Raw genomic sequence first — 113,894 nt, 5'->3', positions numbered from 1 at the left:
ATCGGTGGACTCATCGGCCCCGACGTACGCCTCGTCCCAACCCCACACCTCGACAGGATGGCCGAAGTCGCGCAGCAGGCCCATCACCTCTTCGGACGCCTCGTCATAGGCGTCGGTGTCCAGCGGCAGGAACGTCGCGTCGGGGCACTTGCGCGCCGCAGTGCGAAGCGGCATCCCGGCGTGCACGCCGAACGCCCGCGCCGGATACGACGCGCAGGTGACGACCTTCCTGGGCTCGTTCGGATCACCGTTGCCGCCGACGATGACCGGCAGTCCGGCGAGCTCAGGGTTCCGTCGGACCTCGACCGCGGCCTGAAACTGATCGAGGTCGACGTGCAGAACCCAGCGGGGACTCATCGGGGTCAGGTGCCGCAGACCTTGCGCGCCAAGGTCTCCCACGCGTCACCAAGACGCCTCAGTGTCTGACCACCCTCGGTGAGCTGGTGGTGCACGTAGTCGGCGTCCAGCAGCGCGAGCAGGGCAGTGGACTGAGCGTCGAGGTCCCCGGTGGTGTCCGCCTCTTCAAGCAGCACCGTGATGTGCCGTTGATGGAGCGTGGCCGGGGCGCTGAAGCGCATCTGCGGGTCCCTGTTGGCGTCCGACAGCAGCGCCTGATGGGCTTTGACGAACTTCAGCCTCGCGCGCCCGAACGCGATCAGCCGTTCCAGCGGCGGCGCACCGGGGCCAAGTGGAGGCGGCCCGAACAGAAAGGCCTGCTGCTGGACCTTCTCGTCCTCGTCGAGCAGGACGATCATCAGACCCGCGCGGCTGCCAAAGCGGCGGAACAGTGTGCCCTTGCCCACACCTGCGGCGGTGGCGATGTCGTCGGTGGTGACCGCGTCGGCACCGCGTTCGGAGATGAGCCGGCGCGCGGCGTCCAGCAATAACGTGCGATTACGAGCGGCGTCGCCCCGCTCCTGCGGCGCCTCGTCGGAGATCGGCAACGCGTGCGGGGGCATGTCACCACTTTAATTCAGAGGGATGAATTCGGACCAAGGTCCGGTTTCAAGATGCGAGGATCCATACCGCGATCGAAAGGGTTTGAACATGTCGGACATCAAGGTGCTCGTACTGGTCGGCAGCCTGCGTGCGGCGTCTGTCAATCGGCAGCTCGCCGAACTCGCCATCGAATCGGCTCCAGACGGTGTGCGGCTGGAGACTTTCGACCGGCTGGGGGAGTTGCCCTTCTATAACGAGGACATCGACAACGCCGATGTCGCCGAACCGGTAGTCGCGTTACGGCAGGCCGCCGCCGACGCTGACGCCGCCCTGGTCGTCACACCCGAGTACAACGGCAGCATTCCGGGCGTGCTGAAGAACGCGATCGACTGGCTGTCGCGGCCGTTCGGTGACAGCGCGCTCAAAGGCAAGCCGCTGGCGGTCGTGGGTGCCGCCCTCGGCCAGTACGGCGGGGTGTGGGCCCACGACGAAACGCGCAAGTCGTTCGGCATTGCGGGACCGCGCGTCATCGAGGACCTGACTCTGTCAGTGCGATCCACGGCATTCGACGGCAAGCATCCCCGTGAGAACACCGAGGTTGCCGAACAATTGCGCGACATCGTGGGCAAGCTGGCCGCCGAAGTCGGCTGACATCACAGCGGTGGGCTCGCGTCGCGGTAGGCCGCGCGTCTGCCTTGTTCCGCGTAGCGCGGGCTCAACGCTGCAAGATGGAGATTGCCGCCGTAGTGCTGGACGACGCGCCAGTCCATGATGCGCCGCCATAACGGCGGGATCATCGCGATCAGCATCATCGTGGCGTAGCCCGACGGGAGCTGCGGCGCCTCCTCGGCGTGGCGCAACGTCTGATAGCGGCGCACCGGATGGGCGTGATGGTCGGAGTGCCGCTGCAGGTGGAACAGGCACACGTTGGCGACGATCGTGTTGCTGTTCCAGCTGTGCCACGCCCGTACGCGTTCGTAGCGCCCGTCGGCGAGCTTTTGTCGCCTCAGCCCATAGTGCTCGAGATAGTTGACGGTCTCGAGCATGCAGAAGCCGACGATGGCCTGGCCGATAAGCCATGGCAGCACAACGACTCCGAACCAGACGACCAGAATCACGAACAACGCCAGAGTGAGCAGCCAGGCGTTGAGCACGTCGTTGCGCAAGCTCCAGTGAGTCGTCCCGATTCGCGCGAATCGTGCTCGCTCGAGTCGCCATGCGGATCGCACGCCGCCGGTCAGCGACCGGCCGATGAACGCGTACAGCGATTCGCCGAGTCGTGAGCTTGCGGGATCCTCGGGCGTGGCGACCCTCGCGTGGTGACCGCGGTTGTGCTCGACGAAGAAATGCCCGTAGCCGGACTGGGCGAGTGCGAGCTTGCTCAGCCTGCGCTCCAGTCCCGCCCGCCGGTGGCCGAGTTCGTGTGCGGTACTGATCGCGATCCCGCCGACAATGCCCACGGTGAACATCAGTCCGAGCTTGTCCACCGGTGACATATGGACCCAGCCGCCGCCGGCCCATATCCAGCATGCGAACAGTAGCGAAAGATATTGCCCGGGAAGGAAGAGCATAGTGACCCATCGATAGAAGCGGTCGTTCTCCAGCCAGGCCAACGCGCTGTCGGGCGGGTTCTCGGCATCGGCGCCGACCAGATGGTCGAGCGCCGGCACGACGAAAAACGTGAGGATCGGGCCGAACCACCAGAACAGATCCACCCCCGTCACCTGCACCAGAAACCATGATTCGGCGACAAGCGACGGCACGATCGGCGCTAGTAGCCAGAGGTAACGCTTGCGGTCCCGCCAACCCTTATTCGTGGCGACTTCGTGTCCGGGCTCAGTACGCCCGCGATCCTTAGCTCTCGATGTCGAGTCCATGACTCCTTTTCATTGCTAGATCTGCTTTCGCAAACTATAAAATAAAGCTAATATATTCAACTCGTAACGGAAATCCGTGCGGACGCGGCATCAAGAGTCAACGGACTCAGGGATGAAGGAGAGCGCTCGTGATAACGGCGCAATGCCCCGAATGTGGCTATCGCTACCACGAAAGCACAGCTAATCCGCGTGAAGGCTTTCCGCCGGGCACTCCATGGGATGCAGTTCCGGACGACTGGAACTGCCCGGACTGCTGTGTTCGCGACAAAGTCGACTTCGTGATCCTTACCGACAGCGCGGGCAACGCAGCCGAAATTGACGTCTGCAGAAAATTATGAAAAATTCGCTAGAACTGCAGACGACTGACAAGTTGCCGGTCCAGCGCGCGTCCGGTGCGCAGCATCGGCGCGCTGAGCCGACGGTCTCACGCAGGCGCTTTCTCGGAGCCTCGGCCGGGATCGTCGCGGGTGCCGCCCTCGGTGCCGGCTTCCTCGAATTTCGGAGCCCGCCGGCAGCGAAGAGCTCGCGAAGTCATTACCCCGCGATCGTGGTCGGCAGTGGTTACGGCGGCGGGGTGTCCGCGCTGCGGCTTGGGCAGGCCGGGATCCAAACCTTGATTTTGGAGAAGGGCAGACACTGGGACACGCCGGACGAAGACGGCAGACGCTTCACCCGCATGCTGCCCGCCGACACGCGCGCGGCCTGGTTCTCCGACGTTCCGCCGAGCCTGGTGCCGTCGTACATGGGTGTCTCAGTCGAGGACGTGGCCAAGAACAACCCGTCGGCGCAGCCCGTCCAAGCCGGCATCTGTGACAAGTCAGTGCACGGCGCGCACAGCGTGTTTCGCGGCGTCGCGGTCGGTGGAGGATCGATGATCAACGCGGCGATCGCCGCCGTCCCCACCGCGGATCAGGTCCGTGCCGCCTTCCCCGACATCACCGCCGACGAGTTCCTCGGCACCTATGTCGGGCGCGCCGCGGAGATGCTTCGCATCAACCGCCGCGACATGGATTGGTTCGAACAGACGCCCTACTTTCAATACGCCCGGGTGGGCCGTCAGTACGCGCAGGCCGCGGGTTACGACGTCGACTACAACGCCAGCGCGTATTCATTCGAGTACATGAAACAGGAAGAGGCGGGGCAGGTTCCGCGCTCCGCACTCGACTTCGAACAGCAGTACGGCAACAACTTCGGGCGGTTCGGCAGCGTCGACCAAACATACATCGCCGCGGCCCTGGCGACCGGCTACGTGAAACTACGCGCCCTGACCGAAGTCACCGGCATCCGCCGCGAACCCTCCGGTGAGTACGTGGTATCTCTCCGCGAGATCGACCGGTGGGGGACCGAGGTCGCCCGCGACGAACTAGGTTGCGATCGACTGTTTTTGAGCGCCGGTGTGCTCGGTACGTCGCACATTCTGCTGCGGGCGCGGGACACCGGAGCGCTTCCGGATCTCAGCGACGAGATCGGCCGTGGCTACGGCAACAATGGGGACGTCATGGTGTCGCACATGACCAGCGATCCGACGGGCACCGAGCAGTCGCTGATGGGAATGATCAACATCGACGGCCGCAACGACCCGGACAACCCGGTGTATGCCAGCGTGTTCTCGATCCCGCTTCCGGTCGAGACTCACGCGCTCGGCTACTACGCGATGGTCAAGACCGACGACCGTGCGGACATCATGTACGACAACGCCACCGATTCGATCACCATCGACTGGCTGGAAGGGCACACCGAGCATCAGGTGGCCAGGGCCCGGACCGCGTTCGACCGGATCGTCGCTGCCAACGGCGTCGAGTACCGCGATGACATCTTCGACGGGAAGGTCTTCGCACCCCACACGGTGCATCCGCTCGGCGGGGTGGTGCGGGGTCGGGCCACCGACGCCTTCGGGCGCGTCAGGGGCTACGACAACCTCTATGTGAACGATGCGTCGCTGATCCCGGGCTACATCGGTTGCAATCCGTTCATGTCGATCACCGCGCTCGCCGAGCGCAACATCGAGGGAATCCTTCGCGGCCGTCGTTACGCCGACGATGCCGGACGCCTTCCGTGACCGTTCAGGCGCATTTGCTGTTACGTCACTGTGACAGTTGACGGCGGCTGACCTGTCGGTGGTCGGTGGTAGATCTAGGGCGCAGGCGCGACACACCCAAGATGTGATGTGCGACACGCCGGAGAAGATCGCCGCCGAGTGCTTACGACCAGGGAATTTCAAAAATGTTATTCAGAACATCTGGTATCTCTTCGGATTGTCGGACACTAGGTGTAGTGTTTCGAACACCGACAGACCCCCACAGTTTCCAAATCTCCACGGGTCGGCCGGAGGCCAGAAATCCGCCGGTGTCGGCTCTCAGACCCCACGGACCGCGGCCTCTGACCGCAGGAATTTTGAGGGCCTCCGGGCCGCTGGAATTCAGTGGGATGTAGTACCCGAAGTAGTAGCCAGTCCCAGCACAGTGTCTGTTGTAGAGGAGCCGTACCGAATGTCGCACTCATCGATCACCGTGTACACCAAGCCCGCATGCGTGCAGTGCAACGCCACGTACAAGGCGCTGGACAAGCAAGGCATCGCCTACGAGACGGTCGACATCAGCCTCGACAGCGAGGCGCGTGACTACGTCATGGCGCTCGGCTACCTGCAGGCCCCGGTCGTGGTTGCCGGCAACGATCACTGGTCGGGCTTCCGTCCCGATCGCATCAAGGCGCTCGGCAATGGAGCAATATTGTCATCTGATGCAACATTGGTGAGCTAGCAATGTTGTCTGTTGTAGCAGCTCAGGGGTCGGGGGGTGAGACCTCGACACGAATCGCCGATGGTCAACACGCCCTGGAATCCGCATGCATCAATGATGCATCTGCTACAACAGGCGTCGTGACTAGTGATTCCCAGGGTGCGGTCCGACGGGTATTGGCGCCCAACGTTGTTCATCTCGATCCAGAGCAAGCTCTTGTTGAGGCAATGCTGAAGGGCTGGGAAAGCCAGCAGCGAGCACGGTTCTTGCGGGACGCCACGATCGCGCCGCGGCTGCGGTTGGTGCGGCGATTCGTGGAGTTCTCTGGGCTTTACCCATGGCAGTGGACCCCGGCCGAGGGCGAGGCCTGGATCAGTGCGTTGCGGTCGGGTCCGTCTCCGTTGCGACTGTCGACAGCACGGAACTACGAGATCGACATCAGGATGTTTTGCGAGTATCTGCTCGACCATCGGTACGGCTGGGTCGCCGAGTGCACGCAGCAGTTCGGTCAGGGACCGCAGCAGGTATTCCACGAGGACAACTCGATCATTCATGTCGGGGAGTACGAAGGCGACCCCACCCGACGTCCGTTGACCTATGACGAGGTGCAGGCGCTCTTTGACGCCGCCGATGCCCGTGTCGGATTGATTCGTTCACGCGGCCGCAAAGGTGCCAGTACCGCGCTGCGGGACGCGGCGATGCTGAAGTTCTGCTACGCCTACGGGCTACGCCGCCGTGAGGTCGTGCACTCCGATGTAGTTGATCTGCGCCGCAATTCGAAGATGGACGAGTTCGGCCGATTCGGTGCGTTGTCAGTCCGTTACGGCAAGGCATCGCGGGGTGGAGCACCCAAGCGGCGCACCGTGCTCACCGTTCCGGAGATGAGCTGGATCGTCGACGTCCTCGACCACTACCTCGCCGATGTGCGCCCACTGTTTCCATCGGACAACAGCCAGGCACTTTGGCTGACCGAGCGCGGCACCCGAATCGGCGCGCGCATGCTCAATGTGGCGTTCGCGAGCGTACGTGACGACGCTGGCATTGATCCGACACTGGATCTTCACTCGCTGCGGCATTCCTACGTCACACATCTGGTGGAGTTCGACTACCCGGAACGATTCATCCAAGAACAGGTTGGGCATTCGTTCTCCTCCACGACAGCGATCTATGTCGGGGTGTCCAACGAGTACCGCAATCGGCTGATCAGCCAATCGATGCAGTCGCGTTATGGCCAGCACTTCGATCGGCGGCCGCGATGAAGCAGATGGACTACGCGTGGCATCTGCGCACGAAAATGGCTGAGAAAGGCATGTTTTCGACTACCGACCTGCAGCCGCACCTGGCCGACCGCGGCGTCACTCTCTCCCGCGAGCAGACGTACCGCTTGGTCGCTGGGCAGCCGCAACGGCTGAGCATGCACACCCTTATCGCGTTGTGCGACATCCTGGAGTGCACGCCAAACGATCTCATCGAACCGCAGATCACCGAGGCAGCGACGAGAAAAGTAGCAGGACAGTCGAATAACACAGTCACGGCGATGTCTTCGGCGCGTCGCACCAAGATTCGTCGGCCCGGGGAGCAGCAATGACTGCCGCCGTCGCCACATCCTTGACCGCGATCGCGGACAGTCTCGCCGCTGCCGGCATCGTGATAGCCCATAGCGAGCTCGAGACAATGCTTGCGCGTGCTGACGCCGCCAAGCCACGCGCGCGGCAATCGCTGGCGGCCTATCTCAATGAACAGTCCACGCCGTGGACAACGCCGAATCCACACTGCCCCTACGCGTTCGCGCGCTTGGCGTATCTGCTGTGGAAGTCGGGTTACCCGGTGCAGCCGGTCCCGTGTGCTCAGTGCGGGCGAATCACCCCCAAGCTCGATCGGGTCATTGACGGCCGTCGCTGCTGCGGATGGTGCGCATCTCGGCGCACCCAGCATGTCTGCGCGCGGTGCGGTCGACTCGGCTATCGAGTCACCACCGAAGCGGGTGGAATGTGCCGCGCCTGCTACCACAAGGACCCTGCTCGACAGGAAACGTGCAGTGGATGCGGCCGAAGCCAGGTTCCCTCGAAACGCACCGCCGATGGGTTGCCGCTTTGCGCTAACTGCGCTCGCCCCAAGTACTCGTGCGTCGACTGCGGCCGCGTCGATCATGCCAAGAAACTCACCAGCGCCGGACCGCTCTGCCAGCGCTGCTATGACGCCCCGGCACGCGCCTGCGGCAAGTGCGGCACCATCGGCCCTGTCGCGGTTCGGGCGCAACGCGGTGTGGTGGATCTGTGTTTCCGTTGCGCGCAAACGCCCCACGAGCGATGCGCTATCTGCACTCATCAGCGGCCGGTGCACACCCGCTGGCCAGTGGGAGCAGTATGCCTGCCCTGCTACCGACGCACCATCGCCCACCCGCAGACCTGCGCTAGCTGTGGTGACACCAAGGTGCTCATCGCCCTGAACGCGACAGGAGTCCGCATCTGCGGACCGTGCTCGGGTGCCGCGATCGACTACGCGTGCCGCAGTTGCGGTCACAGCGGCGCTCAGCATTTCGCCGGCATGTGCTTACGTTGCTCGGTCGCCCAAGCCGCCCGACTGTTGATCACCGTCGACGGAACGGTGCGGCCCGAACTTGAACAGCTGCCCGACGTGCTGGCCGATCGGGGCCAACCGGCCTCAACGCTGCGCTGGCTGAGCAAGCCAGCCGCAGAAGACGTGCTGCACACGCTGGCCTCGGATCCAGAGCCGTTGACACACGCCAGCCTGGATCAATGCCCGCCGACCAACACCCGCCACTGGGTGCGCGCCATGCTCGTCGAGGCGAACTTTTTGCCGCGACGTGATGAGCCCATCGAGCGCTTCGAGACGTGGATCAATGAGCTCACCGCCGAGTTGCCTGCCCACCAGGCCAGTCTGATCGGGCCGTATGCGCGGTGGGCGGTGCTTCGAGCGGCACGTCGGCGAGCTCGCCGCCGCGGCTACACCGCTGGGGCCGCCGAATCCGGTCGCGAACGGATCCGCACTGCAGTGCGACTACTAAATCACCTCGATCAGCAAGGCATTCAGATCGGCGATCTGACGCAGCCCATGATCGACGCATGGACCGCCGGCAACGCCGAGCGAAGCTCCAACGTCACCGGATTCATTCACTGGCTTGCCCAACGAGGCATCACGGCAAGCGATCTGAGCGTCGTGCGTCAGCGGCGAGCCATGCCGAGCGAGATTGCCTGCGAAGACGCTCACCACGCGCGGATCGATAGGCTTCTCCACGGCGACGGCGCAGAGGACCTGTCAACTCGCGTCGCTGGGCTTCTTGTGCTGCTCTACGGCGCACGCCTGACTCAAGTCCAACGGCTCACGACCGGCGACATCACCACCAGCGCTGGTAATACGCAGATCAAGCTGGCTTCCCATCCGCTGCAGCTACCAGACGCCGTGGGCGCACTCGTCAACGAGCTCGCCGCTGCCGCTCGCAATAACTGGCGGGCTCGCACACACACCGGGGAGCACTACCTGTTCCCCGGCGGTCAACCCGGCATGCCGATCCACGCCGCGACACTGAGCAGAAAACTCACCGCCGCCGACATTCCGGACCGCATCAGCCGCAACCGTGCACTTCTGGCCCTGGCCAACGACGTTCCCGCTGCGGTCATCGCGGCCCAACTTGGCCTCCACGCCACAACCACATCCGGCTGGGCCAAATTCGCCCAACGCGACTGGAGCGCTTACACCGCGGTCCGCCTCGACGGCCTCTCAGAACCGACAGAGGAAACCGCATGAAATCAGCCGTCCCTTAAGGACCAACCCCATGACCGCCAACACCAACCGAGAGGAATCAAGAGATGAATATCGCCACATCGAATATCGACACTCCGCCAGTCGCGGTCGCCGTCACGGCCTAGGAGTAACCAGACAGCAGAGAGGAGAAAACGAATGAGCAACCTCGTTTACTTCTCGAGCGTCTCGGAGAACACCCACCGCTTCGTCCAGAAGCTGGGTTTGCCCGCTACCCGGATCCCGTTGCACGGCCGTATCGAGGTCGACGAGCCTTACGTGCTCGTTCTGCCCACTTACGGTGGCGGCAAGGCAACACCCGATATCAACAGTGGGGGCTACGTCCCCAAGCAGGTCATCGCCTTTTTGAACAACGAGCACAACCGGTTGTTGATCCGCGGGGTCATCGCCGCGGGCAACAACAACTTCGGTGAAGAATTCGCCTACGCCGGCAACGTGGTGTCCGCCAAGTGCCGCGTGCCTTACCTCTACCGCTTCGAATTGATGGGAACCCCCGACGACGTTGAAGCCGTCCGCGTGGGTCTTGCTGACTTCTGGAAGGAACAGACGTGCCACCAACCGTCACAGCTGCAGAGCCTGTAACCGTCACCCCGGCCGCCCTTGGCGGCGCCGGCGAGACGGATTACCACGCGCTCAACGCGATGCTGAATCTGTACGACGCAGACGGCAAGATCCAGTTCGAGAAGGACCGCGAGGCAGCGCACCAGTATTTCCTGGAGCACGTCAACCAGAACACCGTGTTCTTCCACGATCAGGACGAGAAGCTCGACTACCTGATCAAGGAGAACTACTACGAGCGTGAGGTGCTCGACCAGTACTCGCGCAACTTCGTCAAGTCACTGATCAGTCGCGCCTATGCGAAGAAGTTCCGGTTCCCGACGTTCCTCGGCGCATTCAAGTACTACACCAGCTACACGCTGAAAACCTTTGACGGCAAGCGCTATCTGGAGCGCTTCGAGGACCGTGTCGTCATGGTGGCGCTGACGCTCGCCTCGGGTGACACCATCCTTGCCGAGAAACTCGTCGACGAGATCATCGACGGCCGATTCCAGCCGGCCACGCCGACATTCCTGAACTCCGGCAAGAAGCAACGCGGCGAGCCGGTGAGCTGCTTCCTGCTGCGCATCGAGGACAACATGGAGTCCATCGGGCGGTCCATCAACTCTGCGTTGCAGCTGTCGAAGCGCGGTGGCGGTGTCGCGTTGCTGCTGACCAACATTCGTGAGCACGGCGCACCCATCAAGAACATCGAGAACCAGAGCTCGGGTGTCATCCCCATCATGAAGCTGCTGGAGGACTCGTTCTCCTACGCCAACCAGCTGGGTGCGCGTCAGGGCGCGGGCGCGGTGTACCTGCATGCGCACCATCCCGACATCTACCGTTTCCTCGACACCAAGCGTGAGAATGCCGACGAGAAGATCCGCATCAAGACGCTTTCGTTGGGTGTGGTGATCCCGGACATCACGTTCGAGCTCGCGAAGAAGAACGAGGACATGTACCTGTTCTCGCCGTACGACGTCGAGCGCGTGTACGGGCTGCCGTTCGCCGACATCTCGGTCACCGAGAAGTACTACGAGATGGTCGACGACGCACGGATCCGCAAGACGAAGATCAAGGCGCGTGAGTTCTTCCAGACGCTGGCCGAGCTGCAGTTCGAGTCGGGCTACCCGTACATCATGTACGAGGACACGGTGAACCGAGCCAACCCGATCGACGGCAAGATCACCCACAGCAACCTGTGCTCGGAGATCCTGCAGGTGTCGACGCCGTCGGTGTTCAACGACGATCTGTCCTACGCCCAAGTGGGCAAGGACATTTCGTGCAACCTCGGCTCGATGAACATCGCCAAGACCATGGACTCGCCGGACTTCGCGCAGAGCATCGAGGTGGCCATCCGGGCGTTGACCGCGGTCTCCGACCAGACACACATCTGGTCGGTGCCGTCGATCGAGCAGGGCAACAACGACTCTCACGCGATCGGCCTGGGGCAGATGAACCTCCACGGGTACCTGGCGCGGGAGCGGATTCACTACGGCTCCGAAGAGGGTGTGGACTTCACCAACATCTACTTCTACACGGTGCTGTACCACGCGCTGCGGGCGTCAAACCGCATCGCGATCGAACGCGGCTCGCACTTCAAGGGTTTCGAGAAGTCGAAGTACGCGTCGGGTGAGTTCTTCGACAAGTACACCGAGCAGGTGTGGGAGCCGAAGACCGATCGGGTGAAGCAGCTGTTCGAGAAGGCCGGCATTCGAATCCCGACGCAGGAGGACTGGACGCGGCTCAAGGAGTCGGTGCAGAAGGACGGCATCTACAACCAGAACCTGCAGGCCGTTCCCCCGACAGGTTCGATCAGCTACATCAACAACTCGACCAGCTCGATCCACCCGGTGGCGAGCAAGATCGAGATTCGCAAGGAAGGCAAGATCGGCCGCGTCTACTACCCGGCGCCGTACCTGACGAACGACAACCTCGAGTACTACCAGGACGCGTACGAGATCGGCTACGAGAAGATCATCGACACGTATGCCGCGGCGACGCAGCATGTCGACCAGGGGCTGAGCCTGACGCTGTTCTTCAAGGACACCGCGACCACCCGCGACGTCAACAAGGCGCAGATCTACGCCTGGCGCAAGGGAATCAAGACGCTGTACTACATCCGGCTGCGTCAGATGGCGCTGGAGGGCACCGAGGTCGAGGGCTGCGTCAGCTGCATGCTGTAGCTCGGGTTGATGCAATTGCTCAAGCCATCGACTGGGGCCTAGCACAGGCATAGGCTCGATTTATGGCTGATCAAAAGCAGAGCTATGACCCCAAGAAGGGCGGCAAGTTCGAGCCGACCACCAAGGCTCAGCCTGCCCCCGGCCCAAAAGTGGGCGACCACGACAAAAACAAGAAGAAGTAGCTCACTTCCTTCTGCTCGCCGAGTGTCCAGTCATGGGACGCCCGGAGCCCGAAGTCGTCGTACAGGTGGCCACTCGACGGCCGAGCCATCGAGGCAGGCCGGGGCAGCTCACTTCTCGCGGAGCTGCGCTGCTCGTTGCTCTTTCAGGCGTCGCTGCTCGGTCAACACCGCTTGGTAGTTTTCGCGCTCGGCGATCAGCCACGGCGGATTCTCTTCGATCAGCGCATTGATCTGTTCAGTGGTCAGCGCATCCACAACGCCGCCCCGTGCAAGACCGGCGATCGACACGCTGAGCTTGGCCGCGACGAGGTTCTTCGGGTGCGGCCCGTTCTTGCGAAGATCCTGAAGCCACTGCGGCGGATCCGCCTGCAGGGCGGCGAGCTCGGCGCGGGTGATCGGGTTGTCCTGGAACGTCGCGGGCGTTGCGGGCAGGTACACGTCCAGCTTCTTCGCCGCCGTCGCGGGCTTCATGGACTGCGCGTTCGGCCTGCTCATGGCCTGAGTTTATCGATGAGGCCCAACGGTAGCCTGATGCCGTGGCTTCGCCCTCGCTGCCCTCGCTCACCCTCGGATACGTTCCCGGTGGGACGCCCGCGAAGTGGGCTCGGATCTGGGCGCAGCGGCACCCCGACGTACCGCTGCGGCTGCGAACGGTCGCCGCGGCGAACGCCGCCGCCGAAGTGCGGGACGGCACCATCGACGTCGTAGTGCTGCGGCTGCCGGCAGACACCGCGGGTCTAGCGGTCATCCCGCTGTACGAAGAGACCACGGTCGCCGTGGTGCCAGCCGATCACATCCTCAGTGCCGCCGACGAGCTCGCCGCCGCGGACCTCGAGGGCGAGCCGGTACTGATGCCACTCGACCACGTCGTCGAATGGGTGGACATTCCTGGTGTCCCGGTCGAGCATCGGCCTGAAACGACCGAGGGTGCAATAGAACTCGTTGCCGCGGGGACGGGCGTGCTCATCGTGCCGCAGTCGCTGGCGCGGCTGTATCACCGAAAGGACCTCACGTATCGGCCGATCGCCGACGCGCCCACGTGCCCGGTGGCGCTGGCCGTCCCGGAAGGGCCGCAATCCGCGCTGATCGAGGACTTCATCGGGATCGTGCGAGGGCGCAAACCTGGGTCGTCGCGCGCGCAGGCAGAGTCGGCACCGAAACGCACGGCGCGGGAGAAGACGCTGGCGAAGCAGGCGGCCCGCGCCGCTGCGGGCAAGGTCGCGCGTCGGCCGGGCCAGGCAAAGCGCGGTCGACGCTAGGCGCCGAGTGCACGCTTCGTGTACGCGAACGTCGAGAACCGCCACAACAAGCGTGCGCTCGGCGACTACTTCTTGATGGTGTGCTGTGGCCCTTGGGCCTTCTTGTACAGCGCCTTGAGCATGCGGTCGCGGAATGCGGCGTTGTCGATGAGCTTCACCCCGGCATTGGCAAGCCGCGGTTGGCCCAGCAGCTTGTGGAAGTAACGCCCACGCCGGTACTCGCGACCCCACGCGGCTTCCATGCGCTGCGCGTAGTTGGTGAAATCGTCGGGGCCGCCGTTCTGCAATGCCGCGATCGCGCATTCGCCTGCGGCGAGACCGGATTCGAGCGCCTTGGAGATTCCCGCGCCGGACGCCGGTTTGCCCGCACCCAGCGAGTCGCCGGTGAACAGCACACCCGGGCGCCACGGCGGCCACGCGGTGAAGCCCATCGGCAGTCGCCACGCCCGCACACTCTTGTTCTTCTTCAGCTCCTCGATCGGCGGCAGGTCCCAATCGGCGGGCAGCGTGCGCAGGAACTCACCGAGGAACTGGGTGGCGTTGATCGACTGCCAGTTCTTGTAGCTGTTGACGTAACCGAGGCCGATGTTGAACACGCCGTTGCCCATCGGGAACACCCAGCCGTAGCCGGGTAGCTGGTCGCCCTGGAACGCCAGCTTCAAATAGATGTCGAGGCTGTCGGAGTCGGGCCGATTGGCGTGCATCTCCGACCGGATCGCGATGGCCTGGTAGCCGTTGTACTCCGAGTCGATCTTGAGGGCGCGCTTGATGGGGGAGTAGGCGCCATCGGCCGCAATGACTGCGTCGCCGTACACCTTCTCGCCGCTCTTGAGGATCACACCCACCACGCGGCCGCTGGGATCGAGTTCAGGGCCGGCCACCTCGGCGCCCTGGCGGACCTCGGCGCCGGCGGACTCGGCGTGCTTGAGCAGGGTGGTGTCGAGGTGTTCACGGCTGACGGTGTGCCCGTGGTCGGGCATGCCGGGACGCTTGGGGAATGACAGCTCCCACTCGCTCGGGCTGAACACCGTCACGCGGTTGACCCGGTGGTAGGTGGCAACCTCGTCGGCCAGACCCATCTTTTGCAGGTAGCTCACGGCGCGGGCGGTGAGCCCGTCACCGCAGGGCTTGGCGCGCGGGAATTCGGCCTTGTCCAGGACCACCACCTTGGCGCCGGTCTGCGCGGCCTGCCATGCGGCTGCTGAGCCGGAAGGCCCACCACCTGCGATGACCAGGTCGTATCGCTGCGTCATGAATCTCGTCTCGTCGATCGGCTATCGCAGAGATAGTACCCAAGCTGACGCCATGCATCTCATTGACAGATATGACCTAATACATCGGTAATTATCGTGGCGGCGGGATGGTCTGAGCAGGTCAGCGCTGTCCGGGCGGTACAGTGACTGGGTGCGACGAGGCTCCAGATCACATTCCAGCGCTGAGCCGGGTGTCAAAGTGGACGCCCGTAGCGAGCGTTGGCGCGAGCACCGGAAGAAGGTGCGGGCGGAAATAGTCGACGCCGCGTTCCGCGCGATCGACCGCCTCGGACCGAACGTCAGCGTGCGCGAAATCGCCGAAGAGGCGGGCACCGCAAAGCCCAAGATCTACCGCCACTTCGCGGACAAAGCCGACATGTTCTCCGAGATCGGTCAGCGGATGCGCGACATGTTGTGGGCGGCGATCATCCCGTCGGTCAACGTGCAGACCGACTCAGCCCGCCAGATCGTTGGTCGTGGCGTCGAGCACTATGTAGAACTGGTCGATCAGCATCCGAACGTGGTGCGGTTCCTGCTGCAGGGACGGTTCGCCGACCAGTCGGCTACGGCGATGACGACCGTCAACAAGGGCAGCGAAATCACCCTCGCCATCGCCGGCATGATCAGCACCCAGCTCGAGGACCTTGCGCCCGAACCGGAGGCGTTCGAGCTGGCGGCGTTCGCGATCTTCGGTACCGCAGCGTCGGCGACCGACTGGTGGCTTGGCGTAGACGACGACAAGCCGCGGCGGATGCCGACCGACAAGTTCATCGCGCACATGACCACGATCATGGTTGGCGCCATCAACGGCACTGCCGAGCTACTCGGCATCGAGATCGACGCCGACCAGCCGATTCGCACCGCCGTCCGTCGACAGCAACCCGTCGCCTGATTTGAGGCAGACGCCTCATGTCGTGAGGCCATGTCGCCGAACATCATTGGCGCATGACGAAACAACTGACACCCCGAGATGCCGTGGCGGCCGTGCTGGCCGACCCGGTCTTGCCCCCTGGAGACGACGAGCGCTTCGTCGGATTCGGGATCATGGGCCTGCCCTTCGCCAATGGGCACTATCTGGCCATGCGACAGATCCCGGCGACGACGTTCGCACCGCCGTATGTGTCGGTATGGCACCGTGATCCGTCCTGCAAATGGACGTTCTACGCCACCACACCCGGACAGCAAAGCTGCGCGCGGTATTTCAGCTCGGCAACGCCAAATGACGCCGTGCAGTGCGATATCGACGTCACCTGGACGGGCCCGCAATCGGTGCAGGTCGACGTTCCCGACGTCCTGCGCTGGACTCTCGCCCTGCACTCCACCCGGGCCACTCGATTGATGGGCAAGATCAGCGGCCGGGTGTCGCATGCGGCGTGGACCAACCCGGTGTTGCTCCACCGGCTCGGCCGGGTGGCGAGGCGAACCCTTGACGTCGGCGATGTGCGGCTGACCGGCCGCGCGCCCAACGGCCAGTGTTACTCGATGGCACCGAAACAGGTCTGGCTCGTCGCCGACTCGCACGCAGTGTTGATGGGCCGCGACCTGGGGCCCAGCGGCCCCCTGCTCCGCCAGGCCCGCCTCGGCGACTTCCGGATGCCGCAGCGCGGCATCGGCATGGTCGGATCGGGACACTTCGAGACTTTTGATCCGCACCGGCACCGCAGCGCCGAACGGGAGGCGGCCTACGCCTGACGCTGTGCAACTTCCCGCCTTCGTCGTGCGTTGACACCCTGGGCCGCAATGCGGACACTAGCTAAAGTATCCGGTACCGGCGTTCCCAGGAATGGGCCCACGACGATGGGCCCACGCGTCAGCCGGGGATCAGGGGAAGTTTCAACATGACGATGGCCCAGGACACATCCGAGGCGACGGTAGCCAAACCGGTGCACACCCGCGCTCTCATCATCGGCTCGGGGTTCTCCGGCCTGGGGATGGCTATTGCGCTGCAGCAGCAGAACGTGGACTTCGTGATCCTGGAGAAGGCCGACGACATCGGCGGCACGTGGCGTGACAACACCTATCCCGGCTGCGCATGTGACATCCCGTCGCACATGTACTCGTTCTCGTTCGAGCCCAAGCCCGACTGGTCGCACATGTGGTCGTTTCAGCCGGAAATCCAGGACTACCTGCAGGGTGTGACGAACAAGTACGGGTTGCGGCGCTACATCCAGTTCAACTCGCACGTCAATCGAGCGCACTGGGACGACGAGGAAATGCGTTGGCACGCCTTCACGAAGGACGGCCGCGAGTTCGTCGCGCAGTTCCTCATCTCCGGCGCCGGGGGACTGCACATCCCGCTGATCCCGGAGTTCGAGGGACTCGACGAGTTCGAGGGTGTGGTCTTCCATTCGGCGGAGTGGGATCACAGCGTCGACCTGACCAACAAGCGCGTCGCGGTGATCGGCACCGGGGCGAGCGCCATTCAGATCGTGCCGGAGATCGTGAAAGACGTTGCGGAACTTCAGCTTTATCAACGTACCCCGGCGTGGGTGATGCCGCGGCCCAATAATCCGATCCCCCCGTGGGTGCGAACCATGTTCACGTACGTCCCGGGCACGCGTGCGGCGATGCGCGCGGGCATCTACTGGATCCATGAGGGCGTCGGCTTCGCGATGACCAAGCAGCCGCGGCTGCTCAAGCTCGGTGAGCTGATGGGCAAGGCCAACATTCGTCGCTCGATCAAGGACCCCGCGCTGCGCAAGAAGCTGACCCCGAACTACCGGGCCGGCTGCAAGCGCATCCTGAACTCCGACACCTACTACCAAGGCATTGCGAACCCGAAGACGGAAGTCATCACCGATGGCATCGCACGGTTCACGAAGACCGGCATCGTCGCCGGCGACGGGACCGAACGTGAGGTCGATATCGTGGTGAGCGCCACCGGTTTTCACGTCACCGACTCCTACACCTATGTCGACATCAAGGGCCCCCGCGGCGAGGACCTCGTCGACCGGTGGAATCGCGAGGGCATCGCCGCGCTGCGCGGCATCACGATCGCCGACATGCCGAACCTGTTCTTCCTGCTCGGACCGAACACGGCGCTCGGGCACAACTCGGTGGTGTTCATGATCGAGTCGCAGATCCGCTACGCCGCGCACGCGATTGCCGCCCTCGACAAGAAGGGCGCCCAGGCGCTGGCACCGACCCGGGCCGCTCAAGACGCCTACAACGACGAGTTGCAGCACGATCTGGCGGGCACGGTCTGGAACACCGGCGGGTGCCGCAGCTGGTACATGGACGAGCACGGCGTGAACCGCACGCTGTGGAGTGGGATGACGTGGCAGTACTGGCTGGCCACCCGTCGTTTCGACGCGTCGGAGTACGAATTCCTGGACGCGAACAGCCGCGTGGCTGTGTAGCTGCGCGACACGCCAAAACAAGATGTTGTGTTGCGGTCGAAAGTCGGACCCCAGTTGTAGTGTTGAGGGTGCTATAGCAGCTCTATAGCCAAGTCCTAGAAGACCAGGTGAAACGGGGTTCTTGTGAGCGATGGCGTGAAACTGATTGACCGTGTCTCGGCCATCAACTGGAACCGCGTGCAAGACGAGAAAGACGCCGAGGTCTGGGACCGGCTGACCGGAAACTTCTGGTTGCCGGAGAAGGTGCCGGTGTCCAACGATATCCCCTCTTGGGGGACGCTGAACGACCACGAAAAGCAGCTCACGATGCGCGTATTCACCGGGCTGACGTTGCTGGACACCATCCAGGGCACGGTCGGCGCCGTAAGCCTGATCCCCGATGCGCTGACCCCGCACGAGGAAGCGGTCTACACCAATATCGCGTTCATGGAGTCGGTCCACGCGCGCAGCTACTCCAACATCTTCTCGACGTTGTGCTCGACCTCCGAGATCGACGACGCGTTCCGCTGGTCGGAGGAGAACCCCAACCTGCAGCGCAAGGCCGAGATCGTCATGCAGTACTACAAGGGCGACGAGCCGCTGAAGCGCAAGGTGGCCTCCACACTGCTGGAGAGCTTCCTGTTCTATTCGGGCTTCTACCTGCCCATGTACTGGTCCAGCCGGGCCAAGCTGACCAACACCGCCGACATGATCCGGCTGATCATTCGCGACGAGGCCGTGCACGGCTACTACATCGGCTACAAGTACCAGCGCGGTCTTGCCAATACCGACGCGGCCACCCAGGCCGAACTCAAGGACTACACGTACGAGCTGCTCTTCGAGCTCTACGACAACGAGGTCGAGTACACCCAAGATCTCTACGACGAGGTCGGGCTGACCGAAGACGTCAAGAAGTTCCTGCGGTACAACGCGAATAAGGCGCTGATGAACCTCGGCTACGAAGCGCTGTTCCCGCGCGATGAAACCGACGTCAACCCGGCGATTCTGTCCGCGCTGTCACCGAACGCCGACGAGAACCACGACTTCTTCTCCGGGTCGGGCTCCAGCTACGTCATCGGCAAGGCCGTCAACACCGAAGACGAGGACTGGGACTTCTAAAGCCGCTGGCACAGCAACGCTCTACACGTGGCCGTGCCCACCCCGTGCCCACATTTTGCCCACACTTTCGCGTGATTGGCGGCATCCAACGCGGTAGCCACGGCCTCCAGATCGTCGCCGAATAGGTCGGCGTACACGTCCAAGGTCATTGCCGCGGAGGCGTGCCCGAGCATCTTCTGGACCGCCTTGACGTTGGCACCTGCTGACACCGCGAGGCTCGCAGCAGTATGTCTTAGGTCGTGCGGTGTGGCTCGTGGGACCTCCGACGCAGTGACCGCCTTGGCGAACCATCCGGACGTCGGATGCGGGCGGTGCATACGGCTCTCGCCGGTATCGGCGGCCACCGACACAGCTCTCAGTAGGTCAATTGCCAAGCCCCGCAGCCGGAAGTCATGAACACGATGCGGTGGTCGTCGTCAATGAGACCCGTGAATGTCGAGACATCGCCATCTGCCTGGATGTTCACCTGAGGCAACGTCCCGCTGTCGAGGATGATCCCCGGTCGGTACGGAGCTACGGAGCGGATAGACCACTGGCAGTCGGGGCCGCCTTCAGCGACGTACGGCCCCCAGTCTTTGCCGTCCATGCCGCCCATCTCGTATGTGCCGTTGTGTGGCATTTCGTCATGGCCTTCTTCCGCCGGTGCAGCCGCTGTTGACGGCGCTGTCGGCCCGCTCGAGGCTGACTTGTCGTCGGGACTGACTGCGATCGCTATGCACGCGCCGAAGAGAAGGAACCCACCCAAGATCACCACACCGCAGCCGACGCCGCGTTGTATTACCCCCATGCAGGCGGGGTGCCACGCAACGCAGGTCCGCTAAACATTGTTCGTCCATGCCCCCGCGGCACGTGCGGCCAACGCGCGCACTATTGCCTCTCGATGCACCAGCGTGCGGAAGAGCCAGCGGCTTGCTGCTCACGGGCCATGGTGACGGTATCGGCGGGCACCGACAATCCGGGAGTGCCGCCACGCTTTCCAGCAGGTCGGCCGTACCGTATTAGCCGTGAGCAAGACACATTCTGGAAATGCTCTCGGGTTAGGCCTCGTCGTCGTGGGTGCCGCCGCGCTAGCGATCTCCGTATTTCTGCCGCTAACCGAACGTACGGGCGTGTTCTCGATGGTGCAGAACAACTCCCTAATCCAGCACGGCGGTTGGATCCTTCTCCTCTTCGCTATCGGGATAGCGGCAAGCGGAGTCGGTGCGAGTCAAGGACGCTCGTATCAGTGGATATGGTGCTTAGCCGGTTGCATCATCGCCGGGGCAATCCTGATGTACACCGGCAGCGACGAAAACACACGAACCCTGTATCCAATCGGTCCAGACGGTGCCGCCGACATCACCCAACCCGGCATCGTCGCGCCCCTAGGAATCGCTATATATGTCGCCGGTGCGGGAGTGGTGGCAGCCGCTGCCGGTGCGCTCACACTCGCAGGGTTTGGGTCGGACCTAGGCGGCGACGATGAAGAGTTGGTGCGTCGTTGGGCCGAAGAGGACTCGCCCGCGAAAAAGAAATGTCCCGACTGCGCGGAGAGGGTGCTCTATGACGCCCGCGTCTGCAAACATTGCGGATACCGCTTCGGCGACGCCACCCCCAAACTAGAACCCAAGCCGCCACCGCCGGATCCACAAGCCGCCGAACGCGCAGTCCGCTGCCACAACTGCAGCCATGAGCAGCAAGAAGCCTTCAACGTCACTCTCACCTCCTGCGATAACTGTGGGGCGACGATGAAACTACCTCGTGGCAAACGAGAAGCGGCGCCAGCGACGACTGTGCAAAAGCGATTTGTGCGGTGCTCCATATGCGACGCGGAGCAAGAGATTCGCGCGACGGCGCAGCGTTTTACGTGTGGGAAATGCGGAGAAACAATGACTGCGCCACCGGCATGACTAGCGGAGGGCAGTACAAAGGTTCGTGAGCATCCAAGTTGCCTGAGGGGTCCTGACAATGGCTTTCTTCAAAGAGAAGACGGAAGAGGAGCGCGCGGCCGACGCGGCTCGCAAGGCAGCAGCGGCCGCCAAAAGGGCCGAGCAAGCTTTCTGGGCGTCGCCACAAGGCCTAGCCACCACCGCATTCAAGCGCGGTGACGAGTTTTTCCAGGTTGAAATTCCGCACTCCTCAGTCACTGGCTTCACGAACGCCGCATTCAACTCCGCTACTGCCGGAAAAATCCGGCGGCAACTTACGCGCACGGATCTGCTCGGACAGATCGAGGAGGCCGGGTGGCGACTGGAACATGCTGACTGGGTCTACATCCAGACTGGACAGAACAGTCGAGACAAGTTCCTCGCATCTGGCCAACATGTCGTTGTGACGGGTGAAGTCGTAGGCATTTACCTCTTCCGACGCAATGAATCAGGGTCCCAAGCGTCGAAACCGCCGCCGAAGAAGGCTCTAACGACGCCGAGCCCTGCGAAAGCCTTGTCGGCTCCGAAAGCGGCGTCGCAGCCAGCGGTGCCCGCTGATGCGAAAGGAGCGAGCACATTTGTCGTCGGCGAGAAACTGAGAGTGAGGGCAGCAGGCGACGAGTACGACGGAAAGGTGGGCACCTTCCATGAGTATGTCGACGACCAAGGCGACGGACTTACCATCGGCGTGTTTTTCGCCGGTGAAACCCATATATGTGCGTTCTCGCCGAACGAAGTCCTACGGGAACCGTAGTCAGCTGGGAGTGCCCACGGCGTGCCCATATTTTGCCCACAGTTACAGATAACTGCCGTGAACTACTGTGATGTGTCTTGTCAGGTCGCGGCCCTCCAAACCTCCTGACGAGGTAGCTGTTTAGAATCACGACTTCTTCTCCGGGTCGGGTTCGTCGTACGTCATCGGCAAGGCCGTCAACACCGAAGACGAGGACTGGGACTTCTAAAGCCTGCCCGCGACGTAGGCCGCGGCTTGATCCACCAGCCCGGAACCGATGTATGACGGCTGTAGGTGTGAATCCCAGTTGAAACCGCGCCCGCAGATGGGGTCGCCGTCCGCGCACTGGTCGATCGTGCGGTCGGCATAGGCCGGGGCCGGACCGAGCCGCTTGCCGCCATTGCCGAACATCACGACCGCTGCGACGTGCTGCCTTTCACTCGACGACAGTCGGTTCGCCCTCGTCATGAGGTCGGCCGCCGTCGCACCGAGCGAGTAGCCGCCGAGCACCATGCGGGTATTGGGACAGGTTTTCGCCATCGATTGAACGCGCATGCGGATATCGGTGGCGCCGGCCGCGGCGTCTGTGTCGGCGACGTAGTTGACCCCGTACACCCCGACCGACAACGGCGTCTTGGAGCGCAGCGCATTCACGAAAACGTCGCCGACCGCGCCGACGCCGGGTGGTTCCTGGCGGCCGCGAGCGAAGACCACCTCGACATCGGGGCACTGCGCGGATGCCACCGGGATCAGCGGCGACGTCGCTGAGGTAAATGCTGCTGGGGTAATGACAAGGAGCGCGGCGAGCAATGAGGCGGCCGCCAGGTGAAAAACGCATGGACTAATCGCAAGAGGCCTGGACTTCATGAATGTTTTTCGGGCCGCAGGCGCCGTACGTTACGTCGTCCTCGGAACGAAACTGCGGCCAGGATCGCAAGGGCGACAAATCGCGATCTGTCTGGGGCCCTGCGAAGCCGGGACAGTTTCGGCAGGTATCTAGCCTCTCAGCGACTCCGTATCGATCACGAACCGGTAGCGCACATCGCTGGCCAGCACCCGCTGGTACGCCTCGTTGATGTAATCCGGTGTGATGACCTCGATTTCGGGCCGCACGTCATGCTCGGCGCAGAAGTTCAGCATCTCCTGCGTCTCGGCGATACCGCCGATCAGCGATCCGGCCAGGCTGCGCCGACCGAAGACCAACGACGGAGCGGTCACACTCATGGGACGTTCGGGCATTCCGAGCTCGACCAACGTGCCGTCGAGCCTCAGCAACTTCAGATACGCGTCCAGATCGAGGTTCGCCGAGACAGTGTTCAAGATGAGGTCGAACGAGCCGCCAAGCGTCTCGAACGTCGCAGGATCGGAGGTGGCGTAGTACTCGTCGGCCCCGAGACGCAGACCGTCCTCCATTTTCTTCAGCGACTGGCTCAGCACCGTCACCTTCGCGCCCATCGCATGCGCGAGCTTGACACCCACATGGCCCAGGCCGCCCAGGCCGATCACGGCCACGCTCTTGCCGGGGCCCGCATTCCAGTGGCGCAGCGGCGAATACAGCGTGATACCCGCGCACAGCAGGGGCGCGGCAGCGTCCAGCGGCAAGCTGTCGGGGATGTGGAGCACGTAGTTCTCGTCGACGACGATCGCGCCGCTGTATCCACCCTGCGTCGGCTCACCGTCACGGCCGATCGCGTTGTAGGTGCCGATCATGCCGGGGTTGGTGCAGTACTGCTCCTGGCCGGCCTGGCACTGGGCGCACTCCCGGCAGCTGTCGACGAAGCAGCCGACGCCGACCCGATCGCCCACCTTGAACTTGGTCACTTCCGGACCGACCTCGGTCACGACCCCGGCGATCTCATGGCCGGGTACCACCGGATAGTTCGGCTCGCCCCACTCGGCCTTCACGGTGTGGATGTCGGAGTGACAGATGCCGGCGAAATGGATGTCGAATGCCACGTCGTGCGGCCCGACATCGCGGCGCGTGATGGTGGTCTCGGTCAGCGGCTCGGTGGCCGACGTGGCGGCGTATGCGGAAACAATGGTCATGAAAACGGCCTTCCACCTTGGGGTAATCACAAGAGAAATTCGCCGCGACAGTGCGGCCTACCCTCAGGCAAACGACCGAATCGACCTCGATCTTCCCGCCGAAACTGTGAGTTAGTTCCTAAAGTCCTGGCGCGCGGAAGGCCCCGTTGAACGCCAGTTGCTCATACCGAGCCACCTCGGCGGCCGTGTAGGGATCGTGGTCGATGATGGATTGCGCCTCCTCGGCGCTGAGGTCGCCCGTGATCAGGATTGCCCCGGACTCGTCCTCCAGGCGCCCCGCCAGCACTATGCGGCCTGCGGCGACCTCGCCCTTCAGCCACTCCAGATGGGCTGGCCTGGTCTCGTTGACGACGTCGGGCGGTTGCAGATAGGTGGACTTCAAGATGTGGAACATCTGCGCCACGCTAATTGATCGGGGCGTTGATCCACGGAAGGTCCGCGAGGATTCCGCGGGCGGCGACAATGCCCTCGCCGGTCTGCCACACCTCGTTGTTGACCGCGAAGATCCGGTTGTCGCGATTGGCCGACAGCTTGCGCCACGCATCGCTCTCCATCACGCGGGGTGCACGGTCTTTGGCGGCGGGGGAGTCGAACGAGAGGTAGACGATGTCGCCGTCGGCCGCCGAGAAGTCGGGCGAGTTGTCCAGATCGGTGTCGGTGATGCCGATCTCGATGAACGGTTTGTCTTTGAACCGTTGTGCCGCAGGACGATCGACGCCGACGGCTCCCAGCACACTGCCCGGGAAGTTGTCCGTGCCATACACCCGCGCCGTCGTCTCGGTGAACTGGACGACCGACGCCTGGAAATGTGTGGCGTCGTTCTCGGCGCCGGTCTTGTCGGCAGCTCGCTCGAAGCCGTCGATCATCCCGTTCACCGCGTCGAGGCGACCGGTCGCTTCGCCGACCGTCCGCATGTTGTCCTGCCACGCGCCGCCGGGCGGACCGCTGAACACCGTGGGGGCGATCGCCGACAGCTCACCGAAATCGTCGGGCGTCAGGGCCTGCGAGCCGAGGATCAGGTCGGGGTTTGCGGCCTTGATCGCATCGATATCGGGCGCGCTGCGGGTGCCCGCCCCGGGCACGTCGTGGATGACTTGGCCCAGATACGACGGTTGGCTGCTGGAGCCGTCGGGAAACGCGGCGGCCACGATGCGCGTCTGCAGACCCAGCGCGCACAACGTGTCGAGCTGGTCGCCGGAGAGCACCACGATGCGCTGCGGATCCGCCCGCACCTCGGTTTCCCCCGCCGCATGGCGGACCCGGCGGTCCGGTGGTCCGGGGTCGACGGGGGTGGGCTCGGGTGCGCAAGATTCGTCTGGCCTGCGCTGATTGCCAAGTACACCCGCGCTGGCGATCTTCGTGGTGCTCGTGACGACGGACTGCTGGCCGGGGGTGGGGGCGGCGTCTCCGCCCAGCGATCCGCAACCGCTGGCAATGGTGATCGTGAACGCGGCCGCGATCGCCGCCGACCCCAACGATCGAGCAGCCACGAGGCCGGCGCGGGGTCCGCTGATCAGCACGCCGCCGACGGTAACATCCGAGCAGCTCGTGGCAGGTCAGCCCGTGTCGTGAGTCATTTACGACAGTTTGTAGGACCACCACGACTTCCGGGTACACCGGGAGCTAGGATTCATCAGTGAAGACCGCCGGGATTTCCCGACTGGATGTTTGGAGGATCTGTTGGTAGCCGAAGCGCCCCCAATAGGAGAACTCGAGGCTCGTCGTCCGTTCCCGGCTCGGATGGGCCCCAAGGGCAACCTGGTCTACAAGCTGATCACCACCACCGATCACAAGCTGATCGGCATCATGTACTGCGTCGCCTGCTTCATCTTCTTCTTCATCGGCGGGCTGATGGCGCTGTTCATGCGCACCGAGCTGGCGATGCCCGGGCTGCAGTTCCTGTCCAACGAGCAGTACAACCAGTTGTTCACCATGCACGGCACGGTGATGCTGCTGTTCTACGCCACCCCGATCGTGTTCGGGTTCGCGAACCTGGTGCTGCCGCTGCAGATCGGCGCACCCGACGTGGCGTTCCCGCGCCTGAACGCTTTCTCGTTCTGGCTGTTCCTGTTCGGCGCGCTGATCGCGATCGCCGGCTTCATCACCCCCGGCGGCGCCGCCGATTTCGGCTGGACCGCCTACTCGCCGCTGACCGACGCGATCCACTCGCCAGGCGCGGGCGGGGACCTGTGGATCATGGGCCTGGCCGTCGGCGGTCTCGGAACCATCCTCGGTGGCGTCAACATGATCACCACCGTGGTGTGCATGCGCGCGCCGGGCATGACCATGTTCCGGATGCCGATCTTCACCTGGAACATCCTGGTGACGTCGATCCTCGTGCTGATCGCGTTCCCGATCCTGACCGCCGCGCTGTTCGGTCTCGCCGCCGACCGCCATCTCGGCGCCCACGTCTACGACCCGGCCAATGGCGGAGTGTTGTTGTGGCAGCACCTGTTCTGGTTCTTCGGGCATCCCGAGGTGTACATCATCGCGCTACCGTTCTTCGGCATCGTGACCGAGATCTTCCCGGTCTTCAGCCGCAAACCGGTGTTCGGTTACACCACCCTGATCTACGCGACGTTGTCGATCGCGGCGCTGTCCGTCGCGGTGTGGGCGCACCACATGTACGCCACAGGTGCCGTACTTCTTCCATTCTTTAGCTTCATGACGTTCCTCATCGCGGTGCCGACCGGTATCAAGTTCTTCAACTGGATAGGCACGATGTGGAAGGGCCAGTTGACATTTGAAACACCGATGCTGTTCTCGGTGGGCTTCCTCGTCACGTTCCTCCTGGGTGGTCTGTCGGGCGTGCTGCTGGCCAGCCCGCCGCTGGACTTCCACGTCACCGACTCCTACTTCGTCGTCGCGCACTTCCACTACGTGCTGTTCGGCACGATCGTGTTCGCGACCTACGCGGGCATCTACTTCTGGTTCCCGAAGATGACGGGCCGACTGCTCGACGAGCGGTTGGGCAAGCTGCACTTCTGGTTGACCTTCATCGGTTTCCACGTGACGTTCCTGGTCCAGCACTGGGTGGGTGACGAGGGCATGCCGCGCCGGTACGCCGACTACCTGCCCTCGGACGGCTTCACCACGCTGAACATCGTCTCCACGATCGGTTCGTTCATCCTCGGCATCTCGACGATTCCGTTCGTGTGGAACGTGTTCAAGAGCTGGCGCTACGGCGAGCCGGTCACGGTCGATGATCCGTGGGGTTACGGAAACTCGCTGGAGTGGGCCACGAGCTGCCCGCCGCCGCGCCACAACTTCACCGAGCTTCCCCGGATCCGTTCGGAGCGGCCCGCTTTCGAGCTGCACTATCCCCACATGGTGGATCGGATGCGCGCCGAGGCGCACGTGGGTCGCGCACACGGGCCGGACGACGGCGACGTGACGCGGCTGGACCACGAAAACGTTCGCACCTGACGGTATTGCAGGGCTATCGAGGGTGAGCATGCCGAAGGTCTCGGTGTTGATCACCATCACCGGACCCGATCAACCAGGCGTGACGTCGGCGCTTTTCGAGGTCCTGTCGCGGCACAAGGTCGAGCTTCTCAACGTCGAACAGGTCGTCATTCGCTCTCGACTGACGCTGGGCGTGCTGGTGGCGGGTCCTGACGAGGTCGCCGGTGGCGCCGCGCTGCACGACGAGGTGCGCTTAGCGGTCCAGGGCTTCGGGTTGGATGTCACGATCGAGCGCAGCGATGGCCTACCCGTGCTGCGTGAACCATCCACCCACACCATCGTCGTGCTCGGTCGTCCCATCAGTGCCGAGGCCTTCGGCGTCGTCGCCCGTGAAGTCGCGGCGTTGGGCGTCAACATCGACTTCATCCGCGGCGTCTCCGACTACCCGGTCACCGGTCTGGAGTTGCGGGTGTCGGTGCCAGCGGGCGGCGCGTACGAGCAGTTGCAGGCCGCGATGGCGCGGGTCGCGGTCAACGAAGGTGTCGACATCGCGCTCGAGGATTACAGCCTTTCGCGACGGGCCAAGCGGCTCATCGTCTTTGATGTCGACTCGACGTTGATCCAGGGTGAGGTCATCGAGATGCTGGCCCACCGGGTCGGCGCGCACGCGGCGGTCGCCGAAATCACCGAGGCGGCCATGCGAGGCGAGTTGGACTTCACCGAGTCGTTGAACCGTCGAGTCGCCACGTTGGCCGGCCTACCCGCCAACGTGCTGGAGGAGGTCGGCGAGCAGATCGAGCTGACGCCGGGTGCGCGGACGACGCTGCGGACGTTGCGGCGCTTGGGCTTTCACTGCGGAATCGTGTCCGGTGGTTTCCGTCAGGTCATCGAACCGCTGGCGCACGAGCTCGAGATGGATTTCGTCGCGGCCAACGAGCTCGAGATCGTCGACGGGAAGCTGACCGGTCGGGTCGTGGGGCAGATCATCGACCGGCCAGGAAAAGCCAAGGCGCTGCGCGACTTCGCCCACCAGGCCGGGGTGCCGATGGAGCAGACGGTGGCCGTCGGTGACGGGGCCAATGACATCGACATGCTCACCGCCGCCGGCCTGGGGGTGGCGTTCAACGCGAAACCGGCGCTGCGCGAAGTCGCCGACGCGTCGATCAGCCACCCATACCTGGACACCGTGCTGTTCATCCTGGGCATCACCCGCGGGGAGATCGAGGCCGCCGACGCACGCGACGGCCTCATCCGACGCGTCGACATCCCCGACTGACTCACGGGGCCCCACGCGCGGAGATCTAGACGACGACGGTCGTCGGCTCCGGTGTTGCCGACCCCGTGATGCTGTGCCACGCACGGGCCAGCAGTTCGATGGCTTCGGCGAGCTGCTCCTCGGGCAGCGCGTACGGGATGCGCACGAATCGTTCCAGCGTCCCGTCGACCCCGAAGCGCGGCCCCGCGGGCAGGTCGAGGCCCAGCCGCGAGGCGGCCGCCGAAAGCGCGGTGCTCATCGGCGCGGGCAGACGCACCCACAGCGACATACCGCCGACGCCTGTGCCGGGTTCCCAGTCGGGCAGGTGACGACTCAGCAGCGACTGCAACAGGGCGCGACGGGTCCGCAGGATCTCGCGGCGCTCAGGCAGGATCTCGTCGCGGGAGCCGAGAAGCCTTGCCGCGGCGAACTGTTCGAGCACCGGAGTACCCATGTCGATCGACGGCCGCAACGCAGCGATCGTCGCGATGGTGGCGCGCTCGGCGCGGATCCAGCCGACGCGCAATCCTCCCCAGAACGACTTCGACATCGAGCCGACGGTCATGACCAGGTCGCGTCGCGTCGTCATGAATGCCGCCATGGGAGTCGGCATCGGCTCGTCCAGCCACATGTCGAGGATCGTCTCGTCGATGACCGTGCGGGTGCGTGTCTCGGCGATGATGCGGGCCAAGCGTTTCCGGTCCTCCACGGGCATGGTGAGCCCAGTGGGGTTCTGGTTGTCCGGGATGAAGTACGCCAGATTCGGGGCGAGCTGGTGGACCGCCGCCTGCACGGCGTCGAGCTCCCAGCCGGACTCGGTCATCGCAACCGGGACCGGTCGCGCCCCTGCGGTCGTGATGGCGGACAGTGCGCCGTGATAGGTGGGCTGCTCGACCAGCACGCGGTCGCCCGGCTGCACGTACGTCGTCAGGATCAACGAGATCGCGTGCAGCGCCCCCGTCGTCACCAGCACCTCTTCGGGATCGGTGGGAAGGCCACGCTCGCAATATCTTTCAGCGATCGCCTGACGCAGCGCGCTCACTCCGACGAGTTCATGTCCCGGTTCGTGCAGGTACGGCGTGACGTCGCGGGTGGCGTCGACGAACGCCTCCATGACGGCGGCGGCGGGGGCGGACAGCGCGGCCGCGGCAAGACTCAGCGCGGTCGGCATGCCTTCGTTCCTGACCGAGGGCGCGACCGGCAGTGCCGTCGTGCTCCTGGCCCCTCGCCGAGCGTTGAGATAGCCGTCCTCGCGAAGTTGCGTGAAGGCGGCGGTGACCGTCGTGCGCGAGACCCGCAGCACATCGGCGAGCGTGCGCTCGCTGGGCAGTCGTGCGCCGACCGGTACCCGACCGTCGATGATCAGCAACCGGATAGCGTCGGCCAGTCCCTGGTAGGCAGGTCCACTTTGACTGGACGTACGCCAATTCCCCAATTCGCGGGCCAAGAGGTCCACATCGAGCGCTCTGGCGGCCATTTCTACGGTCATTTGCAAGCCAGTATGCGCTAACTGGCTATTGATGAGCAAGCCAGTCGACCGGATTATCGAAGTGTGAGAACGAATTGGATATCAAAACTGGGCCGCGAACTGGCGAGGATGTTCAGCTGGCAGGCGCCGGCCGGATGCGTTGACTTCCTGGACCGCGATGCCGAGCGCATGGCGCGCGAAGTGGAGCTCATCCGCATGCGCTTCCCGCATCACTCGTGACGGGCTTGCTGACGCGAGGGTCGCTTCGCGGTACGGCGCTGCTGGTCGGCCTCGCCGGTTACGGCTTCTCCATGGCGATGATGGTGCGCTCCGGGCTCGGACTCGACCCCTGGGATGTGTTCCACCAAGGGTTGGCCCTGCACACGGGCATGACGATCGGCATCGCGTCGGCGGTGGTCGGCGTTGTCGTGCTGCTGGCGTGGATACCGCTGCGGAACCGGCCCGGCATCGGCACCATCGCCAACGTCATCGTCATAGCGATCACGGTCGACCTCGGTCTGCTGCTGATGCAGGCGCCGACGTCGATGCCGGCGCGTATCGCGATGATGGTCGGCGCTGTCGTGCTCAACGCGTTCAGCACGGTGCTCTATGTCGGGGCCGGGCTCGGTCCGGGTCCCCGCGATGGCCTGATGACTGGACTGGTCGTGCGAACTGGTCTGTCCGTGCGATTGGTTCGCACGTCGATCGAGGCGTCCGTGCTCGCGATCGGATGGCTGCTCGGCGGCACGGTCGGTGTCGGCACCGTGCTCTACGCGTTCGGCATCGGTCCGCTTGTCCAATTCTTCGTGCGCATCACGCCGAAGCCGATTCTTGCCGTGAGCGGGTGGGCCAACGTCGCACAGGCGAGCGAATTGGGCGCGCATACAGTCCGCAGCGGTGCGTCAGCGCGCCGAATTCGCCACACTACGATGGGCAGGTGCCAGTCGTCGAAGGAGATACAGCCGACCCCGACCTGCTGATCGACTTCGCCAAGGTGTCTCTGCGCCGCGGCGGCCAGGTTCTGGTGGGGCCCATCACGTGGTCGGTCGAACTCGACGAACGCTGGGTGGTCATCGGCCCCAACGGCGCGGGCAAGACGTCACTCCTACGAATCGCCGCCGCGATGGAGCATCCGTCCTCGGGTACCGCGCTGGTCCTCGGTGAGCGCCTCGGCAGGACCGACATGGCGGAGTTGCGGTCCCGCGTCGGGTTGAGCAGTTCCGCGCTTTCGCAGCGGGTGCCCGACGATGAGGTGGTCCGAGACCTGGTCGTGTCGGCCGGTTACTCGGTGATGGGCCGGTGGCGGGAGCGCTACGACGACATCGACTACGAGCAGGCGATCGACATGCTGGAGAGCGTCGGCGCCGAGCATCTCGCCGAGCGCGCCTACGGCACGCTGTCCGAGGGGGAGCGCAAGCGCGTGCTGATCGCGCGGTCGATGATGACCGATCCCGAACTGCTTCTGCTCGACGAGCCCGCGGCGGGCCTCGATCTCGGCGGTCGCGAAGACCTGCTTGCGCGATTGGAGGACCTGGCTCTCGACCCGGACTCTCCGGCGCTGGTGCTCGTCACCCACCACGTCGAGGAGATCCCGCGCGGCTTCTCCCACGGTCTGATCCTGTCGGAGGGCAAGGTCGTCGACTCCGGCCTGCTTCCCGACGTCCTGACCGCCGAGAATCTGTCCACGGCGTTCGGCCAGTCGATCCTTCTCGAAAAGGCCGACGGACGCTACTTCGCGCGTCGGGCAAGAAGCCGCGCGGCGCACAGGAGGCGAGCATGACTTTTCGGAGGGTAGGAACGAAGTGACTGGGGATCAAACGCAAGATCCACTGGTCCCGAGACCTGCCGCGACGGTCATGCTGGTCCGCGACACCGCGGCCGGGATCAAGGTTTTTCTGATGCGGCGCCACTCGGCGATGGACTTCGTCGCCGGTGTGATGGTGTTCCCGGGCGGCGGCGTCGACGACCGCGACCGCAACGCCGACATCGCCTGGTACGGGCCCGAACCCGCCTGGTGGGCGGAACGATTCGCCGTCGCGCCCGATCTGGCTGAAGCGCTGGTGTGCGCCGCGGCGCGGGAGACCTTCGAAGAGTCCGGTGTGTTGTTCGCCGGGCCCGCCGACGATCCCGACGGCATCGTCAGTGACGCGTCGATCTACGGCGATGCCCGTACGGCGCTGGCGAATCACTCGCTGTCCTTCGCCGATTTCCTGCGTAGCGAGAAGCTGGTGCTGCGCGCGGATCTGCTTCGGCCGTGGGCGAATTGGGTGACGCCCAAGGAGGAGCGCACCCGCCGCTACGACACCTACTTCTTCGTGGGTGCGCTACCGGAAGGCCAGCGGGCCGACGGTGAGAACACCGAAACCGATAAGGCGTTCTGGAGCACGCCGCAGGCCGGTCTCGACGAGTTCGCCGAGGGCAAGTCGTTTCTGCTCCCGCCCACGTGGACCCAGCTCGATTCACTCAACGGGCGCACAGTCGCCGAAGTGCTTGCCGTGGAGCGCAAGATCGTGCCGGTCGAGCCGCATCTGGCGGCCGATACGGACACCGGCAACTGGGAGATCGAGTTCTTCAACAGCGACCGGTACAACGCCGCACGCAACCGTCGCGCGCCCGACGGCTACAGCCGGGACGCACCGTCGGCATGAGCGAGTTCGTATCCGTCCACACCAGCGAGCAGCACCCGGGTATCGCGACGCTGCTGCTGTCCCGTCCGCCGACCAACGCGCTCACCCGGCAGGTGTACCGCGAGCTCGAAGCGGCCGCGGCGGATATCGGCGGTCGCGAGGACGTCCGCGCCGTCATCATCTTCGGTGGCCACGAGATCTTCTCCGCCGGCGACGACGTACCCGAGCGGTCGCTGCTCAACGGCGCCGAATCCGCAGAGGCGGCCCGGGTGTGCCGGGGCGCGGTCGACGCGCTCGCCGCGATCCCCAGGCCGACGGTCGCTGCGATCACGGGGTACGCGCTGGGCGGCGGACTGAACCTGTCGCTGGCCGCGGACTGGCGGGTCGCCGGCGACAACGTCAGGTTCGGGGTGACCGAGATTCTCGCCGGACTGGCGCCCGCGGGTGGCACGTCGCGGCTGGTCAGCACGGTCGGCCTGTCCAAGGCCAAGGACATGGTGTTCAGCGGGCGGTTCATGGACGCCAAGGAGGCGCTGGCACTGGGCCTGATCGACGAGATGGTCGCGCCCGACGGCGTGTACGACGCGGCCCTGGCGTGGGCGCAGCGGTTCGTCGAACACCCAGCTCAGGTACTGGCTGCCGCCAAGGCCGCCTTCGACCTTTAGGCTGCCCTGTTATGACGAGTTCTGACGCCGCTCCGGTTCCCAACCCGCACGCCACCGCGGAGCAGGTCGAGGCGGCGCGCCACGACTCCAAGCTCGCCCAGGTGCTGTACCACGATTGGGAGGCCGAGTCGTACGACGACAAGTGGTCGATCTCCTACGACAAGCGCTGCGTTGATTATGCCCGCGATCTGTTCGACGCGACGGTGCCCGAGGACGAGCTGCGCAACTTGCCCTACGACCGTGCGCTCGAGCTCGGCTGCGGTAGCGGTTTTTTCCTCCTCAACCTGATCCAGGCGGGGGTGGCGCGCCGCGGCTCGGTCACCGACTTGTCGCCGGGCATGGTGAAGGTGGCCCTGCGCAACGGCGAGAACCTCGGCCTCGAAATCGACGGTCGGGTTGCCGACGCAGAAGGCATTCCGTACGACGATGACACCTTCGACCTTGTCGTCGGCCACGCGGTGTTGCATCACATCCCGGACGTCGAGTTGTCGCTGCGTGAGGTCGTGCGGGTGCTCAAGCCCGGCGGCCGGTTCATCTTCGCGGGCGAGCCGAGCAACGCCGGTGAGAACTACGCGCGGCCGTTGTCGACGTTGACGTGGCGCGCGGTGACGAACCTGACGAAACTGCCGGGGCTGTCGAGTTGGCGCCGCCCGCAGGAGGAGCTCGACGAGTCCTCACGAGCGGCCGCGTTGGAAGCGATCGTCGACTTGCACACTTTTTCTCCCGGCGACTTGGAGCGTATGGCACACAGCGCGGGGGCCGTCGAGGTATCGACTGCCACAACGGAATTCACCGCTGCGATGCTCGGCTGGCCGTTGCGCACGCTCGAGGCCGCAGTGCCGCCCGGCCGGCTGGGTTGGGGCTACGCGAAATTCGCCTTCAACAGCTGGATCGCGTTGAGTTGGGTTGACAACAACCTGTGGCGGCAGGTCGTCCCCAAGGGCTGGTTCTACAACGTGATGGTCACCGGGGTCAAGCCGTCGTAGATTTTCGGCTCGACGACGTCGAGTACCTGTGCAGCGCCGTCGGCAAGCAGGCGCTGCGCGAAGTCGCTGACCTGCGGCTCACCGATGCCACATTGGTCGCCGATATCGCCACGGCGCGTAAACGTTTCGGTGAGTGGTCCGCTGTTCTGGTGGAAACGACGCTGTTGCGGCGCAGGGCCGCGGCGAAGTTCGACGATCCCGGAGACTGGCTGTTCACCGACGAGGCGCTGCAGCAGGCGACGGCGCAGCGCGTCGCCGCTCACCGCGCCCGACGCTTGTCGGGCGCGGTGGTGCACGACGCGACGTGTTCCATCGGCACCGAACTTGCCGCGCTGCGAAACTGCGCAACCGCTCTCGTCGGCAGCGATCTCGACCCGGTCCGGTTGGCGATGGCACGGAACAACGTGGTCGGCGTGGATGTGTGCCGGGCCGACGCGCTGCGGCCGATCACCACGTCGGCCGTCGTCCTGCTCGACCCGGCACGCCGCAGCGGCGGACGGCGCCGGTTCGATCCGCGGGACTACACCCCGGGACTCGATGTGCTGCTCGACGTGTACCGCGGCCGGGATTTCGCCGTAAAGTGCGCGCCGGGAATCGATTTCGACGGGATCAAGCAGCTGGGTTTCTCCGGCGAAATCGAGGTGACGTCGGTCGGCGGCGGTGTGCGCGAAGCGTGCCTGTGGTCGACGGGACTGGCGGCGCCCGGCGTGACCCGCCGAGCCAGCATGCTCGACACGGGGGAGGAGATCACCGACGCCGACCCCGACGACTGCACAATCGCGCCGGCCGGTCGATGGATTGTCGATCCCGACGGCGCGGTGGTCCGCGCGGGCCTGGTGCGCCACTACGGCGCCAGACATGGGTTGTGGCAACTCGACGCTGATATCGCCTACCTGTCCGGTGATCGGTTGCCGACCGGGGTCCGTGGTTTCGAGGTGCTCGAGGAACTCGGCTACAGCGAACGCCGCCTGCGTCAGGCGCTTTCGGGCCGCGACGTGGGCGCAGTCGAAATCCTGGTCCGCGGTGTCGATGTCGATCCCGACGCGCTGCGACGGCGGCTCAGACTGCGCGGCGCGCAGGCGGTCTCGGTGGTGATCACCCGCCTCGGTGCTGGGGCCGCAAGTAGGGCAACGGCATTCATCTGCCGTCCTTCTCGCTGAATTTCTGTCGTTCGGCCGTCCGCGCAAAGTCCACGTACCCTGACAGTGATGCACCGGCGGTCGAGCCGGAGCCGGCTGCGAGGACGTCCAACGATGCGCATTCTCAAGGTGGCGGCCGCCGTCATGGCGGCGTGTGCCGTGACCGGCACCATCGGCACTCCGACAGCGATGGCTCAGTCGGCATGCGCCGAGTTGGGCGGTACCGTGGGCCCGGACCAAACCTGTGCGGTGCACGCCGAAAACGACACGTACCTCCTCGACTTCACCTTCCCGGCGCAGTACCCGGATCAGCAAGCGGTGGCCGACTACCTGACGCAGGCGCGCGTCGGCTTCGTCAACGTCTCGGAGATGCCCGGCTCACGCGGCCTGCCATATGTGCTCGACGCCAAGGGCACCGGCTACCGTTCGGGGTTGCCCCTGGTCGGCACCGAGAGTCTGGTGTTCGAGGTGTACCAGAACGTCGGCGGCGCGCGTCCGCAGACCTACTACGAGTCGTTCAACTGGAACCTCGCCACCAAGGCGCCCATCACGTTCGACTCGCTGTTCAAACCGGGCACCAAACCGCTCGACGTGATCTACCCCGCGGTGAACGACGACCTGTTCAGAACGCAGGGGGTGCTGAACGCGATACCGCAGAGCGTGGGACTCGATCCGGCCAATTACCAGACCTTCGCGCTGACCGATGACAAGGTGCTGTTCTTCTTCAGCCAGGGCCAGATGCTCGCGGAATCGGCGGGACCGGTCCAGGCATCGGTGCCGCGCGCGGCTCTCGCGCCGATGCTGGCGCTCTAAGCCGGCGCGAATCCGTATACGCGGCCTTCGCTTGTCGCGGTGACGACGCGGCGGTCATGTCCGATGGAGACACCGACGGGCCAGCCGCCCGCGTTGGGCAGTGGATAGCGGTTGAGGGTGCGGCCGTCGGCCGGGTCGAACACGAGCAACGCCTGACCGGTTTCCCCGTCGCGTGCGACTGCGTAAGCCGTGTGTGCGCCGGACTGACTCGATGTCGTCAGCGGTGCGACGTCGTCGCGGGTCCACTCCACCTCGCCCCGGTCACCGGAATCCTTGATGCCCATCAGCTTCGCGCCGGGTCCACCGCCGGCCACGATCAGCCCGTCAGGTGACACCGACGGGGGCGTCTGCGCCAGATAGTCCAGTGGGACCGACCATTTCGGCTCACCATTGTCGGTGTTGATCGCCCACAGGTGTTCGTCGCGTCCGTTGACGTACACGGTCGATCCGTCCGCGGACAGCACCGGGCTGGCGAGCGGACCGCCGCCGACGGCGTCGCTGGTCCACTCGCGCGTGATCATCGGGTTCTGTCCTGGGCGGTAGCGCAACCCGACAAGAACGGGAGCGTCGGTGTCCGGCTCCCACAGGCTGAGCACGACGCTTCCGGTCTGCTCCGCGAAGGCCGGTGCGGCCGCCACCGGGCAGCGCGAACTGGCAGTTCGGCAGTCGGCGAGTCCGCGCTCGGGATCCTTGGGGTCGACGCCGGCGACGAGATCCAGGGGAGATCCGTCGACCACGCCCTTCTGGGCGTCGAACACGAGCACCTGGCCCAGGTGCGTGACCACCAGCAGGTGGCCCGGAGCCAAGATCCGCGGCGTGGTCGGCATCCCGATGACGGGTTGACGCCATCGGATCCACTGCGTCGGCGGGAACGAGAGCATTGCACCGGGCTGACCGACGTAGAGGTTGTCGAAGCCATCAAACAGGGGACCGGACAGCGGGCCTTCGGTACCCGGCCCCTGCGCCAAGCGGGTGCACCAGCGCTGCCGGGCACGATTGTCGGTCTCCCACACCATCAGCGAGCAGCCCGCCGGCGTTTGCGCGTTCACGGCCAGGTAGCTGCCGGATCCCAGCGCGACCGAGACGGCGAGTTCGCCCTTGACCGAGCGCGTCCACTCCAGCCGCAACCCGTCGGCGCCCGCGGTCGATTCGTAGCTGCTGTTGCGGGCGTCGCCGTACTGGGCGGGCCAGCCCGACGCGGGATGGGACTCGACCCAACTGTCGGTGTTCCCGCACCCCGCCAATGCGGCCGTGATCAGCACTGTTGACGCCAGCACGATCGATCGCCGGAACACTGCACCCTTTCGGTTTCGTTCAAGAAGGCCTTGGAAGTCCCAGTGAGGGTAACCGTTCGGCGCCCAACGGCTCGCGTAGGCTTTCCGGCCATGACGACGATGTGGGGCGCGCCGCTACACAAGCGGTGGCGGGGTTCGCGGCTGCGCGACCCGCGCCAGGCCAAGTTCCTCACCATGGCCTCGCTGAAATGGGTCATCGCCAATCGGGCCTACACGCCGTGGTACCTCGTGCGTTACTGGCGGCTGCTGAAGTTCAAGCTCGCCAATCCGCACATCATCACCCGTGGCATGGTCTTCCTCGGCAAGGGCGTGGAGATCCAGGCGACGCCGGAGTTGTCGACGATGGAGATCGGTCGCTGGGTTCACATCGGCGACAAGAACACGATCCGCTGCCACGAAGGCTCGCTGCGTTTCGGCGACAAGGTCGTCCTGGGCAGAGACAACGTGATCAACACCTATCTCGACATCGAACTCGGTGACTCCGTGCTGATGGCGGACTGGGTGTATGTCTGCGACTTCGACCATCGGATGGACAGCATCGAGCTACCGATCAAGGACCAGGGCATCGTCAAAGGGCCGGTACGGATCGGACCCGACACCTGGGTCGCGACCAAGGTGACGATTCTGCGCAACACGATGATCGGACGTGGTTGCGTGCTGGGGTCACACGCCGTGGTCAAAGGCGAGATTCCGGACTTCTCGATCGCCGTCGGCGCGCCGGCGAAGATCGTCAAGAACCGCAAACTGTCTTGGGAGACGTCGGCAGCCCAGCGCGCCGAGCTCGCCGCCGCTCTGGCCGACATCGAACGCAAGAAAGCCGCGCGCTAACGAACTCGCAGTCGCCCTTGCGGCGCGTCGATCTGTCGACGGGCCCTGCCCTGATCGAAGACGACGGTGTGCTCGTACGAGCGCGTGGTGTGCCTTACGCCAGCGCGAGCCGGTACTTCTCGCCGGTGTCGGCCGCTCGCTGGGACGAGCCCCGCGAGCTGACCGCGCGCGGGCCCGTGTGTCCGCAACTGCCATCACGGCTGGTGTTCGTGACAGGACCGGTCACCGAGGGGCTGCAACACAGCGAGGACTGCCAGGTGCTCAGTGTCACCGCCCCCAGCGATGCCGACGGGCTGCCGGTGATGGTTTGGTTCCACGGCGGCGCCTATGTCTCCGGAAGCGGTGAGTCCCCGAACTACGACCCCGACGACCTCGTCGGCGAGGGCCGCGTCGTGGTAGTCACCGTCAGCTACCGGCTCGGTATCTTCGGCTACTGCACCCCTCTTGGCGTGGGCGAAGACAACCTCGGTCTGCGCGATCAGCTACTGGCGTTGCGGTGGGTGCACGACAACATCGCCGCATTCGGCGGTGACCCGGCGCGCGTCACGTTGTTCGGGCAGTCCGCAGGCGGCGACTCGGTGTACTCGCTGATGCTGTCGGAGGCCGCCGACGGCCTGTACTCGCGCGCGATCATCCAGAGCGCGCCGCTGGGTATGCGTGAGGGCCGAGACGAAATGACGGCGTCGATGCGGGCGGCCGCCGCGGAATCGCTGGGCGAGACCGACCCTTTCGCGGCCGGCGTGGACGAACTGCATCGCGCGCAGGTTGCGGCCGTGGTGGCGGCGCAGCGGTTCGGCCTCGTCAGCGGAATGGCTTTTGGGCCGTTGCTGGGTGTCGATCCGCTTCCGGCGCCAGGTGAAGTATCCGCCCGGATCGCGCGGGTCGCGCGAACAGTCGACCTGCTCGTCGGCTGCACCAGGCTCGACGCCGCCCCGTTCGTCGAAATCAATCCACGAGCGTCGCGGTTGCGCGCATTGGGACCGTTGGCGAAGCCCGCCGCACGCGTGGCCTCGGCAATGATGACCCGTCAAATCTTCGACGGGCCTGCACGCCGGCTCGCCGATCGGTGGCGAAGCGAGGGGGGTCGCGCATCGGTGTACCGGCTCGACTGGTCGCCTCGAGACGCGCCGTTGGGTGCCTGCCACTGCATGGATCTGCCGTTGCTGCTGGGTACGGTGTCCGCGTGGGCGGGCGCGCCGATGCTGGGCCCCCACCCAAGTCCGGTGGATCACGAACTGGCCGTGCGGATGCGCGGGCTGTGGAGTCGCTTCGCCTACCGCGGTGTCGACGGCCTGGGCGCCGAGCGGCTGCGGCTAGGCGCCTGACGGGTGGCGTACTAACAGCATTTGCGCCGCACCGCCAACCTCGCAGTGCCACCATATTGACGTGAAGGACGCACTCCGGTGACGACAGGGGTGTCCTGTCGCGCTTGCGGAGCCGAAGCCCGGGCAGCCGCGCGGTTCTGTGATTCCTGCGGGTCCCCACTGGTCGTCGACCAGCGAGCTGAGTACAAGCAGGTGACGGTGCTGTTCGCGGACCTCGTCCATTCGATGGACATTGCTGCCGCGGTGGGCGCGGAACGGCTACGTGAAATCATGACGGACCTGATCCGCGAAGCGTCCGCGGTCGTGCAGCGGTATGGCGGCACCGTGAGTCAGTTCACCGGCGATGGACTGATGGCGGTATTCGGTGCGCCGATCGCGCTGGAGGACCATGCATTTCGCGCCTGTCTTGCAGCACTTGACATCCAGCAGGGGGTACAGCATCTCGGCATGGTCGTAGAACCTCGCGATGGCATCGAGTTGAAGCTACGCATCGGGTTGAACTCAGGTGAGGTGATCGCCGGCGAAATGGGCTCCGGCCCAAACAGTTACACGACCATTGGCGAGCAGGTCGGTATGGCACAGCGGATGGAATCGGTGGCACCCGCGGGTGGAGTGATGCTCAGCGAGTCGACGGCAAGAATGGTCGGCGACGCTGTCACGCTCGGTGACCCGCAGAAGGTACGGATCAAGGGTGCCGACGCGCCGGTCGTGGCGCGCCGTCTGCTAGCGACGGGGCCGACCACGCAACGCCCCGCGCGTCAACTGTCGACGCTCGTCGGTCGCGGCTGGGAATTGACCAGTGTCAACGCGATGCTCGACCAGTCGATGAAGGGCAAGGGCCGCATCGTCGGTCTGGTGGGACCGCCGGGCATCGGTAAGAGTCGGATGGCGGGGGAGATCGCTTCGGTTGCGGTGGACCGCACCTGTCGCGTGTTTACGACTCGCTGCGAATCACACACAAGGGAGATCCCGTTTCACGCGGCCGCGGGCTTACTTCGCGATGTCTTCGCCATAAGCGGCCTCGACGCGGCCGCAGCGCGCGCCGTCGTGCGTGGCCGCATGCCAGCGGCGGACTCTGAAGATCTCGTCCTGCTCGACGACCTGCTCGGCATTCACCACGACGAAACCCCCTTGCCCGCTATCGAGCCCGATGCACGCGGTCGACGTCTCGCGGCTCTGCTGAATGCCGCGGCGGTCGATGGGAGCACGCCAGCTGTCTACGTCGTCGAGGACACCCACTGGATCGACTCCGTCAGTGAGGCGATGATCGCGCAGTTCGCCGCCGTCGTCCCACAGACGCGTGCGATGCTGCTCCTCACATATCGGCCCGAGTACGTCGGCGTGCTCAATCAGTTGCCGGGTGCGCATCGCATAGCGCTTGCGCCGCTGGACGATTCCGAGTCGGCGCAGCTGGCTGCCGAACTGTGCGGCCCAGATAGCACCGTAACGTCGCTGATCACGCAGATCGCTGCACGCGCCGCCGGCAACCCGTTTTTCGCGGAGGAAATGGTCCGCGATCTGGCTGAAAGAGGCGTGCTGGAAGGGGAACTCGGCGACTACGTCCTTCACGGCGACGCTGCCGAGGTTTCGGTTCCTGCGTCGCTGCAAGCCACCATCGCCGCGCGCATCGATCGTTTGCGACCCGCCGCGAAACGCACCTTGGCTGCTGCGTCGGTCATCGGTTCGCAGTTCGACACCGTCCTGTTGGAACACCTGGTGGACGACATCGACGTGGCCGAGCTGACCGCGGCAGAACTCATCGACCAGGTGACGTTTACGGCCAACAGTGAGTACATGTTCCGGCACCCGTTGATACGCACAGTCGCCTACGAATCACAGTTGAAGGCCGATCGAGCTCAATTGCACAGGCAGGTGGCAACGGTCATTGAAGCGCGCGATCCGGAGGCGCCCGACCCGAGCGCAGCACTCATCGCGCAACATCTCGAAGCGGCGGGTGACCTACGGGCGGCGTTCGACTGGCATATGCGGGCGGCCGCATGGGCGCAGTTTCGTGACTTCCGCGCGGCCCGCACCGGCTGGCAGCAGGCGCGCGAGGTTGCCGACCGGTTGCTTCCCGACGATCCCGAGAAACCCTTCCTGCAGATCGGCCCGCGAACGGCACTATGCGCCAGTACTTTCCGGTTCAGCGGCAGCGTCGAGGACACCGGGTTCGAGGAACTGCGTGCCCTCTGCGCGTCGGTCGGCGACAACCTGTCGTTGGCGCTCGGTATGGGGGGATTGCTGACGGCCCTGGTATTCCACAACCGATTGCGTGATGCCGCGCAGGTCGCGTCGGATTGCAGCGCCATGCTGGACTCGATCAGTGAGCCGGCGTTGACGCTCACACTGTGCGTCGCGGCGAGCAACGCGAAATGGCAGGCCGGTGAGGTGGTCGAAGCGCTGCGGTTGGCGCAGCGCGCCATCGACCTCGCCGAAGGCGATCTTACGAGGGACAGTGTGGTAATCGGCTCCCCGTTGACGATGGCGCTGGCGTTACGCGGAGGGAACCGGCTTGCCCTCGGAATCGACGGCTGGCGCGACGATCTTCATCGTGCAGCGCAGATGGCCATTTCGATCGACGTTACAACCCACGTCTCCGGCATTTTGCTCAAGTACGGCTACCCTGTGGTTAACGCGGCATCTCTGCCAGGCTCGACGGCGGCGGCGGAGACCGCCGAAGCGCTGACGCTCGCCGAGCGATGCGGTGATGACTCTGCGCTCGATATGGCGCGACTGGCTCGTGGCATCGCCTTGGTACACGGTGATGCGGCTCAGCGATCGGTTGGGCTGGAACTGCTGTCCAAGTATCGTGAGGCTTCCCTCAGGCATGGTTATGCGACGGACGCGGTTCGGTTCGCGAGCACCGAGTTCGCCAAGGAGAAGGCCCGTATCGGCGACATCGACGGCGCGGTGCAGATGGCGCGCAGCGCGGTCGACTTGTGCTTCGATTCGGGAGACATGACCTCGAGGGGGCCGGCGGTCGCAACTCTCGTCGAGTTGCTTCTGCGCCGCGGAGGACAAGTCGACCTCATGGAGGCGGGCAACGCGATGGAGCGTCTAGCCGCCGTCCCCGTCGACCCCGGTTTCGTCCTGCACGAATTGCCGTTGCTACGCATGCGCGCGTTGCTTGCGCGAGCGCACGGCGATGAAGGCGGCTACCGAGGGTTTGCCGACAGGTACCGGAATATGGCGAATGCCCTCGGTTTCGAAGGGCACACCGCTATTGCAGCGACGATGACCTAGCGATCGGACAGGGCGTGTTCGACGATGGGGCGGCGCCGATGAGGTTGGCGCTCACCACGTTTCGCGGCCACGTAGACCTGGGCAGTCTCGTCTGCAACGGTGTGCCAGGCGAAGGCCGCATTAAGGCGTTCCCGTGCGGCGACCGCCATGCGTTGCGCCCGATCGGGGTGATCGAGCACGGTGCGTACCGCCGCGGCCAGGCCGGCGATATCGCGCGGGGCGAACGACGTTCCGGTCTGACCGTCGATCACCGCCTCGCCCAGGCCGCCGACATCAGACGTCACCAATGGAATACCCGTCGCGGCCGCCTCGAGAGCAACGATGCCGAACGGTTCGTAGTGGCTGGGCAGCACGGCGGCGTCGGCGGTGTGCAACAGTCGCACGAGCTGCTCGTGATCGAGATGGCCGACGAACGTTGTGGCCTTGAGCACCTTGTGCTTTCGCGCCTGCTGGACGAGCCACGTCTGCTGCGTGCCGGTGCCCGCCACCGTCAACGTCGTACCGGGATGGGTGCGCCGGATGCGGGGCATCGCCGCGATCAGGTCGTGGATGCCCTTCTCGTATTCGAGGCGACCTACGAACACCAGGTGAGGCGGCCCGGTACGCGGACGCCGTTTTGCGAACGGCCAGCGCGCGGCATCGATTCCGTTGCGGATGACCCGGGTCTCGGCGAGACCCGGTCCGAACAGCTCGGTGATCTCGTCGCTCATCGATGCCGAACACGTGATCAGCGAGTCGGATTCGTGAACCAGCCACGACTCGACGGCGTGCACCTGTCGGCTGATCGCTCCCGAAACCCACCCCGAATGCCTACCCGCCTCGGTCGCGTGGATGGTGGATACCAGGGGGACGTCGAAGTATTCGGCCAGCGCGATCGCTGGATGCGCGACGAGCCAGTCGTGGGCGTGCACCACGTCGGGTCGCCATGGCTTGGCGCGGGGACCCTTGATCGCCAATCCGGTCCGGACCATCGCATGGCCCATTGCCAGCGTCCAGGCCATCATGTCGGTGCCGAAGTCGAACTCGTGCGGATCCTGGGCCGCGGCGACAACCCTTACGCCCTCGGCGATCTCGTCGGTCGACGGGTGCGTGCTGGGGTCCGTGCCGGACTGACGGCGGCTGAGTACCACGACCTCGTGGCCGGCCTCGGCGAGCGCCGTCGCGAGGTGATGCACGTGGCGTCCTAGTCCGCCGATGACCACGGGCGGGTATTCCCACGACACCATCAAAATCTTCACGGTCGTGGGAGTCTTCGTGCGTCGAGCGCACCGAACAGGCCGTCCGCCCGGTTCCATCCGTTGGCGAGTCGTTGTGCGTGCTCCTCGCGGCCCGACGCCATCGCGACGGCGATCTCGCGGGTGGCGTGGGCGTGCAGGTGCGCGCGATACCGCGCATAATCCGCGGCCGAGTCCTTGCTGACCATGAACGGCCAGTCGCTGGAGACTGTCAGCAGCGTTTCTCGCAGGATCTGGTCGGCGACGAAGTTGCGGGCCGGCGGGGTGTCGGTGTCACCGAGCGTCTTGTCCACTGTCGTCAGTGCGGTGTCGACGACTTCGCTGTTCAACTGGACGAGGTCAGCCACCTGCTCGCCGGCCCACACCTGCCAGTCCTTGCCGGAACCCCAAGAGCTTGGCGGCAATTCGACAGGGGAACCCACGAAACCGTCCGCGATGGCGTCGGACAGGGTGCCGACCCGAACCCCGGCCTCGGGCAGCGCCCGCAACACCCGCTCCAGCCAGACGGGCCCCTCGTACCACCAATGCCCGAACAACTCGGTGTCGAAAGCCGCGATCACGTGTGCGGGCCTGCCGATCCGCTCGCTCTCGTTGATGAGCCGCTGGCGCACATGCGAGACGAAGTCGGCTACATGACCGTCGACTGCGCTGTCCGCTCGGTCCGGGTCGTACGGCGCCTTCGCGTCGGAGTCGACGTTGCGGCCGGTGACGCGTGCCGGTTTCAGGCCCGTCGTGTGGTCGTAGGTGTGGAAGTCGCGGTACGCGGCGTGGCCGGGGTAGCCAGACTTCGGTGACCACACCCGATAGCTGACCTGCAGGTCACGTCCGAACGCCACCACATTCGACGAGGCGACCGGCCGGCCCAACGCGGTGTCCCCGTGCAGCGACGGCCCGTCGACCATGAAATGGCCGATACCCGCTGCGGCGTAGTCGATTTCCATCCCCGGCGCGTAGGCGCATTCCGGCGCCCAAATCCCGCCGGGCGTATGGGCGAACCGCTGATGGGCGTCGGCGAGTCCTTCCCTCAGGGCGAACTCGCGCAGTCGCGGGTTCAACAGCGGCTGGAACGGATGCGAGAGCGGTCCGCCGAGCAGTTCGATGGCCTCGGCATCGATGAGCTCGCGCAACAGCGGGCTGCCGCCATGCGCCCACAGTGTCGAGAAGTCGTCGAGTGCGCGCTCAGCCTCGGCCTGCTCGCGAACACCGAACTGCCGCAGCGGATCACCGAGCGTTGTTGCCTCGAGGGCGCGCAAGCCCCAGTTCGCCAGCCAGTGGTTCATCCCTGTCAGGCAGTAGGGGTCGTCGAGTTGTGCGGTGACGACCGGCGTCATGCCCAGGGTCACCAGGTGGCGACGGTCCTCGGCGGCGAGCCTGCGCAGGACACGCATCAGCGGGATGTAGGCCGCCGCCCACGATTGATAGAGCCACTCCTCGCCGACGGGCCAGCGTCCGTGATGGGCGAGCCAGGGCAGGTGGGTGTGGAGGACGAGCGTGAACTGCCCGGGCACCAGCTCCGAGCTGGTCATGGCCGCACCGCGATCGCAACCAGGTCGAGGCAGTCGTCGATATTGCGGTCGCCGTCCTCGGCGTCGACGAGGTCGAAGTCCGCCGTCGTCACCGAGGTGACGTCATCGAGCAGATCGGCGGGCCACGGCGCGTCCGCGAGCGCACGCGCGATCTGGGCGTCGATGATCGATCCACCATGGCGGCCGTCGAGCTCGAGCAGCCTCGGCCCGTGGAACACGCCCAGCATCGACTCCACCGAAAAGCCCTCACCGGAGACCAGTTCGGACAACTCGCTGGCATTGAGTTCCCGAGTGTGGAACGGGTTTATCGGGGTGTCGCGGCCGGGGGAGAAGGTGATCCGGTTCGGTGTCGACATCAACAGCACGCCGCCGGGGCGCAGCACACGCCGGCATTCCGCAACGAATTGCCCTTGATCCCAGAGATGTTCGATCACCTGAAAGTTGACCACCACATCCACCGCTGCGTCGGCAAGCGGGAGCTCAGCCAGGTTTCCCTGGCGGATGTCGACCCGCGGATAGCGGGCGCGGACGTGCGCGACAGCCGAGTCGTCGTAGTCCAGGCCGATGACAGTGTTCGCGACATCGGCGATCAGATCGGCGCCGTAGCCCTCGCCGCAGCCGGCTTCGAGAACGTCGCGATCCGCGCAAAGACTGGCCAGCCGTTCATAGACGACCTCATGGCGGCGGAACCAGTAGTTCTCCTCCGCGAGGCCCGGAACCGTGCGTTCGCCGGTCAAAGGCAGGTCCGGACCATCGGTGACGAATGCGCTCATTGGAAGGCAGGCTAACGTGAAACGGCTCACTGGCGAACTGTTCACCGCCTACGTGCTGCTAGAACACAAACTTCGACCAGCTATGGTGTTCCTGCGAACCACCAAAAGTTACCCGCGAGTAACATGATGGTGATTGCTTGAAACGTGGTATTGCGGGCCGGTCATCGGCCCCTTCGAGGAGGACGAACCAGACTCATGACGAACATCGTGGTCCTGATCAAGCAGGTCCCTGACACCTGGTCGGAGCGCAAGCTGTCCGACGGCGATTTCACCCTCGACCGTGAAGCGGCCGACGCCGTGCTCGACGAGATCAACGAGCGCGCCGTCGAGGAGGCGCTGCTGATCAAGGAGCGAGAAGGTGACGCGGGCGGAACTGTGACGGTGCTCACAGCCGGACCGGAGCGGGCGACCGAAGCGATTCGCAAGGCGCTGTCAATGGGCGCCGACAAGGCGGTGCACCTCGTCGACGAGGGCATGCACGGATCCGACATGGTCCAGACCGGGTGGGCCCTCGCCCGCGCGCTGGGCACGATCGAAGGCACGGAACTGGTCATCGCCGGTAATGAGGCCACCGACGGCGTCGGCGGCGCGGTGCCCGCGATCGTGGCCGAGTACCTGGGCCTGCCGCAGCTCACCCACCTGCGCAAGGTGGCCGTCGAGGGCGGCAAGGTCACCGGCGAGCGCGAAACCGACGACGGTGTCTTCACCGTCGAGGCGTCGCTGCCCGCTGTGGTCAGCGTGAACGAGAAGATCAACGAGCCGCGCTTCCCGTCCTTCAAGGGCATCATGGCCGCGAAGAAGAAGGAAGTCACGACGCTGACGCTGGCTGAGATCGGTGTCGAGGCCGATGAGGTGGGCGTCGCCAACGCCGGTACGAAGGTGAACTCGTCGACCCCGAAGCCGCCGAAGACCGCGGGCGAGAAGGTCACTGACGAAGGCGAAGGTGGCGCGAAGGTTGCCGAGTACCTCGTCGCTCAAAAGATCATCTGAGCAGAACATTCCGAATTTCCTCGCCGAATAGAACCCAGAAAGACATCGAAGACCAATGGCTGAAGTACTTGTGCTCGTCGAGCACGCTGAAGGTGCCCCGAAGAAGGTCACCGCCGAACTGATCACCGCCGCACGTAAATTGGGCGAGCCCGCCGCTGTTGTGGTCGGCAAGCCGGGCACGGCCGAAGGACTGACCGACGCTCTCAAGGCCGCCGGTGCGGCCAAGATCTATGTCGCCGAATCCGATGACGCCGACAACTACCTCATCACCCCGTACGTGGATGTGCTGGCCTCGCTCGTCGAGTCCGCCAGCCCGGCCGGTGTGGTGCTGGCCGCGTCCGCGGACGGCAAGGAGATCGGGGGCCGGCTGGCCGCGCGCATCGGCGCGGGTGTGCTGACCGACGTCGTGGAGGTCCAGGAGGGCGGCAAGGCCATCCACTCCATCTTCGGTGGCGCGTACACCGTCGAGGCCGAGTCCACCGGCGAACTGGCCGTCATCACCGTGCGCCCCGGTGCCATTGAGGCTGAACCCGCCGACGGCGCGGGCGAGGTCGTCAGCGTCGAGGTCCCGGCGCAGGCCGAGAACGCGACCAAGATCACCAAGCGCGAACCGGCCGTGGCCGGCGACCGCCCGGAGCTCACCGAGGCCACCGTCGTGGTGTCGGGCGGCCGTGGTGTCGGCAGCGCCGAGAACTTCAACGTGGTCGAGGAGTTGGCCGACTCGCTCGGCGCCGCGGTCGGCGCCTCGCGCGCCGCGGTCGACTCCGGCTACTACCCGGGCCAGTTCCAGGTGGGCCAGACCGGCAAGACCGTGTCCCCGCAGCTGTATATCGCATTGGGCATCTCGGGAGCGATCCAGCACCGCGCGGGTATGCAGACGTCCAAGACGATCATCGCGGTGAACAAGGACGAAGAGGCGCCGATCTTCGAGATCGCCGACCTCGGCATCGTCGGCGACCTGTTCAAGGTCGCGCCGCAGCTGACCGAGAAGGTCAAGGCTCGCAAGGGCTGATTCCGTAGCGCTCCGCGAAACCCCCGACGTGCTTTGCGCGTTCGGGGGTTTTTGCGTTCGCGTTCGACTACGGAATTTCAAGGGTTCGGCCGAAAGCGGGCGGTGCCAAGCTGGTCGTGTGACCGAATCCGCCAGCGAGTTGGCCAAAATCGTGCAGGAACGTCATTCGATCCGAATGTTCCTGCGCGACAGGCCGGTCCCGCGCGAGCTGCTCGACGAGGCGCTCGCGCTGGCGACACGGGCGCCCTCGAACTCCAACATTCAGCCCTGGCGGCTCTTCCTGGCGACGGGCCCGCGCCGAGACCGCCTCGTTGAAGCTCTGCTGGCGCAGGCGTCGACCGGATATCCCGCGACGGTGGGCCTGCCGGAGAGCTTCGCTCGCCTGCGCCGGGAGATCGGTGCCCTGGTGTACGGATCCATGGGCATCGAGCGAAACGACGGCGAGGGTCGCCGCATTGCGCAGCTGTGCAACTGGGAGTTCTTCCGCGCCCCGGTGGCGGGCGTGGTCTGCATGCACCGCGATCTGGGGCACGCCGACAGCCTCGCCGTCGGGATGTTCCTGCAGACACTGGTGCTCGCCCTCACCGAACGTGGCGTCGGAACGTGCCTGCAGGTGTCGGTCGCCCATTTTCCCGACGTACTGCGCGAGCAACTGGACATCCCGGACGATCTGCAGATCCTGTGCGGCCTCGCGGTGGGTTACGCCGACCCGGGGTTTCCCGCCAACCGGTTGCGGACGCCGCGCAACCCCGTCGGGGAGAGCGTCGTGTTTCTGGACAGCTGAGCTATTTCGGGTTGCCTCGTAAAAGTGTGTTCTTGCGCACAGATGCTCCCAACTCGTCACCTAGCGCTCACGGACGCGTCACGCGCCCGATGCCGTCCGGAGATGCAACCACGCGACCGTTCAGCCATGAGCAGAGCGTCTGTACTCATCGCCCCCGACGACACCGACACCCGCGCATCCGCCTCCGCAATGCCGCGCTACACCTTGTTGCTGTCCACCGACCCCGCGCTCATCGAATCCGCCCAGCGCCTCCGTCACGACGTGTTCACCTCCGAGCCCGGATTTGCGCTCATCGGAGACAGCCCGGAATTTCAGGCAGGCCTGGACACCGACGGCTTCGACGAGCACTGCGACCATCTGCTGGTTCGCGAGGACAACTCCGGCGAAATCGTCGGCTGTTACCGCATGCTCCCGCCGCCCGGCGCCATCGCCGCCGGAGGCCTTTACACCGCAACCGAATTCGACGTCCGGGGCCTCGATGCGCTGCGGCCCTCACTGGTCGAGATGGGCCGCGCCGTGGTTCGCGAGGATCACCGCAACGGCGGCGTCGTGCTGCTGATGTGGGCAGGCATCCTGGCCTACCTGGACCGCTGTGGCTACGACTACGTGGCCGGCTGCGTATCGGTACCGGTCGCGGGTGCTGAGTACACCGCGCCGGGCAGCCAGATCCGCGGCGTGCGCGATTTCGTCCGCCGCCGCCACGCCGCTCCCGCCGAATACACGGTGTATCCGTACCGGCCGGTGACGGTCGACGGTAAGGGCCTGGACGACATCGATGCGCCCGCGCGGGTGTCCATACCGGCGCTGATGCGCGGCTATCTGCGGCTCGGCGCGCAGGTTTGCGGCGATCCGGCCCACGACCCGGACTTCGGCGTCGGCGACTTCCCGGCCTTGCTGGACAAACGCCGGGCGGATATCCGGTATCTCAGACGCCTGAGATCGGTGGGTGCGGCGAGCGCGATGGCAGACGGGATGACGTCATGAGCGCCGACAGCCCCTGGCTGCCGCGCGCCACGTGCGACGCCAGCTGCGTAGCCGCGACAGAGGCGCCTGCAGGCCAGCGTGTGATCGTCGCGTGGCGCGTCGCGATACGTGCCACGTTCGCGTTCCTGCTTCTGACCGCCGTTCCGCTGCTCGCCATTCCGGTGCCGGGTCGCTCCCATGTGCAGCGAAGCTATTGCCGTCTGATGCTGCGCTGTTTGGGCGTGCGAATCACGGTGTCCGGCGGGCCGATTCGAAACCTGCAGGGCGTGCTGGTGGTCAGCGGCCATGTGTCGTGGGTCGACATCTTCGCGATCGGCTCCGTGCTGCCGGGTCGGTTCGTCGCCAAGTCCGAGATGATCAACTGGCCCGGGCTCGGGTTCCTGGCGCGGCTGATGAAGGTGATCCCGATCGACCGGGATAACCTGCGGCGCCTGCCCGACGTCGTTTCCATGATCGCCGTCCGGTTGCAGGCCGGACAGACGGTCGTCGCCTTTCCCGAGGGCACGACCTGGTGCGGCGTGGCGTACGGCCAGTTCCGGCCTGCGATGTTCCAGGCCGCCGTCGATGCGGGCAGGCCGGTTCAACCGCTGCGGCTGAGCTACCACGGTCGCGACGGCCAGCCGTCGACGATCGCCGCCTACGTCGGTGAAGACACGCTGCTCGCGTCCATCAAACGGCTCATCACCGCACAGCGCACCATCGTGCGGGTGCACGTCGAATCCCTGCAGTTGCCGGGCGCCGATCGCCGGGACCTGGCCAACCGCTGCGAATCGGCCGTGCGTGGGGACGTAACGCGTGTTGCACGCCGCGGACACGGTCACGCCTTGGTGGCCTGACCACGGGATCTGGTCGGCCGGTCAGAGGCCGCTACCATGGAACGGCTATGACCTCGCCAGATGATCCTCGCCCCAGCGGCGCGCTGCCGGTCTATCTGGATCACGCCGCCACCACCCCGATGCACCCCGGGGCCATCGAGGCGATGACGTCAGTCCTGGCGACCGTCGGTAACGCGTCGTCACTGCACGGCACCGGGCGGACCGCCCGCCGCCGCATGGAGGAGGCCCGCGAGACGCTCGCCAAGCTACTGGGCGCTCGGCCGTCCGAGGTGATCTTCACCGCCGGTGGAACCGAGAGTGACAACCTGGCGGTCAAGGGCATCTACTGGGCGCGGCGAGACAGCGACCCGCGCCGCCGGCGCATCATCACCACTCCGGTTGAGCACCACGCCGTGCTCGACGCCGTCGAGTGGCTCGTCGAACACGAAGGCGCCGACGTGACCTGGCTGCCCGTCGAGGCCGATGGATCGATATCACCGTCGGCGCTGCGGGATGCGTTGCGGGACCACGACGACGTGGCGCTGGTGACGGTCATGTGGGCAAACAACGAAGTCGGCACAATCATGCCGATCGCGAAACTGGCTGCGATCGCTGCCGAATTCGACATCCCGATGCACAGCGACGCCGTTCAGGCGGTGGGTCAGATACCGGTCGACTTTGCTGCTAGCGGACTGTCGGCGATGAGCATCGCCGGGCACAAATTCGGCGGGCCCACCGGTGTGGGGGCCTTGCTGTTGCGCCGCGACACGACCTGTGTGCCGTTGTTGCACGGCGGGGGACAAGAACGCGATGTGCGTTCGGGTACACCGGATGTCGCCGGAGCCGTCGCCATGGCCGCCGCAGCGCGGATCGCGGTAGAAGGCCTGGAAGCCAACAGCGTACGCGTCACCGAACTGCGCGACCGCCTGATCGACGGCGTGCTGTCGAGCATTGACGATGTGCACCTCAATGGTGCGACGGGCAGCGACCGCCTGCCCGGCAACACCCACTTCACATTCCGCGGCTGCGAAGGCGACTCGCTGCTGATGCTGTTGGATGCCAAAGGGGTTGAGTGCTCGACAGGTTCGGCGTGCACCGCCGGCGTCGCCCAACCCTCCCACGTGCTGATTGCGATGGGCGCCGACCCCGCCAGCGCTCGCGGCTCACTGCGACTGTCGTTGGGCCACACCAGCACTGAATCCGATGTCGAGGCCGCGCTGGCAGTCCTGCCCGCCGCGGTCGAGCGGGCGCGACAGGCGGCGCTGGCCAGTTTGGGAGCGGCCGACTAGTGCGGGTGCTCGTAGCGATGAGCGGCGGCGTGGACTCCTCGGTCGCAGCCGCCCGGATGGTCGACGCCGGACACGACGTGGTGGGCGTGCACCTTGCGCTGTCGTCGGCTCCCGGCACGTTGCGCACCGGATCGCGGGGCTGCTGCTCCAAGGAGGACGCCGGAGACGCCCGACGGGTCGCCGATGTGCTCGATATCCCGTTCTACGTCTGGGATTTCGCGGATCGATTCAAGGAAGACGTGGTCGACGACTTTGTGTCGTCCTACGCGCGTGGTGAGACGCCGAATCCGTGCGTGCGGTGCAATGAGCGAATCAAGTTCTCCGCGTTGGCGGCTCGTGCGCTCGCGCTGGGGTTCGACGCCGTGGCAACGGGTCATTACGCGCGGCTGTCGGGCGGACGGCTGCGTCGCGCCGTCGATGCCGACAAAGACCAGTCCTACGTCTTGGCGGTATTGACCGCCGAGCAGTTGCGCCACGCAGTGTTTCCCGTTGGTGACACCCCCAAGCCGCAGATTCGTGAGGAGGCTGCGAGCCGGGGACTCGCCGTTGCCGAAAAGCCGGACAGCCACGATATCTGCTTCATTCCCTCCGGAGACACGCGCGCATTTCTCGGCGCCCGAATCGGGGTCCGTCGCGGCACAGTCGTCGACTCCGGCGGAACGGTGCTCGCCGAGCACGACGGCGTGCACGGGTTCACCGTCGGCCAGCGCAAGGGCCTCGGCATCGCCGGACCCGGGGCCGACGGAAAGCCGCGATATGTCACCGGTATCGACGCCGAAACCGGCACGGTGTATGTCGGCAACGCCGCGGATCTCGACGTGTGGTCGCTGACCGGTGAACGGCCGGTGTTCCCATCGGGCGACGCCCCGACCGGCCCGATGGAATGCCAGGTGCAGGTGCGCGCGCACGGTGGGATCGGTGACGGCGTCGCCGAACTGCGCGACGGCCGCCTGGCCGTCGAGCTGCGCGCCCCGATTCGAGGCGTTGCAGCGGGGCAGACGATGGTCCTCTACCGCCCCGATCCCGACGGCGACGAAGTGCTGGGTAGCGCGACCATCACGCGCTGACGGCGATCACTCCGGCACATTCCCGAGGATGTTCGTCATCACGATGTCGGGCACCGAGCCGGGGAAGTGACAGAAGGTGACCTCCACCATCACCACCGATTTGACGCGGTAGTCCCGTCCGCAGGCCCCCGACCGCATCGTCAGGGTGTCTCTGCCGCTTGTCCATTCACCGACCAGCGCCGACCCCAAAGCGGTTGAGCCGCAAGCGTCGACTCGGCCGACGAGGCTATCGAAGGCGGCCCGGGCGCTCTCGGCGTCGCGATAGGCCGCCACGCCTTCTGAGATGAGGGCGCCGTCGGGGGGATTTTGGAACGTGGTCTTGTGGAACTCCTCCACGTCGGGGCCGAACGTCTGCGAGTCGGCGAACAGCCATTCACATTGCGGGGGAGCGCCTTTGACGAACGGTTCGACGTCGACAGGAATTTTGCCGTCCATGCTCGGGATGATCGAAAGGTCCTCGCCCGCCCCGGTGATCGCGCGCATCTGCGCTTGGTCGAGAACCACCGTCTCGACGTCGACCGGAGACAGCGAATCGTCGTCGAGACCGGGGACCGCCCGCACCGCGGATCCGGTGATCGACTGCGTGCACCCCGCAACCAGAAGGGCCGCCACACCCGAGACCAGAAACGACCTGGTCGCTTTGGGCATGACCAACCTCCCCTTCCTGATCGAGACTAGCCCCATCGAATACTGTTCACCGAGTGAGTGTTTTCGCCGCCGCCACCGGCATCGGATCATGGCCGGGCACATCGCCCCGCCAGGCCGCAGAAATCGTCGTCGGCGAATTGCACACCCTGCCGCATCTCGTTGAGCTGCCCGACCGCGGCGTTGGTGCAGACATCATCGGTCGGGCCGGTGCACTGCTGGTCGATATCGGGATCGACACCGTGCCGCGCGGTTACCGGATCGCCCCTGGCCGTAGCTCGGTGGTACGCCGCGCCGTCAGCCTGCTCAACGAGGACCTCGACGCGCTGGAGGAGGCGTGGGAGAACGCCGGTCTGCGGGGCGGCAACCGCATCGTCAAAATTCAAGCCCCGGGCCCCATCACATTGGCGGCGCAGCTTGAGCTTTCCGGTGGACATCGCGCCATCACCGACGCGGGCGCGGTGCGCGACCTGGCCGCCTCGCTAGGGGAGGGCGTGGCGCAGCATCGGGCCGAGGTCGCCAGACGGTTGGACACCACGGTGGTGGTGCAGTTCGACGAGCCGCTGTTGCCCGCAGCGCTGCTCGGCCGTCTCACCGGGGTGACCAGTCTGTCGCCCGTGCATCCGGTCGATGAACCCATCGCGATCGGGCTGATCGACGACTGCATCGCGACCACGGGCGCCGAGGTGGTGTTGCACAGTTGCGCTGCCGATCTGCCGTGGAAGCTGTTGCAGCGCAGCGCTGTCCATGCGGTCTCGGTCGATGCGTCCACACTCTCCGCTGGCGACCTCGACGGAATCGGTGAGTTCGTCGAAAGCGGACGCACCGTTCTGCTCGGGGCTGTGCCGTCGACCGCGCCCGCCGCACGCCCGACGATCGAAGAAATCGCCAGGGCAGCGGTCACCGTCACCGACCGACTCGGTTTCCCACGGTCGGTGCTGCGTGAGCGGATCGGCGCGACGCCCGCGTGCGGGCTGGCGGGGGCCACCCCGGAATGGGCCCGGATCGCCATCGAACTCGCGCAGAAGGCGGCCGATGCGTTCGCCGAGGATCCGGACGCGATCTAAGACAAGCAACTCAAAGGTTGCATGTCGACGCGGTCGTCGCTAACGTGACAAGCAACCAGGAGGTTGCACATGAATCCAGATCGGATCGAGAAGGAAGTTCTGTTGAAAGCCCCGCTGGACCGAGTCTGGCGCGCAATCAGCGACGCCGACGAGTTCGGCAAGTGGTTCGGTGTGCGCTTCGACGGACCGTTCGAGCCGGGCACCTCGGTGATGGGGACGATCACCCCGACGACGGTCGACGAGGATGTCGCCAAGGCGCAGCAGCCACACGCCGGAAAGGCGGACCCCTGGCACATCGTCGCGGTAGAACCGCAACGACGGCTCGCATTCCGTTGGCATCCGTTCGGGGTCGAGGACGGCGCCGACTACGCGGACGAGCCGACGACTCTGGTCGAGTTCACCCTCGAAGACACCGTCGACGGAGTGCTGCTGCGCATCGTCGAATCCGGTTTCGACGCCATCCCCGCTGAGCGCAGGCAGTCGGCGTTCGAGGGCAACAGCGAAGGCTGGTCGGCGCAGACCGAATTGATCCGCAAGTACCTGGCCCTCAGCGAGAAGGTATGAGTACGTCGGTCGTCGCCAGGGCGCCGTTGTTCGACGCCTTGGGCGACCCGAACCGCCTGCGCATCATCACCCGCCTGTGCGACGGCGGGCCGTGCTCGACGACCGAAGTCACCACGGTGGTATCTGTTAGCCGACAGGCGGCGACCAAGCATCTGTTGCTCCTGGAGACGGTGGGCTTGGTGAGCAGTCGGCGTCACGGTAGGGAACGGATCTGGCAGATGGAACCGAAGCCCCTTGCCGATGCCAGCGAATATCTGAATGCGTTGTCGCAACGATGGGACAAAGCAATTGACCGATTGCGAACTTTCGTCGACGATAAATAGCGGCCTGCGTCACGTTCTTCGCACGATCGCCGACCAGATCCGCAACGCACGCCCGCCGCGTGCAACAATGCACCGACGACAACGTCGATTCATAGTCGATTCATATTTGCCACTCGCAGGAGAAATTGTGGCCCGACTCAGCCCGCGTCTCACCGCATGTGCCGGGGTGATCGCGGCGTTTCTCCTGCTAGGCGGGACCGCCACGGTGGCTGTCGCGGACCCGGGCGGCCCGCAATCCGATCGCGACAACAGTGTCGACCGTAGCAACGGCGACGGCAACGGACGCGGTGGGTCAGACCGCGGCGATGAAGACCGCGTCGGCAAGGGCGACGGTGACGGCGACCAGGGTGGTGTCGAGAGGCCGGAGGCCCGGTTCGGCTCAGGCCGAATCGACGGTGCCGTCGTCGCCGAGTTGGCGCCGAGTCTGGCCGCGGGCTCGGGCAACGACGGCGCAGCATCGCGTTCGGCCGAAGGCGGCGCAAGCGTGTTCGGCGGTGTCGGCGCGGGGCGCACACCCGGTGGGTCCGGAATGGATCGCGCCGGTGTACCGAGCGCGCGGTTCGATCCTCCCCGCGTGACCTTCGGCAATGGCCGCACACCCGGCACGCAGCAGCGTGATTCCGAACCGCCATGGCGGGCCCCGGTGGCCGAACCGGCGCCTGCGGCGCCGCCGCCACCTCCGCCCCCGGCCCCCGCGCCGGCGCCCGCGCCGTCATGGGTGGGTCGGATTCCGGCTGCGCCCGTGCTGACACAACAAATGGGTGAACCCCGACCGGCCGACTGGTCGGACCCGCTGTGGGGGGTCGCCGGGCTCCTGCTCATCCCGGCCGCAGGTGCTGTCCTCGGCTACCGGCAGGCACGCGCCGCGCACGCGGCGGAGAGACTACGTCCTTCGTAGATCCTTACGCAGGATCTTGCCTGACGCGGATTTCGGTATCGTCTCGATGAACTCCACCTGGCGGACCTTCTTGTACGGCGCCACCTGACCGGCGACGAACTCCATCACCTCGTCCGCGCTCAGCTCCTGCTCGGCCTGCTTGACCACGAAAGCCTTTGGCACCTCTTCGCCTTCGGCGTCGACAACTCCGATGACCGCCGCGTCGGCGATCCCGGGATGGCTGAGCAGCACAGCCTCGAGTTCGGCGGGGGGCACCTGGTAGCCCTTGTACTTGATCAGTTCCTTGAGCCGGTCGACGATGTACACGCAGCCGTTGGCATCGACCTGGGCGAGGTCGCCGGTGTGCAGCCAGCCGTTGTCATCGATCGTCTCCTTGGTGGCCGAGTCGTTGTTCAGGTAGCCCGCCATCACGTTCGGCCCCTTGAACCAGAGTTCGCCCGTCTCACTGAGACCCTCTGTGGGGACCTCGATTTCATCGCCCGTCTCGGGGTTGATGATTCTGGACGCGGCGTTGGACACCGTCCACCCCACCGAGCTCAACGGCGCGGCGCCCTTCACGTCATGCGCGCCCGCGTCGAACGGGGTGATGTGGCTGACGGGGCTCAGCTCGCTCATCCCGTAGCCCTGAACGACGCGACATCCCAATCGGTCGGCGACCGCCTGGCCGAGATCGGCGTCCAGCGGGGCGGCGCCCGACATGACGACTTTCAGCGAGCCGAGGTCGTAATCGTCGATCAGCGGATGCTTGGCCAGCGCGACGGCGACCGGCGGCGCGATGAACGCGATCGTGCACTTGTGGTTCGCGATGTTCGCCAGGAATTCGGTCAGATCGAAACTCGGCATGATGACCAGGCGTGCGCGGGCGTGCAGGGCGGCGTTGAGCAACACCGTCATTCCGTAGATGTGGAAGAAGGGCAGCACGGCGATCACCACATCGTCGGCGACCATGCCGTGCAGCGGTCGGATCTGCGCGACGTTGGCCACCAGGTTGCGGTGAGTCAGCATCACGCCCTTGGGGTTTCCGGTCGTGCCCGAGCTGTACGGCAGCACCGCAAGATGGGAGGACGGGGCGAAGCTGACGTCAGGTGCCGGCAGACCCGGCTTCATCAGATCGGCGGCGTTGGGATGGCCGGCGATCTCATGGCCCTCACCGTCCAGCACGACGAGATCGCTGTCGGCCAACCCGACCGCCGCGGCCGCTTCCTTCGCCTGGGCCAACAGCGGTGTGACCGTCACCAGCATCTTGGCGTTCGAATCGGTCAGCTGCTTGGCGATGTCCTTGGCGGTGAACAGCGCGTTGATGGTCGTGGCGGTGGCACCCGAGCGCAGGATGCCGTGGAACGCGACGGCGAATCCGGAACTGTTCGGAGACAGCAGCCCGACGACATCCCCGACGCCGATACCGCGCCCGGTCAGCGCACCGGCGAACGCGTCGACACGCGCGATCATCTCGCGGTAGGTGGTTTCCCGGCCCGACTTCGCATCGACGAGGGCGATCTGGTCGAGGTCTTCCTCGGCGATGCGGTCGAACAGGAAGTCGTAGACGCTGGAGGATGGGATATCGACTTCGGGGAATGGGCTCGCGAAGCTCATGGCCCTGATCGAACCATGACCGGCCGGTCGCGGGTCAAGCTTCGTCGAGTCGAGCGACGAGCTTCTTGGGTGCGGTCAACCGATACGACGCGTCGATCAGCTCGGTGACCTCACGCCAATCGGGTTTCTTCGTCGCCGCGAGATTCAGGCCCAGCCAGCCTGCCGGTCCCAGGTAAGCGGGGAAGAAGAACCGATGATCGGCCTCGAGCGCGCGACGGTCGCTCTCGTCGACCTTGACCAAGATCGACTGCGGGTACTGGACATAGCCGGCACCCTTGGTCGCCGGTTTGACGCTGCCGCCGTACATCAAGAACATCTTCGTGACGAAGAACGACGGTCGGCCGTGCGACACCTTTTCGTACGCCTCGGGGAATTCGAGCGCGATCGTGCGCACCTTGGCCAGCGCCGGGTCGTCGTCGCGGAACATCACCGGATGTGGCATGCGGTCAGGGTATCTGCCCCCGACGACGTGTCCGGGGCGATGTCTGAGCGCTCGGCTAGCCTGCGAGAGTGAGCCCGAAGGCGACCCCTGACCCGAAGATCACCCTGGCCGAACAGTCAGAAGATGCCCCCGAGGCCGACCTGCGCCGCCGCTGGCAGGAGCTGGCCGACGAGGTGCGGGGTCATCAGTTCCGCTATTACGTCCGCGACGCCCCGGTCATCTCCGACGCTGAGTTCGACGAACTGCTACGTGAACTGCAGACGCTCGAGGACGAGCACCCCGAGCTGCGGACCCCTGACTCGCCGACCCAACTGGTCGGCGGCGCCGGCTTCGCCACCGATTTCACCTCCGCCGATCACCTCGAGCGGATGTTGTCTCTGGACAACGTGTTCACCCCTGACGAGCTCGCGGCGTGGGCAGCCCGCACCAAGGGGGAAATCGGTGACGACGCGCATTACCTCTGCGAGCTCAAGATCGACGGCGTCGCCCTGGCGCTGGTGTATCGCGACGGGCGCTTGGATCGCGCGGCCACCCGCGGCGACGGCCGCACCGGCGAAGACGTCACTCTGAATGCGCGGACCATCGACGACATCCCCGAAAAGCTCACCGGCACCAAGGAATTCCCGGTGCCGAAGGTTCTCGAGGTCCGCGGTGAGGTGTTCTTCCGTGTTGCCGACTTCGAAGACCTCAACGCCGGGCTCGTCGCCGAGGGCAAGCCGCCGTTCGCCAATCCCCGAAACAGCGCCGCCGGCTCGCTGCGCCAAAAGAACCCGGCGGTTACCGCGCGCCGCAGGCTGCGGATGATCTGCCACGGCCTCGGCCACGCCGAGGGCTTCAGACCCAAGACTTTGCACGACGCCTATCGCGCGCTGGGGGATTGGGGGCTACCGGTGTCCACCCACACCGCGAAGGTCACGGGCATCGACGCCGTCACCGAGCACATCGCGTACTGGGGCGAGCGCCGGCACGACGTCGAGCACGAAATCGACGGTGTGGTGGTCAAAGTCGACGATATCGCGCTGCAGCGGCGGCTCGGTTCCACCTCCCGCGCCCCGCGGTGGGCGATTGCCTACAAGTACCCACCCGAAGAGGCGACCACCAAGCTGCTCGACATCAAGGTCAACGTGGGGCGCACCGGCCGCGTCACGCCGTTCGCGTTCATGGAGCCCGTCAAGGTTGCGGGTTCCACCGTCAGCCAAGCCACGTTGCACAATGCGTCGGAGGTTGTCCGCAAGGGTGTGCTGATCGGCGACACCGTGGTGATCCGCAAGGCGGGCGACGTGATTCCGGAAGTGCTGGGACCCGTCGTCGATCTGCGTGACGGCTCCGAGCGCGAATTCGTCATGCCAACTGAGTGTCCCGAATGCGGCACCACCCTCGCGCCCGCCAAAGAAGGCGACGCCGACATCCGTTGCCCCAACACGCGATCGTGTCCTGCGCAGCTGCGGGAACGCGTGTTTCACGTCGCGGGTCGTGGCGCGTTCGACATCGAGGGTCTGGGCTACGAGGCGGCCGTCGCGCTCTTGCAGGCCGGCGTCATCACGGACGAAGGTGACCTGTTCACCATCGACAGCTCGGATCTGTTGCGTACGGACCTGTTCAAGACCAAGGACGGCAATCTGTCGGCCAACGGCAAGCGGTTACTGGTGAATCTGCATGAGGCGAAAGCGAAACCGCTGTGGCGGGTGCTGGTTGCGCTGTCGATTCGGCACGTCGGTCCGACCGCCGCCCGGGCGCTGGCCACCGAATACGGCGCCCTGGACGCGATCATGGCCGCGACGGAGGAGGAGCTGTCGGTCGTCGAGGGCGTGGGCCCGACGATCGCCGCCGCGGTCACAGAATGGTTCACCGTCGACTGGCACCGCGCGATAGTCGACAAGTGGCGCGCGGCCGGCGTTCGAATGGCCGACGAACGCGACACCAGCATCAAACGCACGCTCGAGGGGCTGTCGATCGTCGTCACCGGCTCGCTGACGGGATACTCCCGTGACGACGCGAAGGAGGCCATCGTCGCGCGCGGCGGAAAGGCCGCCAGCTCGGTGTCGAAGAAGACCGCGTTCGTCGTCGCCGGCGATTCACCCGGCTCGAAATTCGACAAGGCCGTCGAACTCGGCGTCCCGGTTCTCGACGAAGACGGCTTCACCCGGCTGCTGGAGAACGGACCCGACGGCGTCTAGGACGTACGCGTTTGTTGCCGCGCGGCACCGGGCACCCGACCGGTGACTGCGAAGGAGTTAGTGATGGCGATCTGCGACACCTGTGGCAATGACTACGACAAAGCGTTCACCGTGACCTGGGGCGACGACAAGAGCGCGACTTTCGACAGTATCGAGTGTGCTGCGGCGCAATTGGCGCCGGAGTGCGCGCACTGCGGGTGCCGAATTCTGGGCCACGGCATCGAGACACCCGACGCGATCTTCTGCTGCGCGCACTGTGCGCGCAAGGACAGCAACGCTGACGTCAACGACCGTTACCCGGTGCCCGCGGGAGCCTGACTCAGCGAAGAATCGTCGCGACGATCCCGGCGAGGTAGCCCAGCCGCGCCACCTCAGACGGGCGGAACTGCGGACCGCCGGGCCGGCCGAGCACGACGGCGGTGGTGGAGTTGCCGAGCGGTGCTGCCGCCAGCGTCGTGTCCATGTCACGCCAGATCTGGGGCACCCACTGGGCGCCGCCGTCCAGCGATTCGGCGCGTTCGATTGGCAGCCAAGGGGTTTCGGCGGCCTGTGTCTCGGGAGCCCCGTGGCTGCCGACGATACGCTTCGGGCCGGACTCGGTCAGTTCGACCACGGTGCACCAACCGACCCGCAGAACGTGCGGCGCTTCATCCGCGAGCACCTGCAGCCTGTCCTTCGCGGGTGCGGCGGCGACGTGGTCGATGAGTTCGAGTTCGCGATGCGCTTCCAGCAGGCCAGTGTGCGGCCGAATGGCGTCGACGTAGACGCCCTTGATCTGCTCGGCGGCGGTGATCAGCATGTCGGGCATCGCGCCGGGGGGCAGATCGACCACCAGATCGTCGACGGCGTAGCCGGTGCCGCGTTCGACGACGTCGAGCGACAGGATGTCGGCGCCCACGGAGCCGAGCGCGACGGCTAACGAGCCGAGGCTGCCCGGTCGGTCCTCGAGCTGGACCCGCAGCAGATACGAAGGCACGCGCAACACTGTTGCACAGCGCCTGCCGGTCAGCATTCCGGTATCTGGCCCCGTTGCGGCTGTTTACCGGCGTCTGGCCAGCTCAGCGGCTTACCGATGATCGTCGCAGCGAGCGCCTTCGAGGCGTCCCTTGAGCCGGTGCAGGCCCGTGACGGCGCGCTTGGTCATCACGATGCGCGCAATCGGCAGCACCAGCAGACGGGCGAGGGCGTTGCGGTTGCGGCTGAGCATGCGCCATCGCACCGTGCACACCTGGGGCGATGACTGGTTGATGTGCATTTCCATCCGAGGCATCACGATCGAAAGGTCACCATCGGTGACGAGCCGATTCGGCGCCTCGGCCTCGACGACTCGAATCACCACCGATCGACGGCCGCGCAGCGGCACATCGACTGTCTCGCGATACTCGCGTCCACGCTCGGCGAACGCCACGTCGTTATGTGCGACGATCTCGATGACACCGGGAAACCACTCCGCGAAATTCTCGAGGTCGCAGGCGTAGTCGAATGCTTGCGCGTCCGTGCACGCGATGTCGACAGCCGCATCGGCCAGTAGATGCATCTCACGCTCCTTCGTCGTCGGTGGTCGGATGGTAAAGTGTCGAGTTAGTTCTACAGTCAAGCGAGTTGTGATGCGTATCAGCGATTTAGAGGCCGCAACAGGTGTGGGGCGGCACGCGTTGCGCTACTACGAACGCGAGGGTTTGCTCGGCGAGATTCCGCGAGGGCACAACAACTACCGGGACTACCCGCAGTCGCTGACCAAGCAGGTCAAGTTGCTTCGCGGCATGCAGTCGCTCGGCTTCAGCCTTGCCGAGATTCGTGAGGTGCTCGAAAGCCTGCGCGCCCGCGGCATCGACTGCGCTGACGGCGCCCGGCTCGTCGCCGACAAACGCGCACGCGTGGAACAACAGATCCGCGACCTCCGCAACGTCAGTCGCCTGCTGCGTGCGGAGCAGTTGCGGTTGGAGGACAGTGCTCGGCAGCACGGACGCCTGGCTGACTAGGCTTCGGAGTCGTGTCGCAGATCTCTCGAGACGAGGTAGCCCACCTGGCGCGCCTGGCCCGCCTCGCGCTGGCCGAGGACGAGTTGGACAGTTTCGCCGGACAGCTGGACGCCATCCTCAGCCACGTCAGCCAGATTCAGGCCGTCGATGTCGCCGGCGTCGACCCGACCGGCAATCCGCTCAAAGACGTCAACGTGTTCCGTCCCGACCACGTCGAACCGTGCCTGACCCAGGACGAAGCGCTGGCCGAGGCGCCCAATGCGGTCGACGGCCGGTTCGCCGTCCCGCGAATCCTGGGGGAGTCGGAATGACCGGCATGAGTTCGGACATCGTTCGGCTCGACGCCGCCACGCTGGGCGCCAAGATCGCGGCCAAGGAGGTGTCGTCCACCGAGGCGACGCGCGCCTGCCTGGATCAGATCGCCGCGACCGACGGCGACTACCACGCCTTCCTGCATGTGGCCGAGGAGAAGGTGCTGGCCGAGGCATCGCGGATCGACGACCTGGTCGCGGCGGGCGAGACGCTGCCGTCACCTCTGGCCGGTGTGCCGCTGGCGCTCAAGGACGTCTTCACCACCACCGATATGCCGACGACCTGCGGGTCGAAGATCCTCGAAGGCTGGACATCGCCGTACGACGCGACGGTCACCGCGCGGCTGCGGGCGGCAGGCATCCCGATCCTGGGCAAGACCAACATGGACGAGTTCGCGATGGGCAGTTCGACCGAGAACTCCGCCTACGGTCCGACCCGCAACCCCTGGAACACCGACCGGGTGCCCGGCGGTTCGGGCGGCGGCAGCGCCGCGGCGTTGGCGGCGTTCCAGGCGCCGCTGGCCATCGGGTCCGACACCGGCGGATCGATCCGTCAGCCTGCGGCGCTCACCGCGACGGTCGGGGTGAAACCGACCTACGGCACGGTCTCGCGCTACGGACTCATCGCCTGCGCATCGTCGCTGGACCAGGGTGGGCCGTGCGCCCGGACGGTGCTGGACACCGCGCTGCTGCACGAGGTGATCGCCGGACACGACCCGAAGGACTCGACGTCGGTGGACGCCGCGGTGCCCGATGTCGTTGCGGCGGCAAGGGCCGGTGCGGCTGGCGACCTCAAAGGCGTCCGGATCGGTGTGGTGAAGCAGTTGCGCGGCGATGGGTACCAGCAGGGCGTGCTGGCATCGTTCGACGCCGCCGTCGAACAGCTGACCGCGCTGGGCGCCGAGATCAGCGAGGTCGACTGCCCGCACTTCGACTATTCACTGCCCGCCTACTACCTGATCCTGCCGTCGGAGGTGTCGTCGAATCTGGCGCGGTTCGATGCAATGCGGTACGGACTACGCATCGGCGACGACGGTACGCGCAGCGCCGAGGAAGTGATGGCGATGACGCGGGCCGCCGGGTTCGGTCCAGAAGTTAAGCGCCGCATCATGATTGGCACCTACGCACTGTCGGCGGGCTATTACGACGCCTATTACAACCAGGCGCAGAAGGTGCGCACGCTGATCGCGCGTGACCTCGACGAGGCCTACCAGAAGGTCGACGTGCTGGTGACCCCGGCCACTCCTTCCACGGCGTTTCGCATCGGGGAGAAGGTCGACGATCCGCTGGCGATGTACCTGTTCGACCTGTGCACGCTGCCGCTGAACCTGGCGGGTCACTGCGGTATGTCGGTGCCTTCTGGCCTGTCGGCCGACGACAACCTGCCGGTCGGGCTGCAGATCATGGCGCCCGCGCTGGGTGATGACAGGTTGTATCGGGTCGGAGCGGCCTATGAAGTTGCGCGAGGTCCGCTGCCAACGGCGCTCTGACGGGGCAGGATGGACAGATGCGCATCGGAGTACTCACTGGCGGAGGAGACTGTCCCGGCCTGAACGCGGTGATCCGCGCCGTGGTCCGCACCTGCGACGTGCGCTACGGCTCCAAGGTCGTCGGCTTTCTGGACGGCTGGCGCGGCCTCCTCGAGGACCGCCGCATTCAGCTGGCCAACGACGATCGCAATGACCGGCTGCTGGCCAAAGGCGGCACCATGCTGGGCACCGCCCGGGTGCATCCCGACAAGCTGCGCGCCGGGCTCGATCAGATCAAGCAGACGCTCGACGACAACGGGATCGACGTGCTCATCCCCATCGGCGGCGAGGGCACGCTGACCGCCGCGCACTGGCTGTCGGAGGAGAACGTCCCCGTGGTCGGGGTGCCCAAGACCATCGACAACGACATCGATTGCACCGATGTGACGTTCGGTCACGACACCGCACTCGGTGTGGCCAGTGAGGCCATCGACAGGCTGCACAGCACGGCGGAATCGCATCAGCGGGTGATGCTTGTCGAGGTGATGGGCCGCCACGCCGGCTGGATTGCGTTGAACGCGGGTCTGGCGTCCGGGGCGCACATGACGCTGATCCCCGAGCAGCCTTTCGACGTCGATGAGGTGTGCCGGCTGATCAAGCAGCGGTTTGTCCGCGGCGACGCCCACTTCATCTGTGTGGTGGCCGAAGGGGCCAAGCCGGCTGAGGGCACAATGCGGTTGCGCGAGGGCGGAATCGACGAGTTCGGCCACGAGAAGTTCACCGGTATCGCGCAGCAGCTCGCCGTCGAGGTCGAGAAGCGGATCAACAAGGAAGTGCGGGTCACCGTGCTCGGCCACGTCCAGCGCGGCGGCACCCCGACCCCGTACGACCGAATCTTGGCGACCCGTTTTGGGGTCAACGCCGCCGACGCCGCGCACGCGGGCGAGTACGGGATGATGGTGTCGCTGCGCGGTCAGGAGATCGGTCGGGTGCCGCTCGCCGACGCGGTGCGTCAGCTCAAGCTGGTGCCGCAGAGCCGCTACGACGACGCCGCCGAGTTCTTCGGCTGAGTCCTCTCACTAAGATCGGAGTCATGACTGTCGCCGCCGCTGAGCTTCTCGACTACGACGAGGTCATTGCCCGCTACGACCCCGTGATGGGCATGGAAGTCCACGTCGAACTCTCCACCGCCACCAAGATGTTCTGCGGGTGCACCAACGAATTCGGCGGCGAACCCAACACGCAGGTGTGCCCCGTGTGCCTGGGCCTGCCCGGTTCATTGCCGGTGCTCAACCAATCCGCGGTCGAGTCGGCCATCCGGATCGGACTGGCACTGAACTGCGATATCGCCCCCTGGGGCCGCTTCGCCAGGAAGAACTACTTCTACCCGGACCAGCCGAAGAACTACCAGATCAGCCAGTACGACGAGCCGATCGCCGTCAACGGCTACCTCGACGTGCCGCTCGAGGACGAGACCACCTGGCGCGTGGAGATCGAACGCGCGCACATGGAGGAAGACACCGGCAAGCTGACACACCTCGGCAGCGACACCGGCCGCATCGAGGGTGCGACCACGTCGCTGCTCGACTATAACCGCGCCGGTGTGCCGCTGATCGAGATCGTCACCAAGCCCATCGAGGGCACCGGCGAACGCGCGCCGGAGATCGCCAAGGCGTATGTAACCGCGCTGCGAGATCTGTTGCGCGCCTTGGGAGTTTCCGACGTACGGATGGACCAGGGCTCGATGCGTTGCGACTCCAACCTGTCGCTGAAGCCCAAGGGTGCCACCGAGTTCGGCACACGCACCGAAACCAAGAACGTGAACTCGCTCAAGAGCGTGGAGGTCGCCGTCCGGTACGAGATGCGTCGTCAGGCAGCAATTCTCGAGGCGGGCGGCAAGATCACTCAGGAGACTCGCCACTTCCACGAAGACGGTTACACGACCGCCGGTCGCAGTAAGGAGACCGCACAGGACTACCGGTATTTCCCCGAGCCCGACCTCGAACCGGTCGCACCGAGCGCAGAACTCGTCGAACGGCTGCGGGGCACCATTCCCGAGCTACCGTGGTTGACCCGCAATCGGATTCAGCAGGACTGGGGCATCTCCGACGAGGTGATGCGCGATCTGGTGAACATCGGAGCTCTCGACCTGATTGCCGCAACCGTCGAACACGGCGCTACCAGTGATACCGCGCGCGCTTGGTGGGGAAACTTCCTGGTGCAGAAGGCCAATGAAGCGGGAGTGGAACTCGAGGCGCTCCCGATCACCCCGGCGCAGGTCGCCGCGGTGGTGAAGCTCGTCGACGAGGGCAAGCTGTCGAACAAGCTGGCGCGCCAGGTCGTCGAGGGCGTCTTGGCCGGCGAAGGTGAGCCCGAACAGGTGATGACCGATCGGGGACTCGCCGTCGTGCGCGACGACTCGCTGATCCAGGCTGCCGTCGACGAGGCCCTGGCTGCCAATCCCGATGTCGCGGAAAAGATTCGCGGCGGCAAGGTGCAGGCCGCCGGCGCCATCGTCGGCGCGGTGATGAAGGCGACCAAGGGCCAAGCCGACGCGGCCCGCGTACGCGAATTGGTGCTCGCCGCCTGCAGTTAGGCCACCTGCCCGACCAGTCCGTCCCACGCCGCGATCGCGCCCTCGGCTATCGACGACAACTTCTTTACATCGGCGCCGTCGCGAGCCTGAATCGCCATCCCGTGGTTCACCGTGTTGTAGAACGCGGCTATCGCGGCGGCGTCGGCGCCGGCCGGTACGTCACCCTCGGCGATCCCGCGTTCGATGCGTTCGCGAAAGTCGGTCTCGAGGGCCATTCGCCACTGCGCGAGATACTCGTGGACTGACCGGGTGTCGTCGCCGGACGTGGTCGCCGCGAGCACGATCATGCATCCTCGGGGATTGTCGGGGTCGCAGAAGACGACCGCGTGGTGGCGCAGCACCGCCGAGATCGCCTCCCGCGCAGTCGGTCGCTCCCGAAGCTCGGCGGCGGCCGTCGCGCCCAAGGTGTCGTTGTAATAGGCGACCGCCTCGCGGAAAAGCTCCTCCTTGGAGCCGAACGCCGCATAGAGGCTGGGGGAACTGATGCCCATCGCCGCCGTGAGGTGGCTCATCGAGGTGGCTTCGTAGCCGTGCTCCCAGAACACCTCCATGGCGCGCCGCAGGGCCTCGTCGCGGTCGAAGGCGCGGGGTCTCCCACGCGTCGCCATGCGCTACCTCCCTTTATGTATCGAACGACAAAGAATCCGTTGACAAGTGTAGCCTCCGCATTTAATTTTGTATCGAACGACACAAAAAGGAGGATTGGATGTCTGAATCGAGCGTTGCGTTGGTGACCGGCGGCAGCAGGGGGATTGGGGCGGCCATCGCCGAGCGACTGGCCGAGCAGGGCTCAGATGTGGCCATCACCTATGCCCAGTCCAAGGAGCGGGCCGACGAGGTTGTTGACCGCATCCGCGCCCACGGCCGCCGAGGGTTCGCCGTCAAGGCCGACAGCGCCGCCGCCGACGAGGTGGTGACCGCGGTCCAGCAGACCGCCGACGAGCTGGGTGGGCTGGACATCCTCGTCAACAATGCGGGCATCTACCCGTTCGGAGTCATCGACGACGTGCCGGCCGAGGACGTCGACCGCACCCTCGCCATTCACGTCCGCGCGGTGTATCTGGCGAGCCAGGCCGCGGTGCGACACATGTCGGCCGGCGGCCGGATCATCAGCATCGGAAGCAATCTCGCGCAGCGCGTGCCGTATCCGGGCATCGCGCTGTACGCGATGAGCAAGTCCGCTCTCATCGGCTTCACCAAGGGACTCGCCCGTGATGTCGGCGAGCGGGGGATCACAGTGAATGTCGTCCAACCTGGCTCGACCGATACCGACATGAATCCCGTCGACGGTCACACGGCCGATGAACAGCGTGCGGCGGCCGCCCTCGGCCGGTACGCCGATGCGCGCGAGATCGCCGACTCTGTCGCGTTTTTGGCAAGTCCCGCCGCGTCATACATCACCGGAGCAGTGCTCACCGTCGACGGCGGCACGAACGCCTGACCATGGCATGGGTGATTCTAGTCTGCGCGGGCCTGCTCGAAATCGTCTGGGCCACCGCGCTCAAACAATCCGACGGCCTCAGCCGACTGTGGCCGAGTGTCATCGGTATCGGCGGAGCTGTGCTCAGCTTCACTCTGCTCGCGGTGGCGCTTCGGCAGTTGCCTGCAGGTACCGGCTACGCCGTGTGGGTCGGTATCGGCGCGGTCGGTGTTGCGGTGGCAGGCATGGTCCTGTTCTGTGAGACCGTCAGTGTGGCGCGGGTGTTGTTCCTGTCGATCATCGTCGTCGGCATCGTTGGACTACGCCTTGTCGAGGCCTGAAGCGCAACGGCTCGCTGTTCGGCGCTGCAGCGAAAACCGAAGTGCCCCAGCGATGTTTACGTAGCGTCCTCGTTCTTGCGCGGGAAGCCGCCGCCCTGCGGGAACAGCGGGAAGACGACGTCGTCGAGCTTCTCGGCATCACCGGCCGTCTTGTTGATGGTCGCGCCCCAGACGTTGCCGTCGGGCGAGACCGCCATCGCCCACGCATGGCCGTGCTGGTCCTGACGCACCACCTCGGGATCGCCGGTGACCGCGCCCGTGTCCGGTGCCATGCGAACGGCGACGGACTGTTTGGTGTTGACGAGGTTCACCAGCACGGTGCCGTCCAATGCCGCACACCCGGCGACGCCCGGGCGGTCGGGCCACGTCCATACGGTCGACACCTTGGAGTCCTTGGCGATCTTCTGTAGGCGATCACCGGTCGGTGTGCGATCGGTGACGTACAGCGACTCGTCCGACGGGTCGATGCACACCCCACCGCCGGCGCCCAAACCGGACAGCGCCGTCGTCGTCGGCGCCTGGTCGACCGTCGTCGGCTGCTCGATCCGCAACAACTTGCCGGCCAGTGAGCGAGGATCACCGGCCTGAGCGGGGTCACCGGCGTCGCCCGTCTGTACTAGCAGGGTGGTCGGGCTGGTGAAGATCAGCGACCCGGTGTTACCGGTCGCGCCTTTGGGGATGCCGGTCAGGATCGGCTTGGGAATGTCGCCGTCGGCGATCCGGATGACCCGGTTGTCGGTCGGGGTGCTGACGTAGGCGTACATCAGCCGGTCCTGGGCGTACGTCGGCGACAAGACGATGTCCATGAGCCCGCCGTCACCGGACCCGTCGACGGGCAGGACGACTTTGACCTTCGGTTCGGCGCGCACCGACACCTCTTTGACCGCGCCGGTCGTGCGTTCGCCCACCAACGCGGACTGGCTGTCGGGCAGCATGATGAGGCCGCTCGTGCTTTCCAGGCAGCCCTGCATGACGCCGGGCGCCGGGCATTCCTTGGGGAACGGCTTGGGCGGCAGCGGCGGAGGTGGCGGCGGCTTCGACGACGGCCCGGGCTTCAGTTCCGGCTCGGTCGTGAACGGTTGCGATTGCGCATCGTCGAATCGCGCGCAGCCCGACGCCACCAGCAACGCCGCACACACCACGGCGAACACAGCCCGCATCGGCCGGCGCAGTCTCATGCGAGCCAGATTACGGATCGTTCGGTGGTGCGCGCCACGCACATGCTTGCGCCGTACGCGGAAAAGGCCCGCGAAATGGTCGCCCGAAAGCGCCGCGCCAATCCTCGGATCACAGGTGAATAGCCCTTACGCTGGGGGTCGTGACCAGTCAACCCCACGACCCAAGCGCGTGGCAGCGGCCCGACGACGCGGCCGGGCGCCCCATGACGGCGAGCCTGGTCGACCCCGAGGACGATCTTCCGTCCGCGAATTACGCCGGCGACTTCGAAACGACGGCGATCCCGCCGTACGACTCCGGCCGGTCTTCTTCCGAAACCGCCGGCGGCTTCGGGCTGCTCAACGAGCCCGAACCGCTGCCGTACGTCCAGCCGGGCGGTCGGCATTCCTTGTATGGCGCAGAACCGGCCGAGTACGGGCCGGATATCGACGCTCACACCCGGGGCGATGACCGCCGCGGCACCCAGGATCTCGGTCTTCTCTTCTTGCGCCTCGGCATCGGCGCGATCCTGATCGCGCACGGACTGCAGAAGGCCTTCGGATTGTTCGACGGCCCCGGCCTGGACGGCTGGGGCGATTCGTTGAGCACGATGGGCTTCAAATACGCCGACATCCTGACCTACGTCACGACCTTTGGTCAGATCGCCGCGGGCCTGCTGTTGATGCTCGGTCTTTTCACCCCGGTGGCGGCGGCCGGCGCGCTGGCATACCTGGTGACCGGCCTGCTCGCCGAGGCGATGGCGGCCCACGAAGAGGCCAGGCTGGCGTTGTTCCTCACCGATGGCCACGAATACAAGGTGTTCCTGGCAGGCGCAGTGGCGGCGCTCATCCTGACCGGTCCCGGCCGGTACGGTCTCGACGCCGGACGGGGCTGGGCCCGACGTCCCTTTGTCGGCTCGTTCATCGCGTTGCTGCTTGCGGTCGGCGTCGGTGTGGCGGCCTGGGTGCTGCTCAACGGCGGCAATCCGCTGGGTTAGCGCGTTACGCGTAGGGGTTGGGCACCCGGCCCGCGCTCACCTCGGTGAGCTGCGGCAACGTCGCGAACGTCACCGCGGGGAGTCGGAGTTCGCCGCCGTCTTTGAGCTGCGCGGTCGCCCAGGACGACCTGCCGAACCGCAGGCCGTCGATGTCATCCCAGCCGACGGTCTGGCTGTCCAGCAGGGTCCGAGCGGTCACCGTTGTGGCGTCGGCGATCGTGCGGTACCTGACCACCGCGATCGACAGCAGGATCGGGATGACGAGCAGGAGCGCAACCCAGTGCGGACCGGCGAGAATCACCGCCAGCAGGCCCAGCGTGAAGAATCCGACCGCAAAATGTGCCATCGGGGAAATCCGGATGACGACGGGCTGCGGATCGGTGTCGGCGCTCACATGGCCAGTTTGGCACTGCGGGCGAGATGCCGGGAATTTGGCCGCCCCGGCGGTGCCGGGAATTTGGCCGCCCCGGCGGTGCCGGGAATTTGACCGCTGACCTGTGCGGAGGCTACCGTCAAGTGTTATGCAGGCCCCGGGAGTGCTCGTAGTAATTGGGAAGCGCGTTGATGCCGCGCTAGCCCTCGCCCGGGCATAGCCAACAGCATCGACGCGCGACCCTCGTACAGCAGCCCAGCTGACGGGGGTTTTTTCTTGCCCCACCACCGATTTGAGATCCTAGAAACAACCAGGAACAGAGAGAGAAGATCGTGAGCGCACCCACCACGCGACCGCCCGAGCAGTCGGACACCGCGCCGAACGGGACACCTGCCGCACCCAAGCCCAGCTCGGCGCCGTCCAAACGCATTGCGCCGCACCAGCTCACAGGAGCGCAGGCAGTAATCCGGTCGCTGGAGGAACTCGACGTCGACACCATCTTCGGCATCCCCGGCGGTGCCGTGTTGCCGGTCTATGACCCGCTTTTCGACTCGCAGAAGTTGCGCCATGTCCTGGTGCGTCACGAGCAGGGGGCTGGCCACGCCGCGAGTGGCTATGCACACGCCACGGGCAAGGTCGGTGTGTGCATGGCGACGTCGGGTCCGGGTGCGACCAACCTGGTCACTCCGCTGGCTGACGCCTACATGGACTCGATCCCCGTCGTCGCGGTCACCGGGCAGGTCGGGCGCGCGCTGATCGGCACGGACGCGTTCCAGGAAGCCGACATCTCCGGCATCACGATGCCCATCACCAAGCACAACTTCCTGGTCCGCGACGGCGACGACATCGCGCGGGTGATGGCCGAGGCCTTCCACCTCGCGCGGTCGGGCCGCCCGGGCCCGGTGCTGGTCGACATCCCGAAGGACGTGCTGCAGGGGCAGTGCACGTTCAGCTGGCCGCCGCAGATCGATCTGCCCGGCTACAAGCCGAACACCAAGCCGCACAACCGCCAGGTTCGTGAGGCCGCCAAACTGATCGCGTCGGCCCGCAGGCCGGTCCTGTACGTGGGCGGCGGCGTGATCCGCGGCGAGGCCACCGACGAACTGCTGAATCTGGCCGAGCTGACCGGGATCCCGGTCGTCACCACCCTGATGGCCCGCGGCGCGTTCCCGGACAGCCATCCGCAGAACATGGGCATGCCCGGGATGCACGGCACCGTGGCCGCGGTGGCCGCTCTGCAGCGCAGCGATCTGCTGATCGCGTTGGGTACGCGCTTCGACGACCGGGTGACCGGCAAGCTGGATTCCTTTGCGCCGGAAGCCAAGGTGATCCACGCCGACATCGACCCGGCCGAGATCGGTAAGAACCGCCACGCCGACGTGCCGATCGTCGGCGACGTCAAAGCTGTGATCACCGACCTGATCGAGGTGCTACGGCGCGACGGCAGCATCGGATCGATCCAGACCGACAAATGGTGGGAGTATCTGCGCGGCGTGCAGTCGACCTACCCGTTGAGCTACGGCGCGCAGAGCGACGGCAGCCTCTCGCCCGAGTACGTCATCGAGACCCTGGGCAAGATCGCGGGCCCGGACGCGGTGTACGTCGCAGGCGTTGGGCAGCACCAGATGTGGGCCGCGCAGTTCATCAAGTACGAGAATCCCAAGACCTGGTTGAACTCAGGCGGCCTCGGCACCATGGGCTTCGCGGTGCCGGCGGCAATGGGGGCCAAGTTCGGCCGTCCGGAAGCCGAGGTGTGGGCCATCGACGGCGACGGCTGCTTCCAGATGACCAATCAGGAACTGGCGACGTGTGCCGTCGAGGGCGCGCCCATCAAGGTCGCGATCATCAACAACGGCAATCTGGGCATGGTGCGGCAATGGCAGACGCTCTTCTACGAGGAGCGCTACAGCCAAACCGATCTCGCCACGCATTCACACCGCATCCCGGACTTCGTCAAGCTGGCCGAGGCCCTCGGCTGTGTCGGATTGCGCTGTGAGCGTGCCGAAGACGTGGAGTCCGTCATCCAGCAGGCACGGGAGATCAACGACCGTCCCGTCGTCATCGACTTCATCGTCGGCGCCGACGCGCAGGTGTGGCCAATGGTGGCCGCAGGTACCAGCAATGACGAGATCCAGGCCGCGCGCGGTATCCGCCCGCTGTTCGACAACGAAGAGGGGCACGCCTGATGGCCGTCAACACCCACACCCTTTCGGTGCTCGTCGAGGACAAGCCCGGCGTGCTGGCGCGCGTCGCGTCGCTGTTCTCACGGCGTGGCTTCAACATTCAGTCACTCGCGGTCGGTGCGACCGAGCAGAAGGACATGTCCAGGATGACGATCGTGGTGAGTGTGGAGGACTCACCGCTCGAGCAGATCACCAAGCAGCTCAACAAGCTGGTCAACGTGATCAAGATCGTCGAACAGGACGAGGACAACGCGGTCGCTCGGGAGCTGGCGCTCATCAAGGTGCGCACCGACGCAACCACGCGCAGCCAGGTCATCGAGGCAGTGAATCTATTCCGCGCCAAGGTCGTTGATGTTTCTACAGAGTCGCTGACCGTCGAGGCGACCGGCACCCCGGAGAAGCTCGAGGCACTGCTGAGGGTGTTGGAGCCGTATGGAATCCGCGAGCTCGTGCAGTCCGGTGTGGTGTCCCTGTCGCGCGGTCCGCGCGGCATCGGCACCGTCAAATAATCCCAATCAGTAGAAGAGCAAAGAGAAGGAAAGTCACGAATGCCAGTTGAGATGTTCTACGACGACGACGCGGACCTGTCGATCATTCAGGGACGCAAGGTCGGCGTCATCGGCTACGGCAGCCAGGGCCACGCACACTCGCTGTCTCTGCGCGACTCCGGCGTGCAGGTGAAGGTCGGCCTGAAGGAGGGATCGAAGTCCCGCGACAAGGTCACCGAGCAGGGGCTGGACGTGGATACGCCCGCCGAGGTGGCCAAGTGGGCCGACGTGATCATGCTGCTGGCGCCCGACACCGCCCAGGCCGACATCTTCAAGAACGACATCGAGCCCAATCTGGAGGACGGCAACGCGCTGTTCTTCGGTCACGGCCTGAACATCCACTTCGACCTGATCAAGCCGCCGGCCAACGTCACCATCGGCATGGTTGCCCCGAAGGGTCCCGGCCACCTGGTGCGCCGTCAGTTCGTCGACGGTAAGGGTGTGCCGTGTCTGATCGCGGTCGACCAGGATCCCAAGGGCGAGGGCGAGGCGCTCGCACTCTCGTACGCCAAGGGGATCGGTGGCACCCGCGCGGGCGTCATCAAGACGACGTTCAAGGACGAGACCGAGACCGACCTCTTCGGTGAGCAGGCCGTGTTGTGCGGTGGCACCGAGGAACTCGTCAAGACCGGCTTCGACGTCATGGTCGAGGCGGGCTACGAGCCCGAGTTGGCCTACTTCGAGGTGCTCCACGAACTCAAGCTCATCGTCGACCTCATGTACGAGGGCGGCATCGCGCGGATGAACTACTCGGTCTCCGACACCGCGGAGTTCGGTGGCTACCTGTCCGGGCCGCGAGTGATCGACGCCGACACCAAGCAGCGCATGAAGCAGATTCTGGCCGAAATCCAGGACGGCACTTTCGTGAAGCGTCTGGTCGCCAACGTCGAGGGCGGCAACAAGGAACTCGAGCGACTGCGCAAGGAGAACGCCGAGCATCCCATCGAGGTGACCGGCAAGAAGCTGCGCGACTTGATGAGCTGGGTCGACCGCCCCATCACCGAAACCGCCTGACCGTGTGATTTCGGTGTCGCTGGTCGCGCCTACCGCGACTGGCTACACCGAAATCGCTTGGATTCAGGACTGCGCCGGCTGCAGACCGGTCCACGGAAATTCGATCCACAAATCGGTCCGGCGCCAGACGTATTCGCAATCGATTTCCGACTGCGGCTTCTGGTAGACGACGGCGCAGCGGACCTCGGAGACGTGTTCGGCGCAGAAGTCGCGGACGAAACGCAATGTCGCCCCGGTGTCCGCGACGTCGTCGGCGATCAGCATGCGTGCACCACCCAGATCGGCGACATCGGGCAGGGGAGGCAGCAGTACCGGCGCATCGAGGCGCTGGTCCACGCCGGTGTAGTACTCGACGTTCATCATGTGCACCTTTTTGACCTCCAGCGCGTAGCCGAGCGCGCCTGCGACGAACAACCCACCGCGCGCCACAGCGAGTATGAGATCGGGTGCGAAACCGTCGTCGACGACGGCGGAGGCGAGTTGCCGTGTCGCGGCGCCGAACTGGTCCCACGACAGTTCTTCCCGGTCGGTCATTGGCAAACCGTAATCGCTTGCCGACAATTCCGCGGGAACGCCGCTACGGACGGCGTTCGTGGCCGGGCTTGCCGTGCGTGCGGCGCCGCTCCTTCATGTCCGCCTCGAACACGTGGCGCGCGCCCTGTTGCAACTCCGCACGCACGCGTTGTTCATGGTCACGGAACAAAGACCAGTAGTTGTCGTCGAACTCCTCGACGATCTGGAAGGTCCAACGTCCGTACAGGACGTTGCGGCCCACGACTTCGTCCTCGAGTCGGTCGGCCACTGCGCCATGCCCGGCCTCACGCAGTTGGTCGCACGCTTTGCCAAGCAGAAGATCGGCATGGCCCATCAGCTGATGGAACGAATACAAATGGCCGCGGGCGCGCTCCACGAATTCGAGCGCCTCAGATACCGTGCCGACGGCCTCGACCGTCGCGTCGTCCAGGCCGGCCGGGCGCCGGGGATTCTCGGGCTGTGTCACGGCGAAACGGATACCCGATATGGCGAGTCAGACACGGTTCCGCACAAAATTTGCATCGTTTGTGCATTGAATAGCGATATATGTCCAGATCGAAGCTCTATTCTGGCGGGGTTGACCACGTCGAGTAAGCACGAGAACGTCACCGCGGACGAGCCCCTGTACACCGTCCGCGTCGTCGCTGAGCGTCTTGGCGTGCCCACCGCGACACTGCGCAGCTGGAACCAGCGTTACGGCGTGGGTCCGTCCGAGCACAGCCCGGGTCGGCACCGCCTCTACAGCGAGACCGACATTGCGGTTGCCCGGCGGATGTACGAACTCATCGTCGAGGGTGCGAGCCCGCGCAGCGCGGCGCGAACCGCGATCGACTCGGTACGACCGGCCCGCGGCGATTCCGCGGCGCTGCTCGACTCCGCCTTCGATTTCGATGTGTTCACCGCAGGTCTGCTGCTCGATCGTCATCTGCGCCATTTCGGTGTGCTCGACACGTGGGATCAACTGATACGTCCGGCGTTCGACGACATCGCCCAACGGCAGGCCCAAGGGGAGGGCTGCATCGACGTCGAGCATGCGCTGTCGTGGACCGTGACACGGTCGTTGCAGCGTTACCCCATTGCTGCGCCTGAAGAATCGGCGTCCATCATTCTCGCCTGCACGCCGCGCGAAACGCACTTTCTCGCACTGGAAGCGCTGCGCGCGGCCCTTGCAGAACATGGGCGCGGCGCGTTGATGCTCGGCGCGGACGTCCCGCGGGCTGCGCTTCTCGATGCGGTCCAGCGCAAAGGAAGACCGGTGACGGCATTGTTGTGGTCGCAGACCGAGGACACCGCTGACTTTCAAACGGTCAACGACCTTGCCGAGCACGCCTCGGTCAGTGTCGGCGGTCCGGGCTGGGACGCGGTGATCGACCGGATTCACGCGTCGCGGCTGAACAGCCTTGGTGAAGCCGTCGACCACTTCGCCGCTGCGAACTAGAACCGGTTCGTTTGGGCGGCACCACCTTGTATTCCGCTGTGTCGAGCCACTTTTCGACGTTGCAGCTACTTCGACCGCTGCAAAGCGTCCGGTTTGTGCACGGCGTCGCGTCCGCTCTTGTCGCTGCGCACCCGGTACTGCGGTTCGTCCGGTGACGCACGCACCGTCCGTCCCGCCGTCTCGCGGTCGCTGGTGATCTTCTCCTCGACAGTCCCGGTGACGGTCGTTCCGTGGCTACTCCATTGGACCTTGTCGCCCTTGTGAAACTCCGAACTCATATCGCGGGGATACCCGGGTGAAGTTCGGCAAAACCGGTTACGGCGAGAGGCTGGGGAGCGTCTTGATTCCGAATTCGCGGCGCAGCATGGTGCGTGCTGCGTAGAGGCCCGCCATACCGTGCACACCACCGCCGGGGGGAGTCGCCGACGAGCAGAGATAGACCTTCGGAATCGGAGTGGCCCATGGGTTGAGCCGCGGTGTCGGCCCCGCGAGCGCGTGCAGGAGCGTGTTGCCGCCGACGCCGATGTCACCACCGACGAGGTTGGCGTTGTGCTCGGCCAACCGGGAGGCCGGTACCGACCGCACCGCGACGACGACGTCACGGAAGCCGGGTGCGAAACGCTCGAAGATGCGGGTGATCGTCTCGGCTTGGTCGACAGGTGAGCCGTGGGGCACGTGCGCATAGGTCCACAGGGGCCGACGCCCCTGCGCATCGATGCGGTTCGGGTCGGCCAGGTGCGGCAGCGAGGCGAGCACCATCGGCCATTCGGGATGCCTGCCCGCCGCGATCTCCTTTTCGGCATGCGCCATCTGCTCTCGGCTGCCACCCATGTGCAGTGTCGGAGCGTCGGCTGCACGAGGGTCCGCCCACGGAATCTCGTCGGACAGCACGAAATCCACCTTGGCTACGCCCGGGCCGAACCGATAGTGCTGCAAAGCTTTTGCGTATCGCGCGGGGACCGTGTTCCGGTAGATGGACAGCAGCGCCGTCGGCGCGGTGTCGAAAAGCACCACACCGCCTGGTGGTTCGGTGACCTCTTCGCCCACCGTGATGACACCGCCATGTGCGCGCAGGTCGGCGATGAGGGCGTCGGGAATGGCCTGGCTGCCGCCTACCGGGATGGGCCAGCCCACGGTGTGCGCGAGTGTGGCCAGCATCAGTCCGGCACCGGTGGTGACGAACGACGGCATCCGGTTGATGGCATGTGCGGCAACGCCCGTGAATAACGCGCGGGCGTCGGCACCGGCGAGCCTGCCCCACAGCGGCGTGCCCTGCTCGAGCATGTTTCGCGCAAGGTACGCCGCGGCGATCAGATCGCGCGGGATCGAGCGCTTGTCCCCGAGGAGGAAGTCGACGACGCCCTCGTCGCGCTTGGTGAGTGGGCCGAGCAGCCGCCGCCACGAGTCGCCGTGCAGCAGCTCCGCGCAGGTGCGGTCCAGATCGTGATAACCGACCGCCGTGGGTTGACCGGGAAGCGGATTGGCGTAGGAGACGGCGGGCACCCTCAAGTCCACCCCGCGAGCGGGCAGATCGAATTCCGCCAGGAACGGCGAGGCCAACGCGAGCGGGTGCACGGCCGAGCAGACATCGTGGGAGACCTCGCCGAACTCGGGGTCAGCGAGGGTCCGTGCGCCGCCACCCAGTGATGGCTGTGCCTCGAACACCTGCACTGACAGACCGGCGCGCGCGCAGATGACGGCGGCGGCCAAGCCGTTGGGTCCGCTGCCGACCACGGTGACGTCCACCGCCCAATTACATCCCATTAGGCTGACCGCGTGAGCCTGCCCGTTGTATTGATCGCAGACAAGCTGGCCGAATCGACCGTCGCCGCGCTGGGTGACCAGGTGGAAGTGCGCTGGGTCGACGGTCCGGACCGAGAAAAGCTACTGGCCGCGGTGCCCGAGGCCGACGCACTGCTGGTGCGCTCGGCAACCACGGTTGATGCCGAGGTGCTCGCCGCCGCCACGAAACTCAAGATCGTCGCCCGCGCCGGCGTCGGCCTGGACAACGTCGACGTAGACGCGGCCACGGCGCGCGGCGTCCTCGTGGTCAACGCGCCGACCTCCAACATCCACAGCGCGGCCGAGCACGCGCTGGCGCTCATGCTGTCGGCCGCTCGGCAGATCCCCGCCGCCGACGCGACGCTGCGTGAGCACACGTGGAAGCGCTCGTCGTTCTCCGGCACCGAGATCTTCGGCAAGACCGTCGGCGTCGTCGGCCTGGGGCGCATCGGACAGTTGGTCGCCCAGCGACTGGCCGCCTTCGGCACGCACGTCGTGGCGTACGACCCGTACGTGTCGGCCGCTCGCGCCGCCCAATTGGGCATCGAGCTGCTCACTCTCGACGAGCTGTTGGGCCGCGCCGACTTCATCTCGGTGCACCTGCCCAAGACCAAGGAGACAGCCGGCCTGATCGGCAAGGAGGCGCTGGCCAAGACCAAGCCCGGCGTCATCATCGTCAACGCGGCACGCGGTGGCCTGATCGACGAAGCGGCGCTCTCGGACGCGATCACCAGCGGTCACGTGCGCGGCGCCGGCCTCGACGTGTTCGCCACCGAACCGTGCACGGACAGCCCGCTCTTCGAACTACCCCAGGTCGTGGTGACGCCACACCTCGGCGCGTCGACCGCAGAGGCGCAGGACCGGGCGGGCACCGACGTCGCCGAGAGCGTGAAGCTTGCGCTGGCAGGTGAGTTCGTACCCGACGCGGTGAACGTCGGCGGCGGCGTCGTCGGCGAGGAAGTCGCGCCGTGGCTGGATCTGGTCCGCAAACTGGGCCTGTTGGTCGGCGTGCTGTGCAGTGAACTTCCGGTGTCGCTGTCGATTCAGGTCCGCGGCGAGTTGGCGTCCGAAGAGGTTGACGTACTGCGCCTTTCAGCGCTGCGCGGGTTGTTCAGCGCTGTCATCGAGGATCCGGTCACGTTCGTCAACGCGCCGGCGCTGGCGGCCGAACGCGGTGTCGAGGCCGACATCAGTACCGCCACCGAGAGCCCGAACCACCGCAGTGTGGTCAACGTGCGCGCGGTGTACTCCGACGGTTCCGTCGCCAACGTTTCCGGCACGCTGTCGGGTCCACAGCTGGTCGAGAAGATCGTCCAGATCAACGGCCGCAACTTCGATCTGCGCGCCGAAGGCGTCTACCTGATCGTCAACTACATCGACCAGCCGGGCACGTTGGGCAAGATCGGCACCCTCCTCGGCACCGCCGACATCAACATTCACGCCGCCCAGCTCAGCGAGGACGCGGAGGGGCCGGGCGCGACGATCTTGCTGCGCATCGACCGAGACGTACCCGAAGACGTCCGGGCGGCGATCACCGCGGCCGTCGGCGCCAAGCTGTTGCAAGTGGTGGACCTGACGTGAAACTGGCGGTCATCGCGGGCGACGGCATCGGCCCGGAGGTCATCGACGAAGCGGTCAAGGTACTCGATGCCGTCGTGCCGGGTGTCAACAAGACCAGCTACGACCTCGGGGCGCGGCGGTACCACGCGACCGGAGACGTACTGCCGGAATCGGTGCTCGACGAGCTCCGCGCGCACGATGCGATCCTGCTCGGCGCCATCGGCGACCCGTCGATCCCCAGCGGTCTGCTGGAACGCGGTCTGCTGCTGCGAATCCGGTTCGCACTCGACCACCACATCAACCTGCGTCCCGCCCGGCTCTATCCGGGGGTGAGCAGTCCGTTGGCCGGAAACCCGAACATCGACTTCGTCGTGGTCCGTGAGGGCACCGAGGGGCCCTACACCGGGACCGGTGGAGCAATCCGCGTCGGCACACCCCATGAAATCGCCACCGAGGTCAGCGTCAACACCGCGTTCGGCGTGCGACGGGTCGTGCACGACGCGTTCGGCCGCGCGGCGAAACGGCGCAAACACCTGACCCTGGTGCACAAGAACAACGTCCTGACATATGCGGGTGCACTGTGGTGGCGCACCGTGCAGGAGGTCAGCGCCGAGTACCCCGACGTCGAGATCGCCTATCAACACGTCGACTCCGCCACCATCCACCTCGTCACCGACCCCGGCCGGTTCGACGTCATCGTCACCGACAACTTGTTCGGCGACATCGTCACCGACCTCGCGGCCGCGGTGTGCGGGGGCATCGGTCTGGCGGCCAGCGGCAACATCGACGCGACCCGAACCAACCCGTCGATGTTCGAGCCGGTGCACGGCAGCGCACCCGACATCGCGGGACAGGGGATCGCCGATCCCACCGCGGCGATCATGTCGGTGGCGCTGTTGCTTGCTCACGCGGGCGAACTCGACGCGGCCGCTCGCGTCGACAAGGCCGTGGAACGGCATCTGGCCACGCGCGGTGACGAGACGCGGTCCACCACCGAGATCGGCGATCGGATCGCGTCAAATCTCTAGTCGCGTGGCGACACTGAGTCGGCAGTGCTGGCTCTTCGCGATCGGTTCGTCACTGTTCGCGATCGCCACGATCCCCGGGTTGTCCGCCGTGGCAGGCGCCGGGATCGCCAACCTGCTGTGCTTCATCGGATCCTGGTTCTTCACGACCGCGGGCTGGATGCAACTGGTGCTGGCCCCTCCCGCGCAGCGCATCGGATGGCTTTCCGCGGCAACCCAGTTCGTCGGGACGATCCTTTTCAACATAAGTACCGCCTCTGCCCTGTGGGCACATGCGGTCAAACCGGAGCGCCGACTCGTGTGGGCGCCGGACGCCCTGGGGTCGCTGGCGTTTCTGATCAGCGGTGTCCTCGGCGTGATCGCGGTGACGGCGGTCGTCGGCATCATCGAGCTGAAATCCCGCGACTGGCAGGGGGAGTGGATCAACATGATCGGCTGTGTCGCTTTCGCGGTGTCCGCGCTCGGCGCCTTCGTCAGCGAATCCGGTGTCACCGTGGATGCCTGGATGGCGAACCTGGGCACATTCATCGGCGCCCTGTGCTTTCTGGTCGCCGCATTGGTCATGCTTCCGCGCCGCGCGCAGCGTGAGTGAGTTCAGTCCGTCTTAGGTTCGGCCGGGACCACGGGTATGGCCAGTAGCGGCAGCAGGGCGGAGACCGCGAACGCCACGGGGTAGCCGAGGGCGCCGATCAAGGCGCCGAACACGGGCGCAGACGCGGCGGAGGCGAAGAGTTGACTGGTGTTCTGCGTGCCCAATGCCCGTCCGCTCCAGAACGGTCCGGCGATCTCGGCGATGGCGGTGAATGCCAGCCCGTTGTCCGAGACGGTGATCACCGACGCGATCACCATGATCGCCACGCTGATCGGCGAACTGAGCCAGTCGGTCACCGCCAGCAGACCCATCGCGGCGGCGGCCGCCAGGGCAATCGTGCGGATCGGCCTCAGTCGCGAACCCGTCACGTCCGACCAACGGCCGGCGGCGATTCGACCACCCGCACCCAACACCTGCGCCACCGTGACGAGAGCGCCTGCCGACGCTGCCGACCATCCTCGGTCGGTCATCAACCACACCAACGCGAACGTCCACAGCACCGCTTGAGGCACCACCAGTAGTACGGAGACAGCGTGTATCCGGGTCAAGACCGACGATGCGCGATAGGGATTCGCCAGGTGCTCGGGTGGGGCCTCCGAGCGTGGTGGACGTGGCGGATCGATCACGAAGACCGCGCATACGACCGCGGAAAGCGCGCACACGATCGCCGGAAAACACAGTGCCGCAGAGATGCTGTACGCATCGGCCACTCGCGGAATCACCAAGGCGCCCAGGCCGACACCGAGCGGCGTTGCGGTTTGGCGGATGCCCATGACCAAGCCGCGTCGATCCGGTGGGAACCAGCCGACCACCAGTCGGCCGCTGGCCGAATTGCTACTGGCGGCGGCCATCCCGCCGAGCGTCAGGAACGCACCCATGGCGAACAGCGAGTCGACGGAAGCGGCCGCGAACGCCGCGGCGGCGATGAGCACCGAACCGAGGCTCAACACGATGCGCTCGCCGAACCGGTCGACAAGGTAGCCCCACGCGATGAGCGTGAGTACCAAGCCGAAGCCCGGCAGCGCTGATAGCAGGCCCGCAGCCCCGAGATCGAGTCCGCGCTCGCGCTGCAAGCTAGGAATGAGAAAGGCCACACCGTTGATGAATACGTTGGCGCTTGTCGTCGCAGCGAGCGCAATGACAAGCAGCGACCAGCGTCGCGCGGTGCTTATCGTGTCCGCGGACATGGCTCCATGGTCGCATGGCTATCTCATATGTCTGAACTATTATCTCAATATATGAGACGTCGCTGGCGCGGGAGCGGCCGCAGCACCAACTTTCGCGGCCACTAGGCTGACGACATGCGCCTTGGACGTATCGCCAGCCCAGACAGCGTCTGCTTCGTCAGCATCGAGGGCCCTCTCGACGACTCGGCCCGGGCAGTCGCCAAAGAGATTGCCGAGCATCCCTTCGGCACTCCGACCTTCACCGGACGGGAGTGGCCCCTGGCCGACGTGCGGATACTCTCGCCGATTCTGGCCAGCAAGGTCGTATGCATCGGAAAGAACTATGCGGCGCACGTCGCGGAAATGGGCGGGGGAGATTTCCCCGATCCGGTGATGTTCATGAAGCCCAACACCGCGATCATCGGTCCGAACGTGCCGATTCAGCTGCCGGCCGACGCCAGCCCGGTGCACTTCGAGGGTGAACTCGCCGTCGTCATCGGCCGAGTCTGCAAGGACGTTTCCGCCGCCCGCGCCGCGGAGAACATCCTGGGCTACACGATCGCCAACGACGTGTCGGCGCGTGATCAGCAGCAGAAGGACGGCCAGTGGACTCGGGCGAAAGGCCACGACACGTTCTGTCCGATCGGGCCGTGGATCGTCACCGATCTGGATCCGTCCGATCTCGCGTTGCGCACCGAGGTCAACGGCGAGACCAAACAGGACAGCCGGACATCGCTGATGATTCACGATGTCGGGGCGATCGTGGAGTGGATCTCAGCGGTGATGACACTGCTGCCCGGCGATGTCATCCTGACCGGGACGCCGGACGGGGTCGGCCCCATTGAAGGCGGCGACACCGTCACCGTCACCATCGAAGGTATCGGGAGCCTTTCCAATCCGGTTGTGCGCAAGGGAAAGTCATGACAGCTGATATGCGGGTGCGGTTCTGCCCGTCGCCAACCGGCACACCACACGTCGGCCTGATCCGTACCGCGCTGTTCAATTGGGCCTACGCGCGACATTGCGGCGGGGACTTCGTGTTCCGCCTGGAGGACACCGACGCCGAACGAGACAGCGAGGAAAGCTATCTGGCGCTGTTGGACGCCCTGAGCTGGCTCGGACTGAACTACGACGAAGGTCCCGACATCGGTGGACCGTACGCCCCGTACCGGCAGTCAGAACGCGGCGAGATATACCGGGACGTGCTGACACGGTTACAGGAATCCGGTGACGCCTATGAAGCGTTTTCGACGGCCGAGGAAGTCGAAGCCCGCCACGTCGCCGCGGGCCGAAACCCCAAACTCGGCTACGACAACTACGACCGCGAACTCACCGAAGCCCAGCGCACCGCGTTCCTCGAGGAGGGCCGCAGGCCGGTGCTCCGGCTGCGGATGCCTGCTGAAGACATCACCTGGAATGACCTCGTCCGCGGGGAAACAACATTCGCGGCGGGCGTCGTTCCCGATTTCGCGCTGACCCGCGCCAGCGGTGATCCGTTGTACACCTTGGTCAATCCGGTCGACGACGCGCTGATGAAGATCACGCACGTCCTGCGTGGCGAGGACCTGCTCCCGTCCACACCGCGCCAGATCGCGCTGTACCAGGCACTGATTCGTATCGGCGTCGCCGACCGGGTGCCCGAGTTCGCTCATTTGCCAAGCGTTCTGGGAGACGGCAACAAGAAGCTGTCCAAGCGCGATCCGCAGTCGAACCTGTTCGTTCACCGCGAACGGGGCTTCATTCCGGAGGGGCTGCTGAACTACCTGGCGCTGCTGGGCTGGGGTATCGCTGAAGACCACGACGTATTCAGCCTCGACGAGATGGTGGCTGCCTTCGACGTCGTCAACGTCAACTCCAACCCCGCCCGGTTCGATCAGAAGAAGGCGGACGCTCTCAACGCCGAACACATCCGCATGTTGGGTGAGGACGATTTCACCGCGCGGCTGGCGGCGTATTTCGCTGCCCACGGGCACGACACCGGCCTCGACGAAGCCCAATTCGCGGAGGCTGCGCGACTCGTGCAGACCCGAATCGTCGTGCTCGGCGACGCATGGGACCTGTTGAAGTTCCTCAACGACGCCGAGTTCACGCTCGACGAGAAGTCGGCGGCCAAGGAACTCAAGCCCGAAGCCGTCGCGGTGCTGGACGCCGCGCTCGCCGCGCTCGAAACAGTCGGCGAGTGGAGTACGGGGGAGATCGAAAACGCTCTGAAGGTGTCATTGTTGGAGAATCTGGAGCTCAAGCCGCGCAAGGCGTTCGGCCCGCTGCGTGTTGCGGCCACAGGTGCGTCGGTCAGCCCGCCGCTGTTCGAATCACTCGAGCTCCTGGGTCGGGACCGCAGCCTGCATCGGCTACGCGCGGGACGCGATCGTGCTGCCACCGTCGCAGACCAGGCGTGAGAAGGTGGCTGCAAATCTTTGGTAGTCTGCACGTCGGCCCGATACAACGCGCGGCGGCGCCGCCGATTGCTTGGTCGGGCCGAAAAGGCCCTGTGACCTGCGGTTACAGGTAGCCAATGGGGTATGGTGTAATTGGCAACACAGCTGATTCTGGTTCAGCCATTCTAGGTTCGAGTCCTGGTACCCCAGCCATTTGCGATGAGCGCTCGTGCGAAGAGCACGGGCCTCAAGCTGATTAGGTCCGCATAACCCGCTGGGCTATGCTGGCTGTCCGGAAATAGTTCTGGCCCCCGTCGTCTAGCGGCCTAGGACGCCGCCCTCTCACGGCGGTAGCGTGGGTTCGAATCCCATCGGGGGTACAAAGCAGTACGTTTTACAGCCTGCGGGTGAGTGCATCGGCGGCGGCCAATAGGTCGGCGGCCCACCGTGCTCCAGGGCGACGTCCCATTCGGTCGATCGGCCCGGACACCGATACGGCGGCGATCACCGCACCGGTGGCATCGCGCACCGGCGCCGACACACTCGCGACCCCCGGCTCGCGTTCCGCGGCGCTCTGGGCCCAGCCACGTTTGCGGACCTCGGCGAGGGTCCGGTCGGTGAACTTTGCGCTGGGCAACACCGCCTGTTGCGTGGCGGCGTCGGCATAGGCCAGCAGCACCTTGGCGCCTGAGCCGGCCGTCATCGGCAATCGCGCGCCGACCGGGACGGTATCCCGAAGCCCGGCAGGTGGTTCCAAGGCGGCGATACATGTACGCGCGGTGCCTTCGCGGCGATATATCTGCACGCTCTCGCCGGTGATCTCACGCAGGCGCGGCAACACCACGGCGCCGGCGGCCAGCAAGGGGTCGTTGACCTGTCCCGCCAACTCGGTGAGCGCAGGCCCGAGCCGCCATTGGCCGTCTCCGTTGCGGATCAACAGCCGATGCACTTCCAGACCCGCGGCCAAGCGGTGCGCGGTCGCACGCGGCAGTCCGGTGCGCTCGCACAGCTCTGCCAATCCGCACGGCGAATCCGCGATCGCGTGCAGCACCCCCATGACTTTGTCCAGCACCCCGATGCCGCTATCCTGTCTCACAGGGAGATACTAGCTTCCCAGAATGTGAGAAAGTCAAGATGGCAGCCCAGGACAAGCCACGCACACTCGCCGAAAAGGTGTGGGACGACCACGTCGTCGCGAAGGGATCGGGTGACGGCGCGGCCCGCGAACCCGACCTCATCTACATCGACCTGCACCTTGTGCACGAGGTCACCAGCCCGCAGGCGTTCGACGGCCTCCGCCTCAACGGTCGGCCGGTCCGCAGGCCCGATCTGACGATCGCCACCGAAGACCACAACGTGCCGACGATCGACATCGACAAGCCGATCGCCGATCCGGTCTCCCGCATTCAGGTCGAGACGCTGCGCCGCAACTGTGAAGAGTTCGGCATCCGGTTGCACCCGATGGGTGACGTCGAACAAGGGATCGTTCACATCATCGGGCCGCAGTTGGGCTTGACTCAGCCGGGGATGACGGTGGTGTGCGGCGACAGCCATACCTCCACCCACGGTGCGTTCGGTGCGCTCGCGATGGGCATCGGCACATCCGAGGTCGAGCATGTCCTCGCGACGCAGACGCTTCCGCTGCGGCCTTTCAAGACGATGGCGGTCAATGTCGACGGGCAACTGCCTGCGGGCGTGAGCGCAAAGGACATCATCCTCGCGGTGATCGCGAAGATCGGCACCGGCGGGGGACAGGGATACGTCATCGAATACCGCGGCAGCGCCATCGAATCGCTGTCGATGGAAGGGCGCATGACGGTCTGCAACATGAGCATCGAGGCCGGGGCGCGCGCCGGAATGGTCGCACCCGACGAGACAACGTTCGAGTTCTTGCATGGTCGCCCGCACGCTCCGAAGGGGGCGGACTGGGATGCCGCAGTAGCGGCGTGGAGTCAGTTGCGCACCGACGAAGGCGCGGAATTCGACACCGAGGTCTACATCGATGCCGCGACGCTGAGCCCATTCGTCACGTGGGGGACCAATCCCGGGCAAGGAGTTCCGCTGTCGGCGTCGGTACCGGACCCCGAGCTGATCTTTGACGACGGTGAGCGCCAGGCGGCCGAAAAAGCGTTGGCGTATATGGATCTTCGGGCTGGAACGTCGATGCGTGACATCACCGTGGACACCGTCTTCGTCGGCTCGTGCACGAACGGGCGCATCGAGGATCTGCGGGTGGTCGCCGACGTGCTCAAGGGTCGCAAGGTCGCCGATGGCGTGCGGATGCTCATTGTGCCCGGTTCGATGCGGGTGCGAGCGCAGGCCGAATCAGAGGGCCTCGGTGAGATCTTCGCCGCCGCCGGCGCGGAGTGGCGCCAGGCCGGATGCTCGATGTGTCTTGGAATGAATCCAGATCAACTGTCCCCGGGGCAGCGCTGCGCATCGACGTCGAACCGAAATTTCGAGGGACGGCAGGGCAAAGGAGGGCGCACCCATTTGGTGTCGCCTGCCGTTGCCGCGGCCACCGCTGTGCGCGGCACGTTGTCTTCTCCCGCCGATCTGACTCACGCATAGGAGCTCTGTGATGGAACCATTCCGCACTCATACCGGCATCGGCGTTCCGCTTCGCCGGTCCAATGTCGACACCGACCAAATAATCCCCGCCGTGTATTTGAAGCGGGTAACCCGAACAGGTTTCGAGGATGGCTTGTTCGCGGCATGGCGGTCCGACCCGTCTTTCATCCTGAACATGTCGCCGTTCGACAAAGGATCGGTGTTGGTCGCGGGTCCCGATTTCGGCACCGGTTCGTCGCGAGAGCACGCCGTGTGGGCGCTCATGGACTACGGATTCAGAGTCGTCATCTCATCTCGCTTCGCCGACATTTTTCGCGGCAACGCGGGCAAGGCGGGCCTCTTGGCGGCCGAAGTCGCCCAAGATGATGTCGAACTTTTATGGAAGCTCATCGAGGAGCATCCCGGCATGGAAATTACTGTGAATCTTCAAGATCGGAACGTCGTCGCGGGAACGGTCATGGTGCCGTTCAACATTGACGATTACACCGCCTGGCGACTCTCCGAAGGACTCGACGATATAGGTCTTACGCTGCGGAAATGCGATGAAATCGATTCGTATGAAGCACGCCGTCAGAGCTGGAAACCGCGTACCTTGCCGGCGTGACGGATTGGCTTTCTGAGCCGAAATCTTCACCCCTGAACCCGGTTATCGGGACCCCCGGCAGGAGCTCAAGGGGGGCAAGAAAGTTCGCTAGATTCTGCTGAAATTGCGCGTGGCTCTTGGAAATCAGTGGCCATTGGGTTTACCGTGTCCTCTAGTCGGCCCAAAGTGGGCTACTGGTTTTCGGAGGTTTTGCATGAACAAAGCAGAGCTCATCGACGTACTCACGGAGAAAATGGGCTCGGATCGTCGGTCAGCAACCGCTGCGGTCGAGAATGTCGTCGACACAATCGTGCGCGCGGTTCACAAGGGTGACAGTGTCACAATTACCGGCTTCGGCGTTTTCGAACAGCGTCGTCGTGCTGCTCGTGTTGCGCGTAACCCGCGCACCGGCGAGACCGTGAAAGTTAAGCCCACATCCGTGCCGGCATTCCGGCCCGGCGCACAGTTCAAAGCGGTTGTTTCTGGGGCACAGCGCCTCCCGTCGGAAGGACCAGCAGTGAAGCGTGGCGTGACGGCGGGCGGCGCCCGCAAGGCCGTGAAGAAGGCCGCAGTTAAGAAGGCGGCCAAGAAAGCGGTGAAGCGCACGGCAGTCAAGAAGGCTGTGAAGAAGGCCGCAGTCAAGAAGGCTGTGAAGCGCACGGCAGCCAAGAAGACTGTCAAGAAGGCCGCAGTCAAGAAGGCCGCGAAGCGCACCGCGGCCAAGAAGACTGTCAAGAAGGCCGCAGCTAAGAAGGCTGTGAAGCGCACCGCCGCCAAGAAGGCTGTGAAGCGTTCCCCGGCCAAGAAGGCTGTGAAGCGCGCCCCGGCCAAGAAGGGCCGCAGGTAAGTTCAACATCGAACACGCCGTGGGTCGCGCCGGCTGAGCCGGCAATTCAAGCGAATGCGACCCACGGCGTGTTTGTGTCTGACGAACTTCAGCCGGCCGCAGCGTTCATTTCTTGAGGGCGAGCGGACTGCCGATGTGATCGGCGGCGATCAGGCGTCCGTCGTATAGCGACAGGACCCAGGTGCTGCCTTTGCGGTTGCGCGATTTGTCCGGGCGGACTTCGTCACGCTCGCACCACCATGAGATGAGATCCGGAATCACCTTGCCCTGAGTGCAGATCACCGGCGTGCCTTCGGCGGTGGCGATCTCGACGAATCGGTTACGCGAGGCTTTGCGATTCTCCGCGTACGCCTCTTCGGTGAGCAATGGCTCGCTACTGATGTCGACACCGAGTTCCTCGGCCAGCGGCGCGATCGTCTGATGGCACCGAGTCCGGTCCGCTGCGTACAGCCTTTCGGCGCCGAAGGACAACAACTGTCCGACGAGAGACTCGGCCTGCGCGCGGCCATGCTTGTCCAAAGGACGGTTGCGGTCGTCACCTTTGTATCGCGACTTGCTGCCCGCGGTGCCGTGCCGGACGATCAACACCGTCTTCGTATCGGCCGGCAGCTTCTTGAAGCGGCGAAGGACCTTTCGGTCGTGCGGGTAGCCGACCGCCTTGATGGCTTCGGATATGGGAAGCCATTTGAGTTCGTCGACTTCCGAGTTCGGGCTGAACTCCCCGCCGATGGCGCGGGCAGTCCAGTACCGCACCTTCTTGGTGCTTTGGTCGACGGGATAGGTCACCGCGGCCAACCGCCGGCCGAGATGTGCCGCGTAGCCGGTTTCCTCGGCGACCTCGCGGACGGCGGTCACGGGTTCCGTCTCGCCGGGGTCGACTTTGCCTTTGGGAAGTGACCAGTCGTCGTACCGGGGACGGTGAATGACCGCGACCTCGGGCGCATCGTCACCCGGTCGCCACAGCACCGCACCCGCGGCAAAAACGGCCTTGCTCACCGGAACGGCGCGGGGTGGGTCGTCCCTCGGCACGTCAACTCCTGCTGGTCATTCGGGGCCCCGAGAGCTCACAGCCGACGGATCTCAAGGGTGCCGGTGGCGTTCCATCAACGACACCTGATGGTCGCGGACCGTCTCGCCCTCTCGCGGCGACGCTGTCCACTTACCATCCATGTCCAACTCCCAGCACCGGGTTGACGGATCAAGGGCGGAATCGAAGACGTCGTTCAGCTGTGAAGTCAGCCTCGGATCCTTCACTTGAGCCATCACCTCGACTCGTCGGTCGAGATTACGATGCATCATGTCGGCGCTTCCGATCCAGAACTCGTCGGTGGCGCGGAAATGAATAATTCGCGAGTGTTCGAGGAACCGGCCCAGAATCGAGCGCACCGTGATGTTTTCGGAGAATCCGGCCACGCCGGGACGCAGTGCACAGATGCCGCGCACCACCACCTCGACGCGGACCCCTGCCTGCGATGCCCGATAGAGCGCATCGATCACCTGCTCGTCGACCAGCGCGTTGGCCTTCAGCCGAATACCCGCATCGGCTCCCGACTGCTTGGCGGCGATCTCCCGTTCGATCCGCTCGATGATCCCCTTGCGGACACCGTAGGGCGCGACCAACAGATTGCGGTACGACTCTTTGCGTGAGTATCCGGTCAACGAGTTGAACAGATCTGTGAGGTCGGCGCCGATGTCCGGCGCGGCCGTCAACAGGCCGACGTCTTCATACAGGCGTGCGGTCTTGCTGTTGTAGTTGCCGGTACCGATATGGCAGTAGCGCCGGATCGTGGATCCTTCTCGGCGCACGACGAGGCAAGTCTTGCAGTGAGTCTTCAACCCGACCAGTCCGTAAACCACATGCACGCCCGCACGTTCAAGGGCGCGGGCCCATTTGATGTTGGCCTGTTCATCGAACCGCGCCTTGATCTCAACCAGCGCCACAACCTGTTTGCCTGCGGCCGCGGCGTCGATCAGCGCGTTGACGATGGGTGAATCACCCGATGTCCGGTACAGCGTCTGCTTGATGGCCAGGACGTTCGGATCGGCGGCGGCCTGCTCGATGAACCGTTGCACCGACGTGGAAAACGAATCGTAGGGATGGTGCACCAGCACGTCGCCGTCACGCAGCGTCGAGAAGATGCTCTTCGGTGTTTCCCGCTCACCGAATGCGGGCGGCGTCGCCGGCACGAACGGACGGTCTTTCAGCGCGGGGCGGTCCTGGTCATAGATCTGCCACAGCGACGACAGGTCGAGAAGCCCGGGTACCTCGATGACATCACCGGTGTCGACGTCGAGTTCGCGCAGGAGCAGCTCGAGCATGTTCTCGGTCATGTCGTCGGACACTTCGAGGCGCACCGGGGAACCGAAGCGCCGCCGCGCCAATTCTCGCTCGAGCGCCTGCAGCAGATCTTCGTCACGGTCCTCTTCGACCTCGAAGTCCGCGTTGCGGGTGATGCGGAAAGCATGATGCTCGACGATCTCCAGGCCGGGGAACAGCACCGGCAGGAACGCGGCGATCAGTTCCTCCATCGGGAGGAACCGCACGACATCCGAGGAACCTTCGCGGCGCGCCAATTCGACGAAGCGATCCACGTTGTCGGGCACCTTGATTCGGGCGAAGTGCTGCCCGCCGTCCTCGGGTTGCCGGACGGTGACGGCAAGGTTCAGGCTCAGCCCGCTCACAAACGGGAACGGATGTGCCGGATCGACGGCCAGCGGCGTCAGCACCGGGAACACCTGTTCATGGAAGTACGTCGACAGCCGGGAGCGCTCGCCCTCATCCACTTCGGCCCACGTGACGATGACGATGCCCTCGTCGGCGAGCGCGGGCCGCACCGCGTCGAGGAACACATGGGCGTGCCGGTTGGAGATCTGCTGAGTGCGCTCGTTGATCCGGCGTAGTTGCTCGCGCGGCGAGAGGCCATCGGCCGACCGCACGGACAACCCCATCTCGTCGCGTCGTTTCAGTCCCGCCACTCGAACCATGTAGAACTCGTCGAGATTGGACGCGAAGATCGCGAGGAACTTCGCCCGCTCGAGCAGCGGCAGCGACGGGTCGGCGGCGAGCGCAAGCACACGGGCGTTGAAGTCGAGCCAGCTCAGTTCGCGGTTGAGGTAGCGGTCTTCGGGCAGCGCGTTGTCGACCGCTCGCGATGTCGCAGCCGGTGGGGCTTCAGGCGCCGCATCTCCCGACTGCGGTGTCCCGGGACGAGCTGACGTCGCCGGCTGCGCGGTTCCGGTCGTCGACCCGGTGTCGGTCTCGAGGATCTCGGTATCGGCTTCCGTCATCCCTCAAATGATTCCCTATTAAGTAGTCGCGCGGCCACCGCGGTGAAGAACTGTTACCTGACACCAGCGATGGCCTGCGCGGTTGTCGCGCCGACACCGAGGCGACGCGCCACCAACAGGTCATCGGGTGTGTCGATGTCACAGCGCAGCCCGGGCCAGGCGCCGGTCAGCTCGATGGCGCCCGAATGGCGATGGCGCTCGGCTGAATCCTGGCCGAATCGCGGATCCAGCGCGACGCCGAGGGCGAACAACGCCGAGGTGCCCGTACCGTGCCGGTCGCCGACGAAGCTGCGGGGGTGGGCGCGGGCCGCCGCGATCGCCTCGCCCAGCTCCTGCGGTTGCAGTGCGGGCAGATCTCCCTGCAGCACAACGATGTTCGACGTCTCGGGCCGCACCGTTTCCTCCGCTGCGGCGATGGCGTTGTTGAGCGGATTTTGATGGCCCTGTGGCGTCGGATCGGGGAGCACTCGTGCGCCGAGCTGCCTGGCAGCGTCGCCGGCGACGTCGTCGGGTGTCACCACGGTGATCGACTGCACCTCCGATACAGCCGCGGCAGCTGTGATGGTGTCGATCAGCATCGCCAGCACGACGGCTTCGCGGGTGGTCGCGGAGAAAATCGGCGCCAGCCGCGTCTTGGCGGCGGCCAGGCGTTTGACCGCGATCACCAGCCCGATATCGGCTTCCGATGACCCGCCCATGAGCGCCATCCTGCCAGCAGACCACACCACGCTAGGGTGAAGGCGTGGTCGACGCGGCGGTGCTGGGGGCCGGAGCTTGGGGGACGGCACTCGCCAAGGTCCTGGCGGACGCCGGCAATGAGGTGCGGTTGTGGGCCCGTCGGCCCGAGTTGGCCGACGAGATCAACAGCACCCATCGCAACCCGTTCTATCTCGATGACGCGGAGCTGCCGGAGACGATCCGCGCGACCAGCGATCCCGCTGAAGCGCTCACCGGAGCGTGCACCGTGTTGCTTGCCGTGCCCGCTCAGTCGTTACGGACCAACCTCGTGCAGTGGGCGCCTCTCATCGGTGACGACACCACGTTGGTAAGCCTGGCCAAGGGCATCGAGCTCGACACGTTGATGCGGATGAGCCAGGTGATCGTTCAGGTCACCGGGGCGGACCCGTCGCGCGTCGCGGTGATCTCCGGGCCGAACCTCGCCAGCGAAATCGCCGATGAGCAACCGGCGGCCACCGTCATCGCGTGCAGCGACTCCGGACGGGCCGTGACGCTGCAGCGTGCGTTCTCGACCGGATACTTCCGTCCGTACACCAACGCCGATGTCATTGGCGCCGAGGTCGGCGGCGCGTGCAAGAACGTCATCGCGCTGGCGTCCGGCATGGCTGCTGGAGTCGGGCTGGGGGAGAACACGGCAGCAGCGATCATCACTCGCGGGCTCGCCGAGATCATGCGACTCGGAATCGCGTTGGGCGCCAAGCCGGCAACGCTGGCCGGCCTGGCGGGCGTCGGCGATCTCGTCGCCACCTGCACGTCACGGCGCTCCCGCAACCGCTCGTTCGGGGAACGGCTGGGCAAAGGCGGCACCATGGAGTCTGCGACGCGCGCCGCGGATGGGCACGTCGCCGAGGGTGTGACGTCGTGCCAGTCGATACTCGCGCTTGCGGCCAGCTACGACGTCGAGATGCCGCTCACCGATGCCGTGAATCGGGTCTGCCACAAAGGCGCATCGGTGTATGAGGCGGTGGCACTGCTGCTCGGGCGCAGTACGAAACCGGAGTAGGGCGTGGACGGTCTATACGGTGATTCGACTCGCAGCGTCAAAGCAGTCGGCTCAGAACCGGTTTCGGGCAGTCCCGTGGTATCGCCCCCCGTGCTCGCGTCGACGTTTCATCTCTCCCCGGACGACGCGGAGCCCTTTGACAAGTACGGGCGGTATTCCAATCCCACGTGGCGGCAACTGGAGTCGGCGCTCGCCGAACTCGAAGGAGCCGCCGCCGCGCTGACGTTCGGTTCCGGAATGGCCGCCATCACCGCGGTGTTGCGGGTGCTGGCCAAGCCCGGCACCAAGCTCGTGGTGCCTGCCGACGGCTACAACCAGGTTCGCAGCTATGCCAGGGAATACCTTGTGCCACTTGGAGTCACGGTGGTGGAGGTGGCATGCGCCGCGATGTGTGCCGCGGCCGCTGACGCGGATGTGGTGCTTGCGGAGACACCGGCCAATCCCGGGCTCGATGTCGTCGACCTGCACCGGTTGGCGATGGACTGCCGGCGCCGGGGGGCGACCCTCGTGGTCGACAACACCACCGCGACGCCACTGGGCCAGCAGCCGCTGTCCCTTGGCGCCGACCTCGTCGTCGCCAGCGCGACGAAATCGCTTTCGGGACACAGCGATCTGATCGCGGGATATGTCGCGGGCAGCCATCCGGAGTTGATGGCCACGGTGGAGCAGGAGCGTCTGCTTGCCGGACCGATCCTCGGCCCGTTCGAGGCGTGGCTGGTGCTGCGCAGTCTGGGCACTGCGGGCCTGCGGTTCGAACGGCAGTGCCACAACGCGCAAGCACTCGCGGTGATGTTGCGCAGTCATCCGGCGGTGCGCTCGGTCCGCTATCCCGGGTTGCCCGACGATCCGTCACACCAGATCGCGGCCCTGCAGATGAAGCGGTTCGGCGGGCTCGTCGCAATCGAACTGGACAGCGCGCAGGCAGTGCACTCCCTGGTGGAACGCAGCGCGCTGGTCGTCTCCTCGACGAGCTTCGGCGGGATCCACACCTCGCTGGACCGCCGCGCTCGCTGGAGCGATCCAGTCGCCGACGGATTCGCCCGGATCTCGCTGGGCATCGAGGACACCGACGACCTGATCAGCGATTTCGAACAGGCGTTGTCCTGAAACCGCAGGTCAGGGTATTGAAGCGACCCGCGGTGGGGCTGGACGGTAGCCTCTCTAGGTTGTGACTGCCAGCCAAGAGCACGGAGCCGCGCCGGCGGCGACATCGGGCTCGAGCGCGGCCCGGCGTGTTCGGGTCGCCGTCGTCTATGGCGGCCGCAGCTCTGAGCACGCGATCTCCTGCGTTTCCGCAGGTAGCATTCTGCGCAACCTCGATCCGAAACGCTACGAAATGGTCGCCGTCGGCATCACCCCGGAGGGCGCGTGGATGCTCACCGACGCGGACCCCGACGCCCTGGCCATCGCCGACGGGCGGTTGCCGCAGGTCACCGGCGAATCGGGTAGGGAGCTGGCCCTCGCCGCCGATCCGGGACGACGTGGTGAGCTGCTGTCGGTCGGCCGCGGTGCTCCCGAGGTGTTGGAGGCCGTCGACGTGGTCTTCCCGGTGCTGCACGGCCCGTACGGCGAGGACGGCACGATCCAGGGGCTGCTCGAGCTGGCCGGAGTGCCCTACGTCGGTGCGGGCGTGCTCGCCAGCGCGTCGGGGATGGACAAGGAGTTCACCAAGAAGCTGTTGGCTGCGGAGGGCCTGCCGATCGGCGATCAGGTCGTGCTCCGGTCACGGCAGGAGACGCTGGACCTAGAGCAACGCGAACGGCTCGGACTGCCCGTGTTCGTCAAGCCCGCGCGCGGTGGATCGTCGATCGGCGTGAGCCGGGTGACGGCGTGGGATCAACTGCCCGCGGCGATCGAGCTGGCCCGGCGCCACGACCCCAAAGTGATCGTCGAGGCGGCAGTCGTCGGACGTGAATTGGAATGCGGTGTACTCGAATTCCCCGACGGCCGTGTAGAAGCCAGCACTGTGGGTGAGATCCGGGTGGCGGGTGTCCGCGGTCGCGAAGACTCGTTCTACGACTTCGCGACGAAGTATCTCGAAGACGCCGCGGAGCTCGACGTACCCGCCAAGGTCGACGACAGCATTGCAGATGAGGTGCGACAGTTGGCGATTCGCGCGTTCCAGGCCATCGACTGCCAGGGTCTGGCCCGTGTCGACTTCTTCCTGACCGACGACGGCCCGATCATCAACGAAATCAACACGATGCCGGGATTCACCACCATCTCTATGTTTCCGAGGATGTGGGCGGCCAGCGGTGTCGACTATCCGACGCTGTTGGCCACCATGGTCGAGACAGCACGCACGCGCGGCACGGGTCTGCGCTAGCCCACTGGTGCAGGGTCGACCGCCTTGGCGGGCAACGACTTCGCGATGACCCGCGAGATCTCCTGGATCGGCGTGGGACCCGAGCCTGCGGGCAGCGTCAAGGCGACGTACACCGGACGATCCACGACGAACCATGTGCTGCGCCCTTGGTCGGCGTCTGGGTCTTCACCCGCCCCCGCCTCGCCCACGCGGAACCACGACACCTTGTCGACCACCTGTAGCGGGCTGCCGAGGACGAACTCCGCGGGCCGGTCCACACCACATCGCAGGATCACGGCCTCGCCGTCGGGCGCCGCACGCCACGCTGCGGCGGCCGGTGGCGCCGGGTCGGCGGCTGCGGCGCGCCGATAGTCGCCGAGGCGTTCGGGCAGTGCGTCGACCAACGCTCGACAGTCCGCACTGTCGGCGTACGGTGCCGGCACCGCGACGATCGCGACGGGCTTTTCCGTCGTAGGGGTCTGTCGAAGCGCCGCGAAGACCAGGATCGAGCCGATGGCGGCGACAGCCACGGCGATCGCCGCGATCATCAGGCCCCTGGACGGGCCATCGCGGGTTTCGGTGTCGTCCACGGCCCAAACTCTATGGGCGCGCCCCGTCGGCGATCGGGCAGGTCAGGGTGCGGGTGATGCCGGGCACCTGCTGAACGCTGGGAACGACGCTGGCCTGTAGTTCGTCGTGACTTTGCGCGCCGATGCGGACCACGACGTCGTACGGACCGGTGACGTATTCGGCCGACACCACACCGGGCAGGGCTGAGAGCTGTTTGGCGACGACTTCAGCGCGGCCCACCTCGGTCTGAATCAGCATGAACGCCTCGACCACCGGGCTGTCCTCCCTCTTGCTGCATAGACTCCACGCCGCAGGGACCAAACGTACCGCAGCTCAGGGGAGGCGACATGATGAGCGACGAGCCCCCTGAAACGCTGGCCGGGGTGGGCGAGTTCGCCGTCATCGACCGGCTTGTCGCGGGCCGCGAGCAACCGGACTCGGTGGCGCTGGGGCCCGGTGACGACGCGGCGGTTGTGTGGGCCCGCGACGGGGCGACGGTCGTGTCGACGGACATGCTCGTCGAGGGGAGCCATTTTCGGCTGGACTGGTCGACGCCGCGCGATGTCGGGCGCAAGGCGATCGCGCAGAACGCGGCCGATATCGAGGCGATGGGTGCGACGGCCACCGCGTTCGTCGTCGCGTTCGGGGCGCCGGGCCGAACAGCCGCAGCACAAGCGGTGGAGCTGGCCGACGGCCTGTGGTACGAGGCGCGGCTGCTCGGCGCCGGCATCGTGGGTGGCGATCTGGTGACGGCCCCGCAATGGGTGATCTCGGTGACGGCACTCGGCGATCTGGGCGGCCGCGACGCGGTTCGGCTCGACGGTGCACGAGCAGGTGACACCGTCGCGGTCGTCGGCGACGTCGGGTGGTCTGCTGCCGGATATGCGTTGTGGCTCAATGGTATTGACGGTTTCGAAGCGTTGCGCCGCCGCCACTTGGTACCGGAGCCGCCGTACGGCCAGGGTCGCGTCGCGGCGGAAGCCGGTGCGACGTCGATGACCGACGTATCAGACGGCCTGATGGCCGATCTCGGACACATCGCGCGCGCATCCGACGTCGGCATCGATCTGTCGTCGGATTCGCTGAGCGCGGAATGCGATCCGCTCGCCGCTGCGGGCACCGCGCTGGGCGTCGATCCGTCGGGCTGGGTGCTCGGCGGAGGCGAGGACCATGCGCTGGTCGCGACATTCCCGGGACCACCACCGCCCGGCTGGCGGGTGATCGGGCGGGTGCTCGATGGTCCGGCGAGGGTCCTGCTCAACGGTCAGCCGTGGCACGGCGAAGCGGGCTGGCAGTCGTACTGATCGACTCCGATCGTCCGGGCACGCTAAGTTGACCCTTCGTGACCGCACGACCGCTGAATGAAATCGTCGAAGAAGGATGGGCGAGTGCGCTCGAACCCGCGCGGGCACAGGTCGCCCAGATGGGGGAGTTCCTGCGCGCGGAGATCGCAGCGGGCCAACGATATCTTCCTGCTGGTCAGAATGTGTTGCGTGCCTTCACATTCCCATTCGAGCAAGTGCGGGTTCTGATCGTCGGCCAGGATCCGTATCCGACGCCGGGACACGCCGTCGGACTGAGTTTCTCGGTGGCACCTGAGGTGCGGCCGTTGCCGCGCAGCCTGGCGAACATCTTCACCGAGTACGTCGACGATCTGGGCTACCCGGCACCCACGACGGGTGATCTGACGCCATGGGCTGAGCGTGGCGTGATGCTGCTGAACAGGGTGCTCACCGTCCGGCCGGGAACACCTGCGTCGCATCGGGGCAAGGGCTGGGAGGCGGTGACCGAGTGCGCGATCCGGGCCCTGGTCGCACGGCGGCAGCCCTTGGTCGCGGTGTTGTGGGGCCGCGACGCATCCACGTTGAAGCCGATGCTGGGCGCCGATTGCGTGGCCATCGAGTCGCCGCACCCGTCGCCGCTGTCGGCGTCGCGGGGTTTCTTCGGCTCGCGACCGTTCAGCCGCGCGAATGAACTACTCGAAAAGATGGGCGCCGACCCGATTGACTGGCGCCTTCCATAGTCGTCTTACCCGCAGGCCGCATGAGGCCGTGCGGCGACGGCTACCCGCGCGCGACGATCAAACCGTCAGCCGCGCGAGACCTTCCCCGCCTTGATGCACGACGTGCACACGTTGACGCGCTTCTTGTTGCCACCGGGGTGGGTCACGGCGCGCACGGTCTGAATATTCGGATCCCACCGACGGCTGGTCCGGCGATGGGAGTGCGACACCGACTTGCCGAAGCCGGGGCCCTTCCCGCAGATATCGCACACGGCAGCCATATGTAGAACTCCTCGAATCAGTACTTGGGGGCCTGGGTATCCGTCGCTAGCGGCGGCGGGTCGACCCGACAACCTGACCAGGATACCGGCCACGCCGAGGATCACCAAAATGGTCTCCACAGGCGCGGACGTTCACCAAGGCGCTGTCGGGCCGAATGGCTAGGCTTGCGCCGACGGCGGCGCCTCGAGTCAGTGGCGTATCGCCATAGCGGCGGGAGGTGGGCATGTCGGATCGGCGGCTGGACGCCTCCGCATTGAGGGATTGGGCGTACACCGCCGTCGGCGACCTCATCACCCACACCGACGAGATCAACCGGCTCAACGTGTTCCCCGTCGCCGACGCCGATACCGGCACGAACATGCTGTTCACCATGCGTGGCGCGTGGGCGCAGGCCGACGCGCTGGCGGCGTCCGACGACGTGGTGGATATCGCCGCCGCGCTGGCTCGTGGCGCACTGCAGGGCGCACGCGGTAACTCCGGCGTCATCCTGTCCCAGATCTTGCGCGGGCTCGCCGATGTCACCGCCTCTGCGGCCGCCGACCGCGGCGGCGTGCTCGCCGACGTCGGCGGGGCGCTGTTCGGAGCGGCACTGCGGCATTCGGTAGCCCTGGTCGTCAGCTCGATGGGTGAAGCGGTTCCCGGCACGATCGTCTCGGTGCTCCAGGATGCGGCGGGTGCCGCCGAAGATGCGGGTGCCGCCAATTCCGGTATCGCCGCGGTGGTCGCGGCGGCGGCCGATGCCGCATCGATCGCACTGGACAAGACCACGGGGCAACTCGACGTGCTGGCGGAGGCCGGCGTGGTGGACGCCGGCGGGCGGGGCCTGCTGGTACTGCTGGATGCGATGAGCGCCACCCTGACCGGGCATGTCCGGCATCGCAAGGAGTACGTGCCGGCCCCGCCGCAGGCGCCCGTCCCCGCTGCCGCGACGGTCGCGTCGCCCCAATTCGAGGTGATGTACCTGCTCAGCGGATGCGACCCGGCCGGGGTGGAGACCCTGCGCTGCAGCCTCGACCGACTCGGGGAATCGGTGGCGATCGCGACGACGGCCGACGCGGACCAGTACTCGGTGCATGTGCACGCCGATGATGCCGGTGCCGCCGTTGAAGCGGGGCTGTCGCTGGGCACGCTGAGCCGCATCCAGATCACGTCGCTCACCGGTGCGGTGGGGGCGCGGCCGTCCGGCGGATGGGCCAGGGAACGGGCCGTGCTCGCGGTAGTCGACGGTGCCGGCGCCGAGGAACTGTTCGCGGGCGAGGGCGCGCACGTATTGCAACTCGAGGCCGGCGGACCCGTCAGCGCCAAACACCTCCTCCATGCCCTGGTCAACACGGGTGCGGCGCAGATCATGGTGTTGCCGAACGGATACGTCGCCGCCGAGGAACTGGTGGCAGGCTGCACCGCAGCCAGCGGGTGGGGTATCGACGTGGTGCCGGTGCCGACGGCGTCGATGGTGCAGGGGCTCGCCGCCCTGGCCATGCACGACGCCGATCGGCAAGCCGTCGACGACGGCTACACGATGGCGCGGGCCGCCGCGAGCGCCCGGCACGGATCGGTACGTGTCGCCACCGAGGAGGCGCTCACGTGGGCAGGCGCCTGCGAGCCCGGCGACGGCCTGGGCATTGCGGCCGACGAGGTGCTGATCGTGGGCAAGGACGTCGCGACGGCAGGCGCCGGACTTATCGACCTGCTGCTCGCCGCCGGTGGTGAACTCGTCACCGTGCTCACCGGTGCGGGCGTCGACGCAGCGGTCGGAGAGGCCTTGGCGGAGTACGTCCACCGCGAACACCTGGCCGCCGAGATCGTCACGTACCACACGGGTCATCGCGGCGACGCGCTGCTGATCGGCGTCGAGTAACCGTGGCCACGCTGACCGACCGGCTCGACTTCGTCATCGGTAAGAAGTCCGCCGATCTGCTGGAGGAGCACTTCGGCATCGTCACCGTCAACGACCTGCTGCGGCACTATCCGCGCAAGTACAGCGACGAGATGATCACCGCCGGCGACGGCGAGGAACTGGAAGAAGGCGAACACGTCACGTTCGTCGACCACATCACCAAGGCGGAGCTTCGGCTGACGAATCGTCCGCCGCAGCGTGAATACATGGTCGTCACGATCGGCAACCGCAAGCCGAAGGTCACCGCGACCTTCTTCAACGTGAAGATCATCAAGAAAACCCTCAAAGAGGGCCAACGGGTGATGCTTTCGGGTGAGGTGGGCTATTTCAAAGGCACGATGCAGCTGACGCATCCGGCCTTCCTCGTGATTCATGGGGACGGCAGAGTCGCCGGAACCAGATCGCTCACCGCGATTGCCCGAGCAGAAGGGACGTCCGACGAAAACAAGTTGCTCTCCGTCTTCGATCGTGACTTCTTCCCGATCTACCCCGCGAGCAGCAAGGTGCAGAGCTGGGACATTTACGCGTGCGTGCGCCAGGTGCTCGACGTCCTGGACCCGATCGACGAGCCGCTTCCGGAATCGTTTCTGCGTGAACACAATCTGATCGGTGAGGACGAGGCACTGCGCGCGATCCACACGGCGGAAAAAGTCGTGGAACGCGATGCCGCGATCGAGCGTCTGACCTATGACGAGGCCATCGGGCTGCAATGGGCGTTGGCACAGCGAAGGTTCGGCGAGCTGAGCGAGGCCGGACCCGTCGCGGCTCCGGCGGACGACGGCCTGGTCGCGGCGATGCGTAACCAGATGCCGTTCCAACTGACCGAAGGCCAGAAGGATGTCCTCGCGGTGCTGACCACCGAGTTGGCGGCGAGCCGCCCGATGAACCGCATGTTGCAGGGCGAGGTCGGCTCTGGCAAGACCATCGTGTCGGTGCTCGCCATGCTGCAGATGGTCGACGCGGGATATCAGTGCGCGCTGTTGGCTCCGACGGAAGTCCTTGCCGCCCAGCATGCGCGTTCGATACGCGACGTGCTCGGGCCGCTGGCGATGGCCGGCCAGCTCGGTGGCGCCGAGAAGGCGACGCGCATTGCGCTGCTGACGGGATCGATGTCGCCGCAGCAGAAAAAGCAGGTGCGCGACGAAGTCGCCTCCGGCGAAGCGGGCATCGTAATCGGAACGCACGCCCTGCTGCAGGACACCGTCGAGTTCCGCCGTCTCGGCATGGTCGTCGTCGACGAGCAGCACCGGTTCGGAGTCGAACAGCGAGACCGGCTGCGCGCCAAGGCGCCCCAGGGGGGCACACCTCACCTGCTTGTGATGACCGCGACGCCGATACCGCGCACCGTCGCACTGACCCACTACGGCGACCTCGAGACGTCGATACTTCGTGAACTGCCGCGTGGTCGTCAACCGATCACCACCAACACGATCTTCCTCAAGGAGCATCCGGCCTGGCTCAACCGTGCCTGGCAACGGATCATCGAGGAGGTCGGCGCCGGCAGGCAGGCGTACGTCGTCGCGTCGCGCATCGACGAAGACGACAAGACCCAGGCGAAAGGAAAAGGCAAGGGACGCGACCGGGTCAAGGACGCGGGTCCACCCGCGACGACGGTCGTGGAACTGTTCGAGCGGCTGCGTAGCGGTCCTCTTTCGGGCCTGCGGTTGGGACTCATGCACGGTCGGTTGTCAGCCGACGAAAAGGACGCGGTGATGGGCGCGTTCCGTGCAGGAGAGATCGACGTCCTGATCTGTACGACCGTTATCGAGGTCGGTGTCGATGTCCCCAACGCCACGGTGATGTTGGTGATGGATGGCGACCGGTTCGGTATCAGTCAGCTGCACCAACTGCGCGGCCGCATCGGTCGCGGCCAACATCCAAGCCTGTGTCTGCTCGTCACCAAATTGCCGGAGAGCTCGAAGGCGGGGGAGCGCCTGCGGGCGGTCGCCTCGACGCTTGACGGTTTCGAGCTCGCCGATCTCGATCTCGCGGAGCGGCGCGAGGGAGATGTGTTGGGCTACAGCCAATCCGGGCGCCCGATCACGCTGCGCTTCCTGTCGCTCTTCGAGCATCTCGATCTGATTCTGGCCGCGCGCGAATTCTGCGATGCGCACTACCAGAGGAATCCGGGCGACCCCGGGATGGCGGTCCTGGCCGCGCCCTTCTCCGACACCGACCGCATCGAGTATCTGGAAAAGGCGTGAACCGAAAGCACCTGCTGTGGCTTCTTGCGATCGTCTCCATCGCGGTGTTCGTAGCCGTTCAGGTCACCAACTCATCGATCAACCGGGCAGAGTTCATCGCCGGCGCCGACACCCCGACAGTGGCGCCCGGGGTCGACGTCCTCGCGGGCATCGCCCAAATACCGGTGCGCATCCGCGGGCAGGACTATCGGCGGGATGCGTTCGGCGACAGCTGGACCGACGAGAACCCAGCCCCTGGCGGCTACAACGGCTGCGACACCCGTAACGACATCCTCGACCGGGACCTCGTCGACAAGACGTACGTGTCGATCAAGCGCTGTCCCACCGCCGTGGCGACCGGACTCCTGCACGATCCCTACACCAACGCGGAGATCGCCTTCACCCGCGGTGAAAAGACCGGCGCCGCAGTGCAGATCGACCACATCGTGCCGCTGGCGTTGGCGTGGGATCTCGGCGCCCGGCTCTGGACCGACGAGCAGCGGCTGCGGTTCGCCAACGATCCGGCCAATCTCATCGCCGTCGCCGGAGGGGTGAATCAGGACAAAGGCGACCAGGAGCCGGCGACCTGGATGCCACCGAACACCGCGTTCCGTTGCCAGTACGCCATGCAGTTCATCGCCGTGATTCGTGGCTACGCGCTGCCGATCGACGCGCCGTCGGCCGCGGCGTTGCGTGATGCTGCTGCGACCTGCCCGACGGGTTAGGCGCCTGTATAGGTTTCGGGGTCCGGACGGAAACGCGTACCGTCGTTCAGCCCGTTGAGGGTGGCCATGTCATCGTCGCTGAGCTCGAAGTCGAAGACCTCGATGTTCGACTTGATCCGCTCCGGTGATGATGAGCGCGGGATGACGATGTTGCCGAGTTGGATGCTCCACCTGATGAGCACTTGCGCCGGCGTCTTGCCGTTCGCCTCCGCCACGGATTTGATGGTCGCGTTGTCCAACAGGTTGCCGACGCCCAAGGGACCGTAGGCCTCGGTGACGATGCCGTGTTCGGCGTTGGTCGCGCGCAACTCGGCCTGGTTCAGCAGCGGATGCAGCTCGATCTGGTTGATCGCAGGCGGGAAGAACGACAGGTCGATGACGTTGGACAGGTCTTCGGCGTGGAAGTTCGCCACACCGATCGACTTGGTGTCGCCCTCTTCCTTCCGCTTCATCAGGCCGCCCCAGCTGTCGACGTACTTGCCGGGGTTACCGGCCGGCCAGTGGATCAGGTACAGGTCGACGTATTCGAGGCCGAGCCGTTCGAGGCTGACCTTGATCGCGTCCTGCGAGGCCTGGAAGCCCTGATCCTTGGTCGCCAGCTTGGTGGTGACGAACACCTCTTCGCGCGGAATTCCCGACGAAGCGATCGCGCGACCCACCGCGGCTTCGTTCCCGTAGGCCGACGCGGTGTCGATCAGCCGGTAGCCCGCCTCGAGCGCGGCGGTCACCGACTGCTCGGTCTCCGCTTCCGACAGCTCGCCGACGCCGAGACCGATCACCGGAAGGGTGTTCCCGTCGTTGAGCGTGACGGTGGGGATCGCAGCGGCCGAGGGTGTCATGTCACCTAACCTGTGAAGTCGAAGGTCCTTGGATCGGGACCCAACCGTGTTCCATCGCCCAGCGAGGAAATGGACGCCATGTCCTCCTCGCTCAGTTCAAGATCGAACACGTCGAAATTACTCACTATCCGCTCGGGGGTCACCGATTTCGGGATGACTATATTGCCGAGTTGGATATGCCACCTAATCAGTACCTGCGCCGGCGTTTTCCCGTGCCGTTCAGCAACCTCGGTCACCTTCGGATTGTCGAGCAGTGCGCCCTGGCCCAACGGGGCCCACGCCTCGGTGGCGATGCCCAGTTGGGCGTGCACCTGTCGCAACTCCTCCTGCGGAAACAGCGGGTGCAATTCCACCTGGTTGACGGCGGGGACGATGCCGGTGGCGTCGACCAGGATTCGCAGATGCTCCGGCTCGAAATTGCTGACGCCGATCGATTTGATGCGGCCCTCGTCGCGCAACCGGGAGAACGCCTTGAACGTGTCGACGAACGTGTTCCTGGCGGGCAACGGCCAATGGATCAAATACAGATCGAGGTAGGCGTCCGATTGATTGAAGCCCAATTTGTCCATGCTGCGGTCGAATGCCTTGAGCGTGGAGTCGTAGCCCTGGTCTGAGTTCCACAGCTTGGTCGTGATGTAGACGTCCTCGCGGGGCAGACCCGACTTCGCGATCGCCTGCCCGACACCGCGTTCGTTCTGGTATGCCGCTGCCGTGTCGACGTGCCGGTAACCTGCCTCGAAGGCCGTGGTCACCGCGCGTTCGGTGTCATCGGGGGGTGTCTGGAAAACTCCGAGTCCGACCTGAGGGATTGGATTACCGTCATTCAGCGTGATCGAAGGAGAGGCCATGACTTCGAGTCTGCCAGTCCAGGCTGTGCGAACGCCGAGCGGTCGTAAAGCCCGCTTGGCGAAGATCGGCGGCACCACGTTGCGCGCGCTTCCTCATATCCCGCACTCGGTCAAACGGCTTCTGCTCGGCGGTCGTTCGGTCGTCATCGACGGCAACACGCTGGACACCACGCTTCAGTTCATGCTCTTCGGCCAGAACGCGATGGGCCTCGGAAGTCTGATCCTGGATCACGACGTCCCGACGGCTCGGGCGCTGTTGAAGAAGCTCACAGACGCCTTCAGGCAGGACCTCCCCGTCGCATCGGTGACGAACCTCGTCATACCCGGTCCGGCAGGTGCGATCCGTGCGCGGCACTACCGACCGGTCGACGGTGACGACGCGCCGCTACTGGTCTTCTTTCACGGCGGCGCGATGGTGGTCGGCGATCTCGAGACGCATGACGACGTGTGCCGACGAATCTGCCGCGATGGCGGCGTGCATGTGTTGTCGGTCGACTATCGGTTGGCGCCGGAGCACAAGGCGCCGGCCAGTGTCGACGACGCGTTCGTCGCGTTCACCTGGGCGCTCGATCACGCTGCAGAGTTGGGCGCCGACTCCCGTCGAGTGGCGGTGGGAGGCGACAGCGCCGGTGCCAATCTGGCCGCACTTGTCTCCCTACGGGCCCGTGACCAGGATGTTCAGCTGCCTGCGGTGCAATTGCTGTTCTACCCGGTCACGGCGTGGAACGCGCAGACACGGTCGCGAACGTTGTTCGGCGAAGGCTTCTTCCTGACCGGGGGCGATCTGAAGTTCGGCGTCGAGAAGTACCTCGGTGGCGCGGATGTCGACGCGGATGACCCTCGGGTATCGCCTTTGCTGGCCGACGACCTGTCTGGACTACCGCCTGCGCTGGTGCTGACAGCCGGCTTCGACCCCCTTCGCGACGAAGGCAGGCAATATGCCGAAGCCCTGCGCGCAGCGGGCGTGCCGGTCGACTACCGGGAGTTCGGGTCGCTGATCCACGGTTTCGTCAACTTCTTCCCGGTTGGCGGCGACAGCGAGGCCGCCGTCGCCGAATCGATCTCCGCGCTGCGGGCCCATCTGGCCCGCATGTGAGAAACCTGGGAAAGGCCGCCGGTACTCTTAGCGCGTGGCTTCGAAACCGAAATACGACCTGAAGGCCTCCGACCGCAAGCGCAACCTGGCGGTCCAGATCGGCCTGACCGCGATCGTGGTGATCTTCGCCGTGGCGCTCGTGATGTACATCGTGCTGTCGGCCGACGAAAAGCCGACCGCGGGCGAGGCGGATCCGATCCGGGTCACGTCGACGTCGGCTCAGTTGATCAAGAAGGACGGCACTGACGAGCCCAAGGTCGTGCTGGGGCTCTACGAGGACTTCCTGTGCCCGGCCTGCCGCAACTTCGAGCAGGAGTTCGGACCCACAGTGAACAAGCTGATCGATTCGGGAGCGGTGGCCGCCGACTACTACATGGTTTCGATCCTGGATCGCCAGGGCGACGGGTACTCGACGCGGGCGGCCAACGCCGCGTACTGCGTCGCCGGTGATTCGATCGAGGCATTCCGTCGGTTCCACGCCGCGCTGTACGCCCAGCAGCCCCAGGAGGGTGTCGGACCGTTCCCCGACAACGCCCGCCTTGCCGAAATCGCGCGTCAGGCCGGCGCTGCGGGCGAAGTTCCCGAGTGCATCAACAAAGAGACGAACGCCGACATGGTGTCGGGACTCGCCGCGGCCACCGACGTGAATTCGACACCGACGATCCGCATCAACGGTGAGGACTACCGTCCGACCACCCCAGAGGCGTTGGTCGCCAAGATCGAGGAGACTGTCGGCAAGCTCCCGGCCTTCGACGCCGGAGTACCGCCACCGGCCGCCGAACCCACACCGCTGGCACCTCCACCTCCCGCACCCGCGCCTGCACCATGACCGTCGCCACACCCAGCACTGTCGAGCCGAGCGAACCCACGTCGGCGCAGTCGACGGGTGTCGCAGTCGGCAGACCCAGCGCAATCTGGGTGCTGATCGCCGGTGTGCTCGGATTGGCCGCCGCGGCGACCCTCACAGTCGAGAAGATCGAGATCTTGATCAACCCCGACTACGTGCCGTCCTGCAGCATCAATCCGGTGCTGTCGTGCGGTTCGGTGATGATCACCCCGCAGGCGTCGGTCTTCGGGTTCCCCAATTCGCTCATCGGCATCGTCGGGTTCACCGTCGTACTGGTGACCGGTGTGCTGGCGCTCGCGAAAGTCGATCTGCCGCGCTGGTATTGGACCGGCCTGGCGATCGGCTCCTTCCTCGGTGTCGTATTCGTGCACTGGCTGGCGTGGGAGAGCCTGTACAGCATCGGGGCACTGTGCCCGTACTGCATGGTGGTGTGGGCCGTGACGATTCCGTTGTTCGTGGTCGCGACGTCGATCGCATCCCGTGCTGCGGCATCCAACGGTGTTGTGCGCGTGCTCCATACGTGGCGCTGGTCCCTGGTGGCGCTGTGGTTCACCGGAATACTCCTACTGATCCTGGTGCGCTTCTGGGACTACTGGTCCACCCTTCTCTAGACACCCGACGGGGGCTCCGCGCGTGATATCCAAAGTTCTGGTGGCCAATCGCGGCGAGATCGCGATTCGTGCTTTCCGGGCGGCCTACGAGATGGGCATCACCACCATCGCGGTGTACGCGCACGAGGACCGCAACTCCCAGCACCGGCTGAAGGCCGACGAGTCGTATCAGATCGGTGATGTCGGCCATCCGGTACGCGCATACCTGTCGGTCGACGAGATCATCCGCGTCGCGCAGCAGGCGGGCGCCGATGCCGTCTATCCCGGGTACGGTTTCCTCTCGGAGAACCCGCAATTGGCCGCGGCGTGCGCGGATGCCGGGATCACGTTCATCGGTCCGGGCGCGGAAATCCTCGAGTTGACGGGGAACAAGGCCCGCGCGATCGCCGCGGCACGCGATGCCGGTCTGCCGGTGCTGAACTCGTCGGCGCCGTCGTCGTCGGTGGACGAACTGATAGCCGCGTCGGAGACCATGGAGTTCCCGCTGTTCGTCAAGGCGGTGTCCGGCGGCGGCGGACGCGGGATGCGGCGCGTCACCGAGCCTTCGGCGCTGCGCGACGCGATCGAGGCGGCCAGCCGTGAGGCCGAGTCGGCGTTCGGCGATCCGATGGTCTACCTCGAGCAGGCGGTGCTCAACCCGCGCCATATCGAGGTACAGATCCTGGCCGACAAGCACGGTGCCGTGATGCATCTGTTCGAGCGCGACTGCAGCATGCAGCGACGCCATCAGAAGGTCATCGAATTGGCTCCTGCGCCAAACCTTTCGGCCGAGCTCCGCGACCGCATGTGCGCTGACGCGGTCGCCTTCGCTCGTTCGATCGACTACACGTACGCCGGCACGGTGGAGTTCCTGCTCGACGAGCGTGGGCATTACGTGTTCATCGAGATGAACCCGCGCATCCAGGTCGAGCACACGGTGACCGAGGAGATCACCGACGTCGATCTGGTGGCGAGCCAGTTGCGTATCGCCGACGGCGAGACCCTCGAGGACCTCGGGCTGAGCCAGGACGGATTGGCGGCGCCACGGGGCTTTGCGATGCAGTGCCGGATCACCACCGAGGATCCCGCCAACGGATTCCGCCCCGACACCGGGCGCATCACGAGCTACCGGTCGCCGGGTGGTGCGGGGATCCGCCTCGACGGCGCAACACATTTGGGCGCGGAGATCGGGGCGCATTTCGACTCGCTGCTGGTCAAGCTGACCTGTCGCGGTCGCGACTACGCGGCGGCGCTTGCTCGGTCCCGGCGTGCGCTGGCCGAGTTCCGGGTGCGTGGGGTGTCGACGAACATCCCGTTCCTGCTGGCCGTCGTCAACGATCCGGATTTCCGCGCGGGGCGCATCACCACGTCATTCATCGACGAGCGGCCGTACTTGCTGACCGCACACACCCCGGCCGACCGCGGTACCAAGATCCTCAACTACCTGGCAGACGTCACGGTCAACCAACCGCACGGTCCGCGACCGTCGACGGTGTACCCGCACGACAAGCTGCCCGACGTCGATCTAGCGTCGCCGCCGCCGTCAGGGTCCAAACAGCTGCTGACCGAACTGGGGCCCGATGGGTTCGCCCGCTGGATGCGCGAATCGAAGGCGGTCGGTGTAACCGATACCACGTTCCGCGACGCCCACCAGTCCCTGCTGGCGACCAGGCTGAGGACGACCGGTCTGCTCATGGTGGCGCCCTCCATCGCACGGATGACGCCGCAGTTGTTGTCGGTGGAGTGCTGGGGTGGCGCGACTTACGATGTGGCGCTTCGGTTCTTGAAGGAAGACCCGTGGGAGCGCCTGGCCGCGTTGCGTGAGGCGATGCCGAACATCTGCCTGCAGATGCTGCTCCGCGGCCGCAACACCGTGGGGTATACGCCGTATCCGGAATCGGTCACCAAGGCGTTCGTGGCCGAAGCGACGGGCACCGGGATTGACATCTATCGCATCTTCGACGCGCTCAACAATGTCGAGTCGATGCGCCCGGCCATCGACGCGGTCCGAGAGACCGGCACGTCGATCGCCGAGGTCGCGATGAGTTACACCGGCGATCTTTCCGATCCGGGGGAGAACCTGTACACCCTGGACTATTACCTCAAGTTGGCCGAGCAGATCGTCGACGCCGGCGCGCATGTGCTGGCGATCAAGGACATGGCGGGGTTGCTACGCCCGCAGGCAGCCACCGTGTTGGTGTCGGCGCTGCGTTCGAGGTTCGACCTGCCGGTGCATGTGCACACCCATGACACTCCCGGCGGGCAGCTGGCCACGTATGTGGCGGCGTGGCAGGCGGGTGCCAACGCCGTCGACGGCGCCTCGGCGCCGTTGGCGGGAACGACGAGTCAGCCCGCGTTGTCCTCGATCGTCGCGGCAGCGGCGCACACCGAATACGACACCGGGTTGTCATTGCCGGCGGTGTGCGATCTCGAGCCGTACTTCGAGGCGTTGCGAAAGGTCTACGCGCCCTTCGATGTCGCGGCGTCAGGCCCTCCATCCCCGACGGGGCGGGTGTATCACCACGAGATTCCGGGTGGTCAGCTGTCGAACCTGCGCCAACAGGCCATCGCGTTGGGCTTCGCGGATCGTTTCGAGGAGATCGAAGAGAATTACGCGGCGGCCGACCGCATCCTGGGCCGACTGGTGAAGGTGACGCCGTCGTCCAAGGTGGTCGGAGATCTGGCGCTGGCACTGGTCGGGGCCGGGATCAGCGCCGACGAATTCGCCGCGGACCCAGCGCGGTTCGACATCCCGGACTCGGTGATCGGATTCCTGCGCGGCGAACTCGGCGACCCGCCCGGCGGCTGGCCCGAACCGTTGCGCACCAAGGCACTTGCCGGACGGTCGCCGGCACGGCCCACCGAGGAGCTCTCCGACGAGGACGAGTCGGCGCTGGCGCAACCCGGCACAACTCGACAAGCCACCTTGAATCGGCTGCTGTTCCCCGGCCCGACAAAGGAATTCGAGGCGCATCGGGAGCTGTACGGAGACACCTCTGGCCTGTCGGCGAACCAGTTCTTCTACGGGCTGCGTCACGGTGATGAGCATCGGGTACGGCTCGAGCGCGGCGTCGAGCTGTTGATCGGGCTGGAAGCGATCTCTGATCCCGACGAACGCGGCATGCGCACCGTGATGTGCATCTTCAACGGTCAGCTGCGTCCGGTCGTGGTGCGCGACAACAGCATCGCCACGGAGGTACCCACCGCCGAGAAGGCCGACCGGTCCAACGCCGACCACGTCGCAGCGCCCTTCGCCGGCGTCGTCACGGTCAGCGTGTCCGCGGGAGACAAGGTCGACGCCGGACAGACCATCGCGACGATCGAGGCCATGAAGATGGAAGCGGCGATCACCGCGCCCAAGTCCGGCCAGGTCGACCGCATCGCCGTATCGGCCACCGCACAAGTCGAAGGTGGCGATCTGCTCGTGGTGGTCAGCTGACCCGCATCATCGCCGGCACCCTGGGTGGACGGCGAATCACGGTGCCGCGCACTGGAACCCGGCCTACCACCGACCGAGTCAGGGAATCGCTGTTCAATCTGCTGACCGCTCGGCTGGAGCTTTCCGGTCGCTCCGTTCTCGATCTGTACGCCGGCTCGGGAGCGCTCGGCCTCGAGGCGCTGTCCCGCGGAGCCGCCTCGGCCATATTTGTCGAATCAGACCAGCGAGCCGCGAACATCATCGACAAGAACATCGCCGCTCTTGGTGTGACCCGTGCGACGGTGCGTCGCGGCGCGGTGGCAACGGTGCTGGCTTCGGGCGCCGCGCAGCCTGCCGACCTGGTGCTCGCCGATCCGCCCTACACGGTGGACGCGGGTGATCTCGAAAGAGTGCTCTCGGCGCTGACGCACGGCGGCTGGACGACGGCAGGGACGGTGGTCGTCGTCGAACGCCCGGCGTCAGGTCCTGCACTGATGTGGCCCGGCGGATGGGAAGTGTGGCCGTCGCGCACGTACGGCGACACCCGGCTGGAACTCGCAGAGCGGACTTGACCGCCCTGTACCGTCGTTGCCCATGAGCGGCGCCGTATGCCCGGGGTCCTTCGACCCGATCACCCTCGGCCATGTCGACATCTTCGAGCGCGCAGCGGCCCAGTTCGACGAGGTCGTGGTGGCCGTATTGGTCAACCCGAACAAGAAGGGGATGTTCAGCCTCGACGAGCGCCTCGCGATGATCGAGGAATCGACGACGCATCTGCCGAACCTGCGGGCGGAGTCCGGTGAGGGTCTGGTGGTCGACTTCGTCAAGAACCGCGGGCTGACCGCGATCGTCAAGGGTCTGCGCACCGGGACGGATTTCGAATACGAGCTGCAGATGGCGCAGATGAACAAGCACATTGCCGGCGTCGACACCTTCTTCGTCGCCACGACGCCGACGTATTCGTTCGTATCGTCCTCGCTGGCCAAGGAGGTCGCGTCGCTCGGCGGCGATGTCTCCGCATTGTTGCCCGAGGCCGTCAACGTCCGACTGCAGGCCAAGCTCAAGGGTTGATCTGGACTCACACGGGTAACCGACGAGGTGGCGCACAGCCCATAGCGCCCCAACCCGATTTCAAGAAAGTGTGGTTACCCCCATGGTCGAAACATTCGTCCAGTCGACCGATGATGTCGTCAGATTCCTCAAAGACCAGCACAATTTGATCAAGGACATGTTCGAAGAAGTGTTCTCGGCGTCGTCCGATGACGCCC

General features: G+C 65.6%; 114 protein-coding genes, 2 tRNA genes and 2 pseudogenes (2 of these 118 cut by a window edge). 80 read left to right on the top strand and 38 right to left on the bottom strand.

Going from position 1 to position 113,894, the window contains the following annotated elements:
• Together M1248_RS04240 and M1248_RS04235 are read right to left on the bottom strand one after the other, a co-directional pair.
• Nucleotides 1-357 carry the beginning of a DNA polymerase IV gene (locus tag M1248_RS04240; protein ID WP_317147625.1) on the bottom strand. The gene continues 690 nt to the left of window position 1, outside the view, so 357 of the gene's 1,047 nt are visible here — the first part of the coding sequence; it begins with the start codon at nt 355-357; its stop codon lies beyond the left edge, outside the window.
• 5 nt (nt 358-362) lie between these two features.
• Nucleotides 363-959, bottom strand: coding sequence for a helix-turn-helix domain-containing protein (locus M1248_RS04235; protein ID WP_317147624.1), 597 nt, complete (start codon nt 957-959; stop codon nt 363-365).
• Between the two features lie 88 nt (nt 960-1,047).
• Between M1248_RS04235 and M1248_RS04230 the strand changes: the two genes are divergently transcribed.
• Complete coding sequence (locus tag M1248_RS04230) at nt 1,048-1,590, top strand: NADPH-dependent FMN reductase (RefSeq protein WP_317147623.1); 543 nt, start codon at nt 1,048-1,050, stop codon at nt 1,588-1,590.
• Between the two features lie 2 nt (nt 1,591-1,592).
• Here the strand turns inward: M1248_RS04230 and M1248_RS04225 are convergent, their stop codons facing one another.
• Nucleotides 1,593-2,816, bottom strand: coding sequence for an alkane 1-monooxygenase (locus tag M1248_RS04225; RefSeq protein ID WP_317147622.1), 1,224 nt, complete (start codon nt 2,814-2,816; stop codon nt 1,593-1,595).
• Nucleotides 2,817-2,944: 128 nt separating this feature from the next.
• On the opposite strand from M1248_RS04225, the gene M1248_RS04220 reads away from it, so the two are divergent.
• The 8 genes from M1248_RS04220 to nrdE all read left to right on the top strand — a co-directional run bounded on the left by M1248_RS04220 (nt 2,945) and on the right by nrdE (nt 12,060).
• Nucleotides 2,945-3,154: a rubredoxin gene (locus M1248_RS04220; protein ID WP_317147621.1), complete on the top strand. Its 210-nt coding sequence runs from the start codon at nt 2,945-2,947 to the stop codon at nt 3,152-3,154.
• On the top strand, nt 3,151-4,875 hold the full coding sequence (locus tag M1248_RS04215; protein WP_317147620.1) for a GMC oxidoreductase: 1,725 nt from the start codon (nt 3,151-3,153) through the stop codon (nt 4,873-4,875). The genes M1248_RS04220 and M1248_RS04215 overlap by 4 nt, the downstream gene beginning before the upstream one ends.
• A gap of 430 nt (nt 4,876-5,305) precedes the next feature.
• On the top strand, nt 5,306-5,575 hold the full coding sequence (locus M1248_RS04210; RefSeq protein ID WP_317147619.1) for a redoxin NrdH: 270 nt from the start codon (nt 5,306-5,308) through the stop codon (nt 5,573-5,575).
• A gap of 206 nt (nt 5,576-5,781) precedes the next feature.
• Nucleotides 5,782-6,813, top strand: a complete 1,032-nt coding sequence (locus M1248_RS04205; RefSeq protein WP_109556631.1) for a tyrosine-type recombinase/integrase — start codon at nt 5,782-5,784, stop codon at nt 6,811-6,813.
• Nucleotides 6,810-7,142, top strand: coding sequence for a helix-turn-helix domain-containing protein (locus M1248_RS04200; protein ID WP_078322615.1), 333 nt, complete (start codon nt 6,810-6,812; stop codon nt 7,140-7,142). Before M1248_RS04205 ends, M1248_RS04200 begins: the two co-directional genes overlap by 4 nt.
• A gap of 845 nt (nt 7,143-7,987) precedes the next feature.
• The gene (locus M1248_RS04195) at nt 7,988-9,322 is read left to right on the top strand and encodes a hypothetical protein (protein ID WP_078322616.1); all 1,335 of its coding nucleotides are present in this window, start codon (nt 7,988-7,990) and stop codon (nt 9,320-9,322) included.
• Between the two features lie 153 nt (nt 9,323-9,475).
• Complete coding sequence (gene nrdI / locus M1248_RS04190; RefSeq protein ID WP_317147618.1) at nt 9,476-9,919, top strand: class Ib ribonucleoside-diphosphate reductase assembly flavoprotein NrdI; 444 nt, start codon at nt 9,476-9,478, stop codon at nt 9,917-9,919.
• Nucleotides 9,886-12,060: a class 1b ribonucleoside-diphosphate reductase subunit alpha gene (gene nrdE / locus M1248_RS04185; protein WP_317147617.1), complete on the top strand. Its 2,175-nt coding sequence runs from the start codon at nt 9,886-9,888 to the stop codon at nt 12,058-12,060. The genes nrdI and nrdE overlap by 34 nt, the downstream gene beginning before the upstream one ends.
• A 290-nt stretch (nt 12,061-12,350) precedes the next feature.
• Here nrdE and M1248_RS04180 read toward each other — a convergent pair whose 3' ends face one another.
• Complete coding sequence (locus tag M1248_RS04180; protein WP_317147616.1) at nt 12,351-12,737, bottom strand: DUF5997 family protein; 387 nt, start codon at nt 12,735-12,737, stop codon at nt 12,351-12,353.
• A gap of 41 nt (nt 12,738-12,778) precedes the next feature.
• On the opposite strand from M1248_RS04180, the gene M1248_RS04175 reads away from it, so the two are divergent.
• Complete coding sequence (locus tag M1248_RS04175; RefSeq protein ID WP_317147615.1) at nt 12,779-13,501, top strand: LysR family substrate-binding domain-containing protein; 723 nt, start codon at nt 12,779-12,781, stop codon at nt 13,499-13,501.
• 65 nt (nt 13,502-13,566) lie between these two features.
• Here M1248_RS04175 and M1248_RS04170 read toward each other — a convergent pair whose 3' ends face one another.
• A complete protein-coding gene (locus tag M1248_RS04170; protein WP_163725613.1) occupies nt 13,567-14,754 on the bottom strand; it encodes an NAD(P)/FAD-dependent oxidoreductase in 1,188 nt (395 codons plus the stop codon).
• A 151-nt stretch (nt 14,755-14,905) separates the two neighbouring features.
• On the opposite strand from M1248_RS04170, the gene M1248_RS04165 reads away from it, so the two are divergent.
• The 4 genes from M1248_RS04165 to nrdF all read left to right on the top strand — a co-directional run bounded on the left by M1248_RS04165 (nt 14,906) and on the right by nrdF (nt 19,211).
• The gene (locus M1248_RS04165) at nt 14,906-15,646 is read left to right on the top strand and encodes a TetR/AcrR family transcriptional regulator (protein WP_163725616.1); all 741 of its coding nucleotides are present in this window, start codon (nt 14,906-14,908) and stop codon (nt 15,644-15,646) included.
• A gap of 53 nt (nt 15,647-15,699) precedes the next feature.
• The gene (locus tag M1248_RS04160; protein WP_317147614.1) at nt 15,700-16,446 is read left to right on the top strand and encodes a hypothetical protein; all 747 of its coding nucleotides are present in this window, start codon (nt 15,700-15,702) and stop codon (nt 16,444-16,446) included.
• Between the two features lie 146 nt (nt 16,447-16,592).
• On the top strand, nt 16,593-18,113 hold the full coding sequence (locus M1248_RS04155; protein WP_317147613.1) for an NAD(P)/FAD-dependent oxidoreductase: 1,521 nt from the start codon (nt 16,593-16,595) through the stop codon (nt 18,111-18,113).
• 135 nt (nt 18,114-18,248) lie between these two features.
• The gene (gene nrdF / locus M1248_RS04150) at nt 18,249-19,211 is read left to right on the top strand and encodes a class 1b ribonucleoside-diphosphate reductase subunit beta (RefSeq protein WP_083126169.1); all 963 of its coding nucleotides are present in this window, start codon (nt 18,249-18,251) and stop codon (nt 19,209-19,211) included.
• A 21-nt stretch (nt 19,212-19,232) separates the two neighbouring features.
• Here nrdF and M1248_RS04145 read toward each other — a convergent pair.
• A pseudogene (locus tag M1248_RS04145) lies at nt 19,233-19,525 on the bottom strand (tyrosine-type recombinase/integrase); the annotation flags it as partial.
• 41 nt (nt 19,526-19,566) lie between these two features.
• The gene (locus M1248_RS04140) at nt 19,567-19,830 is read right to left on the bottom strand and encodes a hypothetical protein (RefSeq protein WP_317147612.1); all 264 of its coding nucleotides are present in this window, start codon (nt 19,828-19,830) and stop codon (nt 19,567-19,569) included.
• A 385-nt stretch (nt 19,831-20,215) separates the two neighbouring features.
• Between M1248_RS04140 and M1248_RS04135 the strand changes: the two genes are divergently transcribed.
• The 3 genes and pseudogenes from M1248_RS04135 to M1248_RS33320 form a co-directional block, all read left to right on the top strand.
• Nucleotides 20,216-21,100, top strand: coding sequence for a zinc ribbon domain-containing protein (locus M1248_RS04135; protein ID WP_317147611.1), 885 nt, complete (start codon nt 20,216-20,218; stop codon nt 21,098-21,100).
• 58 nt (nt 21,101-21,158) lie between these two features.
• Complete coding sequence (locus M1248_RS04130) at nt 21,159-21,872, top strand: hypothetical protein (protein WP_317147610.1); 714 nt, start codon at nt 21,159-21,161, stop codon at nt 21,870-21,872.
• Nucleotides 21,873-21,996: 124 nt separating this feature from the next.
• Nucleotides 21,997-22,080: pseudogene (locus M1248_RS33320) on the top strand (hypothetical protein); the annotation flags it as partial.
• Here the strand turns inward: M1248_RS33320 and M1248_RS04125 are convergent.
• The 4 genes from M1248_RS04125 to M1248_RS04110 form a co-directional block, all read right to left on the bottom strand.
• Nucleotides 22,077-22,718, bottom strand: a complete 642-nt coding sequence (locus M1248_RS04125) for a cutinase family protein (RefSeq protein WP_317147609.1) — start codon at nt 22,716-22,718, stop codon at nt 22,077-22,079. The pseudogene M1248_RS33320 and the gene M1248_RS04125 sit on opposite strands and share 4 nt — an antisense overlap.
• A 129-nt stretch (nt 22,719-22,847) precedes the next feature.
• The gene (locus tag M1248_RS04120) at nt 22,848-23,897 is read right to left on the bottom strand and encodes an NAD(P)-dependent alcohol dehydrogenase (RefSeq protein WP_317147608.1); all 1,050 of its coding nucleotides are present in this window, start codon (nt 23,895-23,897) and stop codon (nt 22,848-22,850) included.
• A gap of 118 nt (nt 23,898-24,015) precedes the next feature.
• Nucleotides 24,016-24,291, bottom strand: coding sequence for a YciI family protein (locus M1248_RS04115; RefSeq protein ID WP_317147607.1), 276 nt, complete (start codon nt 24,289-24,291; stop codon nt 24,016-24,018).
• A 10-nt stretch (nt 24,292-24,301) separates the two neighbouring features.
• Entirely contained in the window at nt 24,302-25,417 is a 1,116-nt protein-coding gene (locus M1248_RS04110; RefSeq protein WP_317147606.1) for an iron-siderophore ABC transporter substrate-binding protein, read from the bottom strand.
• 160 nt (nt 25,418-25,577) lie between these two features.
• Here M1248_RS04110 and ctaD point away from each other — a divergent pair, with 160 nt between their 5' ends.
• Both ctaD and serB read left to right on the top strand, forming a co-directional pair.
• Complete coding sequence (gene ctaD, locus M1248_RS04105) at nt 25,578-27,323, top strand: cytochrome c oxidase subunit I (protein WP_163736864.1); 1,746 nt, start codon at nt 25,578-25,580, stop codon at nt 27,321-27,323.
• 28 nt (nt 27,324-27,351) lie between these two features.
• Entirely contained in the window at nt 27,352-28,578 is a 1,227-nt protein-coding gene (serB, locus tag M1248_RS04100) for a phosphoserine phosphatase SerB (protein WP_317147683.1), read from the top strand.
• A gap of 25 nt (nt 28,579-28,603) precedes the next feature.
• Here the strand turns inward: serB and M1248_RS04095 are convergent, their stop codons facing one another.
• Nucleotides 28,604-30,046: a PLP-dependent aminotransferase family protein gene (locus tag M1248_RS04095; protein ID WP_163725643.1), complete on the bottom strand. Its 1,443-nt coding sequence runs from the start codon at nt 30,044-30,046 to the stop codon at nt 28,604-28,606.
• A gap of 63 nt (nt 30,047-30,109) precedes the next feature.
• On the opposite strand from M1248_RS04095, the gene M1248_RS04090 reads away from it, so the two are divergent.
• From M1248_RS04090 to M1248_RS04055, 8 genes are all read left to right on the top strand, one after another.
• On the top strand, nt 30,110-30,265 hold the full coding sequence (locus M1248_RS04090; protein ID WP_232076063.1) for a hypothetical protein: 156 nt from the start codon (nt 30,110-30,112) through the stop codon (nt 30,263-30,265).
• Between the two features lie 8 nt (nt 30,266-30,273).
• On the top strand, nt 30,274-31,005 hold the full coding sequence (locus tag M1248_RS04085) for a YczE/YyaS/YitT family protein (protein WP_410506616.1): 732 nt from the start codon (nt 30,274-30,276) through the stop codon (nt 31,003-31,005).
• Complete coding sequence (locus M1248_RS04080) at nt 30,963-31,805, top strand: ABC transporter ATP-binding protein (protein ID WP_163725650.1); 843 nt, start codon at nt 30,963-30,965, stop codon at nt 31,803-31,805. Before M1248_RS04085 ends, M1248_RS04080 begins: the two co-directional genes overlap by 43 nt.
• 76 nt (nt 31,806-31,881) lie before the next feature.
• The gene (locus M1248_RS04075; protein ID WP_317147682.1) at nt 31,882-32,673 is read left to right on the top strand and encodes an NUDIX hydrolase; all 792 of its coding nucleotides are present in this window, start codon (nt 31,882-31,884) and stop codon (nt 32,671-32,673) included.
• Complete coding sequence (locus tag M1248_RS04070; protein WP_163725656.1) at nt 32,670-33,317, top strand: enoyl-CoA hydratase; 648 nt, start codon at nt 32,670-32,672, stop codon at nt 33,315-33,317. The genes M1248_RS04075 and M1248_RS04070 overlap by 4 nt, the downstream gene beginning before the upstream one ends.
• 11 nt (nt 33,318-33,328) lie before the next feature.
• Nucleotides 33,329-34,303 (top strand): class I SAM-dependent methyltransferase, encoded by a 975-nt coding sequence (locus M1248_RS04065; RefSeq protein ID WP_163725659.1) that lies wholly within the window; start codon nt 33,329-33,331, stop codon nt 34,301-34,303.
• A complete protein-coding gene (locus tag M1248_RS04060; RefSeq protein WP_410506615.1) occupies nt 34,261-35,463 on the top strand; it encodes a THUMP-like domain-containing protein in 1,203 nt (400 codons plus the stop codon). Before M1248_RS04065 ends, M1248_RS04060 begins: the two co-directional genes overlap by 43 nt.
• A gap of 93 nt (nt 35,464-35,556) precedes the next feature.
• Nucleotides 35,557-36,255 (top strand): esterase, encoded by a 699-nt coding sequence (locus M1248_RS04055; RefSeq protein WP_163725665.1) that lies wholly within the window; start codon nt 35,557-35,559, stop codon nt 36,253-36,255.
• Here the strand turns inward: M1248_RS04055 and M1248_RS04050 are convergent.
• A complete protein-coding gene (locus M1248_RS04050) occupies nt 36,252-37,550 on the bottom strand; it encodes a PQQ-binding-like beta-propeller repeat protein (RefSeq protein WP_317147604.1) in 1,299 nt (432 codons plus the stop codon). The two genes, M1248_RS04055 and M1248_RS04050, sit on opposite strands and share 4 nt — an antisense overlap.
• Nucleotides 37,551-37,640: 90 nt before the next feature.
• On the opposite strand from M1248_RS04050, the gene M1248_RS04045 reads away from it, so the two are divergent.
• The 3 genes from M1248_RS04045 to M1248_RS04035 all read left to right on the top strand — a co-directional run bounded on the left by M1248_RS04045 (nt 37,641) and on the right by M1248_RS04035 (nt 42,946).
• Nucleotides 37,641-38,378: an acyltransferase gene (locus tag M1248_RS04045; RefSeq protein ID WP_163725668.1), complete on the top strand. Its 738-nt coding sequence runs from the start codon at nt 37,641-37,643 to the stop codon at nt 38,376-38,378.
• A 17-nt stretch (nt 38,379-38,395) separates the two neighbouring features.
• A complete protein-coding gene (locus M1248_RS04040) occupies nt 38,396-39,703 on the top strand; it encodes a carboxylesterase family protein (RefSeq protein ID WP_317147603.1) in 1,308 nt (435 codons plus the stop codon).
• Between the two features lie 78 nt (nt 39,704-39,781).
• On the top strand, nt 39,782-42,946 hold the full coding sequence (locus tag M1248_RS04035; RefSeq protein ID WP_317147602.1) for an ATP-binding protein: 3,165 nt from the start codon (nt 39,782-39,784) through the stop codon (nt 42,944-42,946).
• Here M1248_RS04035 and M1248_RS04030 read toward each other — a convergent pair.
• The 3 genes from M1248_RS04030 to M1248_RS04020 are packed head-to-tail and all read right to left on the bottom strand — an operon-like array spanning nt 42,943 to nt 46,480.
• Nucleotides 42,943-44,184 (bottom strand): glycosyltransferase family 4 protein, encoded by a 1,242-nt coding sequence (locus M1248_RS04030; protein WP_317147601.1) that lies wholly within the window; start codon nt 44,182-44,184, stop codon nt 42,943-42,945. The two genes, M1248_RS04035 and M1248_RS04030, sit on opposite strands and share 4 nt — an antisense overlap.
• Nucleotides 44,181-45,707 (bottom strand): glycoside hydrolase family 57 protein, encoded by a 1,527-nt coding sequence (locus tag M1248_RS04025; RefSeq protein WP_317147600.1) that lies wholly within the window; start codon nt 45,705-45,707, stop codon nt 44,181-44,183. Before M1248_RS04025 ends, M1248_RS04030 begins: the two co-directional genes overlap by 4 nt.
• Nucleotides 45,704-46,480 carry a class I SAM-dependent methyltransferase gene (locus M1248_RS04020; RefSeq protein ID WP_317147599.1) on the bottom strand — a complete coding sequence of 259 codons (777 nt, stop codon included), beginning with the start codon at nt 46,478-46,480 and terminating at the stop codon, nt 45,704-45,706. The genes M1248_RS04025 and M1248_RS04020 overlap by 4 nt, the downstream gene beginning before the upstream one ends.
• Nucleotides 46,481-46,675: 195 nt before the next feature.
• Between M1248_RS04020 and M1248_RS04015 the strand changes: the two genes are divergently transcribed.
• The 7 genes from M1248_RS04015 to mnmA all read left to right on the top strand — a co-directional run bounded on the left by M1248_RS04015 (nt 46,676) and on the right by mnmA (nt 53,421).
• Nucleotides 46,676-47,470: an electron transfer flavoprotein subunit beta/FixA family protein gene (locus M1248_RS04015; protein WP_163725684.1), complete on the top strand. Its 795-nt coding sequence runs from the start codon at nt 46,676-46,678 to the stop codon at nt 47,468-47,470.
• Nucleotides 47,471-47,525: 55 nt separating this feature from the next.
• Nucleotides 47,526-48,482, top strand: a complete 957-nt coding sequence (locus M1248_RS04010; RefSeq protein ID WP_163725687.1) for an electron transfer flavoprotein subunit alpha/FixB family protein — start codon at nt 47,526-47,528, stop codon at nt 48,480-48,482.
• Between the two features lie 118 nt (nt 48,483-48,600).
• The gene (locus M1248_RS04005) at nt 48,601-49,266 is read left to right on the top strand and encodes a nitroreductase (protein WP_317147598.1); all 666 of its coding nucleotides are present in this window, start codon (nt 48,601-48,603) and stop codon (nt 49,264-49,266) included.
• Nucleotides 49,267-49,392: 126 nt separating this feature from the next.
• Nucleotides 49,393-50,250 (top strand): GNAT family N-acetyltransferase, encoded by an 858-nt coding sequence (locus M1248_RS04000; RefSeq protein WP_317147597.1) that lies wholly within the window; start codon nt 49,393-49,395, stop codon nt 50,248-50,250.
• Nucleotides 50,247-51,086, top strand: a complete 840-nt coding sequence (locus M1248_RS03995) for a lysophospholipid acyltransferase family protein (protein WP_317147596.1) — start codon at nt 50,247-50,249, stop codon at nt 51,084-51,086. Before M1248_RS04000 ends, M1248_RS03995 begins: the two co-directional genes overlap by 4 nt.
• A gap of 47 nt (nt 51,087-51,133) precedes the next feature.
• The gene (locus M1248_RS03990; RefSeq protein ID WP_163725695.1) at nt 51,134-52,354 is read left to right on the top strand and encodes a cysteine desulfurase family protein; all 1,221 of its coding nucleotides are present in this window, start codon (nt 51,134-51,136) and stop codon (nt 52,352-52,354) included.
• Nucleotides 52,354-53,421 (top strand): tRNA 2-thiouridine(34) synthase MnmA, encoded by a 1,068-nt coding sequence (gene mnmA / locus M1248_RS03985; RefSeq protein ID WP_317147595.1) that lies wholly within the window; start codon nt 52,354-52,356, stop codon nt 53,419-53,421. Before M1248_RS03990 ends, mnmA begins: the two co-directional genes overlap by 1 nt.
• Before the next feature lie 6 nt (nt 53,422-53,427).
• On the opposite strand, the gene M1248_RS03980 is transcribed toward mnmA, so the two are convergent.
• Entirely contained in the window at nt 53,428-54,069 is a 642-nt protein-coding gene (locus M1248_RS03980; protein WP_317147594.1) for a sensor domain-containing protein, read from the bottom strand.
• A 53-nt stretch (nt 54,070-54,122) separates the two neighbouring features.
• On the opposite strand from M1248_RS03980, the gene M1248_RS03975 reads away from it, so the two are divergent.
• The 4 genes from M1248_RS03975 (at nt 54,123) to M1248_RS03960 (ending at nt 56,918) form a co-directional block, all read left to right on the top strand.
• Entirely contained in the window at nt 54,123-55,133 is a 1,011-nt protein-coding gene (locus M1248_RS03975) for a methionine synthase (protein WP_317147593.1), read from the top strand.
• Nucleotides 55,134-55,202: 69 nt separating this feature from the next.
• Nucleotides 55,203-55,697 carry an SRPBCC family protein gene (locus tag M1248_RS03970; protein WP_317147592.1) on the top strand — a complete coding sequence of 165 codons (495 nt, stop codon included), beginning with the start codon at nt 55,203-55,205 and terminating at the stop codon, nt 55,695-55,697.
• Nucleotides 55,694-56,020, top strand: a complete 327-nt coding sequence (locus M1248_RS03965; protein WP_163725710.1) for an ArsR/SmtB family transcription factor — start codon at nt 55,694-55,696, stop codon at nt 56,018-56,020. Before M1248_RS03970 ends, M1248_RS03965 begins: the two co-directional genes overlap by 4 nt.
• A gap of 127 nt (nt 56,021-56,147) precedes the next feature.
• On the top strand, nt 56,148-56,918 hold the full coding sequence (locus M1248_RS03960) for a hypothetical protein (protein WP_317147591.1): 771 nt from the start codon (nt 56,148-56,150) through the stop codon (nt 56,916-56,918).
• Here M1248_RS03960 and M1248_RS03955 read toward each other — a convergent pair.
• A complete protein-coding gene (locus tag M1248_RS03955; RefSeq protein ID WP_317147590.1) occupies nt 56,904-58,511 on the bottom strand; it encodes a 4-coumarate--CoA ligase family protein in 1,608 nt (535 codons plus the stop codon). The genes M1248_RS03960 and M1248_RS03955 overlap by 15 nt on opposite strands.
• A 34-nt stretch (nt 58,512-58,545) precedes the next feature.
• The gene (locus M1248_RS03950; RefSeq protein ID WP_163725718.1) at nt 58,546-58,953 is read right to left on the bottom strand and encodes an MmcQ/YjbR family DNA-binding protein; all 408 of its coding nucleotides are present in this window, start codon (nt 58,951-58,953) and stop codon (nt 58,546-58,548) included.
• Nucleotides 58,954-59,057: 104 nt separating this feature from the next.
• Here M1248_RS03950 and ligA point away from each other — a divergent pair, with 104 nt between their 5' ends.
• Together ligA and M1248_RS03940 are read left to right on the top strand one after the other, a co-directional pair.
• Entirely contained in the window at nt 59,058-61,130 is a 2,073-nt protein-coding gene (gene ligA / locus M1248_RS03945) for an NAD-dependent DNA ligase LigA (protein WP_317147681.1), read from the top strand.
• Nucleotides 61,131-61,193: 63 nt separating this feature from the next.
• Nucleotides 61,194-61,448 (top strand): hypothetical protein, encoded by a 255-nt coding sequence (locus M1248_RS03940; RefSeq protein ID WP_163725721.1) that lies wholly within the window; start codon nt 61,194-61,196, stop codon nt 61,446-61,448.
• Nucleotide 61,449: 1 nt separating this feature from the next.
• Here M1248_RS03940 and M1248_RS03935 read toward each other — a convergent pair whose 3' ends face one another.
• A complete protein-coding gene (locus M1248_RS03935; protein ID WP_163725724.1) occupies nt 61,450-62,106 on the bottom strand; it encodes an amino acid-binding protein in 657 nt (218 codons plus the stop codon).
• 90 nt (nt 62,107-62,196) lie between these two features.
• Nucleotides 62,197-62,667, bottom strand: a complete 471-nt coding sequence (locus M1248_RS03930; RefSeq protein WP_163725726.1) for an SRPBCC family protein — start codon at nt 62,665-62,667, stop codon at nt 62,197-62,199.
• Nucleotides 62,668-62,737: 70 nt separating this feature from the next.
• On the opposite strand from M1248_RS03930, the gene M1248_RS03925 reads away from it, so the two are divergent.
• From M1248_RS03925 to gatB, 5 genes are read left to right on the top strand one after another with little or no spacing between them, the layout of a single operon-like run.
• Entirely contained in the window at nt 62,738-63,112 is a 375-nt protein-coding gene (locus M1248_RS03925) for a MerR family transcriptional regulator (RefSeq protein ID WP_163725728.1), read from the top strand.
• A gap of 11 nt (nt 63,113-63,123) precedes the next feature.
• Entirely contained in the window at nt 63,124-63,423 is a 300-nt protein-coding gene (gatC, locus tag M1248_RS03920) for an Asp-tRNA(Asn)/Glu-tRNA(Gln) amidotransferase subunit GatC (RefSeq protein ID WP_163725731.1), read from the top strand.
• A 5-nt stretch (nt 63,424-63,428) separates the two neighbouring features.
• Nucleotides 63,429-64,913: an Asp-tRNA(Asn)/Glu-tRNA(Gln) amidotransferase subunit GatA gene (gene gatA, locus M1248_RS03915; protein ID WP_317147680.1), complete on the top strand. Its 1,485-nt coding sequence runs from the start codon at nt 63,429-63,431 to the stop codon at nt 64,911-64,913.
• 17 nt (nt 64,914-64,930) lie between these two features.
• Nucleotides 64,931-65,962, top strand: coding sequence for an ATP-dependent 6-phosphofructokinase (locus M1248_RS03910; protein ID WP_163686237.1), 1,032 nt, complete (start codon nt 64,931-64,933; stop codon nt 65,960-65,962).
• Nucleotides 65,963-65,985: 23 nt separating this feature from the next.
• Nucleotides 65,986-67,488 carry an Asp-tRNA(Asn)/Glu-tRNA(Gln) amidotransferase subunit GatB gene (gene gatB / locus M1248_RS03905; protein ID WP_163725734.1) on the top strand — a complete coding sequence of 501 codons (1,503 nt, stop codon included), beginning with the start codon at nt 65,986-65,988 and terminating at the stop codon, nt 67,486-67,488.
• Here the strand turns inward: gatB and M1248_RS03900 are convergent.
• Nucleotides 67,485-68,096, bottom strand: coding sequence for a TetR/AcrR family transcriptional regulator (locus tag M1248_RS03900; protein ID WP_317147589.1), 612 nt, complete (start codon nt 68,094-68,096; stop codon nt 67,485-67,487). The genes gatB and M1248_RS03900 overlap by 4 nt on opposite strands.
• A 98-nt stretch (nt 68,097-68,194) precedes the next feature.
• On the opposite strand from M1248_RS03900, the gene M1248_RS03895 reads away from it, so the two are divergent.
• Both M1248_RS03895 and M1248_RS03890 read left to right on the top strand, forming a co-directional pair.
• Nucleotides 68,195-68,929 carry a 3-oxoacyl-ACP reductase family protein gene (locus M1248_RS03895; protein WP_163725740.1) on the top strand — a complete coding sequence of 245 codons (735 nt, stop codon included), beginning with the start codon at nt 68,195-68,197 and terminating at the stop codon, nt 68,927-68,929.
• A 2-nt stretch (nt 68,930-68,931) separates the two neighbouring features.
• Nucleotides 68,932-69,249: a multidrug efflux SMR transporter gene (locus M1248_RS03890; protein ID WP_317147588.1), complete on the top strand. Its 318-nt coding sequence runs from the start codon at nt 68,932-68,934 to the stop codon at nt 69,247-69,249.
• A gap of 56 nt (nt 69,250-69,305) precedes the next feature.
• Here the strand turns inward: M1248_RS03890 and M1248_RS03885 are convergent, their stop codons facing one another.
• Nucleotides 69,306-70,427 carry a PQQ-dependent sugar dehydrogenase gene (locus M1248_RS03885; RefSeq protein ID WP_317147587.1) on the bottom strand — a complete coding sequence of 374 codons (1,122 nt, stop codon included), beginning with the start codon at nt 70,425-70,427 and terminating at the stop codon, nt 69,306-69,308.
• Nucleotides 70,428-70,567: 140 nt separating this feature from the next.
• Between M1248_RS03885 and M1248_RS03880 the strand changes: the two genes are divergently transcribed.
• Entirely contained in the window at nt 70,568-71,401 is an 834-nt protein-coding gene (locus M1248_RS03880) for a DoxX family protein (RefSeq protein WP_163725746.1), read from the top strand.
• A gap of 4 nt (nt 71,402-71,405) precedes the next feature.
• Here the strand turns inward: M1248_RS03880 and M1248_RS03875 are convergent, their stop codons facing one another.
• On the bottom strand, nt 71,406-71,747 hold the full coding sequence (locus tag M1248_RS03875) for a PH domain-containing protein (RefSeq protein WP_163690562.1): 342 nt from the start codon (nt 71,745-71,747) through the stop codon (nt 71,406-71,408).
• Nucleotides 71,748-72,106: 359 nt separating this feature from the next.
• Here M1248_RS03875 and M1248_RS03870 point away from each other — a divergent pair, with 359 nt between their 5' ends.
• Genes M1248_RS03870 through ilvC form a run of 3 tightly spaced genes read left to right on the top strand, consistent with a single transcriptional unit; the run spans nt 72,107 to nt 75,519 of the window.
• Nucleotides 72,107-73,960, top strand: a complete 1,854-nt coding sequence (locus tag M1248_RS03870; protein ID WP_317147586.1) for an acetolactate synthase large subunit — start codon at nt 72,107-72,109, stop codon at nt 73,958-73,960.
• On the top strand, nt 73,960-74,466 hold the full coding sequence (gene ilvN, locus M1248_RS03865; protein WP_163725751.1) for an acetolactate synthase small subunit: 507 nt from the start codon (nt 73,960-73,962) through the stop codon (nt 74,464-74,466). Before M1248_RS03870 ends, ilvN begins: the two co-directional genes overlap by 1 nt.
• Nucleotides 74,467-74,517: 51 nt before the next feature.
• A complete protein-coding gene (gene ilvC, locus M1248_RS03860; protein WP_317147679.1) occupies nt 74,518-75,519 on the top strand; it encodes a ketol-acid reductoisomerase in 1,002 nt (333 codons plus the stop codon).
• 63 nt (nt 75,520-75,582) lie between these two features.
• Here the strand turns inward: ilvC and M1248_RS03855 are convergent, their stop codons facing one another.
• Both M1248_RS03855 and M1248_RS03850 read right to left on the bottom strand, forming a co-directional pair.
• A complete protein-coding gene (locus M1248_RS03855; protein WP_317147585.1) occupies nt 75,583-76,053 on the bottom strand; it encodes a phosphoribosyltransferase in 471 nt (156 codons plus the stop codon).
• Nucleotides 76,054-76,096: 43 nt separating this feature from the next.
• A complete protein-coding gene (locus M1248_RS03850) occupies nt 76,097-76,519 on the bottom strand; it encodes a hypothetical protein (RefSeq protein WP_317147584.1) in 423 nt (140 codons plus the stop codon).
• 111 nt (nt 76,520-76,630) lie between these two features.
• Between M1248_RS03850 and M1248_RS03845 the strand changes: the two genes are divergently transcribed.
• Nucleotides 76,631-77,491 carry a MerR family transcriptional regulator gene (locus M1248_RS03845; protein WP_317147583.1) on the top strand — a complete coding sequence of 287 codons (861 nt, stop codon included), beginning with the start codon at nt 76,631-76,633 and terminating at the stop codon, nt 77,489-77,491.
• Nucleotides 77,492-77,556: 65 nt separating this feature from the next.
• On the opposite strand, the gene M1248_RS03840 is transcribed toward M1248_RS03845, so the two are convergent.
• Nucleotides 77,557-77,769 (bottom strand): DUF2945 domain-containing protein, encoded by a 213-nt coding sequence (locus M1248_RS03840; RefSeq protein WP_163725764.1) that lies wholly within the window; start codon nt 77,767-77,769, stop codon nt 77,557-77,559.
• Nucleotides 77,770-77,806: 37 nt separating this feature from the next.
• Nucleotides 77,807-79,237 carry an NAD(P)/FAD-dependent oxidoreductase gene (locus tag M1248_RS03835; RefSeq protein ID WP_317147582.1) on the bottom strand — a complete coding sequence of 477 codons (1,431 nt, stop codon included), beginning with the start codon at nt 79,235-79,237 and terminating at the stop codon, nt 77,807-77,809.
• 30 nt (nt 79,238-79,267) lie between these two features.
• Here M1248_RS03835 and serA point away from each other — a divergent pair, with 30 nt between their 5' ends.
• From serA to M1248_RS03820, 3 genes are read left to right on the top strand one after another with little or no spacing between them, the layout of a single operon-like run.
• Nucleotides 79,268-80,854 carry a phosphoglycerate dehydrogenase gene (gene serA, locus M1248_RS03830; RefSeq protein WP_317147581.1) on the top strand — a complete coding sequence of 529 codons (1,587 nt, stop codon included), beginning with the start codon at nt 79,268-79,270 and terminating at the stop codon, nt 80,852-80,854.
• Nucleotides 80,851-81,861 carry a 3-isopropylmalate dehydrogenase gene (locus M1248_RS03825; protein WP_317147580.1) on the top strand — a complete coding sequence of 337 codons (1,011 nt, stop codon included), beginning with the start codon at nt 80,851-80,853 and terminating at the stop codon, nt 81,859-81,861. The genes serA and M1248_RS03825 overlap by 4 nt, the downstream gene beginning before the upstream one ends.
• A gap of 4 nt (nt 81,862-81,865) precedes the next feature.
• On the top strand, nt 81,866-82,450 hold the full coding sequence (locus tag M1248_RS03820; protein WP_163725778.1) for a hypothetical protein: 585 nt from the start codon (nt 81,866-81,868) through the stop codon (nt 82,448-82,450).
• A gap of 2 nt (nt 82,451-82,452) precedes the next feature.
• Here the strand turns inward: M1248_RS03820 and M1248_RS03815 are convergent, their stop codons facing one another.
• The gene (locus M1248_RS03815) at nt 82,453-83,637 is read right to left on the bottom strand and encodes an MFS transporter (RefSeq protein WP_163725781.1); all 1,185 of its coding nucleotides are present in this window, start codon (nt 83,635-83,637) and stop codon (nt 82,453-82,455) included.
• 114 nt (nt 83,638-83,751) lie between these two features.
• Here M1248_RS03815 and M1248_RS03810 point away from each other — a divergent pair, with 114 nt between their 5' ends.
• From M1248_RS03810 to M1248_RS03795, 4 genes are all read left to right on the top strand, one after another.
• Nucleotides 83,752-84,540 (top strand): fumarylacetoacetate hydrolase family protein, encoded by a 789-nt coding sequence (locus M1248_RS03810; RefSeq protein WP_163725784.1) that lies wholly within the window; start codon nt 83,752-83,754, stop codon nt 84,538-84,540.
• Entirely contained in the window at nt 84,537-86,015 is a 1,479-nt protein-coding gene (gene gltX, locus M1248_RS03805; RefSeq protein ID WP_163725814.1) for a glutamate--tRNA ligase, read from the top strand. Before M1248_RS03810 ends, gltX begins: the two co-directional genes overlap by 4 nt.
• Before the next feature lie 117 nt (nt 86,016-86,132).
• A tRNA-Gln gene (locus M1248_RS03800) sits at nt 86,133-86,207 on the top strand.
• Between the two features lie 94 nt (nt 86,208-86,301).
• Nucleotides 86,302-86,374, top strand: a tRNA-Glu gene (locus M1248_RS03795).
• A gap of 14 nt (nt 86,375-86,388) precedes the next feature.
• Here M1248_RS03795 and M1248_RS03790 read toward each other — a convergent pair.
• Nucleotides 86,389-87,090: an IclR family transcriptional regulator gene (locus M1248_RS03790; protein WP_317147579.1), complete on the bottom strand. Its 702-nt coding sequence runs from the start codon at nt 87,088-87,090 to the stop codon at nt 86,389-86,391.
• A gap of 38 nt (nt 87,091-87,128) precedes the next feature.
• Between M1248_RS03790 and leuC the strand changes: the two genes are divergently transcribed.
• From leuC to M1248_RS03775, 3 genes are all read left to right on the top strand, one after another.
• Nucleotides 87,129-88,565 (top strand): 3-isopropylmalate dehydratase large subunit, encoded by a 1,437-nt coding sequence (gene leuC / locus M1248_RS03785; RefSeq protein WP_163725821.1) that lies wholly within the window; start codon nt 87,129-87,131, stop codon nt 88,563-88,565.
• A 10-nt stretch (nt 88,566-88,575) separates the two neighbouring features.
• Nucleotides 88,576-89,169, top strand: a complete 594-nt coding sequence (gene leuD, locus M1248_RS03780; RefSeq protein ID WP_317147578.1) for a 3-isopropylmalate dehydratase small subunit — start codon at nt 88,576-88,578, stop codon at nt 89,167-89,169.
• A gap of 193 nt (nt 89,170-89,362) precedes the next feature.
• Entirely contained in the window at nt 89,363-89,995 is a 633-nt protein-coding gene (locus M1248_RS03775; protein ID WP_163725827.1) for an HU family DNA-binding protein, read from the top strand.
• Between the two features lie 105 nt (nt 89,996-90,100).
• Here M1248_RS03775 and M1248_RS03770 read toward each other — a convergent pair whose 3' ends face one another.
• Genes M1248_RS03770 through cofC form a run of 3 tightly spaced genes read right to left on the bottom strand, consistent with a single transcriptional unit; the run spans nt 90,101 to nt 93,981 of the window.
• On the bottom strand, nt 90,101-91,024 hold the full coding sequence (locus M1248_RS03770; protein WP_317147577.1) for an NUDIX hydrolase: 924 nt from the start codon (nt 91,022-91,024) through the stop codon (nt 90,101-90,103).
• A gap of 51 nt (nt 91,025-91,075) precedes the next feature.
• A complete protein-coding gene (locus M1248_RS03765) occupies nt 91,076-93,283 on the bottom strand; it encodes an RNA degradosome polyphosphate kinase (protein WP_317147576.1) in 2,208 nt (735 codons plus the stop codon).
• A gap of 53 nt (nt 93,284-93,336) precedes the next feature.
• Entirely contained in the window at nt 93,337-93,981 is a 645-nt protein-coding gene (gene cofC / locus M1248_RS03760; RefSeq protein ID WP_163725836.1) for a 2-phospho-L-lactate guanylyltransferase, read from the bottom strand.
• Between the two features lie 44 nt (nt 93,982-94,025).
• On the opposite strand from cofC, the gene M1248_RS03755 reads away from it, so the two are divergent.
• The 3 genes from M1248_RS03755 (at nt 94,026) to M1248_RS03745 (ending at nt 97,350) form a co-directional block, all read left to right on the top strand.
• Nucleotides 94,026-95,024, top strand: a complete 999-nt coding sequence (locus tag M1248_RS03755; protein WP_163725838.1) for an NAD(P)H-dependent glycerol-3-phosphate dehydrogenase — start codon at nt 94,026-94,028, stop codon at nt 95,022-95,024.
• A 3-nt stretch (nt 95,025-95,027) separates the two neighbouring features.
• Complete coding sequence (locus M1248_RS03750; protein ID WP_163725841.1) at nt 95,028-96,131, top strand: cystathionine gamma-lyase; 1,104 nt, start codon at nt 95,028-95,030, stop codon at nt 96,129-96,131.
• 61 nt (nt 96,132-96,192) lie between these two features.
• Entirely contained in the window at nt 96,193-97,350 is a 1,158-nt protein-coding gene (locus M1248_RS03745) for a D-alanine--D-alanine ligase family protein (protein ID WP_317147575.1), read from the top strand.
• On the opposite strand, the gene M1248_RS03740 is transcribed toward M1248_RS03745, so the two are convergent.
• Nucleotides 97,347-97,877 (bottom strand): DUF3515 domain-containing protein, encoded by a 531-nt coding sequence (locus M1248_RS03740; protein ID WP_163736881.1) that lies wholly within the window; start codon nt 97,875-97,877, stop codon nt 97,347-97,349. The two genes, M1248_RS03745 and M1248_RS03740, sit on opposite strands and share 4 nt — an antisense overlap.
• Before the next feature lie 52 nt (nt 97,878-97,929).
• Nucleotides 97,930-98,172, bottom strand: a complete 243-nt coding sequence (locus tag M1248_RS03735) for an Lrp/AsnC family transcriptional regulator (RefSeq protein ID WP_163725846.1) — start codon at nt 98,170-98,172, stop codon at nt 97,930-97,932.
• A gap of 77 nt (nt 98,173-98,249) precedes the next feature.
• Here M1248_RS03735 and M1248_RS03730 point away from each other — a divergent pair, with 77 nt between their 5' ends.
• Both M1248_RS03730 and M1248_RS03725 read left to right on the top strand, forming a co-directional pair.
• Nucleotides 98,250-99,203 (top strand): thiamine-phosphate kinase, encoded by a 954-nt coding sequence (locus tag M1248_RS03730; protein WP_174262207.1) that lies wholly within the window; start codon nt 98,250-98,252, stop codon nt 99,201-99,203.
• Nucleotides 99,204-99,241: 38 nt separating this feature from the next.
• Nucleotides 99,242-99,922 carry a uracil-DNA glycosylase gene (locus M1248_RS03725; RefSeq protein ID WP_083125946.1) on the top strand — a complete coding sequence of 227 codons (681 nt, stop codon included), beginning with the start codon at nt 99,242-99,244 and terminating at the stop codon, nt 99,920-99,922.
• Nucleotides 99,923-99,987: 65 nt separating this feature from the next.
• Here M1248_RS03725 and rpmB read toward each other — a convergent pair whose 3' ends face one another.
• The gene (gene rpmB / locus M1248_RS03720; protein ID WP_083125945.1) at nt 99,988-100,182 is read right to left on the bottom strand and encodes a 50S ribosomal protein L28; all 195 of its coding nucleotides are present in this window, start codon (nt 100,180-100,182) and stop codon (nt 99,988-99,990) included.
• Nucleotides 100,183-100,406: 224 nt separating this feature from the next.
• Between rpmB and M1248_RS03715 the strand changes: the two genes are divergently transcribed.
• From M1248_RS03715 to M1248_RS03705, 3 genes are read left to right on the top strand one after another with little or no spacing between them, the layout of a single operon-like run.
• Nucleotides 100,407-102,041 carry a DAK2 domain-containing protein gene (locus tag M1248_RS03715; protein ID WP_317147574.1) on the top strand — a complete coding sequence of 545 codons (1,635 nt, stop codon included), beginning with the start codon at nt 100,407-100,409 and terminating at the stop codon, nt 102,039-102,041.
• A gap of 2 nt (nt 102,042-102,043) precedes the next feature.
• Complete coding sequence (gene recG / locus M1248_RS03710) at nt 102,044-104,284, top strand: ATP-dependent DNA helicase RecG (RefSeq protein WP_317147573.1); 2,241 nt, start codon at nt 102,044-102,046, stop codon at nt 104,282-104,284.
• Nucleotides 104,281-104,988: an HNH endonuclease family protein gene (locus M1248_RS03705; RefSeq protein ID WP_317147572.1), complete on the top strand. Its 708-nt coding sequence runs from the start codon at nt 104,281-104,283 to the stop codon at nt 104,986-104,988. Before recG ends, M1248_RS03705 begins: the two co-directional genes overlap by 4 nt.
• Here M1248_RS03705 and M1248_RS03700 read toward each other — a convergent pair.
• Together M1248_RS03700 and M1248_RS03695 are read right to left on the bottom strand one after the other, a co-directional pair.
• The gene (locus M1248_RS03700) at nt 104,985-105,827 is read right to left on the bottom strand and encodes an aldo/keto reductase (RefSeq protein ID WP_317147571.1); all 843 of its coding nucleotides are present in this window, start codon (nt 105,825-105,827) and stop codon (nt 104,985-104,987) included. The genes M1248_RS03705 and M1248_RS03700 overlap by 4 nt on opposite strands.
• Before the next feature lie 5 nt (nt 105,828-105,832).
• On the bottom strand, nt 105,833-106,675 hold the full coding sequence (locus M1248_RS03695) for an aldo/keto reductase (protein WP_317147570.1): 843 nt from the start codon (nt 106,673-106,675) through the stop codon (nt 105,833-105,835).
• Here M1248_RS03695 and M1248_RS03690 point away from each other — a divergent pair.
• From M1248_RS03690 to M1248_RS03660, 7 genes are all read left to right on the top strand, one after another.
• Nucleotides 106,674-107,771: an alpha/beta hydrolase gene (locus tag M1248_RS03690; protein ID WP_317147569.1), complete on the top strand. Its 1,098-nt coding sequence runs from the start codon at nt 106,674-106,676 to the stop codon at nt 107,769-107,771. The two genes, M1248_RS03695 and M1248_RS03690, sit on opposite strands and share 2 nt — an antisense overlap.
• Nucleotides 107,772-107,805: 34 nt before the next feature.
• Nucleotides 107,806-108,600 (top strand): thioredoxin domain-containing protein, encoded by a 795-nt coding sequence (locus M1248_RS03685; protein WP_163725869.1) that lies wholly within the window; start codon nt 107,806-107,808, stop codon nt 108,598-108,600.
• The gene (locus M1248_RS03680; protein ID WP_317147568.1) at nt 108,597-109,229 is read left to right on the top strand and encodes a vitamin K epoxide reductase family protein; all 633 of its coding nucleotides are present in this window, start codon (nt 108,597-108,599) and stop codon (nt 109,227-109,229) included. Before M1248_RS03685 ends, M1248_RS03680 begins: the two co-directional genes overlap by 4 nt.
• Before the next feature lie 22 nt (nt 109,230-109,251).
• Nucleotides 109,252-112,647, top strand: a complete 3,396-nt coding sequence (locus M1248_RS03675) for a pyruvate carboxylase (protein ID WP_317147567.1) — start codon at nt 109,252-109,254, stop codon at nt 112,645-112,647.
• Nucleotides 112,644-113,198 carry a 16S rRNA (guanine(966)-N(2))-methyltransferase RsmD gene (rsmD, locus tag M1248_RS03670; protein WP_163736887.1) on the top strand — a complete coding sequence of 185 codons (555 nt, stop codon included), beginning with the start codon at nt 112,644-112,646 and terminating at the stop codon, nt 113,196-113,198. Before M1248_RS03675 ends, rsmD begins: the two co-directional genes overlap by 4 nt.
• 22 nt (nt 113,199-113,220) lie before the next feature.
• Entirely contained in the window at nt 113,221-113,697 is a 477-nt protein-coding gene (gene coaD, locus M1248_RS03665) for a pantetheine-phosphate adenylyltransferase (RefSeq protein WP_317147566.1), read from the top strand.
• 82 nt (nt 113,698-113,779) lie between these two features.
• On the top strand, nt 113,780-113,894 hold the 5' portion of the coding sequence (locus M1248_RS03660; RefSeq protein ID WP_163725881.1) for a hemerythrin domain-containing protein. Its footprint extends 452 nt past the window's final position; 115 of the gene's 567 nt are visible here — the first part of the coding sequence; its start codon is at nt 113,780-113,782; the stop codon falls past the right edge of the window.

It is taken from the genome of Mycobacterium sp. 29Ha (assembly GCF_032883055.1).
GTDB lineage: Bacteria > Actinomycetota > Actinomycetes > Mycobacteriales > Mycobacteriaceae > Mycobacterium > Mycobacterium gallinarum.
Note: the sequence above shows the minus strand (reverse complement) of the source record. Positions and strands in the feature narration are given on the sequence as shown.

Excerpts from the sequence above, each read along its gene's own strand:
- M1248_RS03885 (WP_317147587.1), bottom strand. The coding sequence starts at position 70,427 with ATGAGACTGCGCCGGCCGATGCGGGCTGTGTTCGCCGTGGTGTGTGCG.
- M1248_RS04015 (WP_163725684.1), top strand. The coding sequence starts at position 46,676 with ATGACGAACATCGTGGTCCTGATCAAGCAGGTCCCTGACACCTGGTCG.
- M1248_RS04070 (WP_163725656.1), top strand. The coding sequence starts at position 32,670 with ATGAGCGAGTTCGTATCCGTCCACACCAGCGAGCAGCACCCGGGTATC.
- M1248_RS03690 (WP_317147569.1), top strand. The coding sequence starts at position 106,674 with ATGACTTCGAGTCTGCCAGTCCAGGCTGTGCGAACGCCGAGCGGTCGT.
- M1248_RS04225 (WP_317147622.1), bottom strand. The coding sequence starts at position 2,816 with ATGGACTCGACATCGAGAGCTAAGGATCGCGGGCGTACTGAGCCCGGA.
- M1248_RS03900 (WP_317147589.1), bottom strand. The coding sequence starts at position 68,096 with ATGGCGACGCGTGGGAGACCCCGCGCCTTCGACCGCGACGAGGCCCTG.
- M1248_RS03910 (WP_163686237.1), top strand. The coding sequence starts at position 64,931 with ATGCGCATCGGAGTACTCACTGGCGGAGGAGACTGTCCCGGCCTGAAC.
- M1248_RS04115 (WP_317147607.1), bottom strand. The coding sequence starts at position 24,291 with ATGTTCCACATCTTGAAGTCCACCTATCTGCAACCGCCCGACGTCGTC.
- M1248_RS03730 (WP_174262207.1), top strand. The coding sequence starts at position 98,250 with ATGAGCGACGAGCCCCCTGAAACGCTGGCCGGGGTGGGCGAGTTCGCC.
- M1248_RS04140 (WP_317147612.1), bottom strand. The coding sequence starts at position 19,830 with ATGCCACACAACGGCACATACGAGATGGGCGGCATGGACGGCAAAGAC.
- M1248_RS04045 (WP_163725668.1), top strand. The coding sequence starts at position 37,641 with ATGACGACGATGTGGGGCGCGCCGCTACACAAGCGGTGGCGGGGTTCG.
- M1248_RS04230 (WP_317147623.1), top strand. The coding sequence starts at position 1,048 with ATGTCGGACATCAAGGTGCTCGTACTGGTCGGCAGCCTGCGTGCGGCG.
- M1248_RS03925 (WP_163725728.1), top strand. The coding sequence starts at position 62,738 with ATGCGTATCAGCGATTTAGAGGCCGCAACAGGTGTGGGGCGGCACGCG.
- M1248_RS03995 (WP_317147596.1), top strand. The coding sequence starts at position 50,247 with ATGAGCGCCGACAGCCCCTGGCTGCCGCGCGCCACGTGCGACGCCAGC.
- M1248_RS03815 (WP_163725781.1), bottom strand. The coding sequence starts at position 83,637 with ATGTCCGCGGACACGATAAGCACCGCGCGACGCTGGTCGCTGCTTGTC.
- M1248_RS03840 (WP_163725764.1), bottom strand. The coding sequence starts at position 77,769 with ATGAGTTCGGAGTTTCACAAGGGCGACAAGGTCCAATGGAGTAGCCAC.
- M1248_RS04180 (WP_317147616.1), bottom strand. The coding sequence starts at position 12,737 with ATGAGCAGGCCGAACGCGCAGTCCATGAAGCCCGCGACGGCGGCGAAG.
- M1248_RS03740 (WP_163736881.1), bottom strand. The coding sequence starts at position 97,877 with ATGATCGCGGCGATCGCCGTGGCTGTCGCCGCCATCGGCTCGATCCTG.
- leuD (WP_317147578.1), top strand. The coding sequence starts at position 88,576 with ATGGAACCATTCCGCACTCATACCGGCATCGGCGTTCCGCTTCGCCGG.
- M1248_RS04000 (WP_317147597.1), top strand. The coding sequence starts at position 49,393 with ATGAGCAGAGCGTCTGTACTCATCGCCCCCGACGACACCGACACCCGC.
- M1248_RS03715 (WP_317147574.1), top strand. The coding sequence starts at position 100,407 with ATGTCGGATCGGCGGCTGGACGCCTCCGCATTGAGGGATTGGGCGTAC.
- M1248_RS04020 (WP_317147599.1), bottom strand. The coding sequence starts at position 46,480 with ATGAGCGCATTCGTCACCGATGGTCCGGACCTGCCTTTGACCGGCGAA.
- M1248_RS03810 (WP_163725784.1), top strand. The coding sequence starts at position 83,752 with ATGCGCCTTGGACGTATCGCCAGCCCAGACAGCGTCTGCTTCGTCAGC.
- M1248_RS04075 (WP_317147682.1), top strand. The coding sequence starts at position 31,882 with ATGCTGGTCCGCGACACCGCGGCCGGGATCAAGGTTTTTCTGATGCGG.
- M1248_RS04065 (WP_163725659.1), top strand. The coding sequence starts at position 33,329 with ATGACGAGTTCTGACGCCGCTCCGGTTCCCAACCCGCACGCCACCGCG.
- M1248_RS04010 (WP_163725687.1), top strand. The coding sequence starts at position 47,526 with ATGGCTGAAGTACTTGTGCTCGTCGAGCACGCTGAAGGTGCCCCGAAG.
- serB (WP_317147683.1), top strand. The coding sequence starts at position 27,352 with ATGCCGAAGGTCTCGGTGTTGATCACCATCACCGGACCCGATCAACCA.
- M1248_RS03950 (WP_163725718.1), bottom strand. The coding sequence starts at position 58,953 with ATGCCACATCCGGTGATGTTCCGCGACGACGACCCGGCGCTGGCCAAG.
- M1248_RS03890 (WP_317147588.1), top strand. The coding sequence starts at position 68,932 with ATGGCATGGGTGATTCTAGTCTGCGCGGGCCTGCTCGAAATCGTCTGG.
- rpmB (WP_083125945.1), bottom strand. The coding sequence starts at position 100,182 with ATGGCTGCCGTGTGCGATATCTGCGGGAAGGGCCCCGGCTTCGGCAAG.
- M1248_RS04200 (WP_078322615.1), top strand. The coding sequence starts at position 6,810 with ATGAAGCAGATGGACTACGCGTGGCATCTGCGCACGAAAATGGCTGAG.
- ilvN (WP_163725751.1), top strand. The coding sequence starts at position 73,960 with ATGGCCGTCAACACCCACACCCTTTCGGTGCTCGTCGAGGACAAGCCC.
- M1248_RS03940 (WP_163725721.1), top strand. The coding sequence starts at position 61,194 with ATGGCGATCTGCGACACCTGTGGCAATGACTACGACAAAGCGTTCACC.
- M1248_RS04120 (WP_317147608.1), bottom strand. The coding sequence starts at position 23,897 with ATGACCATTGTTTCCGCATACGCCGCCACGTCGGCCACCGAGCCGCTG.
- M1248_RS03695 (WP_317147570.1), bottom strand. The coding sequence starts at position 106,675 with ATGGCCTCTCCTTCGATCACGCTGAATGACGGTAATCCAATCCCTCAG.
- M1248_RS03855 (WP_317147585.1), bottom strand. The coding sequence starts at position 76,053 with ATGACCGACCGGGAAGAACTGTCGTGGGACCAGTTCGGCGCCGCGACA.
- M1248_RS03930 (WP_163725726.1), bottom strand. The coding sequence starts at position 62,667 with ATGCATCTACTGGCCGATGCGGCTGTCGACATCGCGTGCACGGACGCG.
- M1248_RS03765 (WP_317147576.1), bottom strand. The coding sequence starts at position 93,283 with ATGACGGAAGCCGATACCGAGATCCTCGAGACCGACACCGGGTCGACG.
- M1248_RS03955 (WP_317147590.1), bottom strand. The coding sequence starts at position 58,511 with ATGAGCTTCGCGAGCCCATTCCCCGAAGTCGATATCCCATCCTCCAGC.
- gltX (WP_163725814.1), top strand. The coding sequence starts at position 84,537 with ATGACAGCTGATATGCGGGTGCGGTTCTGCCCGTCGCCAACCGGCACA.
- gatA (WP_317147680.1), top strand. The coding sequence starts at position 63,429 with ATGAGTTCGGACATCGTTCGGCTCGACGCCGCCACGCTGGGCGCCAAG.
- M1248_RS04025 (WP_317147600.1), bottom strand. The coding sequence starts at position 45,707 with ATGACCAGCTCGGAGCTGGTGCCCGGGCAGTTCACGCTCGTCCTCCAC.
- gatB (WP_163725734.1), top strand. The coding sequence starts at position 65,986 with ATGACTGTCGCCGCCGCTGAGCTTCTCGACTACGACGAGGTCATTGCC.
- M1248_RS03970 (WP_317147592.1), top strand. The coding sequence starts at position 55,203 with ATGAATCCAGATCGGATCGAGAAGGAAGTTCTGTTGAAAGCCCCGCTG.
- M1248_RS04205 (WP_109556631.1), top strand. The coding sequence starts at position 5,782 with ATGCTGAAGGGCTGGGAAAGCCAGCAGCGAGCACGGTTCTTGCGGGAC.
- M1248_RS03895 (WP_163725740.1), top strand. The coding sequence starts at position 68,195 with ATGTCTGAATCGAGCGTTGCGTTGGTGACCGGCGGCAGCAGGGGGATT.
- M1248_RS04095 (WP_163725643.1), bottom strand. The coding sequence starts at position 30,046 with ATGACCGTAGAAATGGCCGCCAGAGCGCTCGATGTGGACCTCTTGGCC.
- M1248_RS04125 (WP_317147609.1), bottom strand. The coding sequence starts at position 22,718 with ATGAAGTCCAGGCCTCTTGCGATTAGTCCATGCGTTTTTCACCTGGCG.
- ilvC (WP_317147679.1), top strand. The coding sequence starts at position 74,518 with ATGTTCTACGACGACGACGCGGACCTGTCGATCATTCAGGGACGCAAG.
- M1248_RS04215 (WP_317147620.1), top strand. The coding sequence starts at position 3,151 with ATGAAAAATTCGCTAGAACTGCAGACGACTGACAAGTTGCCGGTCCAG.
- M1248_RS03775 (WP_163725827.1), top strand. The coding sequence starts at position 89,363 with ATGAACAAAGCAGAGCTCATCGACGTACTCACGGAGAAAATGGGCTCG.
- M1248_RS03875 (WP_163690562.1), bottom strand. The coding sequence starts at position 71,747 with ATGGCACATTTTGCGGTCGGATTCTTCACGCTGGGCCTGCTGGCGGTG.
- leuC (WP_163725821.1), top strand. The coding sequence starts at position 87,129 with ATGGCAGCCCAGGACAAGCCACGCACACTCGCCGAAAAGGTGTGGGAC.
- M1248_RS04130 (WP_317147610.1), top strand. The coding sequence starts at position 21,159 with ATGGCTTTCTTCAAAGAGAAGACGGAAGAGGAGCGCGCGGCCGACGCG.
- M1248_RS04055 (WP_163725665.1), top strand. The coding sequence starts at position 35,557 with ATGCGCATTCTCAAGGTGGCGGCCGCCGTCATGGCGGCGTGTGCCGTG.
- nrdI (WP_317147618.1), top strand. The coding sequence starts at position 9,476 with ATGAGCAACCTCGTTTACTTCTCGAGCGTCTCGGAGAACACCCACCGC.
- M1248_RS04155 (WP_317147613.1), top strand. The coding sequence starts at position 16,593 with ATGACGATGGCCCAGGACACATCCGAGGCGACGGTAGCCAAACCGGTG.
- coaD (WP_317147566.1), top strand. The coding sequence starts at position 113,221 with ATGAGCGGCGCCGTATGCCCGGGGTCCTTCGACCCGATCACCCTCGGC.
- M1248_RS03680 (WP_317147568.1), top strand. The coding sequence starts at position 108,597 with ATGACCGTCGCCACACCCAGCACTGTCGAGCCGAGCGAACCCACGTCG.
- M1248_RS04210 (WP_317147619.1), top strand. The coding sequence starts at position 5,306 with ATGTCGCACTCATCGATCACCGTGTACACCAAGCCCGCATGCGTGCAG.
- M1248_RS03965 (WP_163725710.1), top strand. The coding sequence starts at position 55,694 with ATGAGTACGTCGGTCGTCGCCAGGGCGCCGTTGTTCGACGCCTTGGGC.
- M1248_RS04235 (WP_317147624.1), bottom strand. The coding sequence starts at position 959 with ATGCCCCCGCACGCGTTGCCGATCTCCGACGAGGCGCCGCAGGAGCGG.
- M1248_RS03700 (WP_317147571.1), bottom strand. The coding sequence starts at position 105,827 with ATGACACCCTCGGCCGCTGCGATCCCCACCGTCACGCTCAACGACGGG.
- M1248_RS03980 (WP_317147594.1), bottom strand. The coding sequence starts at position 54,069 with ATGCCCAAAGCGACCAGGTCGTTTCTGGTCTCGGGTGTGGCGGCCCTT.
- M1248_RS03990 (WP_163725695.1), top strand. The coding sequence starts at position 51,134 with ATGACCTCGCCAGATGATCCTCGCCCCAGCGGCGCGCTGCCGGTCTAT.
- M1248_RS04160 (WP_317147614.1), top strand. The coding sequence starts at position 15,700 with ATGACGAAACAACTGACACCCCGAGATGCCGTGGCGGCCGTGCTGGCC.
- cofC (WP_163725836.1), bottom strand. The coding sequence starts at position 93,981 with ATGGGCGGGTCATCGGAAGCCGATATCGGGCTGGTGATCGCGGTCAAA.
- M1248_RS04170 (WP_163725613.1), bottom strand. The coding sequence starts at position 14,754 with ATGACGCAGCGATACGACCTGGTCATCGCAGGTGGTGGGCCTTCCGGC.